This is a genomic window from Roseomonas aerilata DSM 19363, from assembly GCF_000711725.1.
In the GTDB taxonomy this organism is placed as follows: domain Bacteria; phylum Pseudomonadota; class Alphaproteobacteria; order Acetobacterales; family Acetobacteraceae; genus Roseomonas; species Roseomonas aerilata.
On sequence record NZ_JONP01000006.1, the window covers coordinates 168,269 to 271,666 of the forward strand.

100 protein-coding genes, 1 tRNA gene, 3 pseudogenes and 1 riboswitch (1 of these 105 running past the window's edge) are annotated in these 103,398 nt (G+C 71.4%); of the genes and pseudogenes, 53 read left to right on the top strand and 51 right to left on the bottom strand.

Going from position 1 to position 103,398, the window contains the following annotated elements; genetic code table 11:
• The 4 genes in view from atpD to BO39_RS09155 are tightly spaced (at most 23 nt apart) and all read right to left on the bottom strand, a layout consistent with a single transcriptional unit that may run on beyond the window.
• Positions 1-1,251, bottom strand: partial view of a F0F1 ATP synthase subunit beta gene (gene atpD, locus BO39_RS09140; RefSeq protein WP_043832216.1) — the 5' portion only. Its footprint begins 177 nt before the window's first position; the window shows 1,251 of its 1,428 coding nt (coding positions 1-1,251); the start codon lies at positions 1,249-1,251; its stop codon lies off the left edge, out of view.
• A gap of 13 nt (positions 1,252-1,264) precedes the next feature.
• Positions 1,265-2,149, bottom strand: a complete 885-nt coding sequence (locus BO39_RS09145) for a F0F1 ATP synthase subunit gamma (protein ID WP_043832217.1) — start codon at positions 2,147-2,149, stop codon at positions 1,265-1,267.
• Between the two features lie 23 nt (positions 2,150-2,172).
• On the bottom strand, positions 2,173-3,705 hold the full coding sequence (atpA, locus tag BO39_RS09150; RefSeq protein ID WP_043832218.1) for a F0F1 ATP synthase subunit alpha: 1,533 nt from the start codon (positions 3,703-3,705) through the stop codon (positions 2,173-2,175).
• Positions 3,706-3,707: 2 nt separating this feature from the next.
• The gene (locus tag BO39_RS09155) at positions 3,708-4,292 is read right to left on the bottom strand and encodes a F0F1 ATP synthase subunit delta (RefSeq protein ID WP_043832219.1); all 585 of its coding nucleotides are present in this window, start codon (positions 4,290-4,292) and stop codon (positions 3,708-3,710) included.
• A 307-nt stretch (positions 4,293-4,599) separates the two neighbouring features.
• Here BO39_RS09155 and BO39_RS09160 point away from each other — a divergent pair, with 307 nt between their 5' ends.
• The gene (locus BO39_RS09160) at positions 4,600-4,842 is read left to right on the top strand and encodes a hypothetical protein (RefSeq protein ID WP_043832220.1); all 243 of its coding nucleotides are present in this window, start codon (positions 4,600-4,602) and stop codon (positions 4,840-4,842) included.
• Positions 4,843-4,860: 18 nt separating this feature from the next.
• The gene (locus tag BO39_RS09165; protein WP_043832221.1) at positions 4,861-5,121 is read left to right on the top strand and encodes a hypothetical protein; all 261 of its coding nucleotides are present in this window, start codon (positions 4,861-4,863) and stop codon (positions 5,119-5,121) included.
• A 50-nt stretch (positions 5,122-5,171) separates the two neighbouring features.
• On the opposite strand, the gene BO39_RS09170 is transcribed toward BO39_RS09165, so the two are convergent.
• Entirely contained in the window at positions 5,172-7,499 is a 2,328-nt protein-coding gene (locus tag BO39_RS09170; protein WP_084697978.1) for a primosomal protein N', read from the bottom strand.
• Positions 7,500-7,559: 60 nt separating this feature from the next.
• Between BO39_RS09170 and fsa the strand changes: the two genes are divergently transcribed.
• Positions 7,560-8,216, top strand: coding sequence for a fructose-6-phosphate aldolase (gene fsa / locus BO39_RS09175; protein ID WP_043832222.1), 657 nt, complete (start codon positions 7,560-7,562; stop codon positions 8,214-8,216).
• A 25-nt stretch (positions 8,217-8,241) separates the two neighbouring features.
• Here the strand turns inward: fsa and BO39_RS09180 are convergent, their stop codons facing one another.
• The 5 genes from BO39_RS09180 to BO39_RS09200 form a co-directional block, all read right to left on the bottom strand.
• Positions 8,242-8,664 (bottom strand): cupin domain-containing protein, encoded by a 423-nt coding sequence (locus BO39_RS09180; RefSeq protein ID WP_052401868.1) that lies wholly within the window; start codon positions 8,662-8,664, stop codon positions 8,242-8,244.
• Positions 8,665-8,730: 66 nt separating this feature from the next.
• Positions 8,731-9,402: an orotate phosphoribosyltransferase gene (locus tag BO39_RS09185; protein ID WP_043832223.1), complete on the bottom strand. Its 672-nt coding sequence runs from the start codon at positions 9,400-9,402 to the stop codon at positions 8,731-8,733.
• A complete protein-coding gene (locus tag BO39_RS09190) occupies positions 9,399-10,670 on the bottom strand; it encodes a Zn-dependent hydrolase (RefSeq protein WP_043832428.1) in 1,272 nt (423 codons plus the stop codon). Before BO39_RS09190 ends, BO39_RS09185 begins: the two co-directional genes overlap by 4 nt.
• Positions 10,667-11,617 (bottom strand): dihydroorotate dehydrogenase, encoded by a 951-nt coding sequence (locus tag BO39_RS09195; RefSeq protein ID WP_043832225.1) that lies wholly within the window; start codon positions 11,615-11,617, stop codon positions 10,667-10,669. Before BO39_RS09195 ends, BO39_RS09190 begins: the two co-directional genes overlap by 4 nt.
• Positions 11,614-12,426: a dihydroorotate dehydrogenase electron transfer subunit gene (locus BO39_RS09200; RefSeq protein ID WP_043832430.1), complete on the bottom strand. Its 813-nt coding sequence runs from the start codon at positions 12,424-12,426 to the stop codon at positions 11,614-11,616. The genes BO39_RS09195 and BO39_RS09200 overlap by 4 nt, the downstream gene beginning before the upstream one ends.
• An 83-nt stretch (positions 12,427-12,509) precedes the next feature.
• On the opposite strand from BO39_RS09200, the gene BO39_RS09205 reads away from it, so the two are divergent.
• From BO39_RS09205 to BO39_RS09230, 6 genes and pseudogenes are all read left to right on the top strand, one after another.
• Positions 12,510-13,460 carry a LysR family transcriptional regulator gene (locus BO39_RS09205; RefSeq protein WP_043832226.1) on the top strand — a complete coding sequence of 317 codons (951 nt, stop codon included), beginning with the start codon at positions 12,510-12,512 and terminating at the stop codon, positions 13,458-13,460.
• A 37-nt stretch (positions 13,461-13,497) separates the two neighbouring features.
• Positions 13,498-14,145: a hypothetical protein gene (locus BO39_RS34330; RefSeq protein WP_043832227.1), complete on the top strand. Its 648-nt coding sequence runs from the start codon at positions 13,498-13,500 to the stop codon at positions 14,143-14,145.
• The gene (locus BO39_RS09215; RefSeq protein ID WP_043832432.1) at positions 14,145-15,038 is read left to right on the top strand and encodes a tyrosine recombinase XerC; all 894 of its coding nucleotides are present in this window, start codon (positions 14,145-14,147) and stop codon (positions 15,036-15,038) included. The genes BO39_RS34330 and BO39_RS09215 overlap by 1 nt, the downstream gene beginning before the upstream one ends.
• A gap of 122 nt (positions 15,039-15,160) precedes the next feature.
• Positions 15,161-15,634, top strand: coding sequence for a GFA family protein (locus tag BO39_RS09220; protein ID WP_043832228.1), 474 nt, complete (start codon positions 15,161-15,163; stop codon positions 15,632-15,634).
• A 158-nt stretch (positions 15,635-15,792) separates the two neighbouring features.
• The gene (locus tag BO39_RS09225) at positions 15,793-16,764 is read left to right on the top strand and encodes a Bug family tripartite tricarboxylate transporter substrate binding protein (RefSeq protein ID WP_043832230.1); all 972 of its coding nucleotides are present in this window, start codon (positions 15,793-15,795) and stop codon (positions 16,762-16,764) included.
• Positions 16,765-17,022: 258 nt separating this feature from the next.
• Positions 17,023-17,352: pseudogene (locus BO39_RS09230) on the top strand (RidA family protein); the annotation flags it as partial.
• Here BO39_RS09230 and BO39_RS09235 read toward each other — a convergent pair.
• The 11 genes from BO39_RS09235 to BO39_RS09285 form a co-directional block, all read right to left on the bottom strand.
• On the bottom strand, positions 17,349-18,707 hold the full coding sequence (locus BO39_RS09235) for an MATE family efflux transporter (RefSeq protein WP_043832231.1): 1,359 nt from the start codon (positions 18,705-18,707) through the stop codon (positions 17,349-17,351). The pseudogene BO39_RS09230 and the gene BO39_RS09235 overlap by 4 nt on opposite strands.
• Positions 18,700-19,182, bottom strand: coding sequence for a winged helix-turn-helix transcriptional regulator (locus BO39_RS09240; protein ID WP_043832232.1), 483 nt, complete (start codon positions 19,180-19,182; stop codon positions 18,700-18,702). Before BO39_RS09240 ends, BO39_RS09235 begins: the two co-directional genes overlap by 8 nt.
• A 55-nt stretch (positions 19,183-19,237) precedes the next feature.
• Positions 19,238-19,693, bottom strand: coding sequence for a GreA/GreB family elongation factor (locus BO39_RS09245; RefSeq protein ID WP_043832234.1), 456 nt, complete (start codon positions 19,691-19,693; stop codon positions 19,238-19,240).
• Between the two features lies 1 nt (position 19,694).
• Positions 19,695-19,997 carry a PGPGW domain-containing protein gene (locus tag BO39_RS09250; protein ID WP_043832235.1) on the bottom strand — a complete coding sequence of 101 codons (303 nt, stop codon included), beginning with the start codon at positions 19,995-19,997 and terminating at the stop codon, positions 19,695-19,697.
• Positions 19,998-20,064: 67 nt separating this feature from the next.
• Positions 20,065-21,456 (bottom strand): dihydrolipoyl dehydrogenase, encoded by a 1,392-nt coding sequence (lpdA, locus tag BO39_RS09255; RefSeq protein WP_043832238.1) that lies wholly within the window; start codon positions 21,454-21,456, stop codon positions 20,065-20,067.
• 131 nt (positions 21,457-21,587) lie between these two features.
• Entirely contained in the window at positions 21,588-22,376 is a 789-nt protein-coding gene (locus BO39_RS09260; RefSeq protein ID WP_043832241.1) for an ABC transporter ATP-binding protein, read from the bottom strand.
• Positions 22,373-23,491 carry a FecCD family ABC transporter permease gene (locus tag BO39_RS09265; protein ID WP_211257407.1) on the bottom strand — a complete coding sequence of 373 codons (1,119 nt, stop codon included), beginning with the start codon at positions 23,489-23,491 and terminating at the stop codon, positions 22,373-22,375. Before BO39_RS09265 ends, BO39_RS09260 begins: the two co-directional genes overlap by 4 nt.
• A 7-nt stretch (positions 23,492-23,498) precedes the next feature.
• Complete coding sequence (locus BO39_RS09270; RefSeq protein WP_052401849.1) at positions 23,499-24,647, bottom strand: ABC transporter substrate-binding protein; 1,149 nt, start codon at positions 24,645-24,647, stop codon at positions 23,499-23,501.
• Positions 24,648-24,817: 170 nt separating this feature from the next.
• The gene (gene odhB / locus BO39_RS09275; RefSeq protein ID WP_043832243.1) at positions 24,818-26,065 is read right to left on the bottom strand and encodes a 2-oxoglutarate dehydrogenase complex dihydrolipoyllysine-residue succinyltransferase; all 1,248 of its coding nucleotides are present in this window, start codon (positions 26,063-26,065) and stop codon (positions 24,818-24,820) included.
• Between the two features lie 25 nt (positions 26,066-26,090).
• Complete coding sequence (locus BO39_RS09280) at positions 26,091-28,976, bottom strand: 2-oxoglutarate dehydrogenase E1 component (RefSeq protein WP_043832245.1); 2,886 nt, start codon at positions 28,974-28,976, stop codon at positions 26,091-26,093.
• 322 nt (positions 28,977-29,298) lie between these two features.
• Positions 29,299-30,195 (bottom strand): branched-chain amino acid aminotransferase, encoded by an 897-nt coding sequence (locus BO39_RS09285; RefSeq protein ID WP_043832248.1) that lies wholly within the window; start codon positions 30,193-30,195, stop codon positions 29,299-29,301.
• A 120-nt stretch (positions 30,196-30,315) separates the two neighbouring features.
• Here BO39_RS09285 and BO39_RS09290 point away from each other — a divergent pair.
• From BO39_RS09290 to BO39_RS09310, 5 genes and pseudogenes are all read left to right on the top strand, one after another.
• Positions 30,316-30,858: pseudogene (locus BO39_RS09290) on the top strand (MarR family winged helix-turn-helix transcriptional regulator); the annotation flags it as partial.
• 107 nt (positions 30,859-30,965) lie between these two features.
• A complete protein-coding gene (locus tag BO39_RS09295; protein WP_043832250.1) occupies positions 30,966-31,661 on the top strand; it encodes a response regulator in 696 nt (231 codons plus the stop codon).
• Between the two features lie 40 nt (positions 31,662-31,701).
• Complete coding sequence (locus tag BO39_RS09300; RefSeq protein WP_084697980.1) at positions 31,702-33,183, top strand: ATP-binding protein; 1,482 nt, start codon at positions 31,702-31,704, stop codon at positions 33,181-33,183.
• Between the two features lie 103 nt (positions 33,184-33,286).
• Positions 33,287-34,126, top strand: coding sequence for a serine O-acetyltransferase (gene cysE / locus BO39_RS09305; protein WP_043832252.1), 840 nt, complete (start codon positions 33,287-33,289; stop codon positions 34,124-34,126).
• A gap of 67 nt (positions 34,127-34,193) precedes the next feature.
• Complete coding sequence (locus tag BO39_RS09310; protein WP_043832254.1) at positions 34,194-34,382, top strand: hypothetical protein; 189 nt, start codon at positions 34,194-34,196, stop codon at positions 34,380-34,382.
• Between the two features lie 155 nt (positions 34,383-34,537).
• Here the strand turns inward: BO39_RS09310 and ychF are convergent, their stop codons facing one another.
• A complete protein-coding gene (gene ychF / locus BO39_RS09315) occupies positions 34,538-35,632 on the bottom strand; it encodes a redox-regulated ATPase YchF (RefSeq protein WP_043832256.1) in 1,095 nt (364 codons plus the stop codon).
• Between the two features lie 178 nt (positions 35,633-35,810).
• On the opposite strand from ychF, the gene BO39_RS29775 reads away from it, so the two are divergent.
• Complete coding sequence (locus tag BO39_RS29775) at positions 35,811-37,022, top strand: acyltransferase family protein (protein WP_169742748.1); 1,212 nt, start codon at positions 35,811-35,813, stop codon at positions 37,020-37,022.
• Between the two features lie 3 nt (positions 37,023-37,025).
• Here the strand turns inward: BO39_RS29775 and pth are convergent, their stop codons facing one another.
• From pth to BO39_RS09395, 16 genes are all read right to left on the bottom strand, one after another.
• On the bottom strand, positions 37,026-37,598 hold the full coding sequence (pth, locus tag BO39_RS09325; protein ID WP_043832259.1) for an aminoacyl-tRNA hydrolase: 573 nt from the start codon (positions 37,596-37,598) through the stop codon (positions 37,026-37,028).
• Between the two features lie 100 nt (positions 37,599-37,698).
• Positions 37,699-38,379, bottom strand: coding sequence for a 50S ribosomal protein L25/general stress protein Ctc (locus tag BO39_RS09330; RefSeq protein WP_043832261.1), 681 nt, complete (start codon positions 38,377-38,379; stop codon positions 37,699-37,701).
• A 161-nt stretch (positions 38,380-38,540) separates the two neighbouring features.
• Complete coding sequence (locus tag BO39_RS09335; protein WP_211257408.1) at positions 38,541-39,626, bottom strand: branched-chain amino acid aminotransferase; 1,086 nt, start codon at positions 39,624-39,626, stop codon at positions 38,541-38,543.
• 137 nt (positions 39,627-39,763) lie between these two features.
• Positions 39,764-40,702, bottom strand: a complete 939-nt coding sequence (locus BO39_RS09340) for a LysR substrate-binding domain-containing protein (protein WP_043832263.1) — start codon at positions 40,700-40,702, stop codon at positions 39,764-39,766.
• A 48-nt stretch (positions 40,703-40,750) separates the two neighbouring features.
• Entirely contained in the window at positions 40,751-42,337 is a 1,587-nt protein-coding gene (gene ahpF / locus BO39_RS09345; RefSeq protein ID WP_043832265.1) for an alkyl hydroperoxide reductase subunit F, read from the bottom strand.
• Positions 42,338-42,437: 100 nt separating this feature from the next.
• Entirely contained in the window at positions 42,438-43,001 is a 564-nt protein-coding gene (ahpC, locus tag BO39_RS09350; protein ID WP_043832267.1) for an alkyl hydroperoxide reductase subunit C, read from the bottom strand.
• 304 nt (positions 43,002-43,305) lie between these two features.
• Positions 43,306-44,196, bottom strand: a complete 891-nt coding sequence (sucD, locus tag BO39_RS09355) for a succinate--CoA ligase subunit alpha (protein WP_043832269.1) — start codon at positions 44,194-44,196, stop codon at positions 43,306-43,308.
• 4 nt (positions 44,197-44,200) lie between these two features.
• Entirely contained in the window at positions 44,201-45,394 is a 1,194-nt protein-coding gene (gene sucC, locus BO39_RS09360; RefSeq protein WP_043832272.1) for an ADP-forming succinate--CoA ligase subunit beta, read from the bottom strand.
• A 69-nt stretch (positions 45,395-45,463) separates the two neighbouring features.
• Positions 45,464-46,417, bottom strand: coding sequence for a malate dehydrogenase (gene mdh / locus BO39_RS09365; protein WP_043832274.1), 954 nt, complete (start codon positions 46,415-46,417; stop codon positions 45,464-45,466).
• Between the two features lie 154 nt (positions 46,418-46,571).
• On the bottom strand, positions 46,572-47,189 hold the full coding sequence (locus BO39_RS09370; protein WP_043832276.1) for a hypothetical protein: 618 nt from the start codon (positions 47,187-47,189) through the stop codon (positions 46,572-46,574).
• Between the two features lie 92 nt (positions 47,190-47,281).
• The gene (gene zapE / locus BO39_RS09375; protein ID WP_052401852.1) at positions 47,282-48,472 is read right to left on the bottom strand and encodes a cell division protein ZapE; all 1,191 of its coding nucleotides are present in this window, start codon (positions 48,470-48,472) and stop codon (positions 47,282-47,284) included.
• A gap of 145 nt (positions 48,473-48,617) precedes the next feature.
• A complete protein-coding gene (locus BO39_RS09380; RefSeq protein ID WP_043832277.1) occupies positions 48,618-49,586 on the bottom strand; it encodes a Bug family tripartite tricarboxylate transporter substrate binding protein in 969 nt (322 codons plus the stop codon).
• A gap of 79 nt (positions 49,587-49,665) precedes the next feature.
• Positions 49,666-51,504 (bottom strand): phosphomethylpyrimidine synthase ThiC, encoded by a 1,839-nt coding sequence (gene thiC / locus BO39_RS09385; RefSeq protein ID WP_043832279.1) that lies wholly within the window; start codon positions 51,502-51,504, stop codon positions 49,666-49,668.
• 93 nt (positions 51,505-51,597) lie between these two features.
• A riboswitch (TPP riboswitch) is annotated at positions 51,598-51,725 on the bottom strand.
• Between the two features lie 55 nt (positions 51,726-51,780).
• Positions 51,781-51,936, bottom strand: a complete 156-nt coding sequence (locus BO39_RS32510) for a hypothetical protein (protein WP_156963602.1) — start codon at positions 51,934-51,936, stop codon at positions 51,781-51,783.
• A 53-nt stretch (positions 51,937-51,989) separates the two neighbouring features.
• Complete coding sequence (locus tag BO39_RS09390; protein WP_043832281.1) at positions 51,990-52,685, bottom strand: SDR family NAD(P)-dependent oxidoreductase; 696 nt, start codon at positions 52,683-52,685, stop codon at positions 51,990-51,992.
• Positions 52,682-53,434 (bottom strand): SDR family NAD(P)-dependent oxidoreductase, encoded by a 753-nt coding sequence (locus BO39_RS09395; RefSeq protein WP_052401853.1) that lies wholly within the window; start codon positions 53,432-53,434, stop codon positions 52,682-52,684. Before BO39_RS09395 ends, BO39_RS09390 begins: the two co-directional genes overlap by 4 nt.
• A gap of 74 nt (positions 53,435-53,508) precedes the next feature.
• Here BO39_RS09395 and BO39_RS09400 point away from each other — a divergent pair, with 74 nt between their 5' ends.
• The 9 genes and pseudogenes from BO39_RS09400 (at position 53,509) to BO39_RS09440 (ending at position 61,437) form a co-directional block, all read left to right on the top strand.
• Positions 53,509-53,988, top strand: a complete 480-nt coding sequence (locus tag BO39_RS09400) for a nucleoside deaminase (protein WP_052401854.1) — start codon at positions 53,509-53,511, stop codon at positions 53,986-53,988.
• 49 nt (positions 53,989-54,037) lie between these two features.
• The gene (locus tag BO39_RS09405) at positions 54,038-54,814 is read left to right on the top strand and encodes an SDR family oxidoreductase (RefSeq protein WP_043832283.1); all 777 of its coding nucleotides are present in this window, start codon (positions 54,038-54,040) and stop codon (positions 54,812-54,814) included.
• Positions 54,811-55,206 carry a dihydroneopterin aldolase gene (gene folB, locus BO39_RS09410; RefSeq protein WP_043832285.1) on the top strand — a complete coding sequence of 132 codons (396 nt, stop codon included), beginning with the start codon at positions 54,811-54,813 and terminating at the stop codon, positions 55,204-55,206. Before BO39_RS09405 ends, folB begins: the two co-directional genes overlap by 4 nt.
• A gap of 324 nt (positions 55,207-55,530) precedes the next feature.
• Positions 55,531-57,630, top strand: a pseudogene (gene uvrC / locus BO39_RS29780) (excinuclease ABC subunit UvrC); the annotation flags it as partial.
• 234 nt (positions 57,631-57,864) lie between these two features.
• Complete coding sequence (pgsA, locus tag BO39_RS09420) at positions 57,865-58,485, top strand: CDP-diacylglycerol--glycerol-3-phosphate 3-phosphatidyltransferase (RefSeq protein ID WP_043832287.1); 621 nt, start codon at positions 57,865-57,867, stop codon at positions 58,483-58,485.
• Positions 58,486-58,602: 117 nt separating this feature from the next.
• The gene (locus tag BO39_RS09425; RefSeq protein WP_043832289.1) at positions 58,603-59,304 is read left to right on the top strand and encodes a hypothetical protein; all 702 of its coding nucleotides are present in this window, start codon (positions 58,603-58,605) and stop codon (positions 59,302-59,304) included.
• A complete protein-coding gene (gene moaD / locus BO39_RS09430; protein WP_043832291.1) occupies positions 59,304-59,555 on the top strand; it encodes a molybdopterin converting factor subunit 1 in 252 nt (83 codons plus the stop codon). Before BO39_RS09425 ends, moaD begins: the two co-directional genes overlap by 1 nt.
• Positions 59,552-60,007 carry a molybdenum cofactor biosynthesis protein MoaE gene (locus BO39_RS09435; RefSeq protein ID WP_043832293.1) on the top strand — a complete coding sequence of 152 codons (456 nt, stop codon included), beginning with the start codon at positions 59,552-59,554 and terminating at the stop codon, positions 60,005-60,007. Before moaD ends, BO39_RS09435 begins: the two co-directional genes overlap by 4 nt.
• Positions 60,004-61,437: a hypothetical protein gene (locus BO39_RS09440; protein WP_211257409.1), complete on the top strand. Its 1,434-nt coding sequence runs from the start codon at positions 60,004-60,006 to the stop codon at positions 61,435-61,437. Before BO39_RS09435 ends, BO39_RS09440 begins: the two co-directional genes overlap by 4 nt.
• Here BO39_RS09440 and BO39_RS29785 read toward each other — a convergent pair.
• From BO39_RS29785 to BO39_RS09455, 3 genes are all read right to left on the bottom strand, one after another.
• On the bottom strand, positions 61,361-62,092 hold the full coding sequence (locus tag BO39_RS29785; RefSeq protein ID WP_052401855.1) for a lysozyme family protein: 732 nt from the start codon (positions 62,090-62,092) through the stop codon (positions 61,361-61,363). The two genes, BO39_RS09440 and BO39_RS29785, sit on opposite strands and share 77 nt — an antisense overlap.
• Before the next feature lie 45 nt (positions 62,093-62,137).
• Positions 62,138-62,575, bottom strand: a complete 438-nt coding sequence (locus tag BO39_RS09450) for a low affinity iron permease family protein (RefSeq protein ID WP_043832295.1) — start codon at positions 62,573-62,575, stop codon at positions 62,138-62,140.
• A 125-nt stretch (positions 62,576-62,700) separates the two neighbouring features.
• On the bottom strand, positions 62,701-65,508 hold the full coding sequence (locus BO39_RS09455; RefSeq protein WP_084697982.1) for a hybrid sensor histidine kinase/response regulator: 2,808 nt from the start codon (positions 65,506-65,508) through the stop codon (positions 62,701-62,703).
• Positions 65,509-65,776: 268 nt separating this feature from the next.
• Between BO39_RS09455 and BO39_RS09460 the strand changes: the two genes are divergently transcribed.
• On the top strand, positions 65,777-66,247 hold the full coding sequence (locus tag BO39_RS09460) for a hypothetical protein (protein WP_043832297.1): 471 nt from the start codon (positions 65,777-65,779) through the stop codon (positions 66,245-66,247).
• Positions 66,248-66,275: 28 nt separating this feature from the next.
• Here BO39_RS09460 and BO39_RS09465 read toward each other — a convergent pair whose 3' ends face one another.
• Both BO39_RS09465 and BO39_RS09470 read right to left on the bottom strand, forming a co-directional pair.
• On the bottom strand, positions 66,276-66,692 hold the full coding sequence (locus BO39_RS09465) for a PaaI family thioesterase (RefSeq protein WP_043832298.1): 417 nt from the start codon (positions 66,690-66,692) through the stop codon (positions 66,276-66,278).
• Entirely contained in the window at positions 66,689-68,770 is a 2,082-nt protein-coding gene (locus BO39_RS09470; RefSeq protein ID WP_043832299.1) for a 3-hydroxyacyl-CoA dehydrogenase NAD-binding domain-containing protein, read from the bottom strand. Before BO39_RS09470 ends, BO39_RS09465 begins: the two co-directional genes overlap by 4 nt.
• Positions 68,771-69,069: 299 nt before the next feature.
• On the opposite strand from BO39_RS09470, the gene BO39_RS09475 reads away from it, so the two are divergent.
• The 9 genes from BO39_RS09475 (at position 69,070) to BO39_RS09515 (ending at position 76,844) form a co-directional block, all read left to right on the top strand.
• A complete protein-coding gene (locus BO39_RS09475) occupies positions 69,070-69,843 on the top strand; it encodes a heme ABC transporter permease (RefSeq protein ID WP_043832459.1) in 774 nt (257 codons plus the stop codon).
• 153 nt (positions 69,844-69,996) lie between these two features.
• Positions 69,997-70,563, top strand: coding sequence for a cytochrome c maturation protein CcmE (ccmE, locus tag BO39_RS09480; protein ID WP_052401856.1), 567 nt, complete (start codon positions 69,997-69,999; stop codon positions 70,561-70,563).
• On the top strand, positions 70,560-72,524 hold the full coding sequence (locus BO39_RS09485) for a heme lyase CcmF/NrfE family subunit (protein ID WP_043832300.1): 1,965 nt from the start codon (positions 70,560-70,562) through the stop codon (positions 72,522-72,524). The genes ccmE and BO39_RS09485 overlap by 4 nt, the downstream gene beginning before the upstream one ends.
• A gap of 5 nt (positions 72,525-72,529) precedes the next feature.
• Complete coding sequence (locus BO39_RS09490; RefSeq protein ID WP_245615054.1) at positions 72,530-73,135, top strand: DsbE family thiol:disulfide interchange protein; 606 nt, start codon at positions 72,530-72,532, stop codon at positions 73,133-73,135.
• Positions 73,136-73,152: 17 nt separating this feature from the next.
• Positions 73,153-73,584 (top strand): cytochrome c-type biogenesis protein, encoded by a 432-nt coding sequence (locus BO39_RS09495; RefSeq protein ID WP_052401871.1) that lies wholly within the window; start codon positions 73,153-73,155, stop codon positions 73,582-73,584.
• Complete coding sequence (gene ccmI, locus BO39_RS09500; RefSeq protein ID WP_052401857.1) at positions 73,581-74,369, top strand: c-type cytochrome biogenesis protein CcmI; 789 nt, start codon at positions 73,581-73,583, stop codon at positions 74,367-74,369. The genes BO39_RS09495 and ccmI overlap by 4 nt, the downstream gene beginning before the upstream one ends.
• Positions 74,366-75,790 (top strand): NAD(P)-binding domain-containing protein, encoded by a 1,425-nt coding sequence (locus BO39_RS09505; protein ID WP_043832302.1) that lies wholly within the window; start codon positions 74,366-74,368, stop codon positions 75,788-75,790. The genes ccmI and BO39_RS09505 overlap by 4 nt, the downstream gene beginning before the upstream one ends.
• Complete coding sequence (locus BO39_RS09510; protein WP_052401858.1) at positions 75,787-76,287, top strand: CMD domain-containing protein; 501 nt, start codon at positions 75,787-75,789, stop codon at positions 76,285-76,287. The genes BO39_RS09505 and BO39_RS09510 overlap by 4 nt, the downstream gene beginning before the upstream one ends.
• Positions 76,284-76,844, top strand: a complete 561-nt coding sequence (locus BO39_RS09515; RefSeq protein WP_043832304.1) for a peroxidase-related enzyme — start codon at positions 76,284-76,286, stop codon at positions 76,842-76,844. Before BO39_RS09510 ends, BO39_RS09515 begins: the two co-directional genes overlap by 4 nt.
• Positions 76,845-76,855: 11 nt before the next feature.
• Here BO39_RS09515 and BO39_RS09520 read toward each other — a convergent pair whose 3' ends face one another.
• Positions 76,856-77,848, bottom strand: coding sequence for a Bug family tripartite tricarboxylate transporter substrate binding protein (locus BO39_RS09520; RefSeq protein WP_052401859.1), 993 nt, complete (start codon positions 77,846-77,848; stop codon positions 76,856-76,858).
• Between the two features lie 116 nt (positions 77,849-77,964).
• On the opposite strand from BO39_RS09520, the gene BO39_RS09525 reads away from it, so the two are divergent.
• Entirely contained in the window at positions 77,965-79,026 is a 1,062-nt protein-coding gene (locus BO39_RS09525) for an NAD/NADP-dependent octopine/nopaline dehydrogenase family protein (protein ID WP_052401860.1), read from the top strand.
• Between the two features lie 6 nt (positions 79,027-79,032).
• On the opposite strand, the gene BO39_RS09530 is transcribed toward BO39_RS09525, so the two are convergent.
• Positions 79,033-80,121 carry a Bug family tripartite tricarboxylate transporter substrate binding protein gene (locus BO39_RS09530; RefSeq protein WP_052401861.1) on the bottom strand — a complete coding sequence of 363 codons (1,089 nt, stop codon included), beginning with the start codon at positions 80,119-80,121 and terminating at the stop codon, positions 79,033-79,035.
• On the opposite strand from BO39_RS09530, the gene BO39_RS09535 reads away from it, so the two are divergent.
• From BO39_RS09535 to BO39_RS09570, 8 genes are all read left to right on the top strand, one after another.
• Positions 80,120-81,016, top strand: coding sequence for a LysR family transcriptional regulator (locus BO39_RS09535; protein ID WP_043832306.1), 897 nt, complete (start codon positions 80,120-80,122; stop codon positions 81,014-81,016). The two genes, BO39_RS09530 and BO39_RS09535, sit on opposite strands and share 2 nt — an antisense overlap.
• A gap of 98 nt (positions 81,017-81,114) precedes the next feature.
• Positions 81,115-81,621 carry a formate dehydrogenase subunit gamma gene (locus BO39_RS09540; RefSeq protein ID WP_084697985.1) on the top strand — a complete coding sequence of 169 codons (507 nt, stop codon included), beginning with the start codon at positions 81,115-81,117 and terminating at the stop codon, positions 81,619-81,621.
• Complete coding sequence (locus BO39_RS09545) at positions 81,618-83,177, top strand: NADH-ubiquinone oxidoreductase-F iron-sulfur binding region domain-containing protein (protein ID WP_043832308.1); 1,560 nt, start codon at positions 81,618-81,620, stop codon at positions 83,175-83,177. The genes BO39_RS09540 and BO39_RS09545 overlap by 4 nt, the downstream gene beginning before the upstream one ends.
• A 13-nt stretch (positions 83,178-83,190) precedes the next feature.
• Positions 83,191-86,040, top strand: a complete 2,850-nt coding sequence (fdhF, locus tag BO39_RS09550) for a formate dehydrogenase subunit alpha (RefSeq protein ID WP_043832310.1) — start codon at positions 83,191-83,193, stop codon at positions 86,038-86,040.
• Positions 86,021-86,839, top strand: a complete 819-nt coding sequence (gene fdhD, locus BO39_RS09555) for a formate dehydrogenase accessory sulfurtransferase FdhD (RefSeq protein ID WP_043832313.1) — start codon at positions 86,021-86,023, stop codon at positions 86,837-86,839. Before fdhF ends, fdhD begins: the two co-directional genes overlap by 20 nt.
• Positions 86,836-87,120, top strand: a complete 285-nt coding sequence (locus tag BO39_RS09560; RefSeq protein WP_043832315.1) for a formate dehydrogenase subunit delta — start codon at positions 86,836-86,838, stop codon at positions 87,118-87,120. The genes fdhD and BO39_RS09560 overlap by 4 nt, the downstream gene beginning before the upstream one ends.
• A gap of 76 nt (positions 87,121-87,196) precedes the next feature.
• The gene (locus BO39_RS09565; RefSeq protein WP_043832317.1) at positions 87,197-87,907 is read left to right on the top strand and encodes a metal-dependent hydrolase; all 711 of its coding nucleotides are present in this window, start codon (positions 87,197-87,199) and stop codon (positions 87,905-87,907) included.
• A gap of 66 nt (positions 87,908-87,973) precedes the next feature.
• Entirely contained in the window at positions 87,974-88,999 is a 1,026-nt protein-coding gene (locus BO39_RS09570; protein ID WP_245615056.1) for a 4-hydroxyproline epimerase, read from the top strand.
• Here BO39_RS09570 and BO39_RS09575 read toward each other — a convergent pair.
• Complete coding sequence (locus BO39_RS09575; protein ID WP_084697986.1) at positions 88,996-89,457, bottom strand: VOC family protein; 462 nt, start codon at positions 89,455-89,457, stop codon at positions 88,996-88,998. The genes BO39_RS09570 and BO39_RS09575 overlap by 4 nt on opposite strands.
• Positions 89,458-89,685: 228 nt before the next feature.
• On the opposite strand from BO39_RS09575, the gene BO39_RS09580 reads away from it, so the two are divergent.
• Genes BO39_RS09580 through BO39_RS09590 form a run of 3 tightly spaced genes read left to right on the top strand, consistent with a single transcriptional unit; the run spans position 89,686 to position 90,913 of the window.
• Entirely contained in the window at positions 89,686-90,387 is a 702-nt protein-coding gene (locus BO39_RS09580; protein WP_043832319.1) for an ATP12 family chaperone protein, read from the top strand.
• Complete coding sequence (locus BO39_RS09585) at positions 90,384-90,659, top strand: acylphosphatase (protein ID WP_043832321.1); 276 nt, start codon at positions 90,384-90,386, stop codon at positions 90,657-90,659. Before BO39_RS09580 ends, BO39_RS09585 begins: the two co-directional genes overlap by 4 nt.
• 56 nt (positions 90,660-90,715) lie before the next feature.
• The gene (locus BO39_RS09590; protein ID WP_043832323.1) at positions 90,716-90,913 is read left to right on the top strand and encodes a hypothetical protein; all 198 of its coding nucleotides are present in this window, start codon (positions 90,716-90,718) and stop codon (positions 90,911-90,913) included.
• Between the two features lie 3 nt (positions 90,914-90,916).
• On the opposite strand, the gene mtgA is transcribed toward BO39_RS09590, so the two are convergent.
• On the bottom strand, positions 90,917-91,624 hold the full coding sequence (gene mtgA, locus BO39_RS09595; RefSeq protein WP_052401862.1) for a monofunctional biosynthetic peptidoglycan transglycosylase: 708 nt from the start codon (positions 91,622-91,624) through the stop codon (positions 90,917-90,919).
• A 336-nt stretch (positions 91,625-91,960) separates the two neighbouring features.
• On the opposite strand from mtgA, the gene BO39_RS09600 reads away from it, so the two are divergent.
• Positions 91,961-93,337 carry a DEAD/DEAH box helicase gene (locus tag BO39_RS09600; RefSeq protein WP_043832488.1) on the top strand — a complete coding sequence of 459 codons (1,377 nt, stop codon included), beginning with the start codon at positions 91,961-91,963 and terminating at the stop codon, positions 93,335-93,337.
• Positions 93,338-93,392: 55 nt separating this feature from the next.
• Here the strand turns inward: BO39_RS09600 and BO39_RS09605 are convergent, their stop codons facing one another.
• Together BO39_RS09605 and lipB are read right to left on the bottom strand one after the other, a co-directional pair.
• On the bottom strand, positions 93,393-95,108 hold the full coding sequence (locus BO39_RS09605) for a cation:proton antiporter domain-containing protein (protein ID WP_043832325.1): 1,716 nt from the start codon (positions 95,106-95,108) through the stop codon (positions 93,393-93,395).
• A gap of 94 nt (positions 95,109-95,202) precedes the next feature.
• Complete coding sequence (gene lipB, locus BO39_RS09610) at positions 95,203-95,919, bottom strand: lipoyl(octanoyl) transferase LipB (RefSeq protein ID WP_084697987.1); 717 nt, start codon at positions 95,917-95,919, stop codon at positions 95,203-95,205.
• A gap of 23 nt (positions 95,920-95,942) precedes the next feature.
• Between lipB and BO39_RS09615 the strand changes: the two genes are divergently transcribed.
• Positions 95,943-96,028, top strand: a tRNA-Leu gene (locus BO39_RS09615).
• 114 nt (positions 96,029-96,142) lie between these two features.
• Here the strand turns inward: BO39_RS09615 and BO39_RS09620 are convergent.
• Complete coding sequence (locus BO39_RS09620; RefSeq protein WP_043832327.1) at positions 96,143-96,331, bottom strand: hypothetical protein; 189 nt, start codon at positions 96,329-96,331, stop codon at positions 96,143-96,145.
• Positions 96,332-96,425: 94 nt separating this feature from the next.
• Between BO39_RS09620 and BO39_RS09625 the strand changes: the two genes are divergently transcribed.
• Positions 96,426-98,690 carry an NADP-dependent malic enzyme gene (locus BO39_RS09625; RefSeq protein WP_043832329.1) on the top strand — a complete coding sequence of 755 codons (2,265 nt, stop codon included), beginning with the start codon at positions 96,426-96,428 and terminating at the stop codon, positions 98,688-98,690.
• 40 nt (positions 98,691-98,730) lie between these two features.
• Here BO39_RS09625 and BO39_RS09630 read toward each other — a convergent pair whose 3' ends face one another.
• A complete protein-coding gene (locus tag BO39_RS09630) occupies positions 98,731-100,395 on the bottom strand; it encodes a hypothetical protein (protein ID WP_043832331.1) in 1,665 nt (554 codons plus the stop codon).
• Positions 100,396-100,509: 114 nt separating this feature from the next.
• Between BO39_RS09630 and BO39_RS09635 the strand changes: the two genes are divergently transcribed.
• The 4 genes from BO39_RS09635 to BO39_RS09650 form a co-directional block, all read left to right on the top strand.
• The gene (locus BO39_RS09635) at positions 100,510-101,214 is read left to right on the top strand and encodes a vWA domain-containing protein (RefSeq protein WP_043832333.1); all 705 of its coding nucleotides are present in this window, start codon (positions 100,510-100,512) and stop codon (positions 101,212-101,214) included.
• The gene (locus BO39_RS09640; RefSeq protein ID WP_043832336.1) at positions 101,211-101,885 is read left to right on the top strand and encodes a J domain-containing protein; all 675 of its coding nucleotides are present in this window, start codon (positions 101,211-101,213) and stop codon (positions 101,883-101,885) included. Before BO39_RS09635 ends, BO39_RS09640 begins: the two co-directional genes overlap by 4 nt.
• A gap of 81 nt (positions 101,886-101,966) precedes the next feature.
• Positions 101,967-102,839, top strand: a complete 873-nt coding sequence (galU, locus tag BO39_RS09645; protein ID WP_043832338.1) for a UTP--glucose-1-phosphate uridylyltransferase GalU — start codon at positions 101,967-101,969, stop codon at positions 102,837-102,839.
• 213 nt (positions 102,840-103,052) lie between these two features.
• Positions 103,053-103,398 (top strand): 3-hydroxyacyl-CoA dehydrogenase NAD-binding domain-containing protein (locus tag BO39_RS09650; protein WP_043832340.1); only part of this gene is annotated, 346 nt, incomplete at its 3' end.

Below are 103,398 nucleotides of genomic sequence, written 5' to 3' on the forward strand. Positions count from 1 at the left end.
GTGGAAGGGCTGGGAGAGGAAGCGCTGGATCTTGCGCGCGCGCGCCACGATCAGCTTGTCCTCCTCGGACAGCTCGTCCATGCCCAGGATCGCGATGATGTCCTGCAGGGACTTGTAGGTCTGCAGGATGCGCTGCGTCTCGCGGGCCACGCGGTAGTGCTCCTCGCCCACCACGCGCGGGTCGAGCGCGCGGGAGGTGGAGTCCAGCGGGTCCACGGCCGGGAAGATGCCCAGCTCGGCGATCGAGCGGTTGAGCACCGTCGTCGCGTCAAGGTGCGCGAAGGAGGTGGCCGGCGCCGGGTCGGTCAGGTCGTCGGCGGGCACGTAGATCGCCTGCACCGAGGTGATCGAGCCCTTCTTCGTGGAGGTGATCCGCTCCTGCAGCGCGCCCATGTCGGTGGCCAGCGTCGGCTGGTAGCCCACCGCGGAGGGGATGCGGCCCAGAAGGGCGGACACTTCCGCGCCCGCCTGGGTGAAGCGGAAGATGTTGTCGATGAAGAAGAGCACGTCCTGGCCCTGCTCGTCGCGGAAGTACTCCGCCATCGAGAGGCCCGAGAGGGCGACGCGCGCGCGGGCGCCCGGCGGCTCGTTCATCTGGCCGTAGACGAGCGCCACCTTGGAGCCGGCGGTGTCGTTCTCACCGAGCTTGATGACGCCGGCATCGATCATCTCGTGGTAGAGGTCGTTGCCCTCGCGCGTGCGCTCACCGACGCCCGCGAAGACCGACACGCCGCCGTGGCCCTTGGCGATGTTGTTGATCAGCTCCTGGATCGTCACCGTCTTGCCGACGCCAGCGCCGCCGAAGAGGCCGATCTTGCCGCCCTTGGAGTAGGGGGCGAGCAGGTCGATGACCTTGATGCCCGTCACCAGGATCTCGGCCGCCGTCGCCTGGTCCTCGAAGGAGGGGGCGGCGCGGTGGATCGTGTAGCTCTTGTCGTGCGGGACGGGGCCGCGCTCGTCGATCGGCTCGCCGATGACGTTCACGATGCGGCCGAGGGTGCCCTCACCGACGGGCACGGAGATGCCCTTGCCCTGGTCCACCACCTCGGAGCCGCGGACGAGACCGTCCGTGGTGTCCATGGCGATGGCGCGCACGGTGCGCTCGCCGAGGTGCTGCGCGACCTCAAGCACGAGCGTGCGGTCGCCGACCTCGGTGGTCAGCGCGTTGAGGATCTGCGGCAGCTCGGCGGGGAACTGCACGTCCACCACGGCGCCGAGAACCTGGGTGACCTTGCCGACGTTGTTCTTCATGGCATTGGTTCCTTCAGACGGCTTCAGCACCGGAGATGATCTCGATCAGCTCCCTGGTGATGTTGGCCTGTCGCGTGCGGTTGTAGTTGAGCGTCAGCCTGTTGATCATGTCGCCGGCGTTGCGGGTGGCGTTGTCCATCGCGGTCATCTGGCTTCCGTAGAAGCCGGCCGCGCTCTCCAGCAGCGCACGGTAGATCTGGATGGCGAGGTTCTTCGGCAGCAGCGCCGAGAGAAGCTCCTCCTCGCCGGGCTCGTACTCATAGAGCGCCTGAGCGGCGTCCGCCGGCCCGGCATCGTTGGCGGGCAGCGGCGCCGGGATCAGGCGCTGTTCGCTCGCCACCTGGCTGATGACGCTCTGGAAGCGGTTGTAAATCAGCGAGCAGACATCGAACTCACCCGCCTCCAGCATCGCGGTGATGCGGGTGGCGATCTCGTCGGCCTGCTCGAAGCCGATGCGCTTGATGTTCGCGTAGCTGATCTCGCCGACGAAGCGGCTGGCGAGCTCGCGCTTGAGGTAGGTCGCGCCCTTGCGGCCCACCGTCAGCACCTTCACCGTCTTGCCCTCGGCCTCCAGCGCGCGGATGCGGGCGCGCGCGAAGCGGCCGGCATTCGTGTTGAAGGCGCCGGAAAGCCCGCGCTCGGCGGTGACGACGATCAGGAGATGAACCTGGTCCCGCCCCGTGCCGACGAGCATCTTCGGCGCGTCGGGGCTGCCCACCACGGCCGCGCCCAGGGACGCCAGCATGCGCTCCATCCGCTGGGCATAGGGCCGCGCCGCCTCGGCCTGCGCCTGGGCGCGGCGAAGCTTGGCGGCGGCGACCATCTTCATCGCCTGCGTGATCTTGCGGGTCGACTTCACGCTGTTGATGCGACCGCGCAGGTCCTTGAGGCTGGCCATAGGGGTGCTCCGCTACCCCCGGGTCAGGCGAAGGACTTGGCGAAGCCGTCGAGGAAGCCGACGAGCGCCTTGTCGTTGTCGCCGGTGATCTGCCCGCTCGCGCGGATACCCTCGAGGATCTCCGGCTTGGCCGCCTTCAGCTCGCCGAGCATGCGCTTCTCGAACTCGCCGACGCGGTTCACCGGCACCTTGTCGAGGTAGCCGCGCGTGCCGGCGAAGATCGCCACCACCTGCTCCTCGACCGGCACGGGCGCGTACTGGGGCTGCTTCAGCAGCTCGGTCAGCCGCGCGCCGCGGGCCAGCAGCGCCTGGGTGGAGGCATCGAGGTCCGAGGCGAACTGCGCGAAGGCCGCCATCTCGCGGTACTGCGCGAGTTCGAGCTTAATCTTGCCCGCCACCTGCTTCATCGCCTTGATCTGCGCGGCGGAGCCGACGCGCGACACCGAGAGGCCGACGTTCACCGCCGGGCGGATGCCGCGGAAGAACAGCTCGGTCTCAAGGAAGATCTGGCCATCGGTGATGGAGATCACGTTCGTCGGGATGTAGGCGGACACGTCGCCCGCCTGCGTCTCGATCACCGGCAGCGCGGTCAGCGAGCCGAGGCCGGCATCCTCACCCATCTTCGCCGCGCGCTCCAGCAGGCGGGAGTGCAGGTAGAAGACGTCGCCCGGATAAGCCTCACGGCCCGGCGGACGGCGCAGCAGGAGGGACATCTGGCGGTAGGCGACGGCCTGCTTGGAGAGGTCGTCGTAGAAGATGACCGCGTGCATGCCGTTGTCGCGGAAGAACTCGCCCATGGTGCAGCCCGTGTAGGGGGCGAGGAACTGCATGGGCGCCGGGTCGGAGGCGGTGGCCGCGACGACGATCGAGTAGTCCATCGCGCCGCGCTCCTCGAGGGTGCGGACGAGCTGGGCGACGGTGGAGCGCTTCTGGCCGATCGCGACGTAGATGCAGTAGAGCTTCTTGCTCTCGTCCGTGCCGGCGTTGATCGACTTCTGGTTGAGGATCGTGTCGATGATGACGGCGGTCTTGCCGGTCTGGCGGTCACCGATCACCAGCTCGCGCTGGCCGCGGCCGATCGGGATCAGGCTGTCGATCGCCTTGATGCCCGTCTGCATCGGCTCGTGCACGGACTTGCGGGGAATGATCCCCGGCGCCTTCACCTCGACGCGGGAGCGGGTGACATCGACCAGCGGGCCCTTGCCGTCGATCGGGTTGCCGAGGCCGTCGACCACGCGGCCGAGCAGGCCGCGGCCGACCGGCACGTCCACGATGGTGCCCGTGCGGGAGACGGTGTCGCCCTCGCGGATGCGCGTGTCGTCACCGAAGACCACGACGCCGACATTGTCGGATTCGAGGTTCAGCGCCATGCCGCGAACGCCGGCGGAGGGGAACTCCACCATCTCGCCGGCCATGACGTTCTGCAGGCCGTAGCAACGGGCAATGCCGTCGCCGACCGTCAGAACGGTGCCCACTTCCGCCACGTTGGCGTCGGTGTCGAAGCCAGCGATCTGCTGCTTCAGGATGTCCGAAATCTCTGCGGGACGAATGTCCATGGTCAGGCGGCCCCCTTCATGGCGTAGCTCAGGCGCTGGAGCCTGGACTTGATGGATGTGTCGTAGAGGCGGGATCCGATCTTGAGGATCAGGCCGCCGAGGATGGACGGGTCCACCGTCTCGGAGAGGCGGACGTTCGAGTACCCGGCCTCGGTGAGGCGGGCAGCGATCTGGGTGCGCTGGGTGTTGCTCAGCGGATGGGCGGTGACGACCTCGGCCGCCTGCTGCCCGCGCTGCTCGGCGAGCAGGTTGTCAAAGGCCGCCAGCACGCCCGGCAGGAGGTTCAGGCGCCGGTTGGCGACCATCACGCCGACGAGGTTCCGCACGTCGCCCGAGATGCCCGCACGGTCGAGCACGGAGAAGGCGGCGTTGCGCTGAGCGGTGGCACCGAGGCGCGGGTCCTCGATGAAGGCGCGGAAGCCGGGGTCATCGCGGGTGAGGGTCGCGAGGTTCTCGACATCGGTGGCGACGGCATCCACCGTCTTCTTGTCCTTGGCCAGGTCCAGCAGGGCCAGCGCGTAGCGCTGCGCTGCGCCGCCCGTCTGGGGGGCGGAATTCTGGACGTTGGCGGCTGCTTCGGAGGCCACTGGCGATCCCGTTCAGGGGTTGGTGAAGACCCGTCGGCCCGTGCCCGCCCCGCTTCAACGGGGCGTCTCGGGCCTGCGCGGAACGCCCCGGGAATCCCCTGGGCACCGGCGCGGGCCCCTTAACACGGTGCAATGCAGGGCGGCAACCGCCCTGCGCCGCGAGACGGGCGTTGCAGCCGTCACATGGTGTTCCACCCATCCGGATGGAACCCTGGGCCGGTCTGCCGCGCTTCATGTCAGACCGGTAACGCCGCACGCCGCGGCGCGATCCTGGCCAACACAACCACCTCGACAGGGGGACGAAGCGATGGACAAGGACCAGACCGAGCAGACACGGGACCAGGAGACCGGCGACTGGATCTCCGACCTCAAGCCCGGCGCCTCGGCCAACGCCAAGGTGGACAAGGGCGTGGAGGACACCTTCCCGGCCTCCGACCCTGCGCCAAAGACCGGTGCGACGGGCTTCATCACGCCCAGCGGGCAGGACACTGCGAAATCCACGGACGAGGGCCAGGGCCAGCCGGGCACCACCGCCGGCGGCAAGCCCTGATCGGCGAGGGCTGATCCCATGGGCGGGCGCGTCGGGCCGGAACGGCCGGAGGAGAAGGGCCTGCGCGAGACGGGCGGCTGGAAGCCGGGCCTTCAGCCCGGCACCGGCCGCGGGGCGGAGCTGGACAAGGAATTGGAGAGCGGCGTGAACGCCGACCCGGCCGTTCACTCCCCCATCCCCGGTTTCGTGGACCAGGCGGACCCGGTGGAACAGGCGATCGAGGGTGCCGGAGTCGCGGAGGCACGCAACGCTGTCGAGGATCTGCCCCGGCAGGGCTGAAAAACCCTGAACCCGCCCCGGCGCACGGCCCGGGGCGGGTTCCCGTGTGCCTAGAGAAAGCTCACGGGGTCTACGTCCACCTGCACGCGCACGGCGTTCGGAACCTCGACGCGGGAGAGCCATTCCCGCAGCAGCGGCTGCACCGCGACGTCCCGCCGGGCCTTTAGCAGCAGGCGCCGGCGGTGCCGCCCACGCAGCATCGAGAGCGGCGCCGGGGCCGGACCGAGCACCTGCACCCCCTCCCCGCCCGGCGCCGCAAGGCCGAGGTCGCGCGCCACGCGGTCCGCCGCGCGCTCATCCTCGGAACTCACGATCAGCGCCGCGAGGCGGCCGAAGGGCGGCCAGCCGCCGGGGCGCCGCGCCTCCGCCTCCTCGGCCATGAAGGACTCGAGGTTGCCGGAGACGAGGGCCTGCATCACCGGGTGGTCCGGATTCCAGGACTGCAGCATCACCCGCCCCGGGCTTTCCGCACGCCCGGCGCGGCCGGCCACCTGGTGGAGAAGCTGCACCGTCCGCTCCGCCGCCCGCAGGTCGCCGCCGGCAAGGCCGAGATCGGCGTCCACCACCCCAACGAGGGTCAGGTGCGCGAAGTGCCAGCCCTTTGCGACGATCTGCGTGCCGATCAGCAGGTCCACCTCGCGGTCCTGGATCATCCGCGCGGCCTCGGCCGCCGCGGCGGGGCCGGGGATGGTATCGGAGGCCATGACGAGGCGCCGCGCATCGGGGAAGAGCTGCGCCGCCTCCTCCTGCACCCGCTCCACGCCAGGTCCGATGGCCGTCAAGCTGCCCTCCGCGCCGCATTCGGGGCAGTGCTGGGGGATAGGCTCGGCATGGCCGCAGTGGTGGCATTGCAGCCGCCGCTGGGCGCGGTGCTCCACCAGCCAGGCCGTGCAGTTGGGGCAGCGAATCCGGTGCCCGCAGGCGCGGCAGAGCGTCATCGGCGCGTAGCCGCGGCGGTTGAGGAAGAGCATCGCCTGCTCCCCGCGCGCCAGCGTCTCGTTGATCGCCTCGATCAGCGGGGGGGAGATGAAGCGGCCGCGCTCGGGCGGAACCTTGCGCAGGTCCAGCACCGTGACTTCGGGCAGGCCCGCGCTGCCGTGGCGGCGGGGCAGGTTCTGCGCGGAATAGCGGCCCTGCTCGGCATTGGTCAGGGTTTCGAGGCTCGGCGTCGCGGAGACGAGGACGCAGGTGGCCCCCGCCATCCGGGCGCGCACGACCGCCATGTCGCGCGCGTGGTAGATGACCCCGTCCTCCTGCTTGAAGGCGGTTTCGTGCTCCTCGTCCACGATGATGAGGCCGAGGTCCGGGAAGGGCAGGAACAGGGCGCTGCGGGCGCCGACCAGCACCGGCGCCTCCCCATCGGCAACGGCCCGCCAGGTGGCGCGGCGCAGGCGGCCGGACAGCTCGGAGTGCCAGATGGCGGGGGCGCAGCCGAAGCGCTCCTTGAACCGGTCCAGCCACTGGGAGGAGAGCGCGATCTCCGGCAGCAGCACCAGCGCCTGCCGCCCCTGACGCAGGCACTCCGCCACGGCGTCGAGATAGACCTCGGTCTTGCCCGAGCCCGTGACCCCCGCCAGCAGCGTGACGCCGAAGGCGCGCGTGGCAACGGAGGCACGCAGCCCCGCCGCCGCTTCCTCCTGCTCCTCGGCCAGCGAGGGGCCGGGATGCTCGGGATCGGGGCGGGCAAAGCTGCGGGGGCGCGGCAGAAGGGCGGGCTCGATCAGCCCCTGGTCGGCCATGCCGCGCAGCACGCCCGTGGAGACCTCCGCCTCGTCCGCGATATCGGCGCCCGCGCGGGGCTCGCCGGGCTCCATCACATCCAGCACGCGCTTGCGCTGCGGCGTCAGGCGGTAGCCGGGCGCGCCGCCCTGGGCCAGCTCGCCCGCCGCGGAGAGCTTCCACCCGGCCTGCTGCCCCGCCGGCTCCAACGCGGAGGGCACGGACATGGCCATGCGCAGCACGGCCCCGGGCGGCGCGAGGGTATAGGCGGAGACCCACTCGACGAAGCGGCGCAGGCTCTCCTTCATCGGCGGCGCGGGCAGCACGCCGAGAATGTCGCGGAGCCGTCCCTCCGCCAGCTCCGCATCGGGTTCGCCGTCCCAGACCACCCCCAGCACCTCCCGCCCGCCCAGCGGCACGGCGACGAAGCTGCCCGGCTCCGGCAGCGGTGTGCCGTTGGGCACGCGGTAGTCGTAGGCGCCGCCATTCGGGCTATCGAGGGGGATGGGAAGCAGCACGCGGACGCGGCGAGAGGGCGGCCCGGCGGGTGCCGCCCGGCGCTTCCCCTTGGCCGTCGCCGGCGGCGCGGAGACCAGCCCGTCCCCGAACAACCCGCCGTCGAATGTTGCGGCTTTGTCGCTGGACTCCACCCCTGCCATGGCTATTGATCCACCCCCGAGGCGATCTGAACGCCTAACTCGGGCCCCAGGACCACATTCATGAAATTCTTCGTCGACACCGCCGAAGTCTCCGAGATCCGCGCCCTCGCCGAGAGCGGACTGCTCGACGGCGTCACCACCAACCCCTCCCTGATCGCCAAGTCCGGCCGCCCGATGGCCGAGGTGATCAAGGAGATCTGCGACATCACCCCCGGCCCCGTCTCCGCCGAGGTCACCGCCACCGATTACGACGGCATGATGCGCGAGGGCGAGCACCTCGGGCGCATCGCGCCGAACGTCGTCATCAAGCTGCCGCTGACCGAGCCGGGGCTGCGCGCATGCAAACATATGGTGAACAACGGGGTCATGGTCAACGTGACGCTGTGCTTCTCCGCGGCCCAGGCGCTGCTCGCGGCGAAGGCCGGGGCCACCTACATCTCCCCCTTCGTCGGGCGGCTGGACGACATCGGCCAGGACGGCATGACGCTGATCGCCGACACCGTGCAGATCTACAAGAACTACGACGCCATCCGGACCGAGGTGCTGGTCGCCTCCATCCGCCACCCGATCCACCTCATCCAGGCCGCGAAGATGGGCGCCCATGTGGCCACCCTGCCGCCCTCGGTGATCAAGTCGCTCTACAAGCACCCGCTGACCGACCGGGGCCTCGAAAGCTTCTTGGCGGACTGGAAGAAGACGGGGCAGTCCATCCTCTGAGGGCCGGCCTCCCCCGGCGCGGACCCTATCCGGCCGGGGCGGGCACCAGTCCGTGGCGCAGCATCACCTCGCGCATCTGGGCGGGATCCGGCGCGCCGCCCGCGACAAGCGCCGCCAGTTCCCGGAAATAGCCCGGGCCGAGGACGCCCGGAGTGAGGATGCAGAGGCAGGTCGCGGCCTCCTGGGTGTCGTTCCGGAAGCCGTGGACCACGCCGCGCGGGATGAACAGGGATTCGCCGGCGGGCAGCTCCACGTCGCGCCCCGCCACCTTCCAGCTGGTCACGCCCGTGAGGCCGACGATCGTCTCCTCCCAGCTCTCGTGGTAGTGCGGCACGGGCATCCGGGCGTTCGGCAGCACCGTCATCTCGAAGAGGTCGAGCGCGCCGCCGGTCTCCTCTCCCGTCTGCTTGAAGCGCAGTTCAAGGCCGCCGAGGCGGATGGCTTCCATGCTGGGCGTCTCCATGACGCCCGGCAGGATGGCAAGCACGGCCCGGCGCCGCAACAACCATGCCCGCTACAGCGCGGGCTTCAGCAGCGTCGCCCGCCCGCCATGCGCCGCGGACCAGCCGATGGGATCGGCGAGGAAGCGCTCCAGCACCGCGCGGTCGGCCTCCGGCAAGGCAGAGACGCCGCCCGCGTCCAGCACGTCCCGCCAGTTGGCGAGGGCAACGAGGGAAAGACCCAGCTTCTCCATCCGCTCCGCGCCACCAGGGAAGGTGCCGTGTTGGAAGAGGCAGAGCGCCTGGTCCACCGCCGCCCCCGCCGAGCGCAGCCCGCGCGTGAAGGCGACCTTGCTGCCGCCATCCGTCATCAGGTCGTCCACGAGCAGAACCCGCATCCCCTCGACCGAGCCGCCCTCCACCTGGGCGTTGCGGCCGATGCCGAGGGGGCGCTTGCGGACGTAGCGCAGCGGCAGGTCCAGCGCCTCGGCCAGCCAGGCGGCCCAGGGGATGCCGGCGGTCTCCGCGCCCGCGATGGCGTCGGGCGGCGCCCCCGCGAAGTTCGCGCGGATGGCCTCGGTGGCCAGCGCCACCGCCGCCCGGCGCAGGCGCGGCTCGCCGATGAGCAGCCGGCAGTCGATATAGGCGGGGCTCGCCCAGCCGGCCGCGAGAATGAAGGGCTGGCCGTGGCTGACCTGCACGGCCCCGCCCTCCAGTAGCAGCCGGGCCATGGAGGCGCCGCTCATGCTGCGGCGTCCCTGAGGCTGCGCTCCAGCAATTCGGCGCCGAGCATGAAGTCCTCCATCTCCATGGCCTCCGCCGGGTTGTGGGAGCCGTGCTGGTTGCGGATGAAGATCATGGCGCTCGGGATGCCCGCCTGTGCGAAGACCGCGGCGTCGTGCCCGGCGCCGCTCGGGATCGGCTCGTCCGGCAGGCCCATGGCGCGCAGCCCGGCCCGCAGCCGCTCGATCCACCCCTCATCCATCCGGGCGGGCGCGGAGTCCAGCCGGCGGTCGAGGCGGAACTCCACCCCCCTCTCCTCCCCGATGCCCGCGCATTCCGAGAGGAAGAGGTCGTAGAAGGCCTCCAGCGTCTCGATGCTCTGGCTTCGCGCCTCCATGGAGAAGCGCAGCCGGCCGGGGATGCGGGCCAGGGCGTGCTCGGCCGGATCGGTGCCGATGATGCCCGATGTCACCACCAGGTCCCGCCCGCGCTCCAACAGGGTGCGCCAGTGGCGGTCGAGGCGCGTGATCAGCTCGGCGGTGGCAAAAACGGCATCGTGGCGCAGCCAGCGCGGGATGGTGCCGGAATGGCCAGCCTCGCCGATGCACTCGATGGCGCGGTGCCGGATGTTCCCCCGGATGCCCGTGACGATCGCGACGGGCAGGTTGCGCGCGACGAGCACCGGCCCCTGCTCGATATGGATCTCCAGCCAGGCGGCGATGCTGGCGGGGTCCAGCAGCTTCTCGCCCCGTGCCACGCGCTCCACCTCCACGCCCGCCTCCCGCATGCAGTCGATCAGCGGGCGGCCGTTGACCACGTGCGGCGTCGCCAGGTCCTCGGCCGAGAGGCGACCGAAGAGTGCGGCGGAGCCCATATAGGCGCGCCCGAACCAGGCGCTTTCCTCACCGCGCAGGGCGTAGAGGGCGATCCCGCGGCTCGGCGCGAAGCCCTCCGACTTGAAGCGGGAGAGCGCCATCAGCCCCGCGATCACCCCCGCCGCGCCGTCGTAGTTCCCGCCTTGGGGCACGGAATCGAGGTGCGAGCCGCAGGCGATCACCGGCAGCGATGGATCACGCCCCGGCAGGGTGACGACGAGGTTGGCACCGGCATCGCGCATCGTCTCCAGGCCCTGCGCGTGGGCCTCGGCCTCCACCATGTCCAGCGCCAGGGATTCGCCGGGCCCGTAGCTCTCCCGCGTGATGCCGACGCCGTCGCCCGTCGCCTCCCGCAGCCGGTCGAAGAGCCGCTCGGCGAGGTCTCGGCCGAGGCTCGGTGCCAGGGTGGCGCTCATGGCGCGGGCTCCGCCCATTCGAGTTCCGCCTCGTCCGTTTCCTCGCGGTGCAGGGCGCCGGTGAGGTCGGCGACGCGCGCGATGCCGCGGCCGGCGCAGAAGCGGGAGAGGCCCCCGATCACCGCCTCCATGGCGCCAGGATGGAGGAAGGTCGCGGTGCCCACCTGCACGGCGGTCGCCCCCGCGATCATGTATTCCGCCGCGTCCTCCGCCGTGGAGATGCCGCCGCAGCCGATGACGGGGATCCGGACGGCGCGGGCGCATTGATAGACCTGCCGCAGCACGATCGGCTTGATCGCAGGGCCGGAGAGCCCGCCCATCACGTTGCCCAGGCGCGGCTTGAAGGTGTTCAGGTCCACGGACATCGCGAGGATGGTGTTGGCCACCACCAGCGCGTCCGCCCCGGCAGCTTCCGCTGCCCGCGCCACCTCCGGCACGTCGCCGGTATTGGGCGTCAGCTTCGCCCAGAGCGGCAGCGAGGTCGCAGCCCGCAGACGGCGGATCACCGCCTCCGTCGATTCCGCCCGCATCGCGAAGGCGCGCCCGTCCTCCTCGATATTGGGGCAGGAGATGTTCGCCTCGATGGCGGCCACGCCCGGCACCGAAACCTCGGCGGCCAGCGTCGCGAAGCCCTCGGCGGTGGGGGCGGAGATGCTGACCACCAGCGGCGGCGCGAAGGCCCGCATCGCCGGCAGCGTGTGCTCCAGGAAATAGGGCACGCCCTTGGAGGGGATGCCGATGGCGTTCAGCATCCCGCCCACCGTCTCCGCCACGCGCGGCAGCGGGTTGCCGGCGCGCAGCTCCCGCGTGATCGTCTTCGTCACCAGCGCGCCGAGGGCGTTGAGGTCGGCGGCCAGCGCCAGCCCCTCGGCAAAGGTGCCGGAGGCCGGCATCACCGGATTGGCGAGGGCCAGGTCGCCGATCCGCACGCTCATATCCGTCGTCATGCCACCGCCTCCAGCATGTCGAAGACGGGCCCGTCCCAGCAGACCCGCTTGTGGACGATCTCGCCCCCTTCGTTGAAGTCGCGCACGCAACAGAAACACATGCCCAGCCCGCAGGCCATCTGCTGCTCAAGCGCCACCTGTCCGGGGATGCCGAACTCGCGCCCCAGCCGCTGCTGCACCCGCAGCAGCCGGGCGGAACCGCAGGTAAGGAAGGCGTCCACGCCCCCCTCCGCGATCAGCCCGCGCAGCAGGCGCTCGACATGGGCGGGGCCGCTCGTGCCCTCCTGGTCGGTCACGGTGATGACGCGGGCGCCCCCGTCGCGGAACAAGTCCTCGGAAACCACCAGCTCCGGTCGTCGGGCGCTGAGGACGGCGGTGACGCCGATGCCCGCCGCCCGCGCCGCTTTGGCAATGGGCGCGAGGGTTGCGAGCCCCGCGCCTCGCCCGATCGCCACAACCCCGCGCCAGGCTGGGTCGAGCGCGAAGCCGCGGCCCAGCGGGCCCATGATGTCGAGCGTATCTCCCGGTGCAAGGGTGGCGAGTCCGCGCGTGCCTGCCCCCGTCACCTTGTAGAGGAACTCGACCGTCTCTGAGACCGGGTCGGCGCCGTAAAGGCTCATCGGCCGCCGCAGGAAGGGCGCCTCCCCCGGCGGTGCGGGGCAGAGGAGTTGGAAGAACTGCCCCGGCAGCGCGCCAGACGCCGGTGCCCCTGCGCGCAGCACAAGGTGCCGGTACTCGGCGTTCAGCGCGGAGTGCGAGAGCACCTCCGCCTGTTGGGTGGCGACGCTGGTCGGGGTTGGACCGGACACGGGGGTCTCCTCCGCGAAAAAGGGATAGAAGCCCGACGCGTCCGCTCGCAAAAGAACAGAATTTCGTGCGAGATGATGCCAAAATGGCAGCACCCTCCCCCAGCCGCGCTCTTCGCATCCACGCGCCGGGCATCGGCTACTTCGACGCGGTTCGCCGCGCCGGCTCCATCCGGGAGGCGGCGCGGCGGCTGAACGTCGCCTCCTCCGCCGTAAACCGGCAGATCCTCAACATGGAGGCCGAACTCGGCGCGAAGCTCTTCGACCGCCTTCCCGGCGGGCTGCGGCTGACGGCGGCGGGGGAAATCCTCGCCCAGCACGTCATCACCGTGCTGCGGGACGCGGAGCGGGCACGCTCGGAACTCGACGCGCTGGCTGGGCTGCGGACGGGCCATGTGGACCTCGTGACGCTGGAAGGCCTCTGCCACCGCGTCGTGCCGGAGGCCGTGGCGGCGCTGCAGGGGCGGCAGCCGCGGATCACGGTCAGCACCGGCATCCTCGGCAGCGCCGACATCCCCAGCGCCATCCTTTCGGGCGACGCGCATCTCGGCCTCGCCTTCGAGGTGCGGCGGCACCCCGGGCTGCGGCAGCTCGCGGTGGCCCGGCTGCCGCTCGGCGCGGTGGTGCCGCCGGACTCCCCGCTGGCCGACCGCGCCGCCATCACCATGGCCGAGTGTGCTGGCCCCCCGCTCATCCTGCCGAGCGCCAACTTCGCCAACCGCGATCAGATCGACGCCCTGCTGCAAGGCGCCGGCCGGACCGAGGGGATGCGCGTGGGGTACGAGGCCGGCTCGGTGGAGCTGATGAAGCGGATGGTGCTGCTCGGCCTCGGCATCGCCTTCATGACGCGCGCGGGGCTGGAGGCGGAGTTGGAGGCCGGGCGGCTCGTCCATGTGCCGCTGCATAAGGGCCGCGCGCCCATCCTCAGCGAACTCGGGCTCTATGCCCGGGCGGAGACGGCCCTCCCCGCGGCGGCGGCGGCCTTCGCCCAGCACATGGGCGATGTCCTCGGCCGGTTGCACGGGTCAGGCGGGTGATTCGCGCTCCGCGCGAGGCCCTGGCAAACTGGCGCGGATGACCTTTCCTGCACCGCAGACAGAGGATGGCCGAGAGGCCGAGGCGGCCCGGGTGGCGGCCTATCTCTCCGCCCATCCCGGCTTCCTGGCGGAACGGCCCGCCCTCTACCGCGCGCTGCACCCGCCGAAACGCGTGCATGGCGAGACCCTGGCCGACCACATGGCCGCCCTTCTCGTCGCGGCGCGGGCGGAGACAGGACTGGTGGCCGATGCCGCGCGGGGCGGCCTGGACCTGACGATCCGGGCGGCGACGGCCATCGCGGCGCTGATCGGGGCCGCGGACGTGCTCGGCGCGGTCTCCGCCGAATGGCCAGCGCTGCTCGGCCTCGAATGCGCGTCGCTGGTGACCGAGGGCGCCCCTTCAGCCGGCCTGCGCGACCTTCCCGCCGGCGCGGTCGCGCGATTGATGGAGGGGCGCGAGATCCTGGTCCGCGACCACCCGGCCGAGGCCGCCCTTCTCCACGGCGAGGCCCATGCGCTGATCAGCCGCGACGCCCTGGTGGTCCTGCCCGGCACCCGGCCGCGGTTGCTGGCGCTGGGCGCACGGGAGGCCGGGCGCCTGCCCCTGCGCGGCGCCACCGCGCCGCTCCGCCTCCTCGCCCATGCACTCGCTCGCGCGCTGGACGGCACGATGGGCGAGCCGTGATCCCGGCGCTCGCCGCCCGCGAGGAATTCATCGGCTGGCTCGCGCGCGAGCGGCGTGCGAGCCCGGAGACGGTCGAGGCCTATGGGCGCGACATCGCGGACCTCCTTGGCTTCCTCTCCATCCATCAGGGCGGGGAGCCGGATCTCGCAGCGCTCGGGCTGGCCGACCTGCGCTCCTTCCTCGCGCAGCGGGCGATGGCGGGGATCGGCGCCTCCTCCCGCGCGCGCCAGCTCTCGGCCATCAAGACCTTCCTGCGCTTCCTCGTCCGGCGACACGGCCTGGCGCCGCTGCCGCTCGGCGGGCTGAGCGGCCCCCGGCGCAAGCCGCCCGTCCCCCGCGCCCTGACCGAGCCGCAGGCCCGCACCGCCACCTCCGACAGCGCGGCCGACACTCCGGCCATGGCCGCGCGGGACCGGGCGCTGTTCACCCTTCTCTACGGCTGCGGGCTTCGCATCTCGGAGGCGCTGTCGCTCGACATGCGCAACGCCCCGCGCGCCGGAACCGGCCTTCGCGTGCTCGGCAAGGGCCGGAAGGAGCGGATCGTGCCCGTGCTGCCGGCCGTGGAGGCGGCAATGGCCGAGTGGCTGCGCCACCGCGGCCCCGCCACCCCCGACGCCCCGCTCTTCACGGGGGCCAAGGGCGGGCGGCTGGACCCGGCCGTCGCCCAGAAGGCCCTGCGCGACCTGCGGAGGGCGACAGGCCTGCCGGAGCACACCACCCCGCACGCCCTGCGCCACTCCTTCGCCACGCACCTTCTCGGTGGCGGGGCGGACCTGCGGGCGATCCAGGAATTGCTCGGGCATGCCAGCCTTTCCACCACACAGCGCTACACGGCGGTGGACCAGGCGGGGCTGCTGGAGACCTGGCGGCGGGCCCATCCGCGAGCGGACTAGGGGTCGGACCGCCCGGGCGAAAAGGCGGGGTTCCGCTTCCGGTCCGGAGAGGCCTAAGACATCCTTCCCCAGCCGGCGGGAAGGGGCGTCGAAGCGATCCTAACCAGGAAGGCACGGGCAACATGGCGGGCGACACAAACCTCCGGGCCGGCGGTTGCCATTGCGGCGCGGTGCGGTTCGAGGTGACGCTCAGCGACGGCTTCGACTCCATCCGCCGCTGCACCTGCTCCTACTGCCGGATGCGCGGCGCCGTCGTCGCCATGGCGGAGATGGGCGGGATCAGGATCCTCCAGGGAGAGGAGGCACTGACGAGCTATCGCTTCCACACCGGGGCGGCGCAGCACTTCTTCTGCTCGCGATGCGGGATCTACACGCATCATCAGCGACGATCGAACACGAACCTGTTCGCCGTGAACGTCGCCTGCCTGGAGGGGGTGAGCCCGTTCGATTTCCCCGAGGTGCCGGTCATGGACGGCATCAACCACACGAACGACACCGGCAAGCCGACACGCCGGGCAGGCACACTGCGCTTCATCCCGGCTGACGAGCCGCCGCCGGACGGCAGCCGCGCGGCCGGGCTCCCGCCGGAAGGCTGACGGCCGCCTGACCGTATGCCGCCGCGCAGTCGCCGCGGGAGAGCCGAGCACGGCCGCAGAGCCGTGGTTCGGGCCCGCTGGCCGTCGCTCGGCGCTTCCCCTCGCCCCCGCGCTTCCCCAATACTGTGGATCGAGGAAACGAACCGGGAAGAAACGCCATGAACGTCACCCGCCGCACGCTCGGCCTGGGCGCCGCCGCGCTCGCCACACCTTTTCTTCCAAAGCCCGCCCTCGCCCAGCGCGGCTTCCCCGACAAGCCGATCCGCATGCTCGTGCCCTGGGCGCCCGGCGGCACTACGGACGTGCAGATGCGCGCGGTCTGCGAGCAGGCGGGCAAGCGCCTCGGCCAGCCGGTCGTGGTCGAGAACAAGGCCGGCGCGGGCGGCATCCTCGGCGCCCAGGCCCTGCTGAACGAGCGGCCGGACGGCTACACCCTCTCCCAGATGCCGATCAGCGTCTTCCGCGTGCCCTTCATGAGCCAGCGCCCGCCCTTCGACCCGCTGGCCGACTTCACCTACATCTCCCACCTCACCGGCTACCTCTTCGGCGTGGTGGTGCGGGCGGACGCGCCCTGGCCGGACTTCAACGCCTTCCTGGCGGAGGCGAAGGCTAATCCGGGCCGGTTCAACTACGGCACGCCGGGCGTCGGCACCTCGCTGCACATCACCATGGAGAGGATCGCGACGGAGCGGGATCTCAACTGGGTCCACGTGCCCTTCCGAGGCGTCGCCGAGAACATGCAGGCCCTGCTTGGCGGCCAGATCCACGCGACGGCCGACAGCTCCGGCTGGGGGCCGCTGGTGGAGGAGGGGCGCCTGCGCCTGCTGGTCACCTGGGGGCCGGAGCGCGCGAAGCGCTTCCCCGCGGTGCCGACGCTGAAGGAACTCGGCATGGATATCGTCTCCACATCGCCCTACGGGATCGCGGGGCCGAAGGGGATGGACCCCGCCGTGGTGCGGGTGATCGACGCCGCCTTCCGGGGCGCCGTCGCCGATCCCGCGCACATGGCGGTGCTGGATCGCTTCGACATGCCCGCGATGGCCATGGGGCCGGAGGACTACACCGCCTTCGTGCGCCGGCAGGTGGAGGAGGAATCCGCGATGATCCGGCGGATGGGGCTCAGGCTCTAAGCGCCGTTGTGGTGAGGCAGGGAACGGTCTCCCGGTAGGCAGCCCTTCCCGGCAATATCCGGAGCGGCTGGTACAGGGCTTGCTGAGTTCCGGTGCCTCCAGTCAGGACCGGTTCTCATAAAGCGTCTTCTTGCCGCCCTTCTCATCGCGGCTATGCCAGCGGCAGCTCAAACGGTGCCCACGGCGAACGTCACCATCCTGAACCCGCCGGGTTCGATCAGCGCGACGGGGCCGTGAGGCCTCGCCGCCCGCACGGGCAACACCCTCTACATCGCGGGGATGCGTGGAATCGACCCGACCACAAACCAACTCGTCCAGGGGGATGAGGCGCGCATCCGGCAGGCGTTCCGAAACATGATCCACATAGCCGCGAGCGCCGGGGCGAAGCCGGAGGACGCGGTGCGCCTCGTCGTCTACGTGACCGACATGTTCCGCTTCCGCTTCCGCTTCCGCCCGATTGCCAACAAGGTGCAGGAGGAGATCTGGGGCCGGGGGCCCTATCCGCCGCGCACCATCATCGAGGTGCAGCGCCTGAACCAGGATGATATCCTGGAAGTCGAGGGCACCTTCGCAATCCCGCCGGGCTAGGCGGAAGGCCCGCCGGCGACCGGACGCGCCGCCCAGACCCCCGGCCGCACGCCGGCCGCCGTGACCAGCCCATAGGCGGTGATGCCGAGGGCGACGGCCAGGAACTGCCCGTCCAGCCCCATCCCCAGCACGTCCCCCAGCAGCCAGCCGCCGCCGACCGCGACCCCGATGCGCGAGAGGCCCGCCGCCACTGGCCAGCCCATCCGCCCCGCCCCCTGGGAGGCGAAGTAGAGCGCCATTCCCAGGCCGAAGCCCCCGAAGGCGAAGCCGGTATAGGAGAGCGCCCGCGCGGCGATGGCAATCACCGCGGGATCGGCGGTGAAGAAGCCGGCAAAGGCGGCCGGCGCCGCGGCGACGAGGAGGCCGATCGCGCCCGTGACCGCGAAAGCCATGGCGGCCCCCGTCCAGGCCAGGCGCAGCCCTTCCTCCCACCGCCCGGCGCCGACCGCGCGGCCCACCAGCGCCGTGAGGGCGGAGCCCACCCCGAAGGCGATGGGGATCATCAGGAACTCCAGCCGCGCGGAGATGCCATAGGCCGCGACCGCCGCCGCCCCGTGCGGGGCGATGCGCGCGGTGACGAGGATGGTGGTGAGGTTCGCCACCCCCGCCAGCAGGCTCGCGACCAGCCCGACCGAGAGGATGCGCCAGAACATCGCCCCGGAAGGCCGCAACCGCAGCACCGGCCGGAAGCCCGCCCGCCCCCGCATCACCGCCGCCCCCATGACGAGGGTGGAGGCGAGGAAGGCCGCCGCCAGCGCGGCGCCGATCCCCGGCAGCCCCATGCCCAGCGGCTCCGCGAGGGCCCAGGCGAGTGGCGGGTAGGCGGCCCAGGTCAGCAGCAGCACCCGCGCTGCCAGCGCGTGCTGCCCGCCGCCCCGCAGGACGGAGGCGAGGGTGTTGGCCAGCCAGACCGGCACCGCCCCCAGCCCGAAGAGCCACATCGCGTAGGGCGCCGCGGCCTCCGCCGCCGTCGCGCCCCCGATGGCGCCGAGCACGGCGCGCGGGAAAACCGCGAGCAGCAGGGCAAAGGCCCCGCCGGCCACGATGGCAATAAGCACCGCGTGCAGCACGAGGGCCGCGGCCTCGTCCCGCCGGCCGGCACCCAGCGCCCTCGCCGTGGCCGAGGTGACGCCGCCCCCCATGGCCCCCGCCGACATCTGCTGCATGAGAAGGCTGAAGGGCAGCACCACCGACCAGCCCGCCAGCGCCGCCGTGCCCTGACGTGCCGCGAGCCAGGTCTCGGCGATCTGGGCCACCACCTGCAGGACGGAGCTGAGCGCGGTCGGCGCCGCCAGCGCCAGGATCCGCCGCGCCGGGGAGAGAGCGGGAAGCGGGGCGGCGAGGCTCTCAGCCATGGGCCACCTCGGGCGCCAGGCGGCGGCGCATGGCCTCGCCAGCGCCGGGGCCGGGCAGGAGGCGAACCGATTCGGGGCGCAGCGGCGCGCCGTCCGCGCCGCGCGGCGGGTTGGCCGCCACCTCCTCCCCGGTCGTGGCATCGACGAGGCGCACCACCGGGCCATCGGGGGCCATCCAGCGGTCGCTCCAGGCCTTCAGGGTGAGGAAGGCGGGGAAGAAGTCGCGGCCCTTCTCGGTCAGGCGGTAGGCGTGGCGGGCGCCCTCCGGCACCCGCTCGAGCATCCCGTGCTCCACCAGCTTCGCCAGCCGGGCGCTGAGGATGTTGGAGGCGATGCCGAGGTGGCGCGCGAAGTCGTCGAAGCGGGTGGTGCCGTAGAAAGCCTCTCGCAACACGAGGATCGCCCAGCGCTCCCCGAGCACCTCCATGGAGCGCGCGATGGGGCAGCGCATGCGGGAGAAGTCGGTGCGGGGCATGGGACGCCTCTGAATGGCTTGCATGATGCAAGCCTGTTCGCTTGCATCATGCAAGCTAATCCGCGCCGTCGTTCTCCACTGCCATGACGATGAGGATGCGGCCGCCTGGCCCCTCCACCTCGTCACCGGGCTCCGCGCCCTCCAGCGCCTGCGCGAGCGGAGCGCGCCAGCCGATGAGGCCCGCCGCCGGGTCCGCCTCGTCCTCTCCCACGATCCGCAGGCGGCGTGGCGCCGCGCCCTGCACCGCGACGGTCAGCCAGGAGCCGAAGCCGGCCGCCCTCCCCTTCGGCGGCGCGGTGAGTTGCGCGCTGGCGCGGCGCTGCCGCCAGTAGTGGAGGTCGCGCTGCTCCATAGGGCCGGGCGCGGACAAGGCCAGCAGGCGGGCGAGTTCGGCCTCCATGCGGGCGAGGCCGCTGGCCGTCACCGGATTGGGGCCGGGCGGAACGGGGCGCTCGGGCAGCGGCTCGGGCGGCTCGCTCCCATCGGGCTCGCGGACGAAGGCGCGGCTCATCTCAGCCGCGGCCGATGGCCCGCCGCAGCCCCGCGCCCCAGCCGGCCACGCGGGTGGACATGGAGACCTCCAACGCCTCGATCTTCGAGACCGCCCCGGGCCAGCGGTCCTGCACCCAGGACCACCGGTTGGCGGCCCAGAGATACTGGTCGCGCAGCACGAAGACACCGAGGGCGAGGAAGAGGAAGCCCTGCAGAAAGGGCAGGACGCAGCCGAGCACGCCGAGCACGATGAAACCCCAGCCGAGGCGCTTGCGGCTCCGGTCCGGCTTCAGGGCGACGTAAGGGGGGCGGGCGTTTTCCATCGCCCGCCAGATGGCCCAGGCGCCGCGCGTATCAAGCGCGGCGCGCGGCTTCGTCAGATGTGGCCCCTCAGATGTGGATGGGGCGCCCGTCCACGGCCAGGGCCGCTTCCTTCACCGATTCGCTTAGCGTCGGGTGGGCGTGGCAGATGCGGGCCACGTCCTCGGCGCTGGCGCCGAACTCGATGGCCGTGACCATCTCCGCGATCAGGTGGCCGGCATCCGGGCCCAGGATATGGGCGCCGAGCACGCGGTCGGTCGTCTTGTCCGCGAGGATCTTCACGAAGCCGTCGGTGTCGCCCATGGCGCGGGCGCGGCCATTGGCGGTGAAGGGGAACTTGCCGGACTTGTAGGCAGTGCCGGCGGCCTTCAGCTCCTCCTCGGTCGCGCCGACCGCGGCCACCTCGGGCCAGGTGTAGACGATGCCGGGGATAGCGCCGTAGTTCACGTGGCCGTGCTGGCCGGCCAGGATCTCGGCCACCGCCACACCCTCGTCCTCCGCCTTGTGGGCGAGCATGGCGCCGGCGATCACGTCGCCGATGGCATAGATGCCGGGGACGTTGGTCGCGAAATGCGCGTCGGTCTTCACCCGGCCGCGCTCGTCCAGCGCGACGCCGACCGCCTCAAGGCCGAGTTCCGCGGTGTAGGGGCGGCGACCGATGGCGACGAGAACGGCGTCCGCCTCGATCGTCTGTGCCTCGCCGCCCTTGGCGGGCTCCACCGCCAGGGTGACGCCGGCATCGGTCTTGGTCGCGCCCGTCACCTTGTGGCCGAGCTTGAACTTGAAGCCCTGCTTACCGAGTACGCGCTCGAAGTTCTTAGCGATCTCGTTGTCCATGCCGGGCAGGAGGCGGTCGAAGAACTCGATCACCGTGACCTCGGCGCCGAGACGCCGCCAGACGCTGCCCAGCTCCAGCCCGATCACGCCGCCGCCGATGACGACGAGGTGCTTCGGCACGCTCTCAAACTCCAGCGCGCCGGTGGAGGTGACGACGCGCTTCTCATCGACCTCGACGCCCTTGAGCGGCACGCTCTCGCTGCCCGTTGCGATGACGATGTTCTTCGTCTCGTAGGTCGTGCCGGCCACCTCGACCTTGCCGGGGGCGGTGATCTTCCCCGAGCCCTTCAGCCAGGTGACCTTGTTCTTGCGGAAGAGGAACTCGACCCCCTTCACATTGGACGAAACCACCTCGCCCTTGCGCGCCTGCATCCGGGCGAGGTCGAGCTTCACGCCCTCCACGTTGATGCCGTGGTCGGCGAACTTATGGGCGATCTCCTCGAAGTTCTCGGAGGACTGGAGAAGCGCCTTGGAGGGGATGCAGCCGATGTTGAGGCAGGTGCCGCCGAGCGTCTCCCGCTTCTCCACGCAGGCCACCTTCATGCCGAGCTGGGCGGCCCGGATGGCGCAGACATAGCCGCCGGGGCCGGAGCCGATGACGATGAGGTCGAAGGAGTCGGGCATGGCGGGCGGGTCCTGCAATGATCTTGAGGGGGCAGGTAGCAGGCCCGAGGCCCGGCTTGAAGGGTGGAGGCGCCTTCAAGTGGTGTTCTGGCAGGGTTGTTCCGGCCGCAACCCCGGCCGGAGGGTCGCGGTCAGGCCGCGCCGTCCAGCCTCGCCAGCGGGTAGATGGCCCGGTGCCCGCCCTCCACGGCCATGATGTGGCAGTCCACCCCGTAGATCCGGGCAAGCCTTTCGCGGGTCAGCACCTCCGCCACCGGGCCGGCATGCACGGGCGCGCCCTCCTCCAGCATGAGCGCGGAATCGGCGTAGCGAGTGGCGAGGTTGAGGTCGTGCAGGACCATCACCGTCGCCATGCCCGAGCGCCGCGTATGGGCGCGGACCAGCTCCAGCAGGTGGAGCTGGTTGGCGAGGTCCAGCGCCGAGGTCGGCTCGTCCAGCAGCAGCACGCGGGGTCGGCGCACCAGGGCGAGGGCGAGCGCCACCATCTGGCGCTGCCCGCCCGACATCTCCCCGGGCGTGCGGCGGGCGAGCGGCTGCAACCCGAGCATATCCAGCATCGCCTCGGCCCGCCGAAGGCTCTCGCGCGGGGCGGCCCAGGAGAACTGGCCGCCGTTCTGTGCCAGCAGCAGCAGGTCGAAGACGGTGAGCTGGGCGGAGAGCTGCGCCACCCCCTGGGCCACGTAGCCGATCCGCCGGCTGCGCTCTGCGGGGCCAAGAGCGGTGAGGTCCTGCCCCTCCAGCCGGATGGTGCCGCTGACCGGCAGCAGCCCCGCCAGCCCGCGCACGAGGGAGGTCTTGCCCGCCCCGTTGCGGCCGAGCACCGCCAGGCATTCCCCCGCATTCACTGTGCAGGAGACGCCGCGCACCGCCTGGTGGCGCCCGATGCGGACGCCGAGGTCTTCGATCCCGAGAAGGCTCATCGCACCGCCCGCCGTCGGCTGTGGAGGATCTGCGCGAGGAAGACCGGCAGGCCGAGCAGGGAGGTGATCATCCCGATCGGCAGCACCGCCCCCGGCAGGATCAGCTTGCTGGCCAGGGATGCCAGCGTCAGCACGAGCAGCCCGCAGGCTGCGGTGACCACGAGGGAGAAGCGCTGGTCCTCCCCCACGAGCATCCGCGCCATGTGGGGCGCGACGAGCCCGACAAAGCCGACCACGCCGATGGTCGCGGTGGCCGAGGCCGCGAGGAGGGCCGCGGCCACCAGCATCATGAAGCGAAGCCGCTCCACCCGGATGCCCAGCACCACGGCGCCGTCCCCGAAGCCGCGGAGCGCCGTCAGCGCCCAGGCACGGGCGAGCAGCAGTGGCAGGACAAAGGCAAGGATGGCCGCGTTGATCGCCACCTTCGTCCAGGTGGCCTTCAGCAGCGAGCCCAGCAGCCAGAAGACGAGGGACTGAAGCTGGTTCACGTCCGCCATGTACTGCGCGACCGCGAGAAGCGCGGAGAAGGCGAAGTGGACGGCAATGCCGAGCAGCGTGACCGTCTCCACCCCCATCCCCGTCCGCCGGGCGAGGAGGGTGACGAGCACCACAGTGGCCAGCGCAAAAAGGAAGGCGTTGGCGGAGATGAATAGCTCCGCCGGGATCCAGTCCGCGGCCGCACCGAGGACGGAGGAGCCGAAGACGATCGCCATGGCCGCCCCGAAGCCGGCGGCGGAGGAGATGCCCAGCGTGAAAGGCTCGGCCAGCGGGTTGTTCAGCACCGTCTGCATCAGCGTGCCCGCGAGCGCGAGGGCGATGCCGGCCAACGCGGCGGTGAAGGTGATGGGCATCCGAAGTTCCCAGAGCACCACCCGCACGGTGGGGTCGGCGGTGCCGGGGGAAAGCAGCCCCTCCATAACCTCATGCAGGGAGAGGGTGCCGGAGCCGACGACAAGATCTGCCAGCAGGGCCGCGACGCCCGCCAGCAGCAGGGCGGCGAGGAGCAGCGCGCGCCAGGTGACGGAGCGGCGATAGTCGCGGACGGCAACGCCCTCCCCGCCCTCCAGCTCCGGCGCGGCGATGACGGCGCCGGCGAGGCCCAGCCGCTGCGACACCGCCGCCCTACCCGCCGACGCGCGGCGCGGTGGCCGAGATGAGGAAGGGCTGCGCCGGGATATGGGTGAAGCGGGCGAGGATGGTGCGGTAGGTCTCGTCCGGGTTCAGGTCGGCGAACTGCTGAGGATGGAAGGCCTTCGCCAGCGCCTCCAGCCCCACGATGTTCAGGACATGGTTGTAAAAGCCGTGCCAGACGCCGAAGACCTGGCCGCTCCGCGCGGCCTCGACCTGGGCGAAACCGGGGCGCGCCTCCAACCGGGCAAGGGACTTGGCGACGGCCCCCTGGTCGCCGCCATAGCCGAAGGGCAGGGTCACGGCGCCGCGGCCGCGCCAGTTGGCGCCGGTCATCACGTAGATGTCCGGGCGGCGGGCGATGACGGTCTCCATCGTCACCTCCCCGGAGGCGCCGGGGACGAGGTCGGCGCCGATGTTGTGGCCGCCGGCGGCCTCGACCAGCGGCCCCCAGCCCACGCGGCCCTGGGTGAAGCAGCACGCCTCCGGGCCCGCGAAGCCGGCGCGGGTCTCGATGAAGACGTTCGGGCGCGTGCCGGCGGCGGCGATCCCGGCTTGGACACGAGCGAAGCGCTCGCGGGCGAAGCCGGCAAATTCGGCGGCCTCGGCTTCCCGGTCCAGCACTTGGCCGAGGAGTTCGACGGAGCGGACGGCGTTCGGCACAGGGTCGTCGAAGCTGTCCACGAGGAGCAGCGGGATGTTGAGCTGGGCCAGCCGCTGGTCCACGCCGGCCTCCTTCAGGGCGCCGAGCGCGCGGGCCTCGGCCACCACCAGCTGCGGGCGGGAGGTCATCACCTGCTCCGCATTCACCTGGCCGTTGTCGCCGAAGCCCATGTCGGGGATGGCAGCGGCCTTGGGCCAGGCGCCACGGAGGATGTTCCAGAACCCCTCGTCGGCCCGGCTGGGGATGTTGTTCCAGAGCACCACGCGGGCGAAGGGGTCATCCCGGTCGAGCATGGCGAGGATGGAGATGTTGCGGCCGTCCTGCAGGACCACGCGCTCGGGCTTGCGGGGAATGGTGACCTGCCGGCCCGCGAGGTCCGTGACCGTCAGGGGGTACTGCGTGGCCTGGGCAGGGAAAGCCAGGGCGAGAAGCGGCAGCAGGGCGGCCGCCGCGAGGCGGCGAAGGGGGGGCAGCGTCATCGGGTGATCCTGTCGGCCAGGGGCCGTTTCAGGCTCATTGAGAATGACTTGCAATGTAAATTCCCGTCATGCCTGGGCCATGCCCCGGACATGGCAACCCCGGCCCGCAAACGCGAAGCGCGCCGGAGGGTCCTCCCTCCGGCGCGCTCCAACAACTCAGGAAGGTGGGATCAGAGCCCGAGCAGCAGCCGCCGCGCGTCCTCCACGCCCTCCTTCACGCGCACGAGGAAGGACACCGCCTCCTTCCCGTCCACGATCCGGTGGTCGTAGGAGAGCGCGATGTACATCATCGGGCGCACCTCGATCTTGCCGCCCACCACCATCGCCCGCTCCTTGATCGCGTGCATCCCGAGGATGCCGGACTGGGGCGGGTTGAGGATCGGGGTGGACATCAGGCTGCCGTAAATGCCGCCATTGGTGATGGTGAAGCTGCCGCCCGCCATCTCCTCGAGCTTCAGCTGGCCGTCGCGCACGCGCTTGCCGAAGTCGCCGATCGCCTTCTCGATGCCCGCGAAGGACAGGTCCTGCGCGTTGCGCAGCACCGGCACCACGAGGCCCGAGGGGCCGCCGACCGCGATGCCCATGTTGACGAAGTGCTTGTAGACCACCTCGTCGCCGTCAATCTCGGCGTTCACCGCCGGGAATTCCTGCAGCGCCGCCACGCACGCCTTCACGAAGAAGGACATGAAGCCGAGCTTCACGCCATGCTTCTTCTCGAAGGCGTCCTTGTACTCGGACCGGAGCGCCATCGCGTTCGTCATGTCCACCTCGTTGAAGGTGGTGAGCATGGCGGCAGTGTTCTGCGCCTCCTTCAGGCGGCGCGCGATGGTGATGCGGAGGCGCGTCATCTTCACGCGCTCCTCGCCCTCGCCGGTGGCGCGCGGGGCCTTGGCGGCGGGCGCGGCGGCGGCAGGGGCCGGGCGGGAGAGGAACTCCAGCACGTCACCCTTGGCGATCCGGCCGTCCTTGGCGCTGCCCTGGCCGATCTGACCGGCCGAGATGCCGTTATCCGCCATCATTTTGGCGGCAGCGGGCAGCGGGGCATGGGAGGTGGCGCTGGTGGGCTCCGCGCCGCCGGGGCGGGAGACGGGGCCGGCGACGGGGCGCGGCTCCTCCACCTTCGGGGCAGCCTGGGCGGGCGCCGCGGCCGGGGCCGCCGCCTTCGGCGCGGCGGACGCACCGGAACCGGCGCCCAGCGTGCCGAGAAGGCCGCCGACCTCGACCTCGGCGCCCTCGTCGGCCGCAATGCTCTCGATGGTGCCGGCGGAGGGGGCGTTCACCTCCACCGTCACCTTATCGGTCTCCAGCTCGACCAGCGGCTCGTCGGCAGCCACCGATTCGCCCGCCTTCTTCAGCCAGCGGGCCACGGTGGCCGTCGTTACGCTCTCGCCCAGGGTGGGCACCAGGATCTCGGTCATCGTCTTTCCTCTGCCAAGGTCCGGCTCAGCTCAACCCGAGCGCCTGGCGAACGAGCGCTTCCTGCTGCTGCGCGTGCACCTTGGCAAGCCCCGTTGCGGGGCTGGCGGCCGCGGGACGGCCGACATAGCCCGGCCGCCGGGCCTTCCCGCCCGCCGCGACCAGCACCTCCTCGATCTTGCGATCGACGAAGTTCCAGCCGCCCATGTTCTCCGGCTCCTCCTGGCACCAGACCACCTCGGCCTTGCTGTAAGGGGCCAGCACCTTCGGCAGGGTAATCCGCGGGAAGGGGTAGAGCTGCTCCATGCGGATGATGGCGACATCCTTCACGCCCTTGTCGCGGCGCTCCTGCAGCAGGTCGTAATAGACCTTGCCGCTGCAGATCACGACGCGCCGCACCTTGTCGGGCGCCACGAGCTCGTCGGTCTCGGGGATCACCACCTGGAAGCGGCTGCCCGGCCCGAACTCCGCGAGGGAGGACACGGCCAGCTTGTGCCGCAGCAGCGACTTCGGCGTCATCAGGATGAGCGGCTTGCGGTAGTTCGCCTTCATCTGGCGGCGCAGCGCGTGGAAGTAGTTCGCGGGGGTGGTGATGTTGGCCACCCGCATGTTCCGCTCGGCACAAAGCTGGAGGTAGCGCTCGAGGCGCGCGGAGGAGTGCTCCGGCCCCTGCCCCTCGTAGCCGTGAGGCAGCAGCATCACGAGGCCGGACATGCGCAGCCACTTCGTCTCGGCCGAGGCGATGAACTGGTCGATGATGACCTGCGCGCCGTTGGCAAAGTCGCCGAACTGCCCTTCCCACATCACGAGCGTGTTCGGGTCGGCCAGCGAGTAACCGTAGTCGAAGCCGAGGACGCCGAACTCCGAGAGAAGGGAGTTGAAGGCCTCCAGGCGCTTCTGGCCGTCGCGGATGTTGTTCAGCGGGACGTATTCGGCCTGCGTCTGCTGGTCGATCAGGTAGGCGTGGCGCTGGGAGAAGGTCCCGCGCTGCACGTCCTCGCCGGAGATGCGCACGCGATGGCCGTCCACGAGCAGCGTGCCGATGGCCAGCGCCTCGCCGGTCGCCCAGTCGATGCCCTCGCCGGTGTCGATCGCCTGGCGCTTGGCCTCGAGCTGGCGGACGATCTTCGGGTTGGCCCCGAAGCCCTCCGGCACGCGGGAGAGGGCGGCGCCCACCTCGCGCAGCAGGTCCGGCTCCGCGGCCGTGTCCGTCTCGGCCTCGGGCTCGTCGTTCCCGGCGGCCTTCAGGCCGGACCAGTGGCCCTCCAGCCAGTCGGCCTTGTTCGGCTTGAAGGTCTGGCTGGCCTGGAAGGCCTCGTCCATCTTCGCGAAGAAGGCGTCCTGAATGGCCTTTGCCTCGGCCTCCGGCACCGAGCCCTCGGCCGCCAGCTTCGTAGCGTACTTCGTGCGGGTGGTCGGCGTCTCCTTGATGCGGGCGTACATCAGGGGCTGGGTGAAGGCCGGCTCGTCGCTCTCGTTGTGGCCGTGGCGGCGGTAGCAGACGATGTCGAGCACGATGTCGGTGGAGAAGCGCTGGCGGAACTCGGCGCAGATCCGGGCACAGAAGACCACCGCCTCCGGGTCGTCCCCGTTCACGTGCAGGATCGGCGCCTGGACGGACTTCGCGACATCCGTGCAGTAGAGGCCCGAATAGGCGTGCGCCGGGGTGGTGGTGAAGCCGATCTGGTTGTTCGTCACGACATGGATCGTGCCGCCGACGCGGTAGCCGATGAGCTGGCTCATCGCCATCGTCTCATAGACCACGCCCTGGCCGGCGAAGGCGGCGTCGCCGTGCAGCAGGATGCCCATGACGCTCTTCCGCGCCTTGGTGTCCCCGGCCATGTCCTGGCGGGCGCGCACCTTGCCGATGACCACCGGGTCCACCGCCTCCAGGTGGGAGGGGTTGGGCTGGAGGGAGAGGTGGACCTGCCGGCCCTCGATCTCCACGTCCGTCGAGGTGCCCAGGTGGTACTTCACGTCGCCCGAGCCCTGCACGTCCTCGGCGTGGCCTGCGCCCTTGAACTCGGCGAAGACCTGGGTGAAGGACTTCTTCACCACGTTCACGAGCGTGGAAAGGCGACCGCGATGGGCCATGCCGATCGCGATCTCGTTCACGCCGTCCCGGGCGCCCTGGGCGATGATCTCCTGCAGGGCGGGGATGGTGGACTCGCCGCCCTCAAGGCCGAAGCGCTTCGTGCCCACGAACTTGCGGGCGCAGTAGGCCTCGAAGCCCTCGGCTTCGGTCAGCTGCTGGAGGATGGTGCGCTTGCCGTCCTTGTCGAAGGCGGCCTTCCAGGGCGCGCCCTCGATGCGCTGCTGGATCCAGGACTTCTGCTCGGGGTCCTGGATATGCATGAACTCGACGCCGATCGGGCCGCAGTAGCTCGACTTCACGATCGAGAGGATCTCGCGCAGCGTCGCCGTCTCGCGGCCGAGAACCTTGTCGATGAAGATCGGCCGGTCGAGATCGGCCTCGGTGAAGCCGTAGGTCGCGGGGTCCAGCTCCGGGTGCGGCTTCTTCTTCTGCAGGCCCAGCGGGTCGAGGTCGGCCTCGAGATGGCCGCGCACGCGATAGGCACGGATGAGCATCAGCGCGCGGAGTGAGTCGATCACCTGCTGGCGGGAGACAGCGGGATCGGCCGGCTTGGCGGCCGGCGCGGCGGCGCCCTTGCCACCCTTGGCCGGCGCGGGCGCCTCGGGCTCGGGCGCGAAGCCGCCGCGCGGGCGGGGGGCCCAGGAGGCGCCGGCGGCATCGCCGAGCACCGCGCGGGCGTCGTCGTTCAGCGCGGCGAACAGCTCCTGGAAGGAGGGATCGACGCTCTCTGGGGCCTGGACCCAGCGGGCGTAGAGGTCTGCGAGGAAGGCGGCGTTCGCCCCCGTCATCGCACTGGCTAGGATGTCGACTCCGGGCATGATCTTCCGCTTCGGCTCTGGGCTGATGAGGGGTTTAGACGGCGAACGGGGCAGGGTTGTGGCGATTCGAGGCCCGGCAGGGCCCCCGGAGCCGAGGGCTCGTCGGGGCCCGCGGTGGCCGGCGCGCAATTTCTGGACCTGCTTCCGTTATCATCTCGTTGCTCTCCCGGCGCTGGCCGGGTCTCCCACGCACCAATTGGTCCGCGACGCACCGCTTGTCACCCGTCTTACCGTCATGACAGGTCGGCGCAAGACACGGGCAACTCATAAGTCATGGAAATGCCGGGGAGGGCGGAGCGAACCCGCCCTCCCCATAGGACTCTCAGGCCGCCGCGACGAGACCGGCTTGGCCACCCCGCACCAAACTCGCGTAGTCGGCGACCAGCCGCTCCGTGATCCGGCCAGGGGTGAAGTGAAGGTCCGCGATCCTCCGAACCGGCGTCACCTCCGCCGCCGTGCCCGCCAGGAACACCTCGCTCGCCCCGGCGATCTCCCCGCGCGCGATGGTCCGCTCCACCACCTTCATCCCGGCCCGCCGGGCGAGGTCCATCACGGTGCGGCGGGTGATGCCGTCGAGGAAGCCGAGCGGGGCCGGGCTGTGCAGCTCCCCGTCGAAAACGAAGAAGATATTCGCCCCGGTCGCCTCCGCCACATCGCCCTTGAAGTCGAGCATGAGGGCATCGTCGAAGCCCTCCTCCTCCGCCGCGTGCTTGGAAAGGGTGCCGATGACGTAGAGGCCACTCGCCTTCGCCTCCGTCGGCGCCGTCTCGGGAGAGGGACGGCGCCACTTCGCCAGGGCCAGGGAGATGCCGGCCATCCGGTCCGCGCCGAAGAGGTTCGGCCAGGCCCAGGCGGCGATCGCGACATGGATGCTTGTGCCCCGCGCCGCCACCGCCAGCTTCTCCGAGCCGCGCCAGGCGATGGGGCGGAGATAGCCGTCGGTCAGGCCGTTGCGGGCGAGGGCCTCGGTGCAGGCCGCGTCGATCGCGTCCATGCCATAGGGGATCTCAAAGCCGAGATGGCGGGCGGAGCGGAAAAGGCGTTGGGTATGTTCGCGCAACTTGAACACGCGGCCACCATAGGCCCGCTCGCCCTCGAAGACGCCGCTGGCATAATGCAGCCCATGGGTCAGCACATGCAGCCTCGCGTCGCGCCAGGGCACGAAGCGGCCATCGAGCCAGATCCAACCGTCACGGTCATCGAAGGGAGCGGGAGGCATGAGTGTTTTCCTTCCTGAAATGGCCATTGCGAGTAATTTTCTTTCTTCTCGCCCAGAATCGTTAGAAGAAAACGCATGATTACGTCAACAACACTGCCAGAACCAGAGGGCGGAGCTGCCATGTCCGAACGGCCGGATCACCGCGGCGCGCCCGGCTCCTCCGCCGGCGCGCAGGGCGCGGCCGGGCGCAACCTCCTCTTCCTGCGGGAGGAGGAGCTGCGGCTGGCCCAGGACCTTCTCTTCTTCGGCTACCGCGACTTCACGGCCGGGCCGGATGCCATCCTGGCGGAGCTGGGTATGGGCCGGGCGCATCACCGGGTGCTGCACTTCCTCGGCCGACGGCCGGGGCTGACGGTGGGGGAGCTGCTCGGCATCCTCGCCATCACGAAGCAGTCCCTCGCCCGCGTGCTCACGCCCCTCGTCGCGCAGGGCTATGTCGCGCAAAGCCCGGGCCGGGCGGACCGGCGCCAGCGGCACCTCTCCCTCACTCCGATGGGGGAGGCACTGGAGCGGCGGCTCTTCGAGCGGCAGCGGGAGACGGTGACGCGCGCCTATCGCGAGGCCGGTCCCGTGGCGGTGGAGGGTTTCCGCCACGTGATGCGCGGGCTGATGGGCCCGGAGGCCCGGCGCGGGCTGGACCGCCTGGGCGCCCGCGCGGGCGCGCCCCCCGGTTACGACACGCCGCCGAGGCCCCGGCCGGAGGGCGGCAAGGCGCCGGCGCCCGAGGGTGGCAGCCCTGCATCCGCGCAGCATTCTGCGGCGGGGAAGGCATCGTGACCGACGCCGCGCACCTGCTCGTGGTCGATGATGACGCGCGACTCCGCACCCTTCTCCAACGATTTCTGGCCGAGCAGGGCTTCCGCGTCACCGCCGCCGCCGACGCCGCCGCCGCGCGCCAGGCGCTGGAGGGCATGGAGTTCGACCTGATGGTGCTCGACGTAATGATGCCCGGCGAGACCGGGCTGCACCTGACGGAAAGCCTCCGCCGCGCGGGGCAGGACGTGCCCATCCTCATGCTGACGGCGGCGGGCGAGCCGGACGACCGCATCGCCGGCTTCGAGCACGGGGCCGACGACTACCTCGCCAAGCCCTTCGACCCCAGGGAGCTGGCGCTGCGGATCCGCACCATCCTCAAGCGCGCGGCGCCACCCTCCGCCGTGCCCCTTCCCCCGGTGCAGCTCGGCCTGCGCTGGTTCGATCCCGAGCGGGGCGAGCTGCGCGGCCCCGAGGGCGTGACGCGGCTGACCGGCGGCGAGGCCTCCCTCCTCGTCGCCCTGGCGCGGCGCGGGGGCGAGGTGCTCTCCCGCGACGAGATCGCGGCGGCCATGGGCTCGCCCGAGGCCGGGGAGCGCGCGGTGGACGTGACCGTGACCCGGCTTCGGCGCAAGATCGAGCCCGACCCGCGCGAGCCGCGCTTCCTGCACACGGTGCGCCACAAGGGCTATGTCCTCCGCCCCGGCGCCTGAACTGGACCGGCGGGCGCGGGACGGATCGGGGAGGGCCGCCATGGCACCGGACATCGGCGCCGCCGAGATCGACGAGCGGGGTATCGCGAGGCCGGGGAGCGGCCGGGCCAGCATCGGCCGCGGCGACGGGGCGGCGGAGGCTGAGGGCGGCACCGGCCCCTGCTCTCCCCCGGCCTGGACCCGCCGCCGGCGCCTGCGCGGGGTGGTCACGGCCGCGCTGCGCCCCTTCGTGCCGCGCGGGCTGCTCGCTCGCGCGCTCCTTATTGTTCTCGTGCCGCTGGTGGTCACCCAGGGCATCGCGCTGCAGCTCTTCTACGGCACCCATCTCGACGTGATCTCCCGCCGGCTGGCGGGGGGCGTCGCGGGGGATATCGGCATGGTGACGGAGGTCCTCTCCCGCCAGCCGGACCAGGAGGAGTGGGGCTGGATCTTCCGCGAGGCCGCCTGGCGCCTCGACCTCTCCCTCGCCTACGAGGCGGGCGCGACGCTCGGCCCACCGGCCTCGCGCCCGGCCAGCCTGCCCCTGCTGCCGCTGGAGGAGGACCTCGATCAGGCGATCCGGGAGCGGGTTCGCCTCCCCTTCGACACGGACTGGCAGAGCGACCCGCGCAGCGTGATCATCCGAATCGGCATGCCCGACGGGGTGCTGAGCGTGGAGGCGCCGAGGAAGCGCCTCTTCTCCGGCACGCTCTACCTTTTCGTCATCTGGCTCGTCGGCGCCTCGCTGCTGCTCTTCGGCGTGGCCGCGCTGTTCATGAAGAACCAGGTGCGGGCGCTGCGCCGCCTGGCCGCGGCGGCGGAGGCCTTCGGCAAGGGTCGCGAGACCGGCCCCATCAAGCCCGAGGGCGCGAGCGAGGTCCGCCAGGCCGGCGCCGCGTTCAACGGCATGCGCGCGAATATCCGCCGCTTCGTCACCCAGCGGACGGAGCTGCTGGCCGGCATCAGCCACGACCTTCGCACCCCCCTCACCCGCCTTCGCCTGGGCCTCGCCATGCTGCCGCGCGGCGCCGAGGAGGACGCGGCCGCCATGACCCAGGACGTGGAGGAGATGGAGCGGATGATCGCCTCCTATCTCGCCTTCGCGCGCGGCGAGGTGCTGGAAGCGCCGGAGAGCACCGACCTTGTCGCCCTCGTGCGGGACATGGTCTCGCGCCTTCCCGCGGAGGGGTCCCAGGTGGTGGTACACGAGGTTCCGCCCTCGCTCACCCTGCCGGTGCGGGCGGATGCGCTGCGGCGCTGCCTGGGCAACCTGCTCGACAACGCCCTGCGGCACGCGGGCCTCGTCGCCGTCTCCGTGAGGCCGACGCCGGGCTGGGCGGAGGTGCTGGTGGACGACAACGGCCCGGGCATCCCCGCCCCGGCGCGGGAGGGGGCCTTCAAGCCCTTCGCCAGCTTCTCCGCCGGCGGCACCGGCCTGGGCCTCGCCATCGCCCGCGACATCGCCCGCGCTCATGGTGGCGAGATCGCGCTGGAGGAGAGCCCCATGGGGGGGCTGCGCGCCGTGGTGCGGCTGCCGATGTAAGAGGCGCGGCCTTGCCCCATCTGGCGAGAGGCCCGTGGCTGGACGCGGGCGCCGCCGCGGCCCATTCCGGCACCGCGACGCACCGGAAGCGACGGAGAGGTTGATGGACAGGGCCGAAATCGACATCGGCACCGAGGCGACGGAGCCCACCCCGACCGCGCCCGCGCTCTGGGAGGCATTGCGGGAGGAGGCGGAAGCGGCGGCCGCGGGCGAGCCGGCGCTGCGCGCCCTGCTGGAACTCGCCGTGCTCCGCCACGAGGCGCTGCTGCCCGCCCTCGCCTCCCTTCTCGCGGGACGGCTGGCGGAAGCGCTGATGCCGGCCGAACGGCTGGAGGTCCTGGTGCGGGAGGCCGGGGCAGACCTCGTCGGCTTCGCCGTGGCGGATCTCGCGGCCACGCGGCGGCGCGACCCGGCGGCGCGCGGCTGGCTCTCCCCTTTCCTCTACTACAAGGGCTTCCACGCCCTCGCCTGGCACCGGGTGGCGCATCACCTCTGGAATGAGGGGCGGCAGGATCTCGCGCGCTATCTGCAGAACCGCAGCTCGCTCGTCTTCGGGGTGGATATCCACCCGGCGGTGCCCGTCGGGCGCGGCGTCTTCATCGACCACGCGACGGGCGTGGTGGTCGGGGAGACGGCCTCGATCGGCAACGACGTCTCCATCCTCCAGGGCGTGACGCTGGGCGGCACGGGCAAGCAGCGCGGGGACCGGCACCCGAAGGTGCGGGACGGCGTGCTGCTCTCGGCCGGGGCGAAGGTGCTCGGCAACATCATCATCGGCCGGGGCGCGAAGGTCGGCGCGGGCAGCGTGGTGCTCGCCGATGTGCCCCCCTGCGCGACGGTCGCGGGCGTGCCGGCGCGGGTCGTCGGTTGGTGCCGGGACGCGGTGCCGGCGCTGGCCATGGACCAGAGTATTCCCTCGACCAACCAATCATCACGTTACTGAGAATTCACGTTTACTTGAGGCTCTGTTACGGCATGATACTCGCACTGAAGGGGAAAGAGGGGCCACAATGCGTTGGATTCTTGGTAGCTTTTTCGTTGTTGCGCTCGCGAGCCTGGCGAGCACGGGTCAGGCGATGACACCGGGCGCCGTGACGACCTCCGTCGAGTCCGCCCGTGAGGTGGCCTCCGTCACGCAGGACGTTGCCAGCCGCCGCCATCGCCGCCACGTGCGTCACCGCCGCGCCGTTACGCGCTGAGGGCGACGTGGGGAGGGGATTTCCCCTCCTGTCAGAAGGTTCGAAGGGCTCGGCGGGAAACCACCGAGCCCTTTCCTTATCTGGGTTGCTTGCGGAACGGCGGCCATTCTCCGCCATCTGAGTTGGCTTCGCCGAATGGCCGGCAGGCCCCCTTGCTAGACGTTGAAGCGGAAGAGCAGCACGTCGCCGTCCTTCACGACGTATTCCTTGCCTTCGACCCGCATCTTCCCGACCTCCTTCGCCCCCTGCTCGCCGCCGAGCGCCACGAAGTCGTCGTAGGCGATCGTCTCGCAGGCGATGAAGCCGCGCTCGAAGTCGTTGTGGATGACGGCGGCGGCCTGGGGGGCCTTGGTGCCCTTGGTGATCGTCCAGGCCCGGGATTCCTTCGGGCCCACCGTGAAATAGGTGATCAGGCCCAGCAGGTCGTAGCCAGCGCGAATGATGCGATCGAGCCCGCTGTCGTGCAGGCCGAGGCTGTCCAGGAACTCCGCCCGGTCGGCCTCGCCCATCTGGCTGATCTCGGCCTCGATGGCGGCGGAGACGATGACGGCGCGCGCCCCTTCGGCCTTCGCACGTGCTTCGACCGCCGCGGAATGGGCGTTGCCGGTGGCGGCCGACCCTTCCTCCACGTTGCAGACGTACAGCACGGGCTTGGTGGTCATGAGCTGCAGGCGCGCGGCCGCCGCTTCCTCGCCCTTGGGCACGGCGGTGCGGGCGGGCTTGCCCTCGGTCAGGGCAGCGACGATCGGCTCGGCCAGCGCGACGAAGGCGGCGCTCTCCTTGTCGCCGTTCTTCGCCTTCTTCTGAGCGGGGACGAGGCGCTTCTCGAGGCTCTCGAGGTCGGCGAGCATCAGCTCCGTCTCGACCGTCTCCGCGTCGCGCACGGGGTCCACGCTGCCCTCGACATGCGTGATGTCGCCGTCCTCGAAGCAGCGGAGGACGTGGACGATGGCGTCCACCTCCCGGATATTGGCCAGGAACTGGTTGCCCAGCCCCTCCCCGCGCGAGGCGCCGCGGACGAGGCCGGCGATGTCCACGAACTCGAGGCTCGTCGGGACCTTCTTGATCGACTTGCCGATGCGGGCCAGCTCGTCCAGCCGCGGGTCGGGCACGCCGACGCGGCCGACATTCGGCTCGATCGTGCAGAAGGGGTAGTTGGCGGCCTGGGCGGCGGCCGTCTGGGTCAGCGCGTTGAAGAGGGTGGACTTGCCGACGTTGGGCAGGCCCACGATGCCGCAGTTGAAGCCCATGGTGGCGGGGTGTTCCGTGTGTTTGGGGAGATATGGCCTGCCCCTTACGCCGCCCCGGGCCGCGGCGCCAGCAGAGCGCCGATGGCCGAGCCATGCGTCTGCCTTATAAGAGGGAGCAACGGCGGTTCTCCGCCTTGGCGCCAGGGCGCCCCCGGTTGGATAAGCAATGACGATCCCCTTGCAACAGAGTCCGCCGGACCCGGCCGAGGGCGCCCTCAGCCCCGCCCCCTCGCGCGACGGCCACCGGTTGGTCTTCGCGAACCAGCTCCGCGGGCTGGCGGCGCTGGCGGTCATGGTCGCGCACCTTATCGGAGTGTTCTGGGGCGGGCGGGAGATCGTGGGGATCACTACCTCCTCCCCGCCACAGACGGGCGAGCTGCCGGGGATCTTCGCGCTGGTCGGGCAGCCCTGGTTCAACTTCGGGCCCTTCGGCGTCGCGGTCTTCTTCCTTATCAGCGGGCTGGTCATCCCGATCTCGCTCGGGGCGCATTCGCGAGCCACCTTCATCCTCGCCCGGCTGCTGCGGATCTATCCGACCTATCTCGCGGCGCTGGCCGTGAACCTGGCGGTGGTCTGGCTCGCCTCCCGCTACTGGGGGCTGCCCTTCGCGCACGCGGGCTCGACCATCCTGGCGAACGCGCTGCTCCTCCAGGACATCCTCGTGAAGCCGACGGTGGACCTCGTGAACTGGTCGCTGGTGGTCGAGCTGAAGTTCTACCTGCTGATGACGCTGCTGGCGCCGGCGATCCGGCGGGGCAGCGTCTCGGCCCTTTTCGCCATCGGCTTCGGGGCTCTGGCGGCGAACCTGGCGCTCGGCGCGCCCTTCTTCGCGGCGGCCGTGGCGCCCTGGCGGGCGCCGTTCAACGGAGTTCTCTTCTCCACCCCCTATCTCGTCTTCATGCTCATCGGGGTGCTGTTCAACTACCGGCTGCGCGGGCTGCTCTCGGCGCCGGGGCTGCTGGCGGGGATGGCCGGGCTGGGAGCCCTCTTCGTCGCCTGCTGGCGCGCGGGGCCCTTTCCGGAGGGCTACCCGCATGTGCTGGTGAACTATGCCTACGCGCTGGCCCTCTTCGGCGGGCTCTTCCTCGTCCGCGGCCATCTGCGGCCCTTCCGGCCGCTGGACGCACTGGCGGCGATCAGCTTCCCGCTCTACCTCGTGCACTCGCTCGTCGGGTACTCGCTGCTCAAGCTGCTGATGATCGCGGGCGGGCTCGGCTACTACCCGGCGCTGGCGATCACCGTGCCATCCGTGATGGCCGTGGCCGTGCTTCTCCACCTCGGGGTGGAGCGCTGGTCAATCGAGGCGGGGAAGCGCCTCGCCCGGCGGCCTGCCGCGCCCGGCTGGCTGACCCGCCTCAGCGGCCGGGGGGCCGAGCTGGTCCGGTCCTGATCCTCATGCCTGGGTGAGAAGGGCGACCTTCGTCATGAACTCCTCCGGCCGTCCCTCGGCCAGGAGGGGGGCGGCGTCGGAAACGGCATCGAGCAGGCGGTCGAGCCAATCGGCGTCCACCTTCGCGAAGTTGCCGAGGACGTGGCCGTGCACGCGGTCCTTGTGGCCGGGATGGCCGATGCCAAGGCGCACGCGCCCGAAATCCGGGCTGCCGAAGGCGCGCTGCATGTCGCGCAACCCGTTATGCCCGGCCGCCCCCCCGCCCCGCTTCACCCGCACCTTGCCCGGCGCCAGGTCCAGCTCGTCGTGGAAGGCGGTGATGTCCGGCAGGGCGATCTTGTGGAAGGCAGCGGCGGGCTGAACCGAGTTGCCGCTGTCGTTCATATAGGTGTGGGGCTTGAGGAGGATGATCCGCTGGCCGGCGATCTGGCCTTCCGAGACCTCCCCCTTGAAGCGGCTGCGCCAGGGGGCGAAGCGGTGGCGGGAGGCGATGCGCTCCACCGCCATGAAGCCGATGTTGTGACGCTGGCGGGCGTGCTCCGCCCCCGGATTGCCCAGGCCGACCCAGAGCAGCATCCCTCATTCCCCAAATAGATAGAGGCGCCCCGCTCTCGCGGATGCGCCCCAGGCAGACCAGTCGGAAAGGGCCGGGGGAACGCTCCCCGGCCCGTCTTCCTTACTTCTTCTTCGCGGCCGGGGCGGCGGGCTTGGCGGCGCCCTTGGCGCCCTTGCCACCCTTGCCGGCATCCGGCGCGGGCGCCGGGGCGGCGATCACCACCTCGGCCTCGGCCACCGTCGGCGGGGCGACGGTCAGCACCACGAAGTCGCGGTCGAGCGTCGGCACGGCGCCCTGCTGGTCCTTCACGGCGGACCAGCGGATGGTGTCGCCGATCTCGGCGGCCGAGATGTCCAGCTCAAAGCGCTCCGGCACGTTGTCGGGGTCGGCCATCACCTCGAGGTCGCGGCGGACGAGGTTGGCGACGCCGCCGGCCTTGATGCCGGGGGAGACGTCCTCGCCCAGCAGCACCACGGGCACGCGCACGCGGATGCGCTGGCCGGCGGCGAGCCGCTGGAAGTCCACATGGATCGGCTGGTCGGAAACCGGGTGGAACTGCACGTCGCGCATCAGGCAGCGCTCCGTCGCGCCGCCGGCCACCGCCACCTCATAGAGGTGCGACTGCCAGCCGCCCTTGTGCAGCTCCTTCATCACGTCGCGCGGGTCGAGGGAGAGGAGGGTCGCCTCCTGCTTCGCACCGTAGATCACTGCGGGGACAGAGCCCCCACGCCGGGTCGCGCGCGCCGCCCCCTTACCGGCCCGCTCGCGCGCCGCGGCCTCGATCCGAATGGTCTGGACCATTGCCACAAATTCCTTCGCACGTTGGGTTTGAACGATCCGCGCTGCCATCAGGGCGCGCGAACGGGCGCCGGCCTCCAGGGGTGCCGGCGCGCGGGGGGTCTAGCGGGCGGTCGGGAAAAGAGCAAGGCCGGAAGGAACCTATCCCCCGGCCCTGCCCGCCCTCACGCCTCGACGGGGGTCTTCACCTCGGTCATCCAGCCATGCGGGTCGGGCGCCCAGCCGTACTGGATCGAGACGATCGCGTCGTAGAGCTTTTGCGTCAGCTCGCCGGTTCCACCGCTGCCGATGGTGATTTTCTCGCCCTTGTAGCCGAGTTCCCCCACGGGGGAGACGACGGCGGCAGTGCCGGTGCCCCACATCTCCTTCAGGGTGCCGTTCCGCCCGGCTTCCATCACCTCCTCGATGGAGATGCGGCGCTCGTTCACCGCCACGCCCCAGTCCCGCAGGAGGGTGAGGATGGAGTTGCGCGTCACGCCGTCGAGGATGGTGCCGGCGAGCGGCGGGGTGATCACCTCGTCGCCGATCCGCATCATGATGTTCATGGTGCCGACCTCGTCGATCCAGCGGCGCTCGACGCCGTCCAGCCAGAGGACCTGCGTGTAGCCGGCGGCCTCGGCCTCCTGCTGGGCGGAGAGAGAGGCGGCGTAGTTCGCGGCGGTCTTCGCCTCGCCCAGCCCGCCCTGCACGGCGCGGACATGGGTGTCGGTGGCGAGGATTCGCACCGGCTTCACGCCCTCCTTGTAGTAGGAGCCGACGGGCGAGCAGATGACGAAATAGGTGTAGCGGCTGGCGGGGTGGACGCCGAGCATCACCTCGGTCGCGACCACGGTCGGGCGAATATAGAGGGAGGTGCCGGGCGCGCGGGGCACCCATTCATGGTCGGCGGCGACAATTGCCTCGAAGGAGCGGCGGATCAGGTCCTCGTCCATCTCGGGGATGCAGAGGGCGCGGCAGGACTTGTTCAGGCGCCGCGCGTGGCGCTCGGCCCGGAAGAGCTTGATGCTGCCGTCGGCCTGACGGAACGCCTTCAGCCCGTCGAACACCGCCTGCCCGTAGTGCAGGACGGAAGTGGCGGGATCCATGACCAGCGGCGCGTAGGGCACCACGCGCGGGTCATGCCAGCCGCGGCCAGCCTCGTAGTCCATCATGAACATATGGTCCGTCAGGACCTTGCCGAAGGAGAGCGAGGTATCGTCGGGGCGCGACAGCGGCGTCCGGGTGCGGGTGAAGGGGATGTCCATGGTCATGGCGCCGGTGTCCGCAATATTGTTGCTTCTGGGGCTAGCTTAGCGCAACGCGGCGGCCGGCGGAAATCGTGGGCGCGCATCGCACCCATGTGTCTGCGTCAGGTTCCCTGACCCAAGAGATGCGCCTGCCCTCCGGTTCAACGGGCGGCGGCGAGGGAGGTCGAGGGGTCGTTCCGCGGGTCCAGCAGCTTCGGTGGAAGGTCCCGCAGCACGACGGCCAGTTCCTCCAGGAGCGGGCCCAGCGCCGAGGTCCGGCGCCAGAAGAGGCCGATCTGGCGGCTGGGATTGCCGTTCTCGAAGCGCAGCAGGTGCAGCCGGTCCGAGTAAGCGGCCATGCCGGTGGCGGCCAGGGCGGGCATCAGCGTCACGCCGAGCCCGGCCAGCACCATCTGGCGGAGCGTCTCAAGGCTGGTGGCACGGAACTCGGACCCTTCCTGGGCGCCGGAGAGGTGGCAGACCTCCAGCGCCTGGTCGCGCAGGCAGTGCCCGTCCTCCAGCAGCATGAGGTTGTAGCGGGAGAGTTCCTCCATCCGCAGGCTCTCGCGGCTGGCCAGCTCGTGACTCCGCGGCACGGCGAGGAAGAAGGGTTCCTCGAACAGAGGCTCGCAATGGAGGCTGGCGTCGTGCACCGGCAGGGCGAGGATCGCCGCGTCCAGGCGCCCCTCCCGCAGGCGGGCGAGGAGCTGGTCGCTCTTCTCCTCCGTCAGCAGGAGCTGGAGCTGGGGGAACCGGGCCCGAACCGCCGGCATGACCTCCGGCAGGAGATAGGGGCCGAGCGTGGGAAAGACGCCCAGGCGTGCAGTGCCGGACTCGGGGCGGGAAAGGCGGCGCGCGGCCTCCCGCATTCCCTCCATTTCGGCCAGGATTCGCCGCGCGCGCCCCACAGCGTCCTGCCCGGCGGGGGTGAGCATCACCCTGCGCGGCGACCGCTCGAAGAGGGCGACGCCCAGCTCCTCCTCCAGCTTGCGAATCTGGGTGGAAAGGGTGGGCTGCGCGACGAGGCAGGCATCGGCGGCCCGCCGGAAGTTCCGGTGATCCGCCAGGGCGACGAGGTACTGGAGTTCACGAAGATTCATGCGCGTGCCGTTCCGCGCCCGCCCCGGATGGGACGGGCGCGGGCGGGATCAGGCCGCCTTGGCCTGCTGCGGCGCCGCCTCGGGGACGGAGCTGCGGATGAGGTAGTCGAAGGCCGCGAGCGAGGCCTTCGCGCCCTCCCCGGCGGCGATAATGATCTGCTTGAAGGGCGTGGTGGTGCAGTCGCCGGCCGCGAAAACGCCGGGCAGCGAGGTCTGGCCATGCGCGTCCACGATGATCTCGCCACGCGGGGAGAGGTCGAGCGTGCCGCGCAGCCACTCCGTGTTCGGCAGCAGGCCGATCTGCACGAAGATGCCCTCGAGCTTGATCGTGTTCAGCTCGCCGGAGATGCGGTCCTCGTAGACGAGACCCGTCACCTTCTGGCCGTCGCCCTGCACCTCGGTGGTGCGGGCGGAGACCAGCACCGTCACGTTCGGCAGGCTGCGGAGCTTGCGCTGGAGCACCTCGTCCGCGCGCAGCTTGGTGTCGAACTCGAGCAGCGTGACGTGCTTCACGATGCCCGCGAGGTCGATCGCCGCCTCGACGCCGGAGTTGCCGCCGCCGATCACGGCCACGTCCTTGCCCTTGAAAAGGGGACCGTCGCAGTGCGGGCAGTAGGCCACGCCCTTGTTCTTGTAGGTGTCCTCGCCGGGCACGCCCATCTGGCGCCAGCGGGCGCCGGTGGAGAGGATGATGCTCTTCGCGTGCAGCGTCGCGCCACCCGTCATGCGAACCGAGAACACCCCGTGCTCGAAGTTCAGCTCCTCGGCGCGCTGGAGGTTCATGATGCGAACCTCGTTCTCGCGAACATGCGTCTCGAGCGCCTGGGCGAGCTTCGGTCCCTCGGTGTGGGTCACGGAGATGAAGTTCTCGATGCCCATGGTGTCCAGCACCTGGCCGCCGAAGCGCTCGGCGGCGACGCCCGTGCGGATGCCCTTGCGCGCCGCATAGACGGCCGCCGCCGCGCCGGCGGGGCCGCCGCCGACGATCAGCATGTCGAAGGGAGCCTCGGCGTTCAGCTTCTTCGCCTCGCGCGCGGCGGCGCCGGTGTCGAGCTTGACGACGATCTCCTCGACGCCCATGCGGCCCTGACCGAAGACCTGGCCGTTGAGGTAGATGGTCGGCACGGACATCACCTGCCGCTCCTCGACCTCCGCCTGGAACACCGCGCCGTCCACCGCGACGTGCTTGATGGCGGGGTTCAGCACGGCCATCAGGTTCAGCGCCTGCACCACCTCGGGGCAGTTCTGGCAGGACTGGGAGAAATAGGTCTCGAAGGTGAACTCGCCGTCCAGGTCCTTGATCTGGTCGATCACCGCCTGCTCCAGCTTCGGCGGATGGCCGCCGACCTGCAGCAGCGCGAGGACGAGCGAGGTGAACTCATGCCCCATGGGCAGGCCGGCGAAGCGCAGCGAGATGTCCTGGCCCGGGCTGGTCAGCGCGAAGGAGGGCGCGCGCTCGCCGTCGTCCCGCCGCTCCTCGACGGAGATCTTGGGGGAAGCGGCCTGAAGGTCGCGCAGCAGCTCCACCATCTCGCGGGACTTAGGGCTGTCGTTGACGGAGGCCGTGATCTGGATGGGACGGACTACCCGCTCCAGATAGGCCTTGAGCTGAGTCTTGAGGTTGGCATCCAGCACGGGGGCAACTCCGGCGACGGGGAATTCGGGGGAAGCGGCCGGGCCCGCGCGGGGCCCGGCTGTTCGGTGCCGGCCGGAGCCGGCACCTTTCAGACGCGGATCAGATCTTGCCGACGAGGTCGAGCGACGGGGCGAGGGTCTCGGCCCCCTCCTGCCACTTGGCCGGGCAGACCTCGCCGGGGTGGGCGGCGACGTACTGAGCGGCCTTGATCTTGCGGATCAGGTCCTCGGCGTTGCGGCCGATGCCCTCGGCGGTGATCTCGACGGCCTGGATGATGCCCTCGGGGTCCACGATAAAGGTGCCGCGGTCGGCAAGGCCCTGGCCCTCACGGAGAACCTGGAAGTTCGTGCTGATCTCGTGCGTGGGGTCGGCCAGCATCGTGTACTGGATCTTGGCGATCGTGTCGGAAGCGTCGTGCCAGGCCTTGTGCACGAAGTGAGTGTCGGTGGACACGGAGTAGACCTCCACATCCATCTTACGCAGCTCCTCGTAGTGGTCGGCCACGTCGCCCAGCTCGGTCGGGCAGACGAAGGTGAAGTCGGCGGGGTAGAAGAAGAACACCGCCCAGCTGCCGAGCACGTCGTTCTCGGTCACCTCGATGAACTTGCCCTGCTTGTAGGCCTGGGCCTTGAACGGCTTGATCTTGGTGTTGATGAGGGACATGCGATCTCCTGTTGCGGTGTGCCGCGGCACCTTCGCGCCGCTTCGCCGGACGGAAGCTAGGCTTGCCTGAGAGATATGCCAAATAGATAAAAATTCCAGGTTTGATAGATGACATCTATCGAACGTCGAGCTCCCGCCGAGCGCCCGGCAGATGGGCCTCGGCGGTGCCCAGTGGCACCCAGCCCCCTCCCGGCGGCCGCGCAGCATCGCTCAAACAGCCGTGAACACGTCGGCCCCTGAACGCGAAAACGCCGCCGGGGTGCCCCCCGGCGGCGCTTCCAAACCTCGGCGGTTCGCCGCTAGTTCAGGCGGCGATGGCCTTCACCATGGTCGAACCCAGCGCGGCCGGGCTGTCGGCCACGAAGATACCGGCGGCGCGCATGGCGTCCATCTTGGCTTCCGCCGTGTCCTTGCCGCCGGAGATGACGGCACCGGCATGGCCCATGCGGCGGCCGGGAGGGGCCGTGGCGCCGGCGATGAAGCCGACGACGGGCTTGTAGTTGGCCGAACCGGGCTTGTTCTCGCGGCCCAGGAACTCGGCCGCGATGATCTCGGACTGGCCGCCGATCTCGCCGATCATCACGATCTGCTTCGTCTCGGGGTCGGCGAGGAACATCTCCAGCACTTCCTGGAAGTCCGTGCCCTTCACCGGGTCGCCGCCGATGCCGACGCAGGTAGACTGGCCGAGGCCGGCCGCCGTGGTCTGCGCCACCGCCTCATAGGTCAGCGTGCCCGAACGGGACACGATGCCGACCGAGCCGCGCTTGTGGATGTGGCCGGGCATGATGCCGATCTTGCAGGCTTCCGGCGTGATCACGCCCGGGCAGTTCGGCCCGATGAGGCGGGACTTGCTGCCGGAGAGGGCGCGCTTGACCTTCACCATGTCGATCACCGGGATGCCCTCGGTGATGCAGATGATGAGCGGCACCTCGGCCGCGATGGCCTCCAGGATCGAGTCGGCCGCAAACGGCGGCGGCACGTAGATGACGGAGGCATCGGCCCCGGTCGCCTCGACGCACTCGGCCACCGTGTCGAACACGGGCAGGCCGATATGGGTCTGCCCGCCCTTGCCCGGCGTCACGCCGCCCACGTAGTTCGTGCCGTAGGCGATGCCCTGCTCGGCGTGGAAGGTGCCCTGCGACCCAGTGAAGCCCTGGGTCATGACCTTGGTGTGCTTGTCGACGAGAACGGACATGGCTTCAGGCCGCCTTCTTCACGGCGTCCACCACCTTCTGGGCGGCGTCGGCAAGGTTGTCGGCGGGAATGATCGCCAGGCCGGACTCGGCCAGGATCTTCTTGCCGAGATCGACATTGGTGCCCTCGAGGCGCACCACCAGCGGCACGGCGAGCGAGAGGTTCTTGCTCGCCGCCACGATGCCCTCGGCGATCATGTCGCACTTGGCGATGCCGCCGAAGATGTTGACGAGGATCGCCTTGACGTTGCTGTCGGAGGTGATGATCCGGAAGGCCTCGGTCACGCGCGCCGCGTTGGCGGTGCCGCCGACATCGAGGAAGTTCGCGGGCGAGGAGCCGTAGAGCTTGATGATGTCCATCGTGGCCATCGCCAGCCCGGCGCCGTTCACCATGCAACCGATCTCGCCGTCGAGCGCGACGTAGTTGAGGTCGTTCTTGACCGCGTCCAGCTCCTTCGGGTCCATCTCGCTGTCGTCGCGAAGGGCCTCGAGGTCCTTGTGGCGGAACAGCGCGTTGTCGTCGAAGGACACCTTGGCGTCGAGCGCCACGATCTCACCGGCGCCGGTCACGACCAGCGGGTTGATCTCGACGATCGCCATGTCGAGCGCCGTATAGGCCTCGTACATCGCGGTGACGAACTTCACGAAGGTGCCGACCTGCTTGCCCTCGAGGCCCAGCCCGAAGGCGAGCTTGCGCGCGGCCCAGGGATAGAGGCCGGAGGCCGGGTCAACCGCCACCTTGAGGATCTTCTCGGGGTGGTGCTCGGCCACCTCCTCGATCTCCATGCCGCCCTCGGTCGAGGCCATGACGGTGACGCGGGAGGTCTCGCGGTCGAGCAGGATGGATAGGTAGAGCTCGCGCTTGATGTCGCAGCCGGCCTCCACATAGACCTGGTTCACCACCTTGCCCTCGGGCCCGGTCTGCTTGGTGACCAGCGTGTGGCCGATCATCGCGGCGGCGGCTTCCTTCGCGGCCTCGGGCTTGACGACGCGCACGCCGCCCTTGCCGTTCGGGTCGTCCGTGAAGCGACCGGCGCCACGGCCGCCGGCATGGATCTGGCTCTTTACCACCACCACGGGGCCCGGCAGCTTCTTCGCCGCCGCCTCGGCCTCCTCGGGCGTGCGGGCGACGTAGCCGTCGAGCACCGCGACGCCGTAGCGCTTCAGCAGCTCCTTGCCCTGGTATTCATGGATGTTCATGCGGGTCCCGCCTATCCGATAAGAGAAGGGCCGGGGTCTCCCCCGGCCCACATTCTCAGGAGCCTGGGCTCAGACGCCGAGCGCCTTGAAGTCCTCGACGAGCTTCTTCACCGCGTCGCAGGACTTGTCGAAGGCGGCCTTCTCCTCGGGGGAGAACTGCACCTCGACGATCCGCTCCACGCCGCCGGCGCCGATCACCACGGGCACGCCGACGTAGAAGTCGTTCAGGCCGTACTCGCCGTTCAGCATCACCGCGCAGGGCAGGACGCGCTTCTTGTCCTTCAGGTAGCTCTCGGCCATCGCGATGGCGGAGGCGGCCGGGGCGTAGAAGGCGGAGCCCTTCTCGAGCAGCTTCACGATCTCGCCGCCGCCGTTGGCGGTGCGGGCGACGATCGCGTCGATCTTCTCCTGCGTCGTCCAGCCCATCTTGATGAGGTCCGGCACCGGGATGCCGGCGACGGTGGAGTAGCGGGTCAGCGGCACCATCGTGTCGCCATGGCCGCCGAGCACGAAGGCCGTCACGTCCTCGACCGAGACGTTGAACTCCTGCGCGAGGAAGAGGCGGAAGCGGGCGCTGTCGAGCACGCCGGCCATGCCGACCACCATGTGCGCGGGCAGGCCGGACTTCTGCTGGAGCGCCCAGACCATGACGTCGAGCGGGTTGGTGATGCAGATGACGAAGGCGTTCGGGGCGTACTGCTTGATGCCCTCGGCCACCTGGCCCATCACGCCCGCGTTCTTCGTCAGCAGGTCGTCGCGGCTCATCCCGGGCATGCGGGGGAAGCCGGCGGTGACGATGATGACGTCCGCGCCCTCGATGGCCGCGTAGTCCGAGCCGCCGGTCATGGCGCTGTCGAAGTCATCGACGGGGCTGGACTGCATGATGTCCAGCGCCTTGCCGGCCGCCACCCCCCCGAACACGTCGAAGAGCACGACATCGCCGAGCTCCTTCAGGCCGATCAGGTGGGCGAGCGTGCCGCCGATGTTGCCGGCGCCGATGAGGGCGATCTTCTTGCGGGCCATAGGGGGTCCTTCGAGAGGGAGTCTCGCGAGGGCGAGAAAGGCGCGCAGGCATTAGACCCGGATGCCCGGGCCGGCAAGGCGGGCCCGCAATGGAAAGGGGCGGGGCGCCCCTCGGCACCCCGCCCCTGCCCTTCCGGAGGATTGCCCCCGGGGATCACATCGGCATGCAGCGGAAGGTGTCGGTATGGCCGCGGGCGAGCACGGCCATGGTGCCGGCCGGGCAGTCCATCTGCTCGCCATCGGCGGCGGGCAGGCCGGCGTGCCACACGCCCCGGCCGCTGTAGCCGCGATCCTCATCGGCGCTCTCGTCGCGGGTGCTCGTATAGGTCGCCTTGCCGTACTTGCCGCCGCGCGCGGGAAGGGTGGAGGCCGCGGCCGGGGCGGCGGAGAAAAGGCTCACGAAGCGCAGCCCGTTGCGCTGGCCGTGCATCGAGGCCGGGCGCAGGTCGGTGTAGCGCAGGGCCTCCCGGCGGGTGGCGCCCCGCACGGCGAAGACCGGCCGGCGCGAGGACCGGACCTCCGCGCTGCGCTGACCGCGAACGGAGGCCGCGGCGCGCCCGCGCGGGGCGACGGCGACCATCCGGCGCGAGGTGGCCGGGGCCGCGACCGGGCGGGGCGCGAAGGCGGGCCGAAGGGTCGGCGTGGCAGTCGGGCGGGCTGGCGTCGCGCGGGCGGCCTTGCCCGTGGAACGCGCCTCCTGGCGGGCTTCCGCCGGATGGACCGCCGCGAGCGCGACGACGGTGCCGAACGCGATGGCAAAGGAACGCAGCATGTTGATCTTTCCCCCTATTGGGCCCAACCCCGGATCCCCACCCGGCGCCCTGCCCCCTCAGGCACGCGCCGAGCAAATCCTGGGCCGAGCGGCTACGTCAGATGTGGCAGGGCCAGGTAGTCCTGGCTCTGCATTTCCATGAGGCGGGAGGCGGTGCGCTGGAACATCGCCGCCCCCTCCCCTTTCTCGTAGAGCTGGTCGGGCACGGCCTCGGCCGAGGCGACCAGCTTGCAGCGGTGCTCATAGAGCGTGTCGATGAGCGTCACGAAGCGGCGGGCCCGGTCGAAGTTCTCCGGGCCCAGCCGCGGCACGCCGTCCAGCACGAGCGTGTGGAAGTGGGTGGCGATGGCCAGGTAGTCCGCGGCGCCGAGATAGGCGCCGCAGAGGGTTTCGAAGTCCGCACGCGCCACTCCCCGGTGGGCCTGCGGTACTTCGAGCTTGCGGCCCAGCACGGTCAGCGAGCAGGGCTGGCCATGGGCCTCGCCGCTCAGCTCGCGGAAGGCCGCGTCGAGCGCGCGCTCGGCGCGGCCGTCAAGCGGGGTGTGCCAGGTGGGCAGGCCCCGGATGCGGTCGCGCCGGTAGTCCTGAAGGGCCGAGAGGTGCAGCACCTCCAGCCGCTTCTGGATGAGGGCGATGAAGGGCAGGAAGGCGTCACGCCCCGGCTTGCCCTTGAACAGATCGGCGGGCGCGGTGTTGGAGGTGGCGACCACCACAACGCCGCGGGCGAAGAGCGCCTCGAACAGGCGGCCGAGGAGCATGGCGTCCACGATGTCGTGGACCTGGAACTCGTCGAAGCAGAGCAGCGCGGCCTCGGCCACGATCCGGTCGGCCAGTGGCGGGATTGGGTCGGCCGCGTCGCCATGGGTCCGGCGCCACTCGTGGATGCGCCGGTGGGAGGTCTGCATGAAAGCGTGGAAGTGCTCGCGCTTCTTCCGCGGCACGTCCGCCGTCTCGAAGAAGAGGTCCATGAGCATGGACTTGCCGCGCCCGACCTCGCCGACGAGGTAGAGACCGAGCGGCGGGCCGTCCGGCTGGTCCTCCACGGGCTTGCGGCGGAAGAAGCGGGCGAGAAGGCCAGGCTCCTCCTTTGCTTCCGGGCGCGGGTCGTAGCCGCGGAGGCGTCGCCAGAGGTCCTGCAGCGTTTCGGCCGCGCGCGCCTGGGCAGGGTCCGCGCGAAGGGCGCCGGACGCCACCCGGGCGCGGTAGAGGGGGAGCGGGCCCTTCGCGATATCCGCCGAAACGGTGCTTCCCGCGAGGGCTGGCGCGGTCGTGGTGCCGTCCATCGGCGGCCGGTCTAACCCGGTCGCAGGCCGCTCGCAACTTCGCGTGCGCCGTTACATAAACCATTCCGGCCCCGGCATCCCCGCCGGAGGGGTTCCGTGAGGAACGAGCGGCAAGTCTCTGAGGGGGCTCGGAAGTCGCCCGCCGCTAGTCGGCGGTGATGCCGGCAGCCTGGATCACCGGCGCCCAGCGCGCGCGCTCGGCTGCGATGAAGCGGCCGAAGGCCTCGCCAGGCATGGGATAGGGCGTCGCCCCTTCCCGACCGAGGCTGGAAACCAGCTCCGGCGAGTCCAGGCTGCCGAGGATGGCGGCCTCCAGCCGGGCGCGGATCGGCTCGGGCGTGCCGTGGGGAACGAGGATCCCGTACCAGGCGGTTGCGCGATAGCCGGGGATGGTCTCGGCCACCGTCGGCACATCCGGCATGGACGGGAGCCGCTTGTCGTCGGTGACGGCCAGCGCCCGCAGAACCCCGCCCTGGACGAGGCCCGCGACCGAGGGAAGCGTGCTGATCATCGCCGCGACCGTGCCCGCCGCCACGTCCGTCAGGCCCGGAGCGGCGCCGCGGAAGGGCACATGGGTCGCCTCCACCCCCGCTTGCTGGAGCAGCAGCGCCATCGCCAGATGCCCGGCCGCGCCGTTGCCGGGGGAGGCGTAGTTCATCCCGCCTCGCTTCTCCCGGGCCTCGGCGATCAGCGCGGGAAGCGTCGTGGCGGTCGTGCCGGGCCCCGCGACGAGCACCAGCGGAGTCTCCGCCACCATCGCCACCGGATCGAGCGCGGTCTGCGGGTTCACCTTCAGGTTCCGGCCGAACAGGGTCGGGTTCACGGAAATCGGGCCCTGGTTGCCCATGAGCAGCGTGTAGCCGTCCGGCCGGGAGCCCGCGACCAGCTCCGTCGCCAGGTTGCCGCCGGCACCGGGGCGGTTCTCCACCACCACGGGCTGGCCGAGGGTGGCGTTCAGGCGGGTGCCGAGGGCGCGCGCGACGGCATCGGTGCCGCCGCCCGGCGTGTAGGGAAGGATCAGCCGCAGGGGGCGGTCCGGCCAGCCGCCCTGCGCCCGCGCCGCGAGGGGCATGAGGGCCGGAGCGGCGAGCAGCGCGCGGCGTTTGATGGGCATGGACCGGCCTCCGGGACGTTTCCTGCGGTCGGCGAACGAAGCGGAAGGCGGCGGGCGATGCAACCCGCCGCCGCGCCGGTCAGTCCGCGGCGCCCTCCACCAAGGGCACGTAGAGCTTCCCGCCCTCCCGGAACTTGGCGGCCATGGCCTCCATCCCCTCCTTCTGCGCCTCCGCCCGGATGTCGTGGGAGATGCGCATGGAGCAGAACTTCGGCCCGCACATGGAGCAGAAATGCGCGGTCTTGTGCGCCTCCTTCGGCAGGGTCTCGTCATGGAAGGAGCGCGCGGTGTCGGGATCCAGCGAGAGGTTGAACTGGTCCTCCCAGCGGAACTCGAAGCGGGCGCGGGAGAGGGCGTCGTCCCGCAGCCGCGCGGCCGGATGGCCCTTGGCGAGGTCCGCCGCGTGGGCCGCGATGCGGTAGGTGATCACGCCCGTCTTCACGTCGTCCCGGTCCGGCAGGCCGAGATGCTCCTTCGGCGTGACGTAGCAGAGCATGGCGCAGCCGAACCAGCCGATCATGGCCGCGCCGATGCCGGAGGTGATGTGGTCGTAGCCCGGGGCGATGTCGGTCGTCAGCGGCCCGAGGGTGTAGAAGGGCGCCTCCCCGCAGGTGGCGAGCTGCTTGTCCATGTTGGCCTTGATCTTGTGCATGGGCACGTGGCCCGGGCCCTCGATCATCACCTGGCAGTCCTTCGCCCAGGCCACCTGGGTCAGCTCGCCCAGCGTCTCCAGCTCCGCGAACTGCGCGGCGTCGTTGGCATCGGCGATGGAGCCGGGGCGCAGGCCGTCGCCGAGGGAGAAGGAGACGTCGTAGGCCCGGCAGATGTCGCAGATCTCCTCGAAGTGCTCGTAGAGGAAGCTCTCGCGGTGATGATGCAGGCACCACTTCGCCATGATCGAGCCGCCGCGAGAGACGATGCCGGTGACGCGGCTTGCGCTCAGCGGCACATGGGCGAGGCGCACGCCGGCATGGATGGTGAAGTAGTCCACGCCCTGCTCGGCCTGCTCGATCAGCGTGTCGCGGAAGACCTCCCAGGTGAGGTCCTCGGCAATGCCGCCGACCTTCTCCAGCGCCTGGTAAAGCGGCACGGTGCCGATGGGGATCGGCGCGTTGCGCAGGATCCAATCGCGGATGTTGTGGATGTTGCGGCCGGTCGAGAGGTCCATGACCGTGTCCGCGCCCCAGCGGATGGCCCAGACCATCTTCTCCACCTCCTCCGCCATGGAGGAGGTGACAGCGGAGTTGCCGATATTGGCGTTGATCTTCACCAGGAAGTTGCGGCCGATGATCATCGGCTCCAGCTCCGGGTGGTTGATGTTGGCGGGGATGATGGCGCGGCCGCGCGCGATCTCGTCGCGGACGAACTCCGGTGTCACGTGATCGGGGATGGCGGCGCCGAAATCCTCGCCGTCGCGCTCCAGTGCCACGCGGGCCTGGGCCCGGCCGAGATTCTCGCGGATGGCGACGTATTCCATCTCCGGCGTGATGATGCCGGCCCGGGCATAGGCGAGCTGGGTCACGGCGCGACCGTCCTTCGCGCGCAGCGGGCGGTGGCGGACCGGGAAGGCGGGTGTCAGGCGCTCGCCGGAGACGAAGCCGTTGTCCTCGGGCTTCAGGTCGCGCCCGTCATAGGCCTCCACCTCGCCGCGCGCCTCGGCCCAGGCGCGGCGGTGGCGGGGCAGGCCGCGCTCGATCGCGATCTCGGCGGCGGGGTCGGTATAGGGGCCGGAGGCGTCGTAGACCGTCACCGGGGGCTCGCCCGCGCTCGGGTGCAGCGCGATCTCGCGCATCGGCACGCGGAGTTCCGGATGCCGGGTGCCGGGCTTGAAGACCTTCGTGGAGGCCGGCAGCGGGCCGGTGGTGACGGTCGGCACGCCTTTGGTGGCGGGCCGTTCGGTCGTGGTTTCGATGGACATGCGCCAGAGCTCCTTCGCCTTCGCGACGGACCCAGCGCTGGACTGCAAAGATGGAAGGATGCCCCACGACGCGCGTGACTCCCCGGAAGGGGAATGAGGGCAGCCGCACCGTCCCTACGCCAGCATGAACTGGATCAGGTTCATCGGGTCACGGCGCTGCCCCAGAAACCTGGATGCCAGCCGTATCTCAGCCCCTCGACGGGACCCCCCGGGTGAGGCGCCCAGCCTCGGCCCAGGAGACGCGCATTGTCAACGGCCAGTGGGAGGCGATCAGTGTCAGAGCGAGGTGTCGATCAAGCCAAGGATCAACACGATGACGGCAGCGAAGGCACCTGCGACAAAGCCGGCGGGCGCTCCCAACCCACGCCGGCGGGAGCCGATCCAGCCCCCGGCAAGTCCGAAGGCAAGAATTGGGGCGACGATCCCCAGCATCGCGCCGGACTGTGTCCAGTCCGCCGGCACACGCCCAAAGTGATGGATGCTGCTCAGAGTCCCGCGCCGCCGTCCAGCGCGATGGCCTGCCCTGTGACGTTCCTCGCGGCGGGGGAGAGGAGATAGGCGGCCATCTCCGCCACCTCCTCCGCCGCCGTGATGCGGCGGGTGGGGGTACCGGCGGCGGCCTGCTCGGCGGTCATGCCGAGTTCGCCCCAGCGCGCGCGCGCCATATCGGTATCCACCCAGCCCGGGCAGAGGGCGTTCACCGTGATGCCGCGCGGCGCCAGCCGCAGCGCGAGCGCCTTCATCAGCCCGATCACCCCGTGCTTGGCGGCGGAATAGGCCACCTGGTCCGGGACCGCGCGCAGGCCGAGCACGGAGGAGAGGAACACGATCCGCCCCTCCCCGTCCGGCAGCATCGGAGCCGCGGCCTCGGCGCAGCGCCACGCGCCGTCGAGGTTGGAGGAGACAATCCGCCGCCAGTGCTCCTCGTCCGGTGCGGGCGGGTCGCCCCCGGCAGCACCGGCCGCCAGGATCACGGCGCCGAGCGGCCCGGCGGCCGCGAAGGCGTCCCGCACGGAAGCCGGATCGGTCACGTCGCAGGGAAGATAGCGGACGCCCTCGGGCAGCGGCCCCTCGGCGGGGCGGCGGGCGGCGGCGATGACGCTCTCGCCGCGGGAGGCGAGCAGCCGCGCGCAGGCGAGGCCGATCCCCCGCGTGCCGCCGGTGACGAGGACGGCGCTCATGCCGCGGTCGTCCCGCCATCCACGGGCATGACGATCCCAGTGACGAAGCTCGCATGGTCGGACAGCAGGAAAGCGACCACCGCCGCGATCTCCCGCGGGTGGGCGAAGCGGCGCTGCGGCACGGCTTCGGTATAGACGGCATCGCTGGCTGGGCCGGACCGGTTGCGGGCAGCAAGGTCGGCGATCACCGCCCGCAGCATCGGCGTGTCCGTGCTGCCGGGCGCGATAGCGTTGAAGCGCACGCCCTGCGTCGCGAAGTCGAGGGCCGCCGAGCGCGTCATCTGCGCCAGCGCCGCCTTGGAGGCGCCATAGGCCGCCGAGGCCGGCTTGCCGATCAGCGCCTGGTCGGAGGCGATGTTCACCACCGCGCCGCCCCCCTTCAGCAGGTGCGGCAGCGCCGCCTGCATCACCGCGAAGGGCGCCAGCCAGTTCACCCGCATGATCCGCTCCGCCTCCGCGAGCGGGGTGTCGATGAGGGTGCCGATCATCGTGTCGCCGGCATTGTTCACCAGCAGGTCCAACCCGCCCATCCGCGCCGCGGCGGCCTCCACCGCGGGGGCGATGGATGCGATGTCGTGCAGGTCGTGCTCGGGCCGGTCCAGCCCCTCAACTACGACGCCCGAGGCCTCCAGCGCGGCGACGATGGCGCGGCCGATGCCGCCCCGGTGCCCGGTGACGAGGGCGCGCTTGCCGGCGAGCCCCGTCTGGTGGAGGTCGTGCATGGGATCGGGGGAGGCGCTCTTTTCCATGCCGGTTCGATGGCACCGCATCCCCACCGGGGCAAGGGTGTTTCCCCGCCAGCGAGAGGCCAGGAGAGGGCGGCATGGACGACGAGCGGGACCAAACCCTCATGCGCCGGGCACTGGCCCAGGCCGAGGCCGCCTTGACGAAGAGGCAGGCGCCCTTCGGCGCCGTGGTGGTCGATAGGTCCGGCGAGGTGCTGGGCGAGGGGCACAACACGGTCCGGGCCGACCGCGACCCCTCCGCCCACGGGGAGGTGGTGGCCATCCGCGCCGCGCTCCGCCGGCTGGAGAGCGGCAGGCTGCCGCCCGGAACAACGCTCTACACGAGCTGCGAGCCCTGCCTCATGTGCGCGGTGGTCATCGCGCAGCTCGGCATCGGCCGGGTGGTCTATGCCGCGCGCGGGACGGATGTACCGGGGGCGAAGCGCCTGCTGGACGCCGACCTCTCCCAGGCCGCGCCCTGGGTGAACGCGGAGCCGGGCTGGACCCCGATCGAGCTGCGCGGCGACCTCCTGCGGGAGGAGGCGCTGCGGAGCCTGGCCGCCTTCGACTGGGGATAGGGCGCCCCCTCTCGCGCGCGCGGCGTTCCGGCCCCATCTTGGGCGCCTCATGGCCATCCCCCCCAGCATCCCCCGCGCGGCCCTCGTCACCGGGGGGGCGAAGCGGATCGGTCGCGCGATCGCCCTCGCCCTCGCCGAGGCCGGCTTCGACGTGGCGATCCACCACGGAAACAGCCTGGCCGAGGCCGAGGAGACGGCGGACGCCGTTCGCGCGCTCGGCCGCCGCGCCGTGACGCTGCGGGCTGACCTGGGGCGGGAGGCCGAGGTCGAATCGCTCGTCCCTGACGCCACCGCCGGCCTGGGCCCCATCGGGGTGCTCGTGAACAACGCCTCGCGCTTCGAGCGGGACGAGTGGGACACTGCCACCCGCGGGAGTTGGGACGCGCATCTCGAGCCCAACCTGCGCGCGCCCTTCGTGCTGACCCAGGCCATGGCCCTCGCCTTGCCCGAGGGCGCGGAGGGAGCCGTGGTGAACATGCTCGACCAGCGCGTGCTCTCCCTTACGCCCCATTTCGTAAGCTACACCGTCTCCAAGGCCGCGCTCTGGGCGCTGACGCAGTCGATGGCGCTCGCGCTCGCGCCGCGCGTGCGGGTGAACGGCATCGGGCCGGGCCCAACCATCGCCAGCAGCCGGCAGACGCCGGAGCAGTTCCAGGCGCAGTGCGAGAGCACGCCGCTGCAGCGCGGTTCGAGCCCCGAGGAAATGGGACAGGCGGTGATCGCCCTCCTTTCCCTCACCTCCATGACGGGGGGGATGATCGCCCTCGACGGCGGGCAGCACTTGCAATGGTCGCCGGCCCGTTCGACCGAGGGGATCGAGGAATGATTTCTTATATCCCCGATGCAAACGCCCGGCTGCGTCGCGTCTTCGTGCGGGAACTGACCGTCCAGGCGCGGCTCGGCGTCTATCCGCGGGAGGAGGCGGCGCCCCAGCGAGTGGTCATCGGGATCGAGCTTCTGGTTGCTGACGACGCCGCGCCGGCGGGCATCGGGCCCGACCGGCTGGAGCGCGTGGTGGACTACGCGGCCGTTACGGAGCGCGCCCGCGCCGTGGCGACAACCGGCCACACGCGGCTCGCGGAGACCCTTGCGGAGCGGATCGCGATGGCTTGCCTGGAGGACACGCGGGTGGAATCCGCTCGCGTGACGGTGGAGAAGCCGGACATCCTGCCCCATGTCGGGGCGGTGGGCGTGAGCGTTGAGCGGCGCCGGGCCTGACCCCCTCGCCGGGCGTTTCATCACCATCTTGTCAACGCCCTCCTCGCGATTTGAGAAAAATAATCCCCCGCCGACGAGAACAGGACGCGCCTCTGGCTTACCGGCGACCGAAGGCTAATGTGAACGAAGCATGAATTCGCGAGATGATGGTAAATCACTACAGAACAAGCACTTAGCCTACTGCCCAAGAAATAGGCAGGCGCGTTGCGAGCCTTTGTGGACGGGGCTTCGACGCATTGTCGGGCGCATCTCTCCACAAGCTTATCCACAGCTTCGGGGGACAACCGGCGGACACGCCGTGGAAACCCAACGGAAACAAGCCTGATGGCCTTCTCCAACGAGCAGACCACCCCCCTCGCCCCCATGGAGGGGCGCGCGGTGATCGAGACGGCGCTCGCGACCCTCCCCTTCTCGCCGGGTGTCTACCGGATGCTCGATGCGAAGGGGGACGCCCTCTATGTCGGGAAGGCGCGCAGCCTGAAGAAGCGCGTCTACGCCTATACCCAGGTCCATAAGCTGCCGGACCGGCTCAAGCGCATGGTCTTCGAGACCCGGCACCTGGAGGTGATCACCACCGCCTCCGAGGCCGAGGCGCTGCTGCTGGAGGCCAACCTGATCAAGCGGCTGCGGCCGCGCTACAACATCGTCCTGCGCGACGACAAGTCGTACCCGTGGCTGGTGATCACGGAAGATCATCCTTATCCGCAGATCACGAAGCACCGCGGCGAGCGTCGCAAGGGCGCCTCCTACTGGGGGCCCTTCGCCAGCGCCTGGGCGGTGAACCAGACCCTCACCGCCCTTCAGCGCGTCTTCCTGCTGCGCTCCTGCCGGGACACGGTGTTCGACAGCCGCTCCCGCCCCTGCCTGCTCCACCAGATCCGCCGCTGCTCCGCTCCCTGCGTCGAGCGCGTCTCGAAGGAGGAGTATGGGGAGCTGGTGCGGGAGGCCGTGCAGTTCCTCTCGGGCGAGACGCCCTCCATCCAGAAGCGCCTGGCGAAGGAGATGGAGGAGGCGGCCGAGCGGCTTGAGTTCGAGCGCGCGGCGGCCATCCGGGACCGCATCCGGGGCCTGACCCATGTCCAGGGGCGCGACCGCATCAACATGGAGAACGTGGGCGACGCCGACGTCGTCGCGCTGCACATGGCCGCCGGCCAGGCCTGCGTGCAGGTCTTCTTCTTCCGCGGCGGGCGCAACAATGGCAACCGGCCCTTCTTCCTCTCGGGGATGCGGGCGGATGCGGAGCCGGCGGAGGTGATCACGGCCTTCCTCGGCCAGCTCTACGACGACCTGCCGCCGCCGCCGCTCGTCCTCGTCTCCCACGAGTTGCCCGAGGCAGCGCTGATCGCCGAGGCCCTGGCCCTGCGCTCGGACCGAAAGGTCGAAGTCCACCACCCCAAGCGCGGCGACAAGCGCTCGGCGGTGGAGCACGCCCAGACGAACGCGCGGGAAGCCCTGGAGCGCAAGCTGGCCGAGGGCGCGGCCCAGGGCGAGCTGCTGGAGGGGGTGGCGAAGGTCTTCGACCTGCCCTCCACGCCCGAGCGGATCGAGATCTACGACAACAGCCACATTCAGGGCACGAACGCCTATGGCGTGATGGTCGTGGCGGGACCGGCGGGCTTCCTGAAGAACGCTTACCGCAAGTTCTCCATCCGCGGCGAAGGCGCCGGGGCGCCCAAAGCCAAGCGCGGCAAGGCAGAGGGCGCGGACCGAGGGCCCGCGCCCGCCGACGCCTCTGGCGTGGAGCCGCTTGCCGGGGAGGATGTGGAGGTGCTGGCGCATGACGCCGCGGGCCGCGCCGGGCCCGCCACGACAGACCCCGCCCGCCTGGCGGGTGCTCCCCGCGGCGGAGGAGCTGGCGCTCCCCGCGGCGGAGGAGCTGGCGCTCCCCGCGGGGGGGACGACTTCGCGATGATGCGGGAGGTCTTCGAGCGCCGCTTCGGCCGCGCCCTGAAGGAGGACCCGGAGCGCGAGAGCGGCACCTGGCCGGACCTGGTGCTGATCGACGGCGGCATCGGCCAGCTCAGCGCCGCCCGCGACATCCTGACCGAGATGGGGGTGCACGACATCCCGCTCGTCGCTGTCGCCAAGGGGCCGGACCGGGATGCCGGGCGGGAATGGTTCCACCGCACGGGGGCGGAGCCCATCCAGCTCCCCCCGCGCGACCCCGTCCTCTACTACCTTCAGCGCCTGCGGGACGAGGCGCACCGCTTCGCCATCACCACCCACCGGGCCGGCCGGTCCAAGTCCCTCATCAAGAGCGAGCTGGACGAGATCCCGGGCGTCGGCACCGCCATCAAGCGGGCGCTGCTGAACCATTTCGGCTCCGCGCGGGGCGTCCGGAACGCGGCGCTGGAAGATCTGCAGAACAGCCCGGGGATCGGCCCGGCGGTGGCGAAGCGGATCTACGAGCACTTCCACCCCGGCACCACCGGCCCGGTGGAGGCGCCGAAGCCGCGCGGGCGGGCGAGGAAGGCCGCGTCCGTGGCGGTCCTCGCCGAGGCGCCGGAAGCGGCCCCAAGGGACGGCGTGGCGGAGGATGGGGCGGAGCCGCCCCCTCCCCCGGCATCGGACGCGCTGGGGCACGAGGCGGAAGGATGAGTCCGCCCCGCGTTCCCCGCGGCGCCTTTCTGGGCTAGGGGTGCCGGCAAGGAGTCGCGTATGCCCACCGACCTGCCGAACCTGCTGACGCTGTCCCGCATCGCGGCCATCCCGCTTCTGGTGGCATTGATGTTCCTGGGTACCCCGCTCGGCGACATCCTCTCCTGCGCCGTCTTCTCGGCCGCGGCCGTGACCGACTATTTCGACGGCAAGATCGCGCGGGAGAGGAAGACCTTCAGCGCCTTCGGCCGCATGCTGGACCCCATCGCGGACAAGCTGCTGGTGGGCGCGGCGCTGATGCTGCTGGCGGGGCTCGGCCGCCTCTCGCTGCTGGGGCTGCTGCCCGCCATCGTCATCATGCTGCGCGAGATCCTCGTCTCCGGCCTTCGGGAATACCTCGCGGGGCTGCGGGTCGGACTGCCGGTCACGCGGCTGGCGAAGTGGAAGACCGGGTTCCAGATGGGCTCCATCGGCACCATCGTGGCGGGGGACAGCGGCGCCTCGGCCATCGGCCTTGGCTTCCTGCCGGTCTCCTGGCTGGGTGAGGCGGGGCTCTGGGTCGCGGCCGGGCTCACGCTCTGGACGGGGTGGGACTACATGACCGCCGGCATGCGCCACGCGGCCGCCGAGGACCTGGCCCAGGCCACCAGGGGCGCGCGGCCCGGTGGAACCACTCGGTAACATTGGGGCGGGTGGCGGGGAGTCGCCGTGGCGCGCATCCTGCCTGGCAAGCCCACACTATACTCGTTGCGAATCAGGACGGCCCGGGACGCCGGGCGGATCGGAAGAGGATCTAGGATGCATCGCCACCGCCCGACGGCCGCTGGGCCCTTCCGCCGCGCCGGCCTGCCGCTGGCGCTCCTGCCTGCGCTCGTCCTGGCGGCCTGCGCGCCCGAGATCGACTGGGCGCCCTTCGGCCGCACCGACCCGATCGGCGCGCCGGACAGCCTGACGGTGCGCCGCGTGATGGGCGCGCCCGAGAGCGTGCCACCGCTGCTGGCCGAGGGCGGCGATGTCTGGCCGGCGCAGGAGGCGCCGCGCGCCACCCTGCAGAACCCCGACGCGGTCTCTGACCAGGGCCAGCAGCCCTCCCCCATCCTGGAACGGGCACGCGAGCGCGGGGCACCCCCGTCGCCGCCGCGCCTGCAGAGCGAGCAGCCCGGCAACGGCGCCCCCCCTGAAGCCGCGCCAAACCCGCGCGCACCGGCGCCGGGCACCCGCCGCCGCGGCAGCTCGGCCGAGGCGCTGCCGCCGCTCGACCCCGTGCCCGTGCCTCGCGAGGGCGTGCCGCGCGGCGAGCCGCCGACTCCGCCCGCGCGCTTCGGCGGCAACCGCATCGTGCCGGTGCCGGGTGGCCCGCCCGCCACCATCACCGGGCCGACGGGCGGGATCACGACCTACACGCAGCCGGGCGGCGGCAGCGGCACGGCCATCCAGCAGCCCGGCTCCACCACCCTGTTCGGGCCCACGGGCGGCGTGCAGGTGGTGCCGACGCCCTGATGCGCGTCCTCTACTTCGCCTGGCTGCGCCAGCGGGCCGGCATCGGGGAGGAGGAGGTCTCCCCCCCGGCCGAGGTCACCGATGTCGGCGGGCTGATGCGCTGGCTCGCCGCCCGGTCCGCCGGGCACGCCTCCGCCTTCGCGGACCCGGCGCAGGTGCGCTGCGCCGTTAACCAGGAGTTCTGCGGCCCCGACCACCCGGTTTCTGCCGGCGACGAGGTGGCGTTCTTCCCGCCGGTGACGGGGGGATGACCGTGGAGCCCACCATTCGCGTGCAGGAAGCCAGCTTCGACCTCGCGGGGGAGACGGCGGCGCTCTCGGCCGGGCGCACCGATGTCGGGGGAATCGCGAGCTTCGTCGGCCTCTGCCGGGCCGATGACGGGTTGCAGGCCCTGATCCTGGAGCACTATCCGGGCATGACCGAGCGCGCCATCGCGGGGATCGCGGCCCAGGCGGCGGCGCGCTGGCCGCTCACGGGCTGCACCGTGATCCATCGCGTCGGCCGTATCCTGCCCGGCGAGGGCATCGTGCTCGTGCTCGCCGCCAGCCGCCACCGGACGGCGGCGCTGGAGGCCTGCGCCTTCCTCATCGACTGGCTGAAGACCGGCGCCCCCTTCTGGAAGCGCGAGGAATTCGCCGACGGCGCCGAGCGCTGGGTGGCGTCCCGGCAGGAGGACGAGGCGCGCGCCAAGGGCTGGGGGTGAGAAGCCTCGGCGCGCTCCTTCTCGGCGGGCTGATGCTCGTCTGGCCGGCCTTCCTCAACGGCTACCCGCTCGTGTTCAGCGACAGCGGGGCATTCCTCCACCAGACGCTCGGGCCGCTGATGATCTGGGACAAGCCCTGGATCTACGGGCCGCTTATCCTGCCGCTGCACCTGCACCGGAACCTCTGGCCGGTGCCGATCGCCCAGGGGCTGGTGCTGTCCCACCTCCTCTGGCTGCTCGCGCGCACCTTTGGCGGCGGGGCCTGGCCGGGGCGGCACCTGCTGCTCTGCGCCACTCTCGCTGCGCTGACGGCGGCGCCCTTCACCGCGGCCATGGTGATGCCGGACGTGATGACGCCGGTGGTGGTGCTCTCCGCCCTGCTGCTCGGCTTCGGGCGGGCCGCACTCTCGCGCGGGGAGACCGCCTGGCTCTCGGTGCTGGCGGCGCTCGGCGCGGCGGCACATCTCTCGAACCTGCCGGTGCTCGGCGCGCTGGTGGTGGTCTCGCTGCTGGCGGGGTGGCGGGCGGCGAGGCGCGTCGCGCTGCCGCTGGCCGGGGCCGTCGCGCTGCTGCTGGCGACGAACCTCGTGGGGCACGGGCGGCTCTCGCTCTCGCCCCATGGGGCGACCTTCCTTCTCGCCCGGCTTGTGGCCAACGGGCCGGCGATCCGGACGGTGGAGGCAGAATGCCCGGCGGCGGGATGGTCGCTCTGCGCCTTCAAGGGCCGGCTGGAGGCTTATGGTCCCCTCGCCTGCCCGCCCGGTGCCTGCCCGCGCGACCTGCTGGCGAGCGACATCTTCCTCTGGCACCCCGAGAGCCCGGTCAACCGCGACGAGGCGGGACGGCCGCGCGACTTCGGCGGGCGGGCGCTCTCCGGGGAGGCCGGGGAGATCGTTCGGGCGACGCTGGTGCGGGAGCCCCTGGCGGTCGCGCTCGGCGCGGCGCGCGACACGCTCGCCCAGCTTCTTGCCAACCGGGTGGGAGACACGCTGGAAGGGCGGCATGTCGGCGAGGGGATGCTGCGGCGGCTCGAAGCCTTCGGCCCGGCCGAGGCGGCGCGGCTGCGGGCGGGCGCGCAGTGGCAGGACGCGCTGATGCCGATCGTCTCGCCGACCCTCTGGGTGCAGGGCCCGGTACTGATCCTGGGAGCGGCGGGCCTCCTGCTGCTGGGATGGCGCGGGAGATGGGAGCGGGCGGTGCTGGGGTTCGCGCTCGGGCTGGGCGCGGCCTTGCTCGCCAATGCCTTCGCCACGGGCGCGCTGAGCGGGCCGCACGACCGCTACGGGGCGCGGCTCGCCTGGGTTCTGGTGGCGGGAGCCGTCGTCCTCGCCCTTCGTGCGTCGGCCGAGGCGATCAGCGCCGCAGGCAGGCCATCCGCGGCCGCGGGTTCCGGGGAAGCGGCACCGGCCGGTTCACCCCGGGCCGCATGAAGCGCCGCGCCTCCGCCGCACCGCCGATGAGCAGCGCCGGCTGCAATCCCTGCGCGCAGAGCCCGGCGAGACCGCGCATGGTCGGCAGAGGCACCGCGCCGCCGCGCGTCCAGGCCGCGCCGAGGCGTGCCAGGGCCACGCGGCGGTTATAGGCGGCGCCGCGCTCGGGCTCCCCGGAGTGATAGCGGCCGATCGCCTCTCCCCAATCGGGTGAACCCGCGCGCAGGCGCTTGAGGAAGCGGGCGGCGTAGCGCGCGTTGGTCGGCGGGTCGAAGGCGGCCTCGAGGTTCGGGAAGGCGTCCGGGTGGTGCAGGAGGTTCACCTGCATGCAGCCGACATCGATCGAGCGCACCCCGCGCGCCTGCATGGCCGCGACGGCCGCGACGGCGGCCGCCTTGCTCGGCGCGCTGCCAGTCTCGCCCTCGGCGTTCCAGCTCCAGGGCCAGGGCTCCGGCCGGCCGGAAGGGGAGGCGCGCCCGGCCTCGACCAGCGCGATGGCGCCGAGGAGGCCGGCGGGAATGCCCGATCCGGGCTCCACGGCGGCGATGGCGCGCCGGCAGACGGACCAGTCGTCACCCTCCTGGGCGCGTGCGACCGCAGGGATTGCGGCCGCGAGGATGGCCAGGAGGGCGAGGATCGGGCGCGCGCGGGGCATGCGGGCAGGTCGCGCGCCCCGGCGCGCGCGGTCAAGCACGGGGTCTTACTCGGTGGCGGCCTCGGCGGCCTCGGCGGCGCGGCGGTTGGCGCGTCCACTCGCCTCCTCGGCGGCCTCGGAGGCCATGGCGAGGCGGGCGCGCTGCTCGCAGGTGGCGCGGATCTCGTCCAGTTCCTCCTCGGTCAGGTGCTCGATGCCGATGAAGGCATTGCCGGCGGCGCTGGTGCGGATCAGCTCGTCGAGCTTCGCCTGGATGGCCGCGCCGTCCCGGTTCTGGGTGTTCTGGATGAGGAAGACCATCAGGAAGGTGATGATCGTGGTGCCGGTGTTGATGACCAGCTGCCAGGTGTCGGAGAAGCCGAAGAGGGGGCCGGAGAGCGCCCAGAGGATCACCACGCCGACGGAGACGACAAAGGTGACGGGCCGCCCGGCCGCATGGGCCACGCGGCTCGCGGCCGCGTTGAACATCTTCGCGAAATGCATCCCGGGCGCCGTCCTGAAGGGGCCGGACAGACCCGGCGCACGGGGGCCGAACTGGGCACTCCCGCTCTTCCCGGGCAAGGGCCGGGCATCAACCTTTCGTTCTTTTCACCTAACGGTCACGCGTCTCAGCCCGCGAGGATCGCCCGGATGCGGTTCGCCAACGCCGCGATGCCGAAGGGCTTGGTGAGGAAGTGCATGCCGGGCTCGAGGTTCTCCCCGCCAACGACTGCGTTTTCGGCATAGCCGGTAATGAAGAGCACGTTCAGCCCGGGCCGGGTCACCCGCGCCGCATCGGCGACCTGGCGGCCGTTCATGCCGCCGGGCAGGCCCACATCCGTGATCAGCAGGTCGATCCTGGCGGGGGAGCGCAGCACCTCCAGGGCAGTGGGACCGTCGGCGGCCTCGATGGCGGTGTAGCCAAGCTCCTCCAGCACCTCGACCACCAGCATGCGGACGGTCACCTCGTCGTCCACCACCAGCACCGTCTCGCCGGTGCCGGTGCGCGACAGCTCGGCCATGCGAGCCGTGCCGCCCTCCTCCACGGCCTCGCCGAGGTGGCGCGGCAGGTACAGGCGCATGGTGGTGCCGCGCCCGACCTCCGAATGGATCGCCACATGCCCGCCGGACTGGCGAGCGAAGCCGTAGATCATCGACAGGCCGAGGCCGGTTCCCTTGCCGATGGGCTTCGTCGTGAAGAAGGGCTCGAAGGCGCGGGAGACCACTTCGGGCGCCATCCCCTGGCCAGTATCGGCGACGGAGATGGTGACATACTGGCCCGGAGCCATCCCGCGGCCGCGCGCCGTGCGCTCGTCGACCTGGGCATTCGCCGTCTCGATGGTCAGGCGCCCGCCTTCGGGCATGGCGTCGCGCGCGTTGATGCAGAGGTTGAGCAGCGCATTCTCGAGCTGGTTGGCGTCGCAGAGCGTGGGCCAGAGGCCGGCGTCGAGCAGTGTCCGCACCTCGATCCCCGGCCCCATCGTGCGGTTGACGAGATCCTCGATCTCCCGGATGCGGCTGTTGGGCTGGGTGGGGCGCGGGTCGAGCGTCTGCTGGCGGGAGAAGGCAAGCAGGCGATGGGTGAGCGCCGCAGCCCGGCTGGCCGCACCCTCCGCCGCCACGAGGTAGCGCTCCACCTCGGACAGCCGGCCCTGGGCGATGCGGGTTCGCGTCATCTGCAGGCTGCCGACGATGCCCGCGAGAAGGTTGTTGAAGTCGTGCGCGATGCCGCCGGTGAGCTGGCCCACGGCCTCCATCTTCTGGGCCTGGCGGAGCGCGTCCTCGGCCAGACGCAAGGCCTCGGCCTGGTCACGCTCGGCGGTCACGTCGCGCCCGACCGCGCTGACGAGCCCCTCGCCGGAGGCCGCGGACCAGCTGACCCAGCGCCAGCTTCCGTTCTTGTGGCGGTAGAGGTTGTCGGCGTGCAGCAGGGCCTCGCCGCGCGCGAGGGCCTCCAGCCGCGCGGCGGCCCTGCCGAGGTGGTCGGGGTGGATGAAGTCCTGGATCTGGCGGCCGACAAGCTCGGCCTCCGACCAGCCGAGCACGGCGGTCCAAGCCGGATTCACCGCGACGATGAGGCCGTCCGGACGTGCGACCAGCATGATGTCGGCCGAGAGGCGCCAGAGGCGGTTGCGGTCGGCCGTGCGCTCGGCGACCTCCGCTTCCAGCCGCTCGTTCAGGGTGCGCAGCCGCGCCTCGGTAAGCTTCGTCTCCGTGATGTCGTAGATGACGCCGCAGAAGCGCAGCTCCGCCGTCTCGGGGTCGGAGAGGTACTCGCCGCGACGGGTCAGCCAGCGGGTCTCCCCGGTATCGGGGCGGCGGATGCGGAACTCGGCCTCGGCCAAGGTGCCGGGGGCGGGCGCGGCGCCCGCATCGATCAGCTGCGGGTCGCCGGGGTGGACGATGGCGTTGATGGTGCGCAGCGGCAGGTCGGTCGCGGGGCGCAGGCCCAGCAGGGCGCAGAACCGTTCCGAGACGGAAGCCGTGCCGTAGCCGGCCACGTACTCGAAGGTGCCGATGCCGCCCGCGGTCTGCGCGATGCGCAGGCGCTCCTGCACCCGCTTCTGCTCGCTGATGTCCACCAGCGTGCCGACGAAGCGGGCGGGCCGGTCGTCGATGCCCGCGTAGCAGCGGCCGCGCGCATGGACCCAGCGCATCGCGCCGCCCGGCAGGAGGACGCGGTACTCCTTCGAGAAGAGGTCCGCGCCGCGGAGGATGGCGCCGACGGCCAGCCGGACTCGCGGCCGGTCCTCGGGGTGGATGACGGAGAAGAAGGTGCCGGGGCCGACGCCGCGCGCCGCCTCCTCGGGCGTGAGGCCGTAGAGGCGGGCGAAGCGCGCGTCGCCGGTGATCCGGCGCGTCGCCACGTCCCAGTCCCAGGCGGCCATCAGGTCGGAGGCGAGCAGCGCCTCACGGAGTCGCTGGTTCGCCTCGCTCAGCGCTTCCTGCCCCGCGCGGAGGGCCGCCTGCAGAACCGGGACCTCCTGCGCCGGCGTGATCTCGGTCTGGGTGGCGAGGAAGAAGCGGGGCGCATCGCCTTCGCCCGGGATGGGCGTGAGGAAGACGGCGTTCCAGAAGCGGGTGCCGTCCCGGCGCGCGTTCAGGAGGCAGAGGTCGAGCGGGCGCCCCTCCCTGACCGCGAGCGACAAGGCCGCGACGGCGGCGGGATCGGTCTCGGGAACCTGGAGGAAGCGGCAATTGCGGCCCAGCGCCTCCTCCGCCGTGTAGCCCGTCAGCCGCGTGAAGGCGGGGTTCACGTAGACGACCGGATTGTCCAGCAGCTGCGGGTCGGTGACGACGACCGACATGCCCGAGCGGTCGAGCGCGGCCAGGAAGGGGCCGGCCAGCAGGCGCAGGGCGGACGGCGGCTCGCTGCCGGCCTGATGGCCGGGGACCGTGGGAGGCAGGCACTCGGTCGGCGCTGAAAGGTCGGACATCGGTCAGCGCCAGCCGGTCGCGGGCTGGTTCAAGGTGGCCTCATCATGTTGGTTGCGACCGCTTGTTGGAGGAATGGAGGGCTTCGATCGCGGGATCAAGATGACGGGTGCGGAATGATCCTGGCCGTCCTCACCATTCCGCCCGGGCATGTCGGTTGCGCAACCCCGTGGGCCTGCCGAACGATAGGCCCCGAGGAACCTCCCAGCGGCGGCGGCCGGCGCGATGCCCGGGCCTCGCCCCGGGCGGTTCGGCAGCCGAGAGGGACCCATGCACGCCAAGATCACCATCCATACCAGCCCCGACCGGCTCTTCGCCTGGCTGTCCGAGCCGGGGAATGCCCGCTTCTGGTTCGCCCATCTGCGCCACGACGCCGACCGGGTGCCGGACCCGGAGCTGAGCGCCGATGCGGGCGAGCGGGTGGTGCGCTGGACCGCGGCGCCGGCCGGGGAGATGCGGGTGACGGACCCCGCGACCCACGACGCGGGGGTCGCCGACCTCTCCCTCACCTTCGCCGAGGGCGGGCACATCGACGAGCCCCCGGCCGAGGAGATGAGCCCCAACGACGACCCGACGAATGCGGGCAACGCGCTGCGGAGCATCAAGAGCCACGTGGAGAACGCCGAGGGCGGCGATCCCGACATGCACACGCCCGGCATCGTCTCGCGCGAGGCGGCGGAGGAGGCCGACCGCGAGATCGCGGAGGATCCCGAGCACGGCGGCACGCCGCGGCGGCGCTAACCGGGCCGAGGACTGGCCCCCGGGCGGTTCAGCCCGGGGGAGCGCCCAGCAGCTTCCAGACACCGTCCCCGGCCGCCACCAGCCGGTCGCCCACGCTGACGGTGCCGCGCACGAAGGCGACGGAGCGGGCGAGGCGAAGAACCTCCCCGCGCCCTTCCAGGAACTCGCCCGGATGGGCGGCGGATAGGAACTGCGTGTTCAGCTGCATCGTCACGCCCGGCCGCTTGCCTGTCGCGCGGTAAACGGTGATGCCGAGCGTGTTGTCGAGCAGGGTGACGAGCATCCCGCCATGGACGATGCCGTGGTTGTTGGCGTGGCGCTCGTCGGCCAGCACGCCATAGGCCCAGCCGTCACCCTCGGCGCGGGACCAGCGCGGTCCGGTGAAGCCGGAGAAGCCGCTCGGGGGCCAGGGGGACCAGCCCTCGGCGGCCGGGTCGAAGCTCACGCGGCGGCCTTCTCGTCGAGGGCGGCGAAGCTGCCGCCCTCCTCCGCCAGGCGCACCAGCAGGGCGGCTGGCTGCAGGCTCTCGTCGCCGGAGGCGGCGGCGAAATCGCGGAGGCGTGCGACGATCCGCGGCAGGCCGATGCTGTCGGCGTGGAACATCGGGCCGCCGGTGCCGGCCGGCCAGCCGTAGCCGTTGAGCCAGACCGTATCGATGTCCCCGGCGCGGGCGGCGATGCCCTCCTCCAGGATACGGGCGCCCTCGTTGATCATGGGGAAGAGCAGGCGTTCGAGGATCTCGTCCTGTGGGATCGCGCGGCGGGTGACGCCCTGCTCGGCCGAGACGCGCTCGATGACCGCGCGCACCTCGGGGTCAGGCGTGCCGGTGCGGCCGTCGCCGGAGTAGTCGTAGTAGCCGCGCTTCGTCTTCTGGCCGAGGCGCCCGGCCTCCACCAGCGCGTCCGCCACCGGGGCCTTCTTGCCGGTGGCCTGGCGGATGCGCCAGCCGATGTCGAGGCCGGCGAGGTCGGACATGGCGAAGGGGCCCATGCGGAAGCCGAAGGCGTTCAGGGCGGCGTCCACCTCCTCAGGCATCGCGCCCTCGATCAGCAGGCGCTCGGCCTGGGCAGTGCGGCGGGCGAGCATGCGGTTGCCGATGAAGCCGTAGCAGACGCCGGAGACCACCGGCACCTTGGCGAGCTTGCGGCCGAGTTCCACGGCCGTCGCCAGGGCATCGGGCGAGGTCTCCTTCCCGCGCACGACCTCCAGCAGCTTCATGACGTTGGCTGGGGAGAAGAAGTGCATGCCCAGCACGTCACCGGGGCGGGCGGTGGAGGCTGCGATCTCGTCCACGTCGAGATAGGAGGTGTTGGTCGCGAGCACGGCGCCGGGCTTGGCGATCTCCTGCAGCTTGCCGAAGATCTCCTTCTTGAGGCCCATCTCCTCGAAGACGGCCTCGACCACCACATCGGCCCCGGCAGCGGCCTCCAGACCGACCTTGCCCTCGATGAGGCCCATGCGCTTGTCGCGGGCCTCCTCCGTCAGGCTGCCGCGCTTGACCGAGGTGGCGTAGTTACCCGCTACCCGCTCAAGCCCGCGCTGAAGGTTCTCCTCGCTCGTCTCAATGAGGGTCACGGGGATGCCAGCATTGGCGAAGCTCATGGCGATGCCGCCGCCCATGGTGCCGCCGCCGATCACGGCCGCCTTCGCCACCGGGCGGGGCCGGGTGCCCTTGGGCAGGCCGGGGATGCGGGCGGCGGCGCGCTCGGCGAAGAAGACGTGGCGCAGGGCCTTGCTGCGGGGGTCGTCGCGCAGGCGGAGGAAATGGGCGCGCTCGACCGACATGCCCTCGTCGAAGGGTTTGTCGAAGGTGGCGCGTACGGCGTCCACGCAGGCGGCGATGCTCGGGTTGTCCGCGCCTTTCTTGAGCATGGCGGCGGCCGCGGCCTCGAAGGCGTCCCGCTCGCCGGTGTCCTGGCGGGCGCTGGTGGGAGTGGGGCGCCCCTTGTCGGCCAGGCGCAGCGCGAGGGCCTTGGCGGCCGACAGCACGTCGTCGGCCACCTCGTCCACGATGCGCAGCGACTTCGCCTCCGTCGCGCCGACCGGGTCGCCCGCGACCATGAGCTTCAGGGCGGGCACGGCGCCGATCAGGCGCGGCAGGCGCTGGGTGCCGCCGGCGCCGGGCAGTATGCCGAGCTTCACCTCGGGCAGGCCGAGCTTCGCCGCGGGCGCCGCCACGCGGGCGTGGCAGCCGAGCGCCACTTCCAGCCCACCGCCCAGCGCCGCGCCGTTGATGGCCGCGACGACCGGCTTGAGAAGGGATTCGAGGGCCGCGATGGCCTCGGGCAGGCTCGGCGGCACGGGCGGCTTGCCCAGTTCGGAGATATCGGCGCCGGCGATGAAGGTCCGGCCCTCCGCCGCGACGACGACGGCGCGCACGGCAGGATCGGCGCCGGCAGCCTGCGCGGCGCGCAGCAGCCCGCCGCGCACGGCCGCACTGAGCGCGTTCACCGGCGGGTTGGCGATGCGGATGACGGCGACGCCGTCCTCCACCGTGCTGGTGACCGGTTCCTGCTGGGCCATCGGCCGGCTCCCTCTTCCCTATAAATATTTGTTTTCACCGCAGAAACGCGGCTGCCGCGGGGCAGGAGGAAAGAGCCGGGCGGCGCCCGCGTCAAGCGGAGGGGCGGGGCGGGCACGATCGGCAGCGATCGTGACGGCTTGTCTCAGCGCGCCCGGCGGGGCTTTCGTGCCCGGCAGCGGGCCCTATCTCTGGGGCATGGCTGCCGGGGTTCACCGGCAATTCCAGCGCGGGCCGCGACGCGCTAATATTGTGGCAGTCGTCGCCCAATGCCGGGCCAAACACGCCGGGACACCCTCCCCTGACCTCCCCCGCGCCGATACTGCACCGCTTCGCCAATCCCGGCCGTTTCCTGCGGGCGACGGCGCGGATCATGCCGTGGCTCTGGGCGCTCTCGCTCGCGGTGCTGCTGCCGGCCGCGGCCTGGGCGCTGCTCGTCTCGCCGGCGGACTGGCAGCAGGGCGAGACGGTGCGGATCATGTATGTCCACGTGCCGATGGCCTGGCTGGCCATGGCCGGGTATTCCGGCCTCGCGGTCGCCTCGATCCTGGCGCTCGTCTGGAAGCATCCGCTGGCAGATCTGGCAGCGCGGGAGCTCTCGCCGGTGGGCGCGCTGGCGACGGCGCTCTGCCTGGCCACGGGCAGCCTCTGGGGGCGGCCGATGTGGGGCACCTGGTGGGCCTGGGACGCGCGGATGACCTCGGTGCTCGTGCTGTTCTTCCTCTGGGTCGGCCACGCCGCCCTCACCCGCGCCTTCGAGGACGAGGAGCGCGGCGCGCGGGCGGGCGCGATCCTCGCCCTGGTGGGCGTGGTGAACCTGCCGATCGTGAAGTTCTCGGTGGACTGGTGGAACACGCTGCACCAGCCGGCGAGCGTGACGCGGCTGGCGGCGCCGGGGATGCATGTTTCCATGCTCGGGCCGTTGCTGGCCTGCGCGGTGGGCTTCTCCATCCTTTTCGCCACTCTCGTCCTCGCCCGCGTCCGTGCCGCGGTGATGGAGCGGCGGGTGGAGGCGCTGGAGCTGGCCCGCGCCCGCGCGGCCGACCGGGCGCCCGCCGGGGCGGTGCCGGCGTGAGCGCCCCCCCGATGAGTCGCCGCTAATGAGCCACTGGATGAGCGTCGCGGCGGCCTGGGGGCTGGCTGCGGTGGGATTCGGAGGGCTGGCGCTGGGCGCGGCCCTTCGCCACCGCGCCGCGGCCCGGCGACTGCGTGAACTGGAGCGCGCCCGATGAGCGCAACGACCACCCCTGCCCCCCGGCGCGGCCTCGGCGTCGCGGCCTCCCGCCGGCGGCGGCGGATGCTGGTGCTGCTGCTCTGCGCGCTGGGGATCGGCGCCGCGGCCGCGCTGGCGCTGACGGCCTTCCGGGACAACCTCGTCTTCTTCCGCTCCCCTTCGGATATCGTCTCCATGGCCTCTCCGGATGGGAGGGCCTTCAGGCTCGGCGGGCTGGTGGAGGCGGGGAGCGTGGTGCGGGACGGCACGGACGTGCGCTTCCGCGTGACCGATGGCGCGAATGCCGTGCCGGTCTTCTACCGCGGCGTGCTGCCCGACCTGTTCCGCGAGGGGCAGGGCGTGGTGACGCTCGGCCGGATGCGGCCGGACGGGACCTTCGCCGCCTCCGAGGTGCTGGCGCGGCACGACGAGACCTACATGCCGCCCGAGGTGATGGACGCGCTCAAGCGCAGCGGCCACTGGAACCCCGAGCAGGGCGCGGCGCCGCCGGCGGGCGAGTGGAACACGATGGCACCCGCCGGGTCGCCCAGTGGGGCGCCCGCGGGCGGGAACGGCCGATGATCCCGGAACTCGGCCATTTCGCGCTGGCGCTGGCGCTCGCGCTGTCGCTCGCCCAGGCGGTGCTGCCGCTGATCGGGGCGCAGCGTGGGGATGCGCGGCTGATGGCGGCGGGGCCGGGACTGGCGACGGGCGTGCTGCTGGCGGTGGGTTCGGCCTTTGCCGCGCTGCTCTGGTCCTTCGCGGAGAACGACACGACGGTCTCGGCCGTCGTGCAGAACAGCCACTCGGCCAAGCCGATGCTCTACAAGCTGGCGGGCGCCTGGGGGAACCACGAGGGTTCCATGGTGCTCTGGGTGCTGATCCTCGCGCTCTGCGGCGCGGCTGTCTCGGGTTTCGGGCGCGGGCTGCCGGGGGCGCTGCGGGCGCGGGTGCTGGCAGTGCTGGGGATGATCGGCACGGGGTTCCTGGCGTTCATCCTGGCGACGTCGAACCCCTTCTCGCGGGTCTGGCCGCCGCCGATGGATGGGCAGGGGCTGAACCCCGTGTTGCAGGACCCCGGCCTCGCCTTCCACCCCCCGCTTCTCTATCTCGGCTATGTCGGCACGGCCGTGACCTTCGCCTTCGCCATCGCGGCCCTCATCGAGGGCCGCGTGGACGCGGCCTGGGGGCGCTGGGTGCGGCCCTGGGCGCTGGCGTCGTGGTCCTTCCTCACGCTCGGCATCGCGCTGGGGTCCTGGTGGGCGTATTACGAGCTTGGCTGGGGCGGCTACTGGTTCTGGGACCCGGTGGAGAACGCCTCCCTCCTGCCCTGGCTCGCGGGCTGCGCGCTGCTGCACTCGGCGATCGTGGTGGAGAAGCGGGAGGCGCTGAAGACCTGGTCGGTGCTGCTGGCGATCCTCGCCTTCTCCATGTCGCTGCTGGGCACCTTCCTCGTGCGCTCGGGCGTGCTGAACTCGGTGCACGCCTTCGCCAATGACCCGGAGCGCGGCGTCTTCATCCTCGGGCTGCTGCTGCTGACGATCGGGGGCGCCTTCGCGCTCTTCGCGTGGCGGGCCCCTTCCCTCTCGCCCACCGGCCTGTTCGCGCCGATCTCGCGGGAGGGGGCGCTGGTGCTGAACAACCTGCTTCTCTGCACGATTGCGGCGGTGGTGCTGGCGGGCACGCTCTACCCGATGTTCGCGGACCTGATCCTCAAGGCGAAGATCTCGGTGGGGCCGCCCTTCTACCAGGCGACGGTGTTTCCGCTCGCTCTGCCGCTGATCCTGGCAATGGCGGCGGGGCCGCTGATGGCCTGGAAGCGCGCGCGGCCCTGGCCGGTGCTGCAGCGGCTGTGGTGGGCGGGGCTGATCGCGCTCGGCGCCATCGTGACGGTCTGGCTCGTGCAGGGGCGGCCGATCCTGCCGGCGCTCGGCTTCGGCGCGGCGGCCTGGCTCATCTTCGGGGCGCTCACGGACGTGGCGGAGCGGACTGCCCTCTTCTCCCGCCCCCGCGCCGCCTTCGCCCGCGCGCGCGGCTTGCCGCGCTCCGCCTGGGGTGGGGCCGTGGCCCATGCGGGCTTCGGCGTCACCCTGCTCGGCATGGCCGGAATGGGGCTGGCGACGGAGCGGCTGGCGGCGGTGCGTCCGGGGGAGAGTGTTTCCCTCGGCGGGTACGAGTGGAAGCTGGAGGGGGTGCGGGACGTGGTCGGGCCCAATTGGGCCGGGCGGCAGGCAACTGTGACGGTGACCCGCAATGGCGCCCCCGTGACGGTGCTGCTGCCGGAGAAGCGCAACTTCCCCCTTGCCCGACAGAGCACGACCGAGGCGGCGATCCACACCACCGTCGCCTCCGACCTCTACGCCGTGATGGGCGAGGAGGAGAACGGCACGGCGACGCTGCGCCTGCATTACAACCCGCTGGCGCCCTGGATCTGGCTCGGCGGCGCGATCATGGCGCTGGGCGGGGGGCTTTCGCTCTCCGACCGCAGGGCCCGGGTGGGCGCGCCGGCGCGGCGGGCAGCGGCAGGGGCGGCGAAGGCGTGAGCGGGGTGGAGGAAACGGAAGCAACCGAGAACGGCCCCGCCGGGAAGCCGCGGACGCCACTCGGGCGCCGGCTGCTGCTTTGGGCACCGTTGGGGTTGGCCCTCGGCGGGGGCGTCGGGTTCTGGGCCATGCTGCGGGGGATGCGGGACGGATCCTATGACCCGCGCGGCGTACCCTCCGCGCTGATCGGCAAGCCTGTGCCGGCCTTTGCGCTGCCGGCGGTGCAGGGTCTGAACACGCCGGGCTTCGGGCCCGAATCACTGGTGGCCGGCGGGCCGGTGCTGCTGAATTTCTGGGCCTCCTGGTGCGTGCCCTGCGTGGTGGAGCACCCGCAGCTGATGGCGTTGCAGCGGCGGGGCGTGAAGCTCTTTGGCGTGAACTACAAGGACAAGCCGGCGGACGCCGCGCGCTTCCTGGCGCAGCACGGCAACCCCTTCGGCGCGCTGGTGGCGGATGCCGAGGGGCGCGTGGGGATCGACTACGGCCTCTACGGCGTGCCCGAGACCTATCTGCTCGACGGGCGCGGCATCGTGCGCTGGCGCTGGGCGGGCCCGATGATGCCCGACACCGTCTCGGCCGAGCTGGAGCCGCTGCTGCGGCGATACGCGTGAGGGCGGCGCTCTTCGCGATGCTGCTGGTGCCGGGTCTGGCACTGGCGGTGGGCCGCCCGGCCGAGATGCTGCCCGACCCGGCGGCCGAGGCTCGTGCGCAGGAGATCGGGCGCGAGCTGCGCTGCATGGTGTGCCAGAACCAGTCCATCGAGGACAGCGAGGCGGACCTCGCGCGGGACCTGCGCCGCCTGGTGCGCGAGCGGGTTGCGGCGGGCGAGCCGAGCGAGAAGGTCATCGAGGGTATCCACGCCCGCTACGGCGACTTCGTGCTGCTGCGGCCGCCGCTGAATTGGGTAACGGCGCCGCTCTGGGCGCTGCCGGTGCTCGTGCTGGGTGCTGCGGGGCTGGCGCTATTCCTCATGCGCCGCCGGAGCGCGGTGCGCGGCGGACCTGCCCCATTGACGGAGGCCGAGCGCGCCCGGCTGACGGCGCTGGAGAACGATTCTTGATCTGGCTTCTCGCGGCGGCCCTGGCGCTTCTCGCGCTGCTTCCGCTCGCCTGGACGATGGTGCGGCCCGCGCGGGCACTCGACCGCGGCTCGGCAGACCGGGCGCTCTACCGCGCGCAGATGGCGGAGTTGGACCGGGACAAGGCGCTGGGGCGGCTCGACGAGGCGGCCCACGCGGCGGCGCTGCTGGAGGTGCAGCGGCGGCTGCTTTCCGTGCCGGAGCCGCAGGCAGTGAAGGCGGGCGGGCGCGGGACGCTGATCGCGGGGCTGGTGGCGGTGCCGGCGATCGCCTTCGCCCTTTATTTCATGAGCGGCGTGCCGGGGATGCCCTCCGCCACCTTCGCGGAGCGGCGGGATTCGGCGGCGCGGGACGACGCGCTGCTGGCGCAGCTTCGCGCGCGGCTCACGGCGATGCCGCCGGGCAGCCCCGCCGCGCGGCAGGGCTGGATGCTGATGGCCGATGCCCAGCGCAACCGCGGCCGGCTGGAGGAGGCCGCCGCGGCCTATGTCGAGGTGCTGCGCGGCGGCTTCGATCCCGAGATAGCGGCCCAGTTGGCGCAGGTGCTGATCGAGGCGAACCAGACGGACAAGGCGGCGGCTTTCCTGGCGGATGCCGTGCGCCTTGCGCCGGACCATGTGGGCCTGCGCTTCCTCTCGGGCCTTGCCGAGGCGCAGGCGGGGCGGCCGGAGAAGGCGCGGGAGGCCTGGACCGCGCTGCTGGCCTCCGCCCCGGACGAGGCGCCCTGGAAGGCCATGGTGCAACGACGCATGGAGGCGCTGCCGTGAGCGGGATCGGGTTGCCGGCGCTGGAGGCGCGGCTGCGGCAGGACCTGGAATACCTGGAGTTGCCGGCCAAGCCCTGGGTGCCGGAGAGGCGCGCGGAGGGGCGGCCGGTGGTCGACGTGGCGGTCATCGGCGCGGGCATGGCGGGGCTGGCGGCGGCGGCGGCGCTGCGGCTGGACGGGATCGAGCGCGTGAGCGTGCTCGACCGTGCGGCCGAGGGCCAGGAAGGCCCCTGGGTGACCTATGCGCGGATGGAGACGCTGCGCTCCCCGAAGGGGCTGGCGGGGCCCGCATTGGGGCTGCCCTCCCTCACCTTCCGCGCCTTCTTCGAGGCGCAGCACGGGGCAGCGGCCTGGGAGGCGCTGGGCAAGATCCCACGGGGGATGTGGATGGACTACCTCAACTGGTATCGCCGCGTGATGGTGGTGCCGGTACGGAATGGGGTGGAGGTCGCGCTGGTCCGGCCGCGCGAGGATGGGATGATCGGGGTCGACCTCGCGGGCGGGGAGAGCCTCGTCTGCCGCCGGCTGGTACTGGCGAGCGGGCGCGACGGCTTGGGCGGGCATTTCGTGCCGGAGATGGCGCGGGGGGTGGACCGCCGCTTCTGGGCGCATTCCCGGGAAGAGATCGACTTCGCGGCGCTTCGCGGAAAGCGCGTCGGCGTGGTCGGCGCGGGCGCTTCGGCGATGGACAATGCGGCGACGGCGCTGGAGGCGGGCGCGGCGTCGCTGCACATGTTCGTCCGGCGCGCGGCGCTGCCGCGGGTGAACAAGTTCACGGGCATCGGCAGCCAGGGCGTGGTACACGGCTTCGCCAGCCTGCCGGACGAGTGGAAATGGCGGTTCCTGCATTACGCGGGTTCGGCCCAGACGCCGCCGCCGCGGGACAGCACCATGCGCGTCTCGCGCCACCCGCACGCCTACCTGCATCTCGGCTGCCCTGTGATGGGGCTGCGCGAGGAGGGGCGCGGGGTGGTGCTGGAGACGGCGGGGGGCGAGTTCCCGCTCGACTTTGTCATCTTCGCGACGGGCTTTCGCGTGGCGCTGGAAGAACGGCCTGAACTGGCGCTGGTCGCGCCGCATGTGCGCCTGTGGCGCGACCGCTTCCCGCAGCCGCCGGGGCAGGAGAGCGAGGAATTGGCAACCTCGCCCGATCTCGCGCCCGACTTCTCATTCCAGGAGAAGGTGCCGGGGGAATGCCCGGCGCTGTCGCGCATCCACGCCTTCAACTACCCGGCGACGCTCAGCCACGGGAAGCTGACGGGCGATATCCCGGCGATCTCGGCGGGTGCTCAGCGGCTGTCGCGCGCCATTGCGGCCGCGCTGTTCGTCGAGGACCGCGAGATCCATTTCGAGCGGCTGGTGGCCTATGACACGCCCGAGCTTCTGGGCGACGAGTGGCCGGAGAGGGAGGTGGCTGCGTGAATCCTGACGATCTGGTCGAGGATATCCTCGGCATCGCTCCCGGCTCTCCGCTCGCGGAATTGCGCCGCCGGAGGCCGGAGGCGCTGCGGCACGCGGAGGGCGCCTATCGCGAGCTGCTGACGCCGGATGACGCCGGCAACGTCTCGCACACCGAGCGCGCGGCGCTCGCGCTGCGCGTGGCCTTGCGCGAGGGCGACGCGGCGCTCGCCGCCCGCTTCCGCGCGCTGCTGGAGAAGGCGGGCGCGGAGGAGTCGATCATGCTGGCCGAGGATCTCTCGGACGGGGTGATGGAAGGGCGCCTCCCTGCCCTGCTGCGCTACGCCGACATGGTGGCGGCCAAGCCCGCGACGGTGACCCAGGAGACGATCGACGCGCTCTCAGCCATGGGGCTGACGCCGCGCGACATCGTGGCGGTGACGCAACTCGTCTCCTTCGTGCCCTATCAAGTGCGCCTGATCGCCGGACTGCGCGCGATGCAGGGGGAGGCCGCCGCATGAAGCGCTTCACGATGGAAGAGGTGGGCTGGACGCCGCGCATCCCGCCCGTGCAGGCCGAGACCGCCTCCCCCGCGCAGCTGGCAGCGCTGGAGGCCTGCCCGCCGGCGCAGCGGCGCTCGACCTATTTCCTGACGCTGGCGCAGGACCCGGCCTCTCTCGGCGAGCGCGGCGCGCTGTTCAACAGCGTGATGTACGCACCGCGCGGTCTGCCGCGCGCAGACCGCGAGTTCTCGACCGCCGTGGTGTCGATGGCCAATGGGTGCGTCTACTGCACATCGGTCCATGCGCGGCGGTTCACGGAGCTCTCGAAGCAGCGCGAGGCGATGCAGCGCGTGCTGGACGAGGGGCACGCGGTCGAGACAGACCCGCGCCGCCGGGCCATCGCCGATTTCAGCGAGAAGCTGACACTGACGCCCGGCGCCGTCAGCGCCGCCGACCTGGCGCCGCTGCGCGCCGTCGGGATGGATGACCTGGAAGTGCTGGACCTCATCCACTCCATCGCGATGTTCGCGAACGCGAACCGGCTGATGCAGTCGCTTGGCGAGACGGAGGGGTAGCGCCCCCTCCGCTACTCGTTCCGCGCACCCGAGGCCCGCACCAGCGCCGCGTGGCTCCTGATTTCCGCGTGCAGGAAGCTCGCCAATCGTTCCGGCGTGCCGCCCAGGGTTGCCATGCCGGCGGCCTCGAAGCGGGCGCGCGCCTCGGGATCGGACAGGACCTCGTTCGAGAGGGTGTTGAGCTGTTGCAGAAGGGCGGGGTCGGTTCCCTTCGGCAGGAAGAGGCCGAACCAGGTGCCGAAGACGAGGCCGGGCATGCCGAGTTCGGCGGTGGTCGGCACTTCCGGCAGTTGCGGGGCGCGCTCGGGGGAGAGGACGGCGATGGGCGTCACCGCGCCCGCGCGCACCTGGGGCGCCACGCCGGTGATGAGATTGAACATCGCCTGGATGCGGCCGGAGAGGAGGTCCGTGACCGCCGCGGCGGGCGCGGTGTAGGGCACGTGCGTCATCTGCGCACCGCTAAGGGATTTGTAGAGCTCCCCCGCCAGATGCATCGAGGACCCGTTCCCGGTGGAGCCGAAGTTGATCGCGTTCGGATGCGCGCGGGCATAAGCGCCAAAATCCTCCAGCGTGCGCGGGCCGAGTTCCTTGTTCACGACAAGCACGTTCGGGACGTTGCCGACGAGGACGACGGGCTCGAAGTCGCGCTCGGGGTCGAAGGGCAGGTCCTTGTAGAGGGCGGGGTTGGTGGCCATCGTCCCCGCCCAGGACCAGAGGATGGTGTAGCCGTCCGGTGCCGCGCGGGCGCCGGCGAGGGCGCCGATATTGCCGTTTGCGCCGCCACGGTTGTCGATGAGGACGCGCTGGTTGACGCGCTTCTCCAGCTCCTGCGCGAAGATGCGGGCGAGGGTGTCGGCGGTGCCGCCGCCGCCCGGCGCGGGGACGATGATCCGGACGGGGCGGTTGGGCCAGGGGCCGGTGGGGGCCGGGGTCTGTGCGCGGGCGGCTTGGGAGAGGCCGAGGGCGGCGGGGATCATCAGGGCGCTGCGGCGCGGGATGGTCATGGGGCGGTGCTTCCAGCGAGATCGGCGGAAGATTAGGCAGGAACCGGGCCGGGGCGGAAAGGTGGGCTTGCGATCGGGCGGGTTCTGGTCGGCGGCCTCGGCGAGGAGGATAGGCGATGCGGTTGAGCGTGCTGGGGGCGGGCGCAGTGGGGCCGGCGGCGGCGGTGCTGGCGGCCTCGCGCGGGCATGAGGTGACGATCTGGTCGCCCTCCGGCCGCGGCACGGCGGGGATCGAGGGCGGGATGGAGGCGGAGGGGGCGCTCACCGGGCACTTTCCGCTGCGAGTGGCAGGGGATTTGGCGGAGGCGCTGGCAGGGGCGGAGGTCGCGCTGCTGGCGGTGCCGGCCTACGCCTTCCCGGACCTGCTGCCGCGGATCGCTGCGGCGCTGCCGGCGGGACTGCCACTGCTGATCTCGCCCGCAGCCTCGCTCGCGCCGCTGGCGTTGGACCGGATGCTGGCGGCGCGCGGCGTGTTGGCGCGGCGCGCGCCGATCGGGGCCATGGCGACCACGCCCGCGACGGCGCGGCGCCGGGCGCCAGGGCGGGTTCTCGTTGCCGCCGTGAGGGCGGCGGTGGATGTGGCGGCGGTGCCGGAGGGCGACGCGGCGGCCATGGGGGCGCTGGCGAGTGCGCTTTTCGGCCATGCGAGCCCGGCGATCGGCGTGCTGGGCGCGGGAATCGGCAATGCCAACCCGATCATCCACGCGGTGCTGGCGCTGACGAACGTCACGCGGATCGAGCGGGCGGAGAGATGGCCTCAATACGGGCTGATGACGCCTGCCGCCTGCCGGATGATGGAGGCGCTGGCGAATGAGCGCGCGGCGCTGGCGGCGTGCTTCGGCCTCCCGGTGCTGAGCCTGGAGGAATCGCTGCACCGGGCCAACGGCGTGCCGCTCGGGCCGCTGGCGGAGATGGCGGCGCGGATCGCGGAGACGCGGGGCGCGGTACTGGGCCCGGCGGAGATGGAGACGCGCTACGTGACGGAGGATGTGCCCTACGGGCTCTCCTTCTATCTCTGGCTCGCGCGCGGGCGGGGGATTGCCATGCCGGTGACGGAGGCGGTGGTCACGGCGCTGGAGGCGCTCTGGGGGCGCGACCTCCGGCGGAACCCGCTGCTGGATGGGCTGGACCCCGCGGGGATCGAGGCCGCGCTGGCCGCCGGATACGGGCGGGGCTGAGCCGCTTCAGTCGAGGCGGATGTCGAGCGGGGCGGCGACGCGGGTCCAGCGGGCGAGGTCTTCCCGCAGCAGGGCGCCGAAGGCCGCGCCATCGGCGCCGTTGGGAGTGACGCCGAGCACGTCGAGGCGGGAGCGGACGAGGTCCGTCGCCATGGCCTCGCGGAACGCTTCCGCCAGGCGGGCGGCGACCGGGGCCGGGGTGCGGGCGGGAGCGGAGAGGCCGGTCCAGATGCTCGCCTCGAAATCCGGCACGCCGGATTCGATGAGGGTGGGGATGTCGGGCGTGGCGGGGAAGCGCTCGCGCGAGGTGACGGCGACCACCTTGAACCCCGCCCCGCCAGCGGCGAGGACGGAGGGGACGGAGACGAACATCGTCGCGATCCGCCCGGCCGCGAGGTCGTTGAAGGCCCCGGCCGCACCCCGGTAGGGCACGTGCTCCAGGTTCAGGTGCTCGCGCGCCTTCAGGTCCTCCATGATGAGGTGCGTGTTCGTGCCGATGCCGGTGGAGGCATAGGGCAGCGGCCGCGCCGCCTCTCGCGCCAGGCGCAGCAGGCCCCGGGCATCCGCGACGTTCAGTTGTGGGGCGGCGAGCAGCGCCACGGGGCTGTCGCTGAGGAGGAGGACCGGGGTGAAGTCGGCGATGGGGTCGTAGGACAGGTGGCGGCCGATGGCCTTGGCGATGGTGAGCTGGCCGGCGGTCGCGAGGAGGACCGTCTGCCCGTCTGGTGCGGCGCGGGCCACGGCCTCGGCGCCCAGCACGCCGCCGGCGCCGGCGCGGTTCTCCACCAGCACGGTTTGCCCCAGGATCGGGCCGGCGGCCTGGGCGAGGAGGCGGCCCAGCACGTCCTGCGAGCCGCCGGGCGCGAAGGGCACGACCAGCCGCACGGGCCCGTCCGGCGACCAGCGGGACTGGGCGCGGGCGGCGCGCGGGGCGGCGGGCGCGAGGGCGGCGAGGGAGAGGAGGGCGCGGCGCTTCATGGGCTGGTCCTTGGTCCGGGCGGGACCATAGCCCTGGACCGCCAGGTAGCCACCCCAGGCCGGTGCCGCTTGCCAGCCCTGGCGGGCGCCCCTCTCATGCGCGGCGGGAGGATGCATGCTCGACAAGCTCGGATTCCTCGTCGCCGTCGCGCGGGAGCGGAACTTCCGGCGCGCGGCGGAGGCCTGCGGGGTGGCGCAGCCGACGCTTTCGGCGGGGATCAAGGGGCTGGAGGCGGAGCTGGGGGTGCTGCTGGTGCACCGTTCCTCACGCTTCCAGCGGCTGACGCCGGAGGGGGAGAAGGTCGTCGCCTGGGGCCAGCGGATGCTGGCCGACACGCGGGCGATGCGGCAGGAGTTGCAGGTGGCGCGCGGCGGCCTGGCCGGACACCTGCGGCTGGCGGTGGTCCCCACGGCCCTGGCGCTGGTGCCGCTGCTGACGCTCGCCTGCCGCAGGCGCAACCCGGGAATCCGCTTCACCATCCTCTCGCACACCTCGGAGGCCATCGCGGACATGCTCGCCAGCTTCGAGGCGGATGCAGGCATCACCTATCTCGGCAATGAGCCGCTGGGCTCGGTGCGGAGCGTACCGCTCTCGACCGAGCGCTACCGGCTGGTGGTGCCGGCGGGTTCGCGCTGGAGCGGGCGGTCCTCGGTGGCCTGGGCGGAACTGGCTGGGGAATCGCTCTGCCTGCTGACGCCGGACATGCAGAACCGACGGATCATGGACCGGCTGATGCAGCAGGCCGGGGTGGAGCCAACGGCAACCGTCGAATCAAACTCGATCGTCGCCTTGATCGCCCATGTTCGCAGCGGGGAATGGATGACGGTGCTGCCCGAGAGCGTGGCAAACACGCTCGGCTCTGCGGCCGGGCTGCAGGCCATCCCGCTGGTCTCGCCGGACGCTGAGTACCGGATCGGGCTCGTCGTGCCGCAGCAGGACCCAACCCCGCCCCTGACCGCCGCCCTGCTGGCGGCAGCGCAGGAAGCAACGAGCGGCGCAGCGCTGTTTTGATAGGAATTTTCTATCGCAGCACGGAAATAGCGCCTTGATCCGGGAAGGGACGATCCGGAGAATCGCGCGATTCAAGGAACTGGAGTTGAAGGCGAAGCATGCTGCCCGGCGCCACCCTTTCGCGCGGCCCCGCCCCTACTCCTCATTGGGATGATGCCCTCGCCAGCGAGATCATCGCCGATCATGCAGGGCTTGAGGGAGCCATGCTGCCGATCCTGCACGCACTGCAGGAGAGGTTCGGCTGCGTGCCGCACGAGGCCGTGCCGCTGGTGGCCGAGGCGCTGAACCTTTCGCGCGCCGAGGTGCACGGCGTCGTCACCTTCTATCACGATTACCGAGCGACACCGCCTGGTCGGCACGTGCTGAAGCTCTGCCGCGCGGAGGCATGCCAGGCGATGGGGGCAGAGGCGCTCTCGGCCGGGCTGATGCGGCGGCTGGGGCTGGAATGGCACGGCACCACGGCGGATGGCAGCCTGACGCTGGAGCCGGCCTTCTGCCTCGGCCTCTGCGCCTGCGCCCCGGCGGCGCTGCTGGATGGCGAGCCGATGGCGCAGCTGGACGACCTGGCGCTGGACAGGGTTGTGGCGGAGGCGCAGCGCGCATGACGCGGATCTACCTGCCGCAGGACGCGGCCGCCCTGGCGCTCGGCGCCGAGGCCGTGCTGCGCGCGCTGCGGGCTGAGGCTGCGCGACGTGGCGTGGTGCTGGAGGTGGTGCGGACCGGGTCGCGCGGCGCCGTCTGGCTGGAGCCTCTGCTGGAGGTGGAGACCGCGGAAGGGCGGATCGGCTACGGCCCGGTGCGGGCGGGCGACGTGGCGGGGCTACTCGACGCCGGGATGCTGGAGGGCGGCGCGCATCCGCTGCGGATCGGGCGACCGGACGAGCACCCCTGGTTTGCCGGGCAGACGCGGCTCACCTTTGCGCGCTGCGGGGTCGTCGATCCCTCCTCGGCCGGGGACTACGTCGCGCATGGCGGTTTCGCGGGGCTCGCGAAGGCGCTGGCGATGAGCGGCGAGGCCATTGTGGACGAGGTGAAGCTCTCCGGGCTGCGCGGGCGCGGCGGCGCGGGCTTCCCCACGGGGATCAAGTGGAACACGGTGCGGCTGGCCGAGGGAGGCCGCAAATACGTCGTCTGCAACGCCGACGAGGGCGACAGCGGCACCTTCGCCGACCGGATGCTGATGGAGGGCGATCCCTTCCTGCTGATCGAGGGGATGGCGATCGCGGGCGTCGCGGTGGGGGCGACCAAGGGCTACGTCTACACGCGCTCGGAGTACCCGCATGCGGTGCGGGCGATGCGGGCGGCGATCCTCGCGGCGCGGCGCGCGGGTTGGCTGGGCGAGAACATTCGCGGCTCCGGCCATGCCTTCGACATGGAAGTTCGGGTGGGTGCCGGTGCCTATATCTGCGGCGAGGAGACCTCGCTGCTGAACTCACTGGAGGGCAAGCGCGGCGTGGTGCGGGCGAAGCCACCGCTGCCGGCGATCGAGGGGTTGTTCGGTAAGCCGACGGTCGTGAACAACGTGCTCTCCTTCGCCGCCGTGCCCTGGATCATGGAGCATGGGGCCAAGGCCTATGCGGATTTCGGCACTGGCCGCTCGCTCGGCACGCTGGCGGTGCAGATCGCGGGCAACGTGCGGCGGGGCGGGCTGGTGGAGTTGCCCTTCGGCCTGCCGCTGCGCGCGGTGATCGAGGAGTGGGGCGGCGGCACCGCGACGGGGCGGCCCTTCCGTGCGGTGCAGGTGGGCGGGCCGCTCGGCGCCTATTTTCCCGAAAGCCTGCTCGACACGCCCATGGACTACGAGGCCTTCGCGCGCGCGGGCGGGTTGCTGGGCCATGGTGGCGTGACGGTGTTCGATGACAGCGTGGACCTGTCGCGCCAGGCGCGCTTCGCCTTCGAGTTCTGCGCGGCCGAGAGTTGCGGCAAGTGCACGCCCTGCCGCATTGGCGCCGTGCGCGGCGTGGAGGTGATCGACCGCATCACGGCGGGCGTGGAAACGGCGAAGAACTTCGCCGTGCTGGACGACCTGCTGGAGGTGATGACCGACGCCTCGCTCTGCGCCATGGGCGGGCTGACACCCGTTCCTGTCGGCAGCGCGCTGAAGCATTTCCCCGAGGATTTCGATGCCACCGCACGCCGCCTTCCCGAGGCGGCGGAGTAAGGGAGCGGGACGCATGCCCCTGATCCAGGAAACCGACTTCGGCACGCCGATCCGGCTGGCCGAGAGCACCGTGACGCTGACCATCGACGGGCAGACCGTGGCGGTGCCGAAGGGCACTTCCGTGATGGCGGCCGCGATGACGCTGGGAACGAAGGTTCCGAAGCTCTGCGCGACCGACAGCCTCGAGCCCTTCGGCTCCTGCCGCCTCTGCATCGTGCAGATCGAGGGACGGCGCGGCTTCCCGGCCTCCTGCACCACGCCGGTCGAGGCAGGAATGGTGGTGCACACGCAGAACGAGGCGATCGCCAAGCGCCGGCGGGGGGTGATGGAGCTTTACATCTCCGACCACCCGCTGGACTGCCTCACCTGCTCCGCCAACGGCGACTGCGAGTTGCAGGACATGGCGGGCGCGGTTGGGCTGCGCGAGGTGCGCTACGGTTACGACGGCGCGAACCACCTCGATGCGCCGAAGGACGAGAGCAATCCCTACTTCACCTTTGAGGCCTCGAAGTGCATCGCGTGCTCGCGCTGCATCCGCGCTTGCGAGGAGGTGCAGGGCACCTTCGCGCTGACGATGGAGAGGCGGGGCTTCGAATCGAAGGTCTCTCCGGGCGGCACGGACTTCATGGGGTCAGAATGCGTCTCCTGCGGCGCCTGCGTGCAGGCCTGCCCGACGGCGACGCTGAACGAGAAGTCGGTGGTGGCGCTGGGCACGCCGGAGCACTCGGTGGTGACGACCTGCGCCTATTGCGGCGTCGGCTGCTCCTTCAAGGCGGAGATGAAGGGCGACAAGCTCGTCCGCATGGTCCCCTACAAGGATGGCAAGGCGAACGAGGGCCATTCCTGCGTGAAGGGCCGCTTCGCCTTCGGCTACGCAACGCACAAGGACCGCATCACCAAGCCGATGATCCGCGCGCGGATCACCGATCCCTGGCGGGAGGTGAGCTGGGAGGAGGCGGTGAGGTACGCGGCCTCCGAACTGCGGCGGATCCAGCGGCAGTTCGGGCCGGACGCGATCGGGGGGATTACCTCCTCCCGCTGCACGAACGAGGAGACCTTCCTTGTTCAGAAGATGATCCGCGGCGCCTTCGGGAACAACAACGTCGATACTTGCGCGCGCGTCTGTCACTCGCCGACCGGATACGGCCTGAAGACGACGCTCGGCACCTCCGCGGGGACGCAGGACTTCGCCTCCGTCGCGGATGCGGAGGTGATCTTCGTCATCGGTGCCAACCCGACGGACGGGCACCCCGTCTTCGCCTCCCGTATGAAGCGGCGGCTGCGAGAGGGGGCGCGGCTGATCGTGGCGGACCCGCGGCGGATCGATCTGGTGCGGACGCCGCATGTGAAGGCGGATTACCACCTGCAACTGCTGCCGGGCACGAATGTCGCGCTGATCAATGCCATCGCGCATGTCGTGGTGACGGAGGGGCTGGTCGCGGAAGATTATGTCCGCGAGCGCTGCGACCTCGCGGAGTTCGAAAGCTGGGCTCGCTTCATCGCGCAGGAGCGGAATTCACCCGAAGCGGTGGAGCCGATCACGGGCGTGCCGGCGCGGATGCTGCGCGAGGCTGCGCGGCTCTACGCGACCGGTGGGGCGGCCGCCATCTATTACGGCCTCGGCGTGACGGAGCACAGCCAGGGCTCCACCACCGTCATGGCCATGGCGAACCTTGCGATGGCCACGGGGAACATCGGCAAGCCGGGCGCGGGCGTGAATCCTCTGCGCGGGCAGAACAACGTGCAGGGCGCCTGCGACATGGGCTCCTTCCCGCACGAGTTCTCCGGCTATCGCCACGTGTCGGACGATGCGACGCGGGAGATGTTCGAGGCGATCTGGGGCGTGCCGCTCTCCCCCGAGCCGGGGCTGCGCATTCCGAACATGCTGGACGAAGCAGTGGGCGGCCGGTTCAAGGGCCTCTTCGTGCAGGGGGAGGACATCGCGCAGTCCGACCCGGACACGAAGCACGTCACCGCCGGGCTGATGGCGATGGAATGCGTGATCGTTCAGGACCTCTTCCTGAACGAGACGGCGAAGTACGCGCATGTCTTCCTGCCCGGCTCCTCCTTCCTGGAGAAGGACGGGACCTTCACCAATGCGGAGCGGCGCATCAACCGCGTGCGGCGGGTAATGGCGCCGATGGGCGGGCTCGCGGATTGGGAGGGGGTGATGGCGCTCTCCAACGCGCTCGGCTTCCCGATGGATTACCGCCACCCCGGCGAGATCATGGACGAGATCGCGCGGCTGACGCCGAGCTTCGCGGGCGTCTCCTACGCCAAGCTGGAGGAGGTCGGCTCCCTCCAGTGGCCCTGCAACGAGGACGCGCCGCTCGGCACGCCGATGATGCATGTGGACCGCTTCGTGCGCGGCAAGGGCCGCTTCATGATCACGGAGTTCGTGCCGACGGACGAGCGGACGGGGGTGAACTTCCCGCTGATCCTGACCACGGGCCGCATCCTCTCGCAGTACAATGTGGGGGCGCAGACGCGGCGAACGGAGAACAGTCGCTGGCACGAGGAGGACGTGCTGGAGATCCACCCCTTCGACGCCGAATTGCGGGGCATCGAGGACGGGGAGCTGGTCTCGCTTGAGAGCCGGTCCGGCGACATCTCGCTGCGCGCCAGGATCAGCGAGCGGATGCAGCCGGGCGTGGTTTACACGACCTTCCATCACGCCTCGACCGGCGCCAACGTCATCACGACCGACTATTCGGACTGGGCGACCAATTGCCCGGAATACAAGGTGACGGCGGTGCAGGTGCGGCGGACGAACCGGCCCTCCGCCTGGCAGGAGAGGTTCGCCGAGGGCGAGGCGAGGCTGAAGCGCATCGAGGTGAGGGCAGATGTTCCTGCCGCCGAGTAGCCGGCCCGCCGAGGTGCTCGCGGTGGGGGCGGATGGCAGCGTCCGCCGCGGCACCCGCGCTGTGCCGGAGGAGGTGCCGGTCAGCCTCGTCTACTCCTCCGTTCCTTTCGCGGTGATGATGCTGACGCCGGGCGACCTCGAGGATTTCGCCTACGGCTTCAGCCTGACGGAGGGCATCGTCGCCGATGCCGCCGGCATTCGCGAGGTGATGGTGGCGGCGGAGGAGCGCGGGTTGCGGCTGGATATCCGGCTCGCGCCCTCTGACCTCAGCGCGCATCTCTCGCGTCGCCGCTCCATCGCGGGGCGCACGGGCTGCGGGCTCTGCGGCATCGAGGAGTTGGACCAGATGCCGCAGGCCGCGCGTCCGGCGGCACCGGCCCCCATGATCGACATTGCGGCCATCCGGCACGCGCTCGCGGCGCTGGAGGCCGCGCAGCCGCTGAACGACGAGACGCGCGCGGTGCACGCCGCCGCCTTCGCCGCGGCCGACGGCACGCTGCTCGCGGTGCGCGAGGATGTCGGGCGACACAACGCGCTCGACAAGCTCGTGGGCGCGGTGATGCGCGGCGGCATTGCAGCGGCGGAGGGCTTCGTGGTCGTGACCAGCCGCTGCTCCTTCGAACTGGTGGAGAAGGCGGCCGCGATGGGCGCGCGCACACTGGTCGCGATTTCCGCGCCCACGGCCCTCGCGCTCGACCGCGCGCGGGCGCTCGACATGAACCTGGTGGCGGTCGCGCGGCGGGATGCGGTGTCGGTCTTTCACGGAATGGACCGCGTGAGGGAGACGGCGCGCGCGTGAGCGACAAGGAAGAGAAGCTGGTCCGCATGGCGAACGGGATCGCGGATTTCTTCCGCTCCTATCCGGCGGAGGAAGCCCGGGCGGGCATCGCGGACCACATCGGGTCCTTCTGGACCCGCGTGATGCGGGATGAACTGCACCAGCTGATTGCCCGTGGGGGTGGAGGGCTCGATCCGTTGGTGCTCGGGGCATTCAGCGGCAAGCCGCTGGGCGAGAGCCCGATCCTGAAGGAAACGGGTGGCCCGGAAGAGGTCGGTCAGATGGGGAGCGACGCGGGATAGGCCTGGCGGGCGCCGCAGGGTGGCTCACCGCGCCACGCTCCGCTACATCGGGCGGAGCTTTCGGCAAGGAGCAGCCATGAAGATCATCTGGTTCGGGCACTCAGCCTACCGCCTGGAGTTCGGGTCGTCCGTCGTGCTGATCGACCCCTTCCTGACAGGCAACTCGACCTTCACGGGAACGGTGGAGCAGGCCTCGAAGGGCGCCACCCATGTCGTGCTGACGCACGGGCATGCGGACCATGTCGGCGATACCGTCGCGATCACGAAAGCGACGGGCGCGAAGCTCGTGACGAACGTCGAGCTGTGCCAATACCTCGGCCGCAAGGGCGTGGCGGCGACGGACCCGATGAACACGGGCGGCACAACCGACCAGGGCGAGTTCAGCGTCACGCTCACCATCGCCTTCCACTCCTCGGCGGAGATGGATGCGAACGGCGTGCTGCACAATCTCGGCCTGCCGAACGGCGTGGTGATCTCGCCAAAGTCGGCCTCGGAGCCGGTGGTGTATCACATGGGCGACACGGACGTGTTCTCGGACATGGCAATCATCGGCGAGCTGTACCGGCCGAAGGTCGCGATGGTGCCGATGGGGGACCGCTTCACCATGGGCGCGCGCGGCGCGGCGCTGGCCATGCGGCGCTTCCTGCCGGATGTGCCGGTGGTGCTGCCCTGCCATTACGGCACCTTCCCGCCGCTGGCGCAGTCGCCGGACGACTTCCTGCGGGAGATGGGCGACCAGGCCGGCCGCGTGCGCGTGGCGGCGGTGGGAGAGAGCTTCGAGGTCTGACGCCCCCGCCTGTGCTTCCCGCCCGATCCCTCCTATAGCTTGAGCCCGCTATAGGGGGAGTCCGGGATGCAGGGGATCGAAATGCCGGTACCGGCCGGCAACCACACCTTTTCCTGTATCGACGGGCATACCTGCGGCAATCCCGTGCGGCTCGTCACCGGCGGCGCGCCGCATCTGCGCGGCGCGACGATGAGCGAGCGGCGGCAGGACTTCCTCGCCCGCCACGACTGGGTGCGCCGCTCCCTCATGTTCGAGCCGCGTGGGCACAGCGTCATGTCCGGCTCCATCCTCTACCCGCCGACGCGCGAGGATTGCGACGTCGCGATCCTCTTCATCGAGGTCTCGGGCTGCCTGCCGATGTGCGGGCACGGCACGATCGGCACGGTGACCATGGCGATCGAGAACGGGTTGGCCCGCCCGGCGCGGGAGGGGGAGCTCCGGCTCGATGCCCCGGCGGGGCGCATCGTCGCCACCTATGAGCGCCGCGGGGAGCACGTGGACAGCGTGCGCATCCGCAACATCGCCTCCTTCCTCGCAGTGCCGGAGGTGGAGGTGGAGATGCCGGGAATGGGCCGGCTGCGGGTGGACATCGCCTATGGCGGCAATTTCTACGCGATCGTGGAGCCGCAGCCCGGCTTCGCGGGGCTCGAGGACCTCTCGGCCGATGACGTATTGCGGCTGAGTCCGGAGTTGCGGCGCCGAGTGAACGCGGCCGTCGAGGTCGTCCATCCCGAGGACGCCACCATCGCCGGCGTCAGCCATGTCATGTGGACGGGGCGGGCGCGCGATGCCCGGGCGCACGCCCGCAACGCCGTCTTCTATGGCGACCGCGCGGTGGACCGCTCGCCCTGCGGCACGGGAACCTCCGCTCGCATGGCGCAGCTCGCCGCGCGGGGAAGGCTGGATGTGGGCGACGAGTTCATCCACGAGAGCATCATCGGGACGCTCTTCGACGGCCGGGTGGAGGACCGGGCGGTGGTCGGCAACCACGCCGCGATCGTGCCGAGCATCGCCGGCTGGGCGCGCACCCACGGGATCAACACGATCTTCGTGAACGAGCGTGACCCGCTGCGCGCCGGCTTCCTCGTCTAGGGGGCGCCGGCCGCCTCGGCCTCGCGCGCGCAGGTCACGGCGCCCTCGCCGGCCTGCCCGGCGAAGTTGATCATCCAGGGCACGCCGAAGCGGTCCACGAGCATCCCGAAGCGCTCCGCCCAGAAGGTGCTCTCCAGCGGCATGCGCACGGCGCCCCCTTCGGAAAGGGCGGCGAAGATGCGCTCCGCTTCCGCTGCCGTTTCCGGCATGAGGTTGACGGAAAAACCGCCTGGCGGGGAGCCGCAGCCCGGCGGGGCGTCCGACGCCATCAGCATCGTCCCGCCGAGGTCCAGGCAGGCGTGCATGATCTTGTCCTCCCAACCGGGGGGCATGCCCGCTTCGGCCGGGGTGCCGCGGGCAGGAAGCATCGCGGTGATGCGGCCGCCAAGGATCTGCTGGTACCGCGTGAAGGCTTCCTCGCAGGTCCCGTCGAAGAAAAGATAGGTGCTCGCGAGCATGCTGATCCCCTCCTGGCCTGTCTGCGCAGGCGCTTCCTCTGGATAATGTTGATATCAACCGTTCATGGCCACGTCAAACCTCATCGCCCTCCCTGGACGCCCCTGGCCGACATGCATGCCGCCACGGCAAGGCGCCGCGGGCTCCTCCCTGCCCTTCTCCGGGCGGGGCGAAATCCTTCCCCACCGGCCAACTTGCCAGCCCACCCCCTGCGACCCCACTTGCGGCGCATGAAGCGATTCTGGGAACAAGCCGCCGTCCAGCCCGTGGAACAGGGCTGGGGCATCGCCCTCGATGGCCGCCCGCTGCGCCTGCCGGGCGGCACCACCCTGCACCTGCCCAGCCGGCCGCTGGCGGAAGCGGTGGCGGCCGAGTGGGACACGGCTGGCGGCGGCAAGGGCAACGAGATGTCGATGGAGGAGGTGCCGCTTACCCGCCTCGTCGGCACGGCCGTGGACCGCATCGCGCCCGACCCGGCGCCGAGCGCCGCCGCCATCGCCGAGTACGGGGAGAGCGACCTTCTCTGCTACCGCGCCGAGGACCGGCGGCTCGCGGCGATCCAGGCCGAGAACTGGCAGCCGATCCTCGACTGGGCGGCGCTGCAGCACGACGCGCCGCTGCGGGTGACGACCGGCATCGTCCATGTCGGGCAGTCACCGGATTCGCTGCGCGCCCTGCATGCGGCGGTGGCCGCGCACTCGCCCTTCGGCCTTTCGGCGCTCGGCATCGCGGTGCCGGCGATGGGAAGCCTCGTGCTGGGCCTCGCGCTCTCAGCGGGGCGGATCGACGTGGCGGAGGCGCACCGGCTGGCGATGATCGACGAGACCTACCAGGAATCCTTCTGGGGCACCGATTCCGAGGCCGAGGCGCGGCGCGTGCGGATCGGAGCCGACATCGCCCTCGCGGCGCGCCTGCTGGAACTCTCCCGGTGACACCCCGGCTGCTGCGCATTCGCGGCCGGGTCCAGGGCGTCGGCTACCGCGCCTGGCTGGTGGCGGAGGCGACGGCGGCGGGCCTCAGCGGCTGGGTGCGCAACCGGGCGGACGGCTCGGTGGAGGCGCTGCTGGCCGGGGAGGAGGACGCGGTCGGCGCCGTGCTGCTCGCCGCCCGACGCGGTCCGCCCGGCGCGCGGGTGGATGTGATCGAGGAGAGCTTCGGCCCGCTGCCGGAGGAACCGGGCTTCCACAAGCGCCCGACCCTCTGACGGGGCATCCGCCGGCTCCTCGCCGCGTTCCCTTAACTGGAACCGAGGAGCCGACCATGAGCGACAAGCCGAGTCCCGCCCCCAAGCCCTCCACTGACGACGAAACCCATACCCAGGGCGGCGCGCCCACCGACCAGGCCCATGAGGACGCGGGCGACGGGACCCTCTCGGGCTCCGTGCCCGCGGGCCTCAGCTCCCGCGAACTGCGCGAACTGGCCGAGAGCGGCAAGACTGACGACGCGGGAACGGGCTGAAGCCTACCGCACGCAATCCAGCAGCGGCCCGAGCTGGCCGACGCGCCGCTCGATGACGGCGGCGCGTCGGAGCACGCGCTCGGAGGGCCGGATAGCCGACCAGTTCAGCGGGCTGGGCAGCACGGCCGCAAGCCGCGCCGCCTCGCGCCCGGTCAGGGCCGATGCGGGCTTGTTGAAGAAGGCCCGAGCGGCGGCCTCGGCGCCGTAGAGGCCGGGGCCGAACTCCACGACGTTGAGATAGACCTCCATCACCCGTCGCTTCGGCCAGAGGATGGCGATTTGCGGGGTGAGCCAGGCTTCGGCCACCTTCCGCAGCGGGTCCCGGCCGGGCCAGAGAGCGATGTTCTTCGCGGTCTGCATGGTGATGGTGCTGGCGCCGCGCGGGCGCTCCCCATCCCACCAGGCCTCGGCCTCCTCGCGCAGGGCGCCGACGTCGAAGCCGAAGGGCTCGGTGCAGAAGCGGTTGTCCTCCCCGGCGATGACGGCCTCGGCCAAGGCGGGGGCGAACGAGCCGAGGGGCACCCAGTCGCGGCGCATCTCATAGCCCTGCACGGCGCGGATGAGCATGAGCGGCGTGACCGGCGGCGGGACGAAGCGGTAGGCGAGGATCAGCGCGGAGGGGAGCAGCAGGAGGACCAGCGCCAGTTGCGCGAGCCGCCAGCGCCAGCCTCGCCGGGCGGCTGGAAGGTGGTGGAGTTCTTGCCGTCCCATTCGCCGGTGGTGGCTGTGGCGGCCTCGCCGGTCAAGCGGCCGAGGACGGCACCTTCCCCATGGTGGCGCTGATGCCGGGCGCCTGCACGTCAGCCCCCTTTTCGTAACGAGGGAGGTTTCATCTTGCAGTGCAGCACGAAAACTCCCATAATCATCCCCGTGCCCGGCCCCATGCCGCGGCCACGCCCCGGCCGCGTGAGACGGCCGCCCCGCGCAATGAGGCGCGCGGCCCTGACCGGGGCGTCAGACCTTCCGATACCCTTGGATGCGACCGGACACGCGGGGCGCCTCCACCCGCCTCAGGCAACCCGGGATGGGCTGCCCCGATTGGAATCCATGACACAGTTCAACGAACTCGGCCTCGCCGCGCCGCTGCTGCGCGCGCTTGAGGAAGAGGGCTACTCCACCCCCACCCCGATCCAGGCCCAGTCCATTCCCGCCGCGCTCTCCGGGCGGGACGTGCTCGGCATCGCCCAGACCGGCACGGGCAAGACGGCGGCCTTCTCGCTGCCGATCCTCAACCACATTGCCAACAACCCGCGCCGCATGCCGGCCGGCACCTGCCGCGTGCTCATCCTCTCGCCGACGAGGGAACTCGCTTCCCAGATCCATGAGAGCGTGCGCGCCTATGGCCGCCACATCCGGCCGCGCACCGCCATCATCTTCGGCGGCGTGCCGGAGAACCCGCAGAAGCGGGCGATGTCCACGGGCGTCGATATCCTCATCGCGACGCCGGGGCGGCTGATGGACCTCATCAACCAGCGCGCCGTGCGGCTCGACGGAATCGAGGTGCTGGTGCTCGACGAGGCCGACCAGATGCTCGATCGCGGCTTCTGGCCGCAGATCCGTAAGCTCGCGGCGATGCTGCCGAAGCAGCGTCACACGATGTTCTTCTCGGCGACCATGCCGGACGACATCGCGAAGCTGGCGCGCGAGCTGATGCCCGACCCCGTGCGCGTGGAGGTGACGCCCGTCGCCACCACGGCGGAGCGGGTGAACCAGCGCGTGATCCACACCCGCGCCGACGGCAAGCGCGCCATCCTGGCCGACCTGCTGCGTGGCGAGAGCGTGGGCCGCGCGCTCGTGTTCAGCCGCACGAAGCACGGTGCCGACCGCATCGTGAAGCAGCTTGAGCAGGATGGGCTGAACGCCGGCGCCATCCACGGCAACAAGAGCCAGGGCCAGCGCGAGCGGGCGCTGGACGCCTTCAAGCGCGGCACCGCGCCGATCCTGGTGGCGACCGACATCGCCGCCCGCGGCATCGACGTGGATGGCGTGACGCATGTCATCCAGTACGACCTGCCGGAGGTTCCCGAGACCTACGTGCACCGCATCGGCCGCACGGCCCGCGCGGGCGCCTCGGGCGAGGCGGTGGCGCTGGTGGCACCGGACGAGGTCGCCTACCTGCGCGCCGTCGAGAAGCTGACGCGCCAGCAGGTGCCGGCCGAGGGCGATATCCCGACCGGCCCCGTGCCGCGTCCGCCCTCCCGCCAGCAGCAGCGCGGCCCGCGCCGCGACGGCGGCGGCTTCGGCGGTGGTGGCCGCGGGGCCCCGCAGCGCCAGGGGCAGGGTCGCCCGGGCGGCGGCCAGTCTCAGGGCCGGCCGGGTGGGCAGGGCCGCCCCGGTGGGCAAGGCCAGCGCCGGCCGGAGTCGGTGGGCGGCGACCGCAAGGACCGCTCCTGGCGCGAGAGCGACTTCCGCGACGGGCGCTGAACCCCGGCCGCATCGTGCCGTCATGAAGGGCGCCCCTCGGGGCGCCCTTTCTCGTTCAGGCCTCTTCCGGCACGCCGCGCAGCATTCGCCGGGCAACCTCGCTCTCGCTGAGGACGACATGGTTCGCCCCAAGCCGCGCGAGGTGCTCGGCCGCCGCGTCCGAATGGGCCCGGGCCGTGATCTCCAGCGCCGCGTTCAGCGCGCGGGCCTGCTCCACCACCTGCCCGGCCTCGAAGGCCTCGGGCACGGTCACGAAGAGGCGGCGCGCGGCGGGAAGCCCGGCGGCGGCCAACACCTCGGGGTCGGCGGCGTTGCCGAGGACGGTGGGCAGTCCCTTGGCCCGGGCAGCGGCGACGCCGGCCTCGGCATCCTCGAAGACGAGCACCGGGCGCCCGGCCCTTACCAGCCCGGCGACGACCCGCGAGCCGACGCGGCCGTAGCCGACGACCACGTCATGGTCGGACATCGCCGGCAGCGCCTCGGCGGGGTCTTCCGGCTCCACCGGCGGCTGCGCGACCTCGGCGGGCGGGAGCGGCGCCGGGGCGGGCGCCGCCTCCGCCGCGGCGCGGGCGACGCGTGCCGCCACCACGCCGCGCCGCTTCTCGACGAGCGCGAAGAGGAAGGGGTTGATCAGGATCGAGAGAATCGCGCCGGCGAGGACAAGGTCCCTTCCCTCCGGCGGTAGCAGGCCGAGGCTGCCGCCTAGCCCGACGAGAATGAAGGAGAACTCGCCGATCTGCGCGAGGCTGGCCGAAATGGTCAGCGCCGTGCCGGACGGGTGCCCGAAGGCGCGGACGATGAGGTAGGCGACGGCCGACTTGCCGAGGACGATGATGCCCACCACCGCCAGCACCGCCAGCGGCGCGCTGAGGAGCACGCCCGGGTTGAACAGCATGCCGACCGAGACGAAGAACAGCACCGCGAAGGCGTCGCGCAGCGGCATCGCCTCCTCCGCCGCGCGCTGGGAGAGCTGGCTCTCGCCCATCACCATGCCCGCGAAGAAGGCGCCCAGCGCGAAGGAGACGCCGAACAGCTCCGAGGCGATGAAGGCCACGCCGAGCGCGATGGCATAGACCGCCAGACGGAACAGCTCCCGCGAGCCGGTATGGGCGGCATAGTGCATCACCCAGGGGATCGCGCGGCGCCCGGCCACGAGCATGATGGCGACGAAGGCCGCGACCTTGCCGAGGGTGATGGCGAGGGTGAGCGCCAGGTCACCGAGCGAGAGCGCCGCCGCCCCCTTCAGCACCGGCGCCAGCGCCGGCAGGAGGACGAGGGCGAGGACCATCGCCAGGTCCTCCACGATCAGCCAGCCGATGGCGATGCGGCCGCGCTCGGTGTCGGTGATGCGGCGTTCCTGCAGGGCGCGGATGAGGACCACGGTGGAGGCGACGGAGAGGGCGAGTCCGAAGACGAGCCCGCCGCCGATTCCCCAGTCGAGGAACCATCCGAGCCCCATGCCCATCAGCGTTGCCGCCGCGATCTGCCCGATGGCGCCCGGTAGGGCGATGGCGCGCACCGCCATCAGGTCCTTCAGCGAGAAGTGCAGGCCGACGGCGAACATGAGCAGGATCACGCCGATCTCGGCGAGTTGGTTCGCCAAGTCCTGGTCGGCCACGTAGCCGGGTGTGAAGGGACCCACCACGACGCCCGCCATGAGGTATCCCACCAGTGGCGAGACCTTCACCCGGTGGGCGAGCATGCCCAGGATGAAGGCCAGGAGGAGGCCGATGGCGATGATGGCGATGAGCGGCGCGTGGTGTTCGGGCAATGCTGTGTCCTGCTACGGGTGACACCGTAGCATTACGGCCACTTCATCCAACGGGCGAGCGATAAGGGCGTGACGAAGGGTTTCCGCGCGCCGCTCAGTCGCCGAAGACCTCCTCCCAAGCGGCGCGGAGGGCGGAATCGACCTCCTCCATCGTCGCGGTGACACCGAGCGCGTGCAGGCTGGTCACGCCGTGGTTGCTGATCCCGCAGGGGACGATGCCGCCGAAATGCGACAGGTCGGGCTCCACATTCAGCGCGATGCCGTGCCAGGAGACCCAACGGGAGACGCGCACGCCGATGGCGCCGATCTTGGACTCGGTGCCGGCGGTGCGGTCCTGCACCCAGATGCCTACCCTTCCCTCCCGCCGCTCGCCACGGACGTTGAAGCGGTCGAGCGCGCGGATCATCCACTCCTCCAGCCCGTGGACGAAGGCGCGCACGTCGCGGGCGGCGACGCCACCGTGGGATCGGGTGAGGTCGAGCATCACGTAGGCGGTGCGCTGGCCGGGGCCGTGATAGGTCCACTGCCCGCCGCGCCCGGCCTCGTAGGTGGGGAAGCGGCTGTCGAGCAGGCCGTCAGGCCTCGCGGAGGTGCCGGCGGTGTAGCTGGGTGGGTGCTCCACCAGCCAGACGGCCTCGGCAGCGGTGCCGGCGCGTATGCCGGCGACGCGGCTCTCCATCGCGGCCAGGGCTTCGGGTACTGTCACGCGACCTTCGGAGATGAGCCAGGCGACGGGCGCCGCCGCTTCGATGGTGGGCGCAGAATTTGGTGAGATGATTTTCGGTACCCCCGTTGCTGCCGCCGCGCTCATCGGTTATACGCCGGCCCCTGCCTGCGGTCATGGCGGAATGGTAGACGCGCCAGCTTGAGGTGCTGGTGGGGGAAACCCCGTGGAAGTTCGAATCTTCTTGACCGCACCACTTCTTTTCCCGCCTGTCGCGGGGGCCAGCAGGCCCCCTGCCCGCGCCATGTAGCGCGGCGGGCGCCCCCCTCCCAGAGGGCGCGCCCAGCGGTTCCCGACGAAGCCTTTCCTCTCAGGCGCTCTCACGGTTCTCCGGCCGGCGGTTCACCATGCCCGTGCCGTTGCACGCGATGCAGGGCTTGCCGATCAGCTCGCCCGCGCCCTCGCATTCCGGGCAGACCACCTCGTCCGTGCCCGGCGTTCCCGTCGGCGCCTCGTCGCCAGGGCGCATGATGCGCTTGCTGCCGGATGGTTCCGCCATTGCCGCCTCCTTTTGGAATACCAGGGGCGAACGTCCCGCGGGGGGTGCCGGTTCCCCGCTGGCGCCGGGCCGCACGCGGCGCCATAACGACGGGATGGACGAGGATTTCCGCAAGGCTGCGCTCGACTATCACCGGCTGCCGAGGCCGGGAAAGCTGAGCATCGAGCCGACGAAGCGCATGGCTACCCAGCGCGACCTGGGCCTGGCCTACTCCCCCGGCGTGGCCGCGGCCTGCATGGAGATCGCGGGCGATCCCTCCAAGGCCTATGAGTACACGACGCGCGGCAACATGGTCGCGGTGATCACCAACGGCACGGCGGTACTGGGGCTCGGCGCCATCGGCGCGCTGGCGTCGAAGCCGGTGATGGAGGGCAAGGCGGTCCTCTTCAAGAAGTTCGCCAACATCGACTCCATCGACATCGAGGTGGAGGAGCGCGACCCCGAGCGGTTCATTGAGGCCGTGGCGGTGCTGGAGCCCTCCTTCGGCGCCATCAACCTCGAGGACATCAAGGCGCCGGAGTGCTTCGAGATCGAGCGCTCGCTGCGGGCGCGGATGAAGATCCCGGTCTTCCACGACGACCAGCACGGCACGGCGATCATCGTGGCCGCAGCCGTCCGCAACGGGCTGCTGCTTCAGGGCAAGCAGATCTCGGACGCGAAGATCGTGACCTCCGGCGGCGGCGCGGCGGCGCTCGCCTGCCTCGACCTGCTGGTCGAAATGGGCGCGCGGCGCGACAACATCACGGTCTGCGACATCGAGGGCGTGGTCTATGAGGGCCGCGAGGTCCTGATGGACCCCTATAAGTCGCGCTACGCCCGCGCGACGAACGCCCGCACCCTGGCCGATGCCCTGCCCGACGCGGACGTCTTCCTCGGCCTCTCGGCGCCGCGCGTGCTGAAGGCGGAGTGGCTGCCGGGGATGGCGCCGAGCCCGCTGATCCTGGCGCTGGCCAATCCCGAGCCCGAGATCCTGCCGGAGGCCGTGCGCGCCGCGCGGCCGGACGCGATCGTGGCCACGGGGCGGTCTGACTACCCGAACCAGGTCAACAACGTCCTCTGCTTCCCCTTCATCTTCCGCGGCGCCCTCGATGCCGGCGCGACCACGATCAACGAGGAGATGAAGGTCGCGGCGGTGGAGGCCATCGCGCGCCTCGCCCGCGTGGAGGCGAGCGAGGTGGTGGCCGCGGCCTATGGCGGGCAGGCACCGATCTTCGGGCCCGACTACATCATCCCCAAGCCCTTCGACCCGCGCCTGATCCTCGAGATCGCGCCGGCGGTGGCCCGCGCGGCGATGGATTCCGGCGTCGCCACCCGCCCTATCGCCGATTTCGGCGCCTACAAGCGGGAGCTGGAGCGATTCGTCTTCCGCTCGGGCGACCTGATGCGCCCGGTCTTCGCCGCGGCCCGCAACGCCGGCCACCGCATCGCCTATGGCGAGGGTGAGGATGAGCGGACGCTGCGCGCCGTGCAGACCGTGCTCGACGAGGGCATCGCCGAGCCCGTGCTGATCGGCCGGCGGGAGGTGATCACCGAAAAGGTCCGCGGCATGGGCCTGCGGATGGACCTCGAGGGCAGCGTGACGGTGATCGACCCTGGGGTCGATACCGAGCTGACCGAAGCGCTGCTGCCGATCTATGAGGCCAAGGTGGGACGCCGCGGCATCCCGCCCGACGCGGCCGCGCGGTCTCTGCGCACCCGCCCGACCGTCGCCGCCACCATGCTGCTCGAGACCGGGCGCGTGGACGCGGCCATCGTCGGCGGCACGGGCGAGTGGATGACGCACTGGCACCAGGCCTTCGACATCGTGGGTAAGCGGCCGGATGTGGGCCGTGTCTATGCCATGACCGGCGTGATCCTGCCGGCGGGCGCGCTATTCTTCGTGGACACCCACCTGCTGGTGGACCCGGACGCGGAGCAGGTGGCGGAGATGACCCACCTGGCCGCGGAGCAGGTGCGCGCCTTCGGGGCGACGCCGCGCGTGGCGCTGCTCTCCCACTCCTCCTTCGGCGCCTCCGACGCGCCCTCGGCCCGCAAGATGCGCCGCGCGCTGAAGCTCATCCAGGAGCGCGACCCGACCCTGGAGGTGGATGGCGAGATGCACGCCGACGCCGCGCTGGAGCCGGCTATCCGGGACCGGGCGATCAAGGACGGGCGGCTGACGGGCTCGGCCAACCTGCTCGTCTTCCCGAACCTCGATTCGGCGAACATCGCCTACAACCTGCTCAAGGCCGCGGCGGACGGGCTCCAGCTCGGGCCGATGCTGCTCGGGATGAGGAAGCCCGTGCACGTGATGGTGCCGACCACCACAGCACGGGGCATCGTGAACCTCTCGGCCCTCGCCGCCGCCCATCCGGGCTGACGGCGGCGCGGGCGCGCTCAGCGCGCCCCTGGGGCGTCGCTCAGCGCGCCGGCGGGGTGGCCTTGGCGGTGAGGCCGAGCTCGCGCACGGCCTGGTCGGGCGGCATGCCCACGAAGCCCACCGCCTGGAGGAAGGGCACGGGCTTGGGCGGGCGGATCGTCAGCTCGATGGTGCCGAGGTCCCGCGCGAAGCTCGCGAAGGCCTCCCGCACGCGGGTGACGCCGGCGGCCTCGCGCCCGCGCCCGGCACCCGGCAGCGGGGTGCGGAGCGCCATCTGGGCGTAGCTGTCCCGCAGCTGCCGCTCCGGCACGTTCGATTCGGCGGCCTGCTTGGCGATCAGGGTGCGCAGCAGCCCCTGGTCCGCGTAGCGCAGGCTCATCCCCGCCGCGGACCAGTTCGCCATCATCGCGAAGGGGTCGTCGGTCGAGGGCGTGCCCGGCACCGGCACGTCGAAGCCGCGGATATCCATTGTCAGGCCGAGGCGGCCCATGCCGTTCGCCTGGATGAAGAAGGGGTCCACCACGAGGTGCCCGTCCTTGCGGGTTAGGCGCGTGTCCACCCCAAGGCCGCCCTGGATGACCTTGTAGCCCAGCGCGTCGAGCATCTCGCCGCCGAACTCGTCGGGCAGGTCGAGGGTCAGGTTCTCCACCGCAAGCCGGCCGATCTCCGTGCCGGGGGCGGTGCCGTCCCAGGTGTTGAGGCCGCGGATGGCGTCGATGCGCAGCACCTGGTCGCCGGCGAGGGTGAAGTTGATGCCCTCGATCGAGCCGGACTGGTCCTGGCCGGGTGCGCCCTGCGGCGGGTTCAGGTTGTTGGCCACGGCATAGGCGATGTCGCGCACCGCCACGCCGGCGAAGGCGATGCGGCCGACCTGCGCCTCGAAGCGGCCGCCCGTGGTGGAATCGCCCTCGATGGAGAGACCGTCCATCGACATCGAGGAGAGCCGTCCCTCCCCCCAGCCGTCGAACCCCGTGCGACCGAGGCGGAAGGCCACCTGGTCCCGCTCGCTGCTCATCTCCGCACCTTCGACGAGGGCGGTGTCGGCCGCGAGCGCCCAGGGGTCGAAGGGCTGGCCCACGCGCGGCACCGTGGCGCCGGCGAGGCGGGCTCGGCCGATCCGCGCCCTCGTCACGCCGTCCGTGCGGTCGGTGAAGGTGAAGCCCTCGGCCGTGACCTCGCGCAGGCTGCCCGGGGAGTAGCCGGACAGCTGCAAGCGGCCGAGCTCAGCCTCGGCGACCCCCGGCGTCTCCACGCGGACTGCCTCGAGCGTCGCTCCCTCGGCCGACGCCGCCGCCCAGTCCACCGCCGGACCGCCGGCGAGGGCCGGCAGGACGAGGGCGGAGAAGGTGACACGCGCGGCGGTCGCGACCATCGGGTCCTTCGTGCCGCCGGTGCCGGGCGCCTCGACGCGGACGTTGTTCAGCACGGCGCTGCCGACGCGGTCCGGCGCCAGGTTCTCCAGGGTGGCCTCCCCCGCCATCAGGCGCTCCGTGCCGTGGCGGAGGGTGACGCCCTGGAGGCGGACGCGACCGGTGACGGGGTCGATGCTGCGGCTGGCCCACTCGATTGTGCCGTCGGGGCCCATGCCCGCGCGGAGGCGCGCCACGGCGGCGTCGAACTGGCGCTCTCCCTCCGCCTGGGCGAGGGCGCCGAGCGCGACGGGCAGAGCAAGGCAACTCGCAAGAAGCAGGTGACGGCGGCGCATCTGTACAGAGGTCTCCTTTAGTCACCGAAAGCTAGGCGATGCGGTGCCAGGGCGCCACTCGTGCATGCCGACGCCGCTGTTCCGTTGCGCGAGGGGACGCACCATGTTCCCGTCATGGCCCAGCCGCCCGTCCCCGTCCGTTCCAGCAGCGCCGTCTCCGCCTTCCTCCAGCGGGCGGCGGGCGTGCCGGCGCTCCGCCCCGCCCCCTCCCCCGCGCGGCTGGTCTTCGCGGTGGACGCGACAGCGAGCCGGCAGCCGACCTGGGACCGGGCCTGCCACGTGCAGGCGGAGATGTTTGGCGCGGCCGCCGGGCGGCTGACCGTTAGCCTGGCCTACTACCGCGGCCACGGGGAGTTCATGGCGACGCCCTTCCTGGCCGACGCGGCGATGCTGGCCGCCCGGATGACGGGGGTGGAGTGCCGGGGCGGGCACACGCAGATCCTGCGGCTGCTGCGACACGCGGAATCCGAGGCGGCAACGCAGCGGCTGCACGCCCTCGTTTTCGTCGGCGATGCCGTGGAGGAGGAGCCGGACGCGATCCTGGCCGCGGCGGGGCGGCTCGGCGCGCGGGGTGTCCCAGCCTTCGTGTTTCAGGAGGGCGACGACCCCGGCGCGACGCCGGTGCTCAAGGGCATTGCCGCACGGTCCGGCGGTGCCTGGGCGCCCTTCGACCCCCGCAGCCCGCGGACGCTGGCCGACCTGCTGCGCGGCGCCGCGGCCTTCGCGGCCGGCGGGCACGAGGCCTTGGCGAGGCTGCCGGGCGCGGGCGGACTGCTGGCCCAGCTCGCTGGCCCAGGCGCGCGGGGGGCGGGGCGATGATCTGGCTCGCGGCCGGCGCGCTCCTGCTGGCGCTCGCCGCCGGCGGATTGCGCGCCTTCAGCGCCGCCAGCGTGGGGCAGGTGAAGACCGTGCTCGCCGGCACCTTGGCCGGGCTTGGCCTCGTGCTCGTGGCGGTGCTGCTCGTCACGGGGCGGGCGGGGCAGATCATCTGGGCGCTGGCGCTCTTCGGCCCGGCGGCCTGGCGCTGGTGGAAGGCGCGGCAGCCGCCCAGTACGCTCGGCGGCGCGGTGCCGGACGTGGTGGAGACCACCATGCTCTCGATGCGGCTGGATCCGGCCTCTGGCACGCTCTCCGGCCGCGTCCTGCGGGGACGTTGGGCCGGGTGGGATCTCTCGGCGCTCGATCTCGCCTCGCTGCGGGATCTGCTGGCCGAGGCCGCGGCGGAGGATCCGGAGAGCGTGCCCCTGGTGGAGGCCTGGCTGGATCGGGCCCATCCGGGATGGCGCGAGCCCCCGGATTCGGCCGCGCCGCCCGGCGCCACCTCCGCGCGGGCGGAGGCGCTGGCGATCCTGGGCCTGTCGGAAGGGGTGACGGAGGCGGAGATTCGTGCCGCCCACGCAAGGTTGATGCGCGCCGCCCATCCCGATGCAGGCGGCTCCGCATGGCTGGCGGCGCGGTTGAACGCCGCGCGCGACACCTTGCTGGGCTGAGGGGGCTGCGCGGCTGGCATTCCCAACCCTGGCGGGCCATGCCACATCTCCGGTCACGAAGAAGATGAGGAACTGCAGACCGTGCTGAAGCCATTGAAAAAGGCAGTCCTTCCGGTCGCCGGCCTGGGGACGCGCTTCCTGCCCGCCACCAAGGCGCTCGCGAAGGAGATGCTGCCGATCGTCGACAAGCCCCTCATCCAATACGCGGTGGAAGAGGCGCGGGAGGCTGGCATCGAGCAGTTCTGCTTCATCACGGGGCGCGGCAAGACCGCCATCGTCGAGCACTTCGACGTTGCCTACGAGCTGGAGCGGACGCTGGCGGAGCGCGCGAAGAACACGATCCTGGAGGAGCTGCGCGCCGCCGCGCTGCAGCCCGGCTCGATCACCACCGTGCGCCAGCAGGTGCCGATGGGGCTGGGCCATGCGATCTGGTGCGCGCGCACCTTCATCGGCGACGACCCCTTCGCCATCCTGCTGCCGGACGACCTCATGCAGTGCGACGTCTCCTGCACGAAGCAGCTCGCGGACGCCTACATGGAGACCGGCGGCAACGTCGTGGCCATCGAGGAGGTCCCGATGGAGCGCGTGAACAAGTACGGCGTGCTCGACGTGGCCGAGGACAAGGGCCGGCTCGTCTCCGTGAAGGGGCTGGTCGAGAAGCCGAAGGTGGAGGAGGCGCCCTCCAACCTCACGATCATCGGGCGCTACGTGCTGATGCCGGAAGTGGTCGGCTTCCTTGCCGCCATGGAGAAGGGCGCGGGCGGCGAGGTGCAGCTGACGGACGGCATGGCCAAGATGATCGGCACCCAGCCCTTCCACGGACTGCGCTACCAGGGCCGCCGCTTCGACTGCGGCGACAAGGCGGGCTTCCTGGAGGCGCAGATCGCCTTCGCGCTGAAGCGGCCGGACCTGGCCGATGCGGTGCGGTCCTTCCTGCCGAAATACATGTCCTGAACCGGGAGGCCCGGAGCCGGATCCGCGGTGTCCGGGCCCGCCCGCCAGGAGGTGCGTTCCGGCGGCCAGGCTGGCGCGAATTGGCTTGATCGATTCGAAGGCTTTTCGAACACAGCTTGAGGATCGACCGCGCAGTCGTATCGACCGCGCGGGGCCGGGGCTTTATGGAAGGGCCGCCGCAACGCCCCCTCCGGGGCCGGACTGAGGAATCGCATGCGCGTCGCAATGATTGGGGCTGGCTATGTCGGCCTTGTCTCGGGGGCCTGCTTCGCAGAATTCGGCGTCGACGTCTGCGTCGTCGATACGGAGGTCTCGAAGGTCGAGGCGCTGCGCGCCGGCCGCATCCCGATCTACGAGCCCGGCCTCGACCGGCTGGTGGAGGAGAACGCGCGGGACGGGCGGCTGAGCTTCACCACGAACCTCGACGAGGCGATCAACGGGGCCGACGCCGTGTTCCTGGCCGTCGGCACGCCGTCCCGCCGCGGCGACGGGCATGCGGACCTCAGCTACGTCTTCGCCGCCGCCGAGCAGGTGGCGCGGGCGGCCAAGGGGCCGCTGG

Coding starts and splice junctions, on each gene's coding strand:
- BO39_RS09145 (WP_043832217.1), bottom strand. CDS start 2,149: ATGGCCAGCCTCAAGGACCTGCGCGGTCGCATCAACAGCGTGAAGTCG.
- atpA (WP_043832218.1), bottom strand. CDS start 3,705: ATGGACATTCGTCCCGCAGAGATTTCGGACATCCTGAAGCAGCAGATC.
- BO39_RS09160 (WP_043832220.1), top strand. CDS start 4,600: ATGGACAAGGACCAGACCGAGCAGACACGGGACCAGGAGACCGGCGAC.
- BO39_RS09165 (WP_043832221.1), top strand. CDS start 4,861: ATGGGCGGGCGCGTCGGGCCGGAACGGCCGGAGGAGAAGGGCCTGCGC.
- BO39_RS09170 (WP_084697978.1), bottom strand. CDS start 7,499: ATGGCAGGGGTGGAGTCCAGCGACAAAGCCGCAACATTCGACGGCGGG.
- fsa (WP_043832222.1), top strand. CDS start 7,560: ATGAAATTCTTCGTCGACACCGCCGAAGTCTCCGAGATCCGCGCCCTC.
- BO39_RS09180 (WP_052401868.1), bottom strand. CDS start 8,664: ATGGAAGCCATCCGCCTCGGCGGCCTTGAACTGCGCTTCAAGCAGACG.
- BO39_RS09185 (WP_043832223.1), bottom strand. CDS start 9,402: ATGAGCGGCGCCTCCATGGCCCGGCTGCTACTGGAGGGCGGGGCCGTG.
- BO39_RS09190 (WP_043832428.1), bottom strand. CDS start 10,670: ATGAGCGCCACCCTGGCACCGAGCCTCGGCCGAGACCTCGCCGAGCGG.
- BO39_RS09195 (WP_043832225.1), bottom strand. CDS start 11,617: ATGACGACGGATATGAGCGTGCGGATCGGCGACCTGGCCCTCGCCAAT.
- BO39_RS09205 (WP_043832226.1), top strand. CDS start 12,510: ATGGCAGCACCCTCCCCCAGCCGCGCTCTTCGCATCCACGCGCCGGGC.
- BO39_RS34330 (WP_043832227.1), top strand. CDS start 13,498: ATGACCTTTCCTGCACCGCAGACAGAGGATGGCCGAGAGGCCGAGGCG.
- BO39_RS09220 (WP_043832228.1), top strand. CDS start 15,161: ATGGCGGGCGACACAAACCTCCGGGCCGGCGGTTGCCATTGCGGCGCG.
- BO39_RS09225 (WP_043832230.1), top strand. CDS start 15,793: ATGAACGTCACCCGCCGCACGCTCGGCCTGGGCGCCGCCGCGCTCGCC.
- BO39_RS09235 (WP_043832231.1), bottom strand. CDS start 18,707: ATGGCTGAGAGCCTCGCCGCCCCGCTTCCCGCTCTCTCCCCGGCGCGG.
- BO39_RS09240 (WP_043832232.1), bottom strand. CDS start 19,182: ATGCCCCGCACCGACTTCTCCCGCATGCGCTGCCCCATCGCGCGCTCC.
- BO39_RS09245 (WP_043832234.1), bottom strand. CDS start 19,693: ATGAGCCGCGCCTTCGTCCGCGAGCCCGATGGGAGCGAGCCGCCCGAG.
- BO39_RS09250 (WP_043832235.1), bottom strand. CDS start 19,997: ATGGAAAACGCCCGCCCCCCTTACGTCGCCCTGAAGCCGGACCGGAGC.
- lpdA (WP_043832238.1), bottom strand. CDS start 21,456: ATGCCCGACTCCTTCGACCTCATCGTCATCGGCTCCGGCCCCGGCGGC.
- BO39_RS09260 (WP_043832241.1), bottom strand. CDS start 22,376: ATGAGCCTTCTCGGGATCGAAGACCTCGGCGTCCGCATCGGGCGCCAC.
- BO39_RS09270 (WP_052401849.1), bottom strand. CDS start 24,647: ATGACGCTGCCCCCCCTTCGCCGCCTCGCGGCGGCCGCCCTGCTGCCG.
- odhB (WP_043832243.1), bottom strand. CDS start 26,065: ATGACCGAGATCCTGGTGCCCACCCTGGGCGAGAGCGTAACGACGGCC.
- BO39_RS09280 (WP_043832245.1), bottom strand. CDS start 28,976: ATGCCCGGAGTCGACATCCTAGCCAGTGCGATGACGGGGGCGAACGCC.
- BO39_RS09285 (WP_043832248.1), bottom strand. CDS start 30,195: ATGCCTCCCGCTCCCTTCGATGACCGTGACGGTTGGATCTGGCTCGAT.
- BO39_RS09300 (WP_084697980.1), top strand. CDS start 31,702: ATGGCACCGGACATCGGCGCCGCCGAGATCGACGAGCGGGGTATCGCG.
- cysE (WP_043832252.1), top strand. CDS start 33,287: ATGGACAGGGCCGAAATCGACATCGGCACCGAGGCGACGGAGCCCACC.
- BO39_RS09310 (WP_043832254.1), top strand. CDS start 34,194: ATGCGTTGGATTCTTGGTAGCTTTTTCGTTGTTGCGCTCGCGAGCCTG.
- ychF (WP_043832256.1), bottom strand. CDS start 35,632: ATGGGCTTCAACTGCGGCATCGTGGGCCTGCCCAACGTCGGCAAGTCC.
- pth (WP_043832259.1), bottom strand. CDS start 37,598: ATGCTGCTCTGGGTCGGCCTGGGCAATCCGGGGGCGGAGCACGCCCGC.
- BO39_RS09330 (WP_043832261.1), bottom strand. CDS start 38,379: ATGGTCCAGACCATTCGGATCGAGGCCGCGGCGCGCGAGCGGGCCGGT.
- BO39_RS09335 (WP_211257408.1), bottom strand. CDS start 39,626: ATGACCATGGACATCCCCTTCACCCGCACCCGGACGCCGCTGTCGCGC.
- BO39_RS09340 (WP_043832263.1), bottom strand. CDS start 40,702: ATGAATCTTCGTGAACTCCAGTACCTCGTCGCCCTGGCGGATCACCGG.
- ahpC (WP_043832267.1), bottom strand. CDS start 43,001: ATGTCCCTCATCAACACCAAGATCAAGCCGTTCAAGGCCCAGGCCTAC.
- sucD (WP_043832269.1), bottom strand. CDS start 44,196: ATGTCCGTTCTCGTCGACAAGCACACCAAGGTCATGACCCAGGGCTTC.
- sucC (WP_043832272.1), bottom strand. CDS start 45,394: ATGAACATCCATGAATACCAGGGCAAGGAGCTGCTGAAGCGCTACGGC.
- mdh (WP_043832274.1), bottom strand. CDS start 46,417: ATGGCCCGCAAGAAGATCGCCCTCATCGGCGCCGGCAACATCGGCGGC.
- BO39_RS09370 (WP_043832276.1), bottom strand. CDS start 47,189: ATGCTGCGTTCCTTTGCCATCGCGTTCGGCACCGTCGTCGCGCTCGCG.
- zapE (WP_052401852.1), bottom strand. CDS start 48,472: ATGGACGGCACCACGACCGCGCCAGCCCTCGCGGGAAGCACCGTTTCG.
- BO39_RS09380 (WP_043832277.1), bottom strand. CDS start 49,586: ATGCCCATCAAACGCCGCGCGCTGCTCGCCGCTCCGGCCCTCATGCCC.
- thiC (WP_043832279.1), bottom strand. CDS start 51,504: ATGTCCATCGAAACCACGACCGAACGGCCCGCCACCAAAGGCGTGCCG.
- BO39_RS32510 (WP_156963602.1), bottom strand. CDS start 51,936: ATGCTGGGGATCGTCGCCCCAATTCTTGCCTTCGGACTTGCCGGGGGC.
- BO39_RS09390 (WP_043832281.1), bottom strand. CDS start 52,685: ATGAGCGCCGTCCTCGTCACCGGCGGCACGCGGGGGATCGGCCTCGCC.
- BO39_RS09395 (WP_052401853.1), bottom strand. CDS start 53,434: ATGGAAAAGAGCGCCTCCCCCGATCCCATGCACGACCTCCACCAGACG.
- BO39_RS09400 (WP_052401854.1), top strand. CDS start 53,509: ATGGACGACGAGCGGGACCAAACCCTCATGCGCCGGGCACTGGCCCAG.
- BO39_RS09405 (WP_043832283.1), top strand. CDS start 54,038: ATGGCCATCCCCCCCAGCATCCCCCGCGCGGCCCTCGTCACCGGGGGG.
- folB (WP_043832285.1), top strand. CDS start 54,811: ATGATTTCTTATATCCCCGATGCAAACGCCCGGCTGCGTCGCGTCTTC.
- pgsA (WP_043832287.1), top strand. CDS start 57,865: ATGCCCACCGACCTGCCGAACCTGCTGACGCTGTCCCGCATCGCGGCC.
- BO39_RS09425 (WP_043832289.1), top strand. CDS start 58,603: ATGCATCGCCACCGCCCGACGGCCGCTGGGCCCTTCCGCCGCGCCGGC.
- moaD (WP_043832291.1), top strand. CDS start 59,304: ATGCGCGTCCTCTACTTCGCCTGGCTGCGCCAGCGGGCCGGCATCGGG.
- BO39_RS09435 (WP_043832293.1), top strand. CDS start 59,552: ATGACCGTGGAGCCCACCATTCGCGTGCAGGAAGCCAGCTTCGACCTC.
- BO39_RS29785 (WP_052401855.1), bottom strand. CDS start 62,092: ATGCCCCGCGCGCGCCCGATCCTCGCCCTCCTGGCCATCCTCGCGGCC.
- BO39_RS09450 (WP_043832295.1), bottom strand. CDS start 62,575: ATGCATTTCGCGAAGATGTTCAACGCGGCCGCGAGCCGCGTGGCCCAT.
- BO39_RS09455 (WP_084697982.1), bottom strand. CDS start 65,508: ATGTCCGACCTTTCAGCGCCGACCGAGTGCCTGCCTCCCACGGTCCCC.
- BO39_RS09460 (WP_043832297.1), top strand. CDS start 65,777: ATGCACGCCAAGATCACCATCCATACCAGCCCCGACCGGCTCTTCGCC.
- BO39_RS09470 (WP_043832299.1), bottom strand. CDS start 68,770: ATGGCCCAGCAGGAACCGGTCACCAGCACGGTGGAGGACGGCGTCGCC.
- ccmE (WP_052401856.1), top strand. CDS start 69,997: ATGAGCGCAACGACCACCCCTGCCCCCCGGCGCGGCCTCGGCGTCGCG.
- BO39_RS09485 (WP_043832300.1), top strand. CDS start 70,560: ATGATCCCGGAACTCGGCCATTTCGCGCTGGCGCTGGCGCTCGCGCTG.
- BO39_RS09495 (WP_052401871.1), top strand. CDS start 73,153: ATGCTGCTGGTGCCGGGTCTGGCACTGGCGGTGGGCCGCCCGGCCGAG.
- BO39_RS09515 (WP_043832304.1), top strand. CDS start 76,284: ATGAAGCGCTTCACGATGGAAGAGGTGGGCTGGACGCCGCGCATCCCG.
- BO39_RS09520 (WP_052401859.1), bottom strand. CDS start 77,848: ATGACCATCCCGCGCCGCAGCGCCCTGATGATCCCCGCCGCCCTCGGC.
- BO39_RS09525 (WP_052401860.1), top strand. CDS start 77,965: ATGCGGTTGAGCGTGCTGGGGGCGGGCGCAGTGGGGCCGGCGGCGGCG.
- BO39_RS09535 (WP_043832306.1), top strand. CDS start 80,120: ATGCTCGACAAGCTCGGATTCCTCGTCGCCGTCGCGCGGGAGCGGAAC.
- BO39_RS09530 (WP_052401861.1), bottom strand. CDS start 80,121: ATGCATCCTCCCGCCGCGCATGAGAGGGGCGCCCGCCAGGGCTGGCAA.
- BO39_RS09540 (WP_084697985.1), top strand. CDS start 81,115: ATGCTGCCCGGCGCCACCCTTTCGCGCGGCCCCGCCCCTACTCCTCAT.
- BO39_RS09545 (WP_043832308.1), top strand. CDS start 81,618: ATGACGCGGATCTACCTGCCGCAGGACGCGGCCGCCCTGGCGCTCGGC.
- fdhF (WP_043832310.1), top strand. CDS start 83,191: ATGCCCCTGATCCAGGAAACCGACTTCGGCACGCCGATCCGGCTGGCC.
- fdhD (WP_043832313.1), top strand. CDS start 86,021: ATGTTCCTGCCGCCGAGTAGCCGGCCCGCCGAGGTGCTCGCGGTGGGG.
- BO39_RS09565 (WP_043832317.1), top strand. CDS start 87,197: ATGAAGATCATCTGGTTCGGGCACTCAGCCTACCGCCTGGAGTTCGGG.
- BO39_RS09570 (WP_245615056.1), top strand. CDS start 87,974: ATGCAGGGGATCGAAATGCCGGTACCGGCCGGCAACCACACCTTTTCC.
- BO39_RS09575 (WP_084697986.1), bottom strand. CDS start 89,457: ATGCTCGCGAGCACCTATCTTTTCTTCGACGGGACCTGCGAGGAAGCC.
- BO39_RS09580 (WP_043832319.1), top strand. CDS start 89,686: ATGAAGCGATTCTGGGAACAAGCCGCCGTCCAGCCCGTGGAACAGGGC.
- BO39_RS09590 (WP_043832323.1), top strand. CDS start 90,716: ATGAGCGACAAGCCGAGTCCCGCCCCCAAGCCCTCCACTGACGACGAA.
- mtgA (WP_052401862.1), bottom strand. CDS start 91,624: ATGGGACGGCAAGAACTCCACCACCTTCCAGCCGCCCGGCGAGGCTGG.
- BO39_RS09600 (WP_043832488.1), top strand. CDS start 91,961: ATGACACAGTTCAACGAACTCGGCCTCGCCGCGCCGCTGCTGCGCGCG.
- lipB (WP_084697987.1), bottom strand. CDS start 95,919: ATGAGCGCGGCGGCAGCAACGGGGGTACCGAAAATCATCTCACCAAAT.
- BO39_RS09620 (WP_043832327.1), bottom strand. CDS start 96,331: ATGGCGGAACCATCCGGCAGCAAGCGCATCATGCGCCCTGGCGACGAG.
- BO39_RS09625 (WP_043832329.1), top strand. CDS start 96,426: ATGGACGAGGATTTCCGCAAGGCTGCGCTCGACTATCACCGGCTGCCG.
- BO39_RS09630 (WP_043832331.1), bottom strand. CDS start 100,395: ATGCGCCGCCGTCACCTGCTTCTTGCGAGTTGCCTTGCTCTGCCCGTC.
- BO39_RS09635 (WP_043832333.1), top strand. CDS start 100,510: ATGGCCCAGCCGCCCGTCCCCGTCCGTTCCAGCAGCGCCGTCTCCGCC.
- BO39_RS09640 (WP_043832336.1), top strand. CDS start 101,211: ATGATCTGGCTCGCGGCCGGCGCGCTCCTGCTGGCGCTCGCCGCCGGC.